Source organism: Sphingobacterium sp. DR205, assembly GCF_011064245.1.
GTDB lineage: Bacteria > Bacteroidota > Bacteroidia > Sphingobacteriales > Sphingobacteriaceae > Sphingobacterium > Sphingobacterium athyrii.
In genome coordinates this window covers 2,076,172-2,191,514 of record NZ_CP049333.1, presented here as the reverse complement: position 1 = coordinate 2,191,514, position 115,343 = coordinate 2,076,172, and the positions used below count along the sequence as shown (strand labels likewise).

The 115,343-nt window shown below is 40.9% G+C and carries 80 protein-coding genes and 2 pseudogenes (2 of these 82 only partly in view); 19 read left to right on the top strand and 63 right to left on the bottom strand.

Annotated features, from left to right (window positions below):
* Window positions 1–375: the 3' portion of a DUF4126 domain-containing protein gene (locus G6053_RS09065; protein WP_108632395.1), read on the top strand. It extends 207 nt beyond the left edge of the window; the window shows 375 of its 582 coding nt (coding positions 208–582); its start codon lies beyond the left edge, outside the window; its stop codon occupies window positions 373–375.
* 65 nt (window positions 376–440) lie between these two features.
* Here G6053_RS09065 and G6053_RS09060 read toward each other — a convergent pair whose 3' ends face one another.
* From G6053_RS09060 to G6053_RS09025, 8 genes are all read right to left on the bottom strand, one after another.
* Window positions 441–893 (bottom strand): Hsp20/alpha crystallin family protein, encoded by a 453-nt coding sequence (locus G6053_RS09060; protein WP_165306241.1) that lies wholly within the window; start codon window positions 891–893, stop codon window positions 441–443.
* Window positions 894–998: 105 nt separating this feature from the next.
* Window positions 999–1,292, bottom strand: coding sequence for a hypothetical protein (locus G6053_RS09055; RefSeq protein ID WP_165306240.1), 294 nt, complete (start codon window positions 1,290–1,292; stop codon window positions 999–1,001).
* Between the two features lie 254 nt (window positions 1,293–1,546).
* Window positions 1,547–1,885, bottom strand: coding sequence for a hypothetical protein (locus G6053_RS09050; RefSeq protein ID WP_165306239.1), 339 nt, complete (start codon window positions 1,883–1,885; stop codon window positions 1,547–1,549).
* Window positions 1,886–1,895: 10 nt separating this feature from the next.
* Window positions 1,896–2,453 (bottom strand): RNA polymerase sigma factor, encoded by a 558-nt coding sequence (locus tag G6053_RS09045; protein ID WP_206531909.1) that lies wholly within the window; start codon window positions 2,451–2,453, stop codon window positions 1,896–1,898.
* Window positions 2,454–2,675: 222 nt separating this feature from the next.
* A complete protein-coding gene (locus tag G6053_RS09040) occupies window positions 2,676–3,662 on the bottom strand; it encodes an FAD:protein FMN transferase (protein WP_206531908.1) in 987 nt (328 codons plus the stop codon).
* A gap of 177 nt (window positions 3,663–3,839) precedes the next feature.
* On the bottom strand, window positions 3,840–6,038 hold the full coding sequence (locus tag G6053_RS09035; protein WP_165306237.1) for a PepSY domain-containing protein: 2,199 nt from the start codon (window positions 6,036–6,038) through the stop codon (window positions 3,840–3,842).
* A 6-nt stretch (window positions 6,039–6,044) separates the two neighbouring features.
* Window positions 6,045–6,530 (bottom strand): DUF2271 domain-containing protein, encoded by a 486-nt coding sequence (locus tag G6053_RS09030; RefSeq protein ID WP_165306236.1) that lies wholly within the window; start codon window positions 6,528–6,530, stop codon window positions 6,045–6,047.
* 4 nt (window positions 6,531–6,534) lie between these two features.
* Complete coding sequence (locus tag G6053_RS09025; RefSeq protein WP_165306235.1) at window positions 6,535–8,046, bottom strand: ankyrin repeat domain-containing protein; 1,512 nt, start codon at window positions 8,044–8,046, stop codon at window positions 6,535–6,537.
* A gap of 301 nt (window positions 8,047–8,347) precedes the next feature.
* Between G6053_RS09025 and G6053_RS09020 the strand changes: the two genes are divergently transcribed.
* Entirely contained in the window at window positions 8,348–9,295 is a 948-nt protein-coding gene (locus G6053_RS09020) for an alpha/beta fold hydrolase (RefSeq protein ID WP_206531907.1), read from the top strand.
* Window positions 9,296–9,411: 116 nt separating this feature from the next.
* On the opposite strand, the gene G6053_RS09015 is transcribed toward G6053_RS09020, so the two are convergent.
* The 4 genes from G6053_RS09015 to G6053_RS09000 all read right to left on the bottom strand — a co-directional run bounded on the left by G6053_RS09015 (window position 9,412) and on the right by G6053_RS09000 (window position 15,848).
* Entirely contained in the window at window positions 9,412–10,506 is a 1,095-nt protein-coding gene (locus G6053_RS09015; RefSeq protein WP_108632404.1) for a family 43 glycosylhydrolase, read from the bottom strand.
* Window positions 10,507–10,604: 98 nt separating this feature from the next.
* A complete protein-coding gene (locus G6053_RS09010) occupies window positions 10,605–12,449 on the bottom strand; it encodes a sugar-binding domain-containing protein (protein WP_241254962.1) in 1,845 nt (614 codons plus the stop codon).
* 31 nt (window positions 12,450–12,480) lie between these two features.
* A complete protein-coding gene (locus G6053_RS09005; protein WP_165306234.1) occupies window positions 12,481–14,526 on the bottom strand; it encodes a beta-L-arabinofuranosidase domain-containing protein in 2,046 nt (681 codons plus the stop codon).
* A gap of 158 nt (window positions 14,527–14,684) precedes the next feature.
* Window positions 14,685–15,848, bottom strand: coding sequence for an aldose epimerase family protein (locus tag G6053_RS09000; protein WP_241254961.1), 1,164 nt, complete (start codon window positions 15,846–15,848; stop codon window positions 14,685–14,687).
* Window positions 15,849–16,020: 172 nt separating this feature from the next.
* On the opposite strand from G6053_RS09000, the gene G6053_RS08995 reads away from it, so the two are divergent.
* Entirely contained in the window at window positions 16,021–19,170 is a 3,150-nt protein-coding gene (locus G6053_RS08995; protein ID WP_165306233.1) for a sensor histidine kinase, read from the top strand.
* A 2-nt stretch (window positions 19,171–19,172) separates the two neighbouring features.
* A complete protein-coding gene (locus G6053_RS08990) occupies window positions 19,173–19,940 on the top strand; it encodes a response regulator (RefSeq protein WP_241254960.1) in 768 nt (255 codons plus the stop codon).
* 262 nt (window positions 19,941–20,202) lie between these two features.
* Here the strand turns inward: G6053_RS08990 and G6053_RS08985 are convergent, their stop codons facing one another.
* The 5 genes from G6053_RS08985 to G6053_RS08965 form a co-directional block, all read right to left on the bottom strand.
* Window positions 20,203–22,380, bottom strand: coding sequence for a hypothetical protein (locus tag G6053_RS08985; RefSeq protein ID WP_206531906.1), 2,178 nt, complete (start codon window positions 22,378–22,380; stop codon window positions 20,203–20,205).
* Window positions 22,381–22,550: 170 nt separating this feature from the next.
* Entirely contained in the window at window positions 22,551–23,363 is an 813-nt protein-coding gene (locus tag G6053_RS08980; RefSeq protein ID WP_165306231.1) for a DUF3823 domain-containing protein, read from the bottom strand.
* Between the two features lie 91 nt (window positions 23,364–23,454).
* Window positions 23,455–25,515, bottom strand: coding sequence for a RagB/SusD family nutrient uptake outer membrane protein (locus G6053_RS08975; protein WP_108632410.1), 2,061 nt, complete (start codon window positions 25,513–25,515; stop codon window positions 23,455–23,457).
* A gap of 19 nt (window positions 25,516–25,534) precedes the next feature.
* Entirely contained in the window at window positions 25,535–28,714 is a 3,180-nt protein-coding gene (locus G6053_RS08970; RefSeq protein WP_165306230.1) for a TonB-dependent receptor, read from the bottom strand.
* Window positions 28,715–28,841: 127 nt separating this feature from the next.
* Window positions 28,842–30,299, bottom strand: coding sequence for a glycoside hydrolase family 76 protein (locus G6053_RS08965; RefSeq protein WP_206531905.1), 1,458 nt, complete (start codon window positions 30,297–30,299; stop codon window positions 28,842–28,844).
* Between the two features lie 393 nt (window positions 30,300–30,692).
* On the opposite strand from G6053_RS08965, the gene G6053_RS08960 reads away from it, so the two are divergent.
* Window positions 30,693–33,167 (top strand): DNA-binding transcriptional activator, encoded by a 2,475-nt coding sequence (locus tag G6053_RS08960; protein WP_165306229.1) that lies wholly within the window; start codon window positions 30,693–30,695, stop codon window positions 33,165–33,167.
* Window positions 33,168–33,225: 58 nt separating this feature from the next.
* Here the strand turns inward: G6053_RS08960 and G6053_RS08955 are convergent, their stop codons facing one another.
* The 7 genes and pseudogenes from G6053_RS08955 to G6053_RS08925 form a co-directional block, all read right to left on the bottom strand.
* Window positions 33,226–33,975, bottom strand: coding sequence for a YoaK family protein (locus G6053_RS08955; protein WP_108632413.1), 750 nt, complete (start codon window positions 33,973–33,975; stop codon window positions 33,226–33,228).
* Entirely contained in the window at window positions 33,959–34,459 is a 501-nt protein-coding gene (locus tag G6053_RS08950) for a hypothetical protein (protein ID WP_165306228.1), read from the bottom strand. The genes G6053_RS08955 and G6053_RS08950 overlap by 17 nt, the downstream gene beginning before the upstream one ends.
* Complete coding sequence (locus G6053_RS08945) at window positions 34,446–34,964, bottom strand: hypothetical protein (RefSeq protein WP_108632415.1); 519 nt, start codon at window positions 34,962–34,964, stop codon at window positions 34,446–34,448. Before G6053_RS08945 ends, G6053_RS08950 begins: the two co-directional genes overlap by 14 nt.
* 130 nt (window positions 34,965–35,094) lie before the next feature.
* The gene (locus G6053_RS08940; RefSeq protein ID WP_108632416.1) at window positions 35,095–36,453 is read right to left on the bottom strand and encodes a HAMP domain-containing sensor histidine kinase; all 1,359 of its coding nucleotides are present in this window, start codon (window positions 36,451–36,453) and stop codon (window positions 35,095–35,097) included.
* Window positions 36,454–36,481: 28 nt separating this feature from the next.
* A complete protein-coding gene (locus tag G6053_RS08935; protein WP_108632933.1) occupies window positions 36,482–37,198 on the bottom strand; it encodes a response regulator transcription factor in 717 nt (238 codons plus the stop codon).
* Between the two features lie 272 nt (window positions 37,199–37,470).
* A pseudogene (locus tag G6053_RS08930) lies at window positions 37,471–37,692 on the bottom strand (hypothetical protein); the annotation flags it as partial.
* 61 nt (window positions 37,693–37,753) lie between these two features.
* Window positions 37,754–38,734 carry an AraC family transcriptional regulator gene (locus tag G6053_RS08925; protein ID WP_165306227.1) on the bottom strand — a complete coding sequence of 327 codons (981 nt, stop codon included), beginning with the start codon at window positions 38,732–38,734 and terminating at the stop codon, window positions 37,754–37,756.
* A gap of 146 nt (window positions 38,735–38,880) precedes the next feature.
* On the opposite strand from G6053_RS08925, the gene G6053_RS08920 reads away from it, so the two are divergent.
* Window positions 38,881–39,198, top strand: a complete 318-nt coding sequence (locus G6053_RS08920) for an ABC transporter ATP-binding protein/permease (protein WP_108632419.1) — start codon at window positions 38,881–38,883, stop codon at window positions 39,196–39,198.
* 95 nt (window positions 39,199–39,293) lie between these two features.
* On the opposite strand, the gene G6053_RS08915 is transcribed toward G6053_RS08920, so the two are convergent.
* From G6053_RS08915 to G6053_RS08895, 5 genes are all read right to left on the bottom strand, one after another.
* The gene (locus G6053_RS08915; protein WP_165306226.1) at window positions 39,294–40,130 is read right to left on the bottom strand and encodes a glycine betaine ABC transporter substrate-binding protein; all 837 of its coding nucleotides are present in this window, start codon (window positions 40,128–40,130) and stop codon (window positions 39,294–39,296) included.
* A 3-nt stretch (window positions 40,131–40,133) separates the two neighbouring features.
* Window positions 40,134–40,958: a proline/glycine betaine ABC transporter permease gene (locus G6053_RS08910; RefSeq protein WP_108632421.1), complete on the bottom strand. Its 825-nt coding sequence runs from the start codon at window positions 40,956–40,958 to the stop codon at window positions 40,134–40,136.
* 2 nt (window positions 40,959–40,960) lie between these two features.
* Window positions 40,961–42,202 (bottom strand): glycine betaine/L-proline ABC transporter ATP-binding protein, encoded by a 1,242-nt coding sequence (locus G6053_RS08905; RefSeq protein ID WP_165306225.1) that lies wholly within the window; start codon window positions 42,200–42,202, stop codon window positions 40,961–40,963.
* Between the two features lie 441 nt (window positions 42,203–42,643).
* Window positions 42,644–43,528 carry a radical SAM protein gene (locus tag G6053_RS08900; protein ID WP_165306224.1) on the bottom strand — a complete coding sequence of 295 codons (885 nt, stop codon included), beginning with the start codon at window positions 43,526–43,528 and terminating at the stop codon, window positions 42,644–42,646.
* Window positions 43,529–43,543: 15 nt separating this feature from the next.
* Window positions 43,544–43,957, bottom strand: coding sequence for a GNAT family N-acetyltransferase (locus tag G6053_RS08895; protein WP_108632430.1), 414 nt, complete (start codon window positions 43,955–43,957; stop codon window positions 43,544–43,546).
* A gap of 302 nt (window positions 43,958–44,259) precedes the next feature.
* On the opposite strand from G6053_RS08895, the gene G6053_RS08890 reads away from it, so the two are divergent.
* The 3 genes from G6053_RS08890 (at window position 44,260) to G6053_RS08880 (ending at window position 45,891) form a co-directional block, all read left to right on the top strand.
* Window positions 44,260–45,096 (top strand): cold shock domain-containing protein, encoded by an 837-nt coding sequence (locus G6053_RS08890; RefSeq protein ID WP_146190972.1) that lies wholly within the window; start codon window positions 44,260–44,262, stop codon window positions 45,094–45,096.
* Window positions 45,097–45,108: 12 nt separating this feature from the next.
* Complete coding sequence (locus G6053_RS08885) at window positions 45,109–45,321, top strand: hypothetical protein (protein ID WP_108632432.1); 213 nt, start codon at window positions 45,109–45,111, stop codon at window positions 45,319–45,321.
* Window positions 45,322–45,420: 99 nt separating this feature from the next.
* Window positions 45,421–45,891: a hypothetical protein gene (locus G6053_RS08880; protein ID WP_165306223.1), complete on the top strand. Its 471-nt coding sequence runs from the start codon at window positions 45,421–45,423 to the stop codon at window positions 45,889–45,891.
* 27 nt (window positions 45,892–45,918) lie between these two features.
* Here the strand turns inward: G6053_RS08880 and G6053_RS08875 are convergent, their stop codons facing one another.
* The 6 genes and pseudogenes from G6053_RS08875 to G6053_RS08850 form a co-directional block, all read right to left on the bottom strand.
* Window positions 45,919–47,685 (bottom strand): alpha-L-fucosidase, encoded by a 1,767-nt coding sequence (locus G6053_RS08875; protein ID WP_206531904.1) that lies wholly within the window; start codon window positions 47,683–47,685, stop codon window positions 45,919–45,921.
* Window positions 47,686–47,717: 32 nt separating this feature from the next.
* Window positions 47,718–49,001 (bottom strand): Gfo/Idh/MocA family oxidoreductase, encoded by a 1,284-nt coding sequence (locus tag G6053_RS08870; protein WP_108632434.1) that lies wholly within the window; start codon window positions 48,999–49,001, stop codon window positions 47,718–47,720.
* A 164-nt stretch (window positions 49,002–49,165) separates the two neighbouring features.
* Entirely contained in the window at window positions 49,166–50,899 is a 1,734-nt protein-coding gene (locus G6053_RS08865; protein WP_206531903.1) for an FAD-binding dehydrogenase, read from the bottom strand.
* A gap of 225 nt (window positions 50,900–51,124) precedes the next feature.
* Window positions 51,125–52,108 (bottom strand): Gfo/Idh/MocA family oxidoreductase, encoded by a 984-nt coding sequence (locus G6053_RS08860; RefSeq protein WP_165306222.1) that lies wholly within the window; start codon window positions 52,106–52,108, stop codon window positions 51,125–51,127.
* A gap of 39 nt (window positions 52,109–52,147) precedes the next feature.
* A complete protein-coding gene (locus tag G6053_RS08855) occupies window positions 52,148–52,645 on the bottom strand; it encodes a YdeI/OmpD-associated family protein (protein ID WP_241254958.1) in 498 nt (165 codons plus the stop codon).
* 18 nt (window positions 52,646–52,663) lie between these two features.
* A pseudogene (locus tag G6053_RS08850) lies at window positions 52,664–53,622 on the bottom strand (aldo/keto reductase).
* Window positions 53,623–53,855: 233 nt separating this feature from the next.
* On the opposite strand from G6053_RS08850, the gene G6053_RS08845 reads away from it, so the two are divergent.
* From G6053_RS08845 to G6053_RS08835, 3 genes are all read left to right on the top strand, one after another.
* Window positions 53,856–54,896, top strand: coding sequence for a histidine kinase (locus G6053_RS08845; protein ID WP_108632438.1), 1,041 nt, complete (start codon window positions 53,856–53,858; stop codon window positions 54,894–54,896).
* On the top strand, window positions 54,886–55,611 hold the full coding sequence (locus G6053_RS08840; RefSeq protein ID WP_165306221.1) for a LytTR family DNA-binding domain-containing protein: 726 nt from the start codon (window positions 54,886–54,888) through the stop codon (window positions 55,609–55,611). Before G6053_RS08845 ends, G6053_RS08840 begins: the two co-directional genes overlap by 11 nt.
* Before the next feature lie 125 nt (window positions 55,612–55,736).
* Window positions 55,737–58,265, top strand: coding sequence for an outer membrane beta-barrel family protein (locus tag G6053_RS08835; RefSeq protein WP_165306220.1), 2,529 nt, complete (start codon window positions 55,737–55,739; stop codon window positions 58,263–58,265).
* Between the two features lie 110 nt (window positions 58,266–58,375).
* Here G6053_RS08835 and G6053_RS08830 read toward each other — a convergent pair whose 3' ends face one another.
* The 3 genes from G6053_RS08830 to G6053_RS08820 form a co-directional block, all read right to left on the bottom strand.
* Window positions 58,376–59,086, bottom strand: a complete 711-nt coding sequence (locus G6053_RS08830) for an HAD-IA family hydrolase (RefSeq protein WP_165306219.1) — start codon at window positions 59,084–59,086, stop codon at window positions 58,376–58,378.
* A gap of 100 nt (window positions 59,087–59,186) precedes the next feature.
* Window positions 59,187–59,636: a hypothetical protein gene (locus G6053_RS08825; RefSeq protein ID WP_165306218.1), complete on the bottom strand. Its 450-nt coding sequence runs from the start codon at window positions 59,634–59,636 to the stop codon at window positions 59,187–59,189.
* A gap of 55 nt (window positions 59,637–59,691) precedes the next feature.
* The gene (locus G6053_RS08820; RefSeq protein ID WP_165306217.1) at window positions 59,692–60,258 is read right to left on the bottom strand and encodes a cyclic nucleotide-binding domain-containing protein; all 567 of its coding nucleotides are present in this window, start codon (window positions 60,256–60,258) and stop codon (window positions 59,692–59,694) included.
* A 283-nt stretch (window positions 60,259–60,541) separates the two neighbouring features.
* Between G6053_RS08820 and G6053_RS08815 the strand changes: the two genes are divergently transcribed.
* Both G6053_RS08815 and G6053_RS30895 read left to right on the top strand, forming a co-directional pair.
* Window positions 60,542–60,949, top strand: coding sequence for a hypothetical protein (locus tag G6053_RS08815; RefSeq protein WP_165306216.1), 408 nt, complete (start codon window positions 60,542–60,544; stop codon window positions 60,947–60,949).
* A gap of 219 nt (window positions 60,950–61,168) precedes the next feature.
* Window positions 61,169–61,291, top strand: a complete 123-nt coding sequence (locus G6053_RS30895) for a hypothetical protein (protein WP_277603203.1) — start codon at window positions 61,169–61,171, stop codon at window positions 61,289–61,291.
* Between the two features lie 53 nt (window positions 61,292–61,344).
* Here G6053_RS30895 and G6053_RS08810 read toward each other — a convergent pair whose 3' ends face one another.
* Window positions 61,345–62,343: a hypothetical protein gene (locus tag G6053_RS08810; protein ID WP_165306215.1), complete on the bottom strand. Its 999-nt coding sequence runs from the start codon at window positions 62,341–62,343 to the stop codon at window positions 61,345–61,347.
* A gap of 593 nt (window positions 62,344–62,936) precedes the next feature.
* Here G6053_RS08810 and G6053_RS08805 point away from each other — a divergent pair.
* Window positions 62,937–65,366 (top strand): TonB-dependent receptor, encoded by a 2,430-nt coding sequence (locus G6053_RS08805; RefSeq protein ID WP_241254957.1) that lies wholly within the window; start codon window positions 62,937–62,939, stop codon window positions 65,364–65,366.
* A gap of 90 nt (window positions 65,367–65,456) precedes the next feature.
* Here the strand turns inward: G6053_RS08805 and G6053_RS08800 are convergent, their stop codons facing one another.
* The 4 genes from G6053_RS08800 to G6053_RS08785 form a co-directional block, all read right to left on the bottom strand.
* The gene (locus G6053_RS08800; protein ID WP_108632445.1) at window positions 65,457–65,645 is read right to left on the bottom strand and encodes a hypothetical protein; all 189 of its coding nucleotides are present in this window, start codon (window positions 65,643–65,645) and stop codon (window positions 65,457–65,459) included.
* A gap of 219 nt (window positions 65,646–65,864) precedes the next feature.
* The gene (locus G6053_RS08795) at window positions 65,865–67,811 is read right to left on the bottom strand and encodes a right-handed parallel beta-helix repeat-containing protein (protein ID WP_165306214.1); all 1,947 of its coding nucleotides are present in this window, start codon (window positions 67,809–67,811) and stop codon (window positions 65,865–65,867) included.
* A gap of 57 nt (window positions 67,812–67,868) precedes the next feature.
* The gene (locus tag G6053_RS08790; RefSeq protein WP_206531902.1) at window positions 67,869–70,160 is read right to left on the bottom strand and encodes a hypothetical protein; all 2,292 of its coding nucleotides are present in this window, start codon (window positions 70,158–70,160) and stop codon (window positions 67,869–67,871) included.
* A 39-nt stretch (window positions 70,161–70,199) separates the two neighbouring features.
* Window positions 70,200–72,449 (bottom strand): hypothetical protein, encoded by a 2,250-nt coding sequence (locus tag G6053_RS08785; protein ID WP_206531901.1) that lies wholly within the window; start codon window positions 72,447–72,449, stop codon window positions 70,200–70,202.
* 457 nt (window positions 72,450–72,906) lie between these two features.
* On the opposite strand from G6053_RS08785, the gene G6053_RS08780 reads away from it, so the two are divergent.
* Window positions 72,907–73,788, top strand: coding sequence for an AraC family transcriptional regulator (locus G6053_RS08780; protein WP_108632447.1), 882 nt, complete (start codon window positions 72,907–72,909; stop codon window positions 73,786–73,788).
* Here G6053_RS08780 and G6053_RS08775 read toward each other — a convergent pair.
* The 18 genes from G6053_RS08775 to G6053_RS08690 all read right to left on the bottom strand — a co-directional run bounded on the left by G6053_RS08775 (window position 73,775) and on the right by G6053_RS08690 (window position 107,003).
* On the bottom strand, window positions 73,775–74,206 hold the full coding sequence (locus tag G6053_RS08775) for an L-rhamnose mutarotase (protein WP_108632448.1): 432 nt from the start codon (window positions 74,204–74,206) through the stop codon (window positions 73,775–73,777). The two genes, G6053_RS08780 and G6053_RS08775, sit on opposite strands and share 14 nt — an antisense overlap.
* A 75-nt stretch (window positions 74,207–74,281) precedes the next feature.
* On the bottom strand, window positions 74,282–75,841 hold the full coding sequence (locus tag G6053_RS08770) for a sodium/solute symporter (RefSeq protein ID WP_108632449.1): 1,560 nt from the start codon (window positions 75,839–75,841) through the stop codon (window positions 74,282–74,284).
* A gap of 20 nt (window positions 75,842–75,861) precedes the next feature.
* Window positions 75,862–77,034 carry an enolase C-terminal domain-like protein gene (locus G6053_RS08765; RefSeq protein ID WP_165306213.1) on the bottom strand — a complete coding sequence of 391 codons (1,173 nt, stop codon included), beginning with the start codon at window positions 77,032–77,034 and terminating at the stop codon, window positions 75,862–75,864.
* Complete coding sequence (locus G6053_RS08760; RefSeq protein WP_165306212.1) at window positions 77,031–77,927, bottom strand: aldo/keto reductase; 897 nt, start codon at window positions 77,925–77,927, stop codon at window positions 77,031–77,033. The genes G6053_RS08765 and G6053_RS08760 overlap by 4 nt, the downstream gene beginning before the upstream one ends.
* A gap of 32 nt (window positions 77,928–77,959) precedes the next feature.
* Window positions 77,960–78,496, bottom strand: a complete 537-nt coding sequence (locus G6053_RS08755; RefSeq protein ID WP_108632452.1) for an RNA polymerase sigma-70 factor — start codon at window positions 78,494–78,496, stop codon at window positions 77,960–77,962.
* Between the two features lie 347 nt (window positions 78,497–78,843).
* A complete protein-coding gene (locus G6053_RS08750) occupies window positions 78,844–80,187 on the bottom strand; it encodes a DNA mismatch repair protein MutS (protein WP_165306211.1) in 1,344 nt (447 codons plus the stop codon).
* A gap of 182 nt (window positions 80,188–80,369) precedes the next feature.
* Complete coding sequence (locus tag G6053_RS08745) at window positions 80,370–81,983, bottom strand: glycoside hydrolase 43 family protein (protein WP_206531900.1); 1,614 nt, start codon at window positions 81,981–81,983, stop codon at window positions 80,370–80,372.
* 25 nt (window positions 81,984–82,008) lie between these two features.
* Window positions 82,009–84,933: a glycoside hydrolase family 2 TIM barrel-domain containing protein gene (locus tag G6053_RS08740; protein ID WP_165306210.1), complete on the bottom strand. Its 2,925-nt coding sequence runs from the start codon at window positions 84,931–84,933 to the stop codon at window positions 82,009–82,011.
* Between the two features lie 16 nt (window positions 84,934–84,949).
* Entirely contained in the window at window positions 84,950–87,475 is a 2,526-nt protein-coding gene (locus tag G6053_RS08735; RefSeq protein WP_165306209.1) for a beta-galactosidase, read from the bottom strand.
* Window positions 87,476–87,610: 135 nt separating this feature from the next.
* The gene (locus G6053_RS08730; protein WP_165306208.1) at window positions 87,611–89,968 is read right to left on the bottom strand and encodes a glycoside hydrolase family 95 protein; all 2,358 of its coding nucleotides are present in this window, start codon (window positions 89,966–89,968) and stop codon (window positions 87,611–87,613) included.
* Between the two features lie 172 nt (window positions 89,969–90,140).
* Window positions 90,141–91,760 carry a RagB/SusD family nutrient uptake outer membrane protein gene (locus tag G6053_RS08725; RefSeq protein WP_165306207.1) on the bottom strand — a complete coding sequence of 540 codons (1,620 nt, stop codon included), beginning with the start codon at window positions 91,758–91,760 and terminating at the stop codon, window positions 90,141–90,143.
* Between the two features lie 18 nt (window positions 91,761–91,778).
* Window positions 91,779–95,120 carry a TonB-dependent receptor gene (locus G6053_RS08720; RefSeq protein WP_165306206.1) on the bottom strand — a complete coding sequence of 1,114 codons (3,342 nt, stop codon included), beginning with the start codon at window positions 95,118–95,120 and terminating at the stop codon, window positions 91,779–91,781.
* A 128-nt stretch (window positions 95,121–95,248) separates the two neighbouring features.
* The gene (locus tag G6053_RS08715; protein ID WP_165306205.1) at window positions 95,249–96,346 is read right to left on the bottom strand and encodes a FecR domain-containing protein; all 1,098 of its coding nucleotides are present in this window, start codon (window positions 96,344–96,346) and stop codon (window positions 95,249–95,251) included.
* 73 nt (window positions 96,347–96,419) lie between these two features.
* Entirely contained in the window at window positions 96,420–96,998 is a 579-nt protein-coding gene (locus G6053_RS08710; protein ID WP_165306204.1) for an RNA polymerase sigma-70 factor, read from the bottom strand.
* Window positions 96,999–97,122: 124 nt separating this feature from the next.
* On the bottom strand, window positions 97,123–99,534 hold the full coding sequence (locus G6053_RS08705) for a hypothetical protein (protein WP_165306203.1): 2,412 nt from the start codon (window positions 99,532–99,534) through the stop codon (window positions 97,123–97,125).
* A gap of 159 nt (window positions 99,535–99,693) precedes the next feature.
* Window positions 99,694–101,697, bottom strand: a complete 2,004-nt coding sequence (locus tag G6053_RS08700; protein ID WP_165306202.1) for a DUF5054 domain-containing protein — start codon at window positions 101,695–101,697, stop codon at window positions 99,694–99,696.
* A 241-nt stretch (window positions 101,698–101,938) separates the two neighbouring features.
* Window positions 101,939–103,804 carry a RagB/SusD family nutrient uptake outer membrane protein gene (locus tag G6053_RS08695; RefSeq protein ID WP_165306201.1) on the bottom strand — a complete coding sequence of 622 codons (1,866 nt, stop codon included), beginning with the start codon at window positions 103,802–103,804 and terminating at the stop codon, window positions 101,939–101,941.
* Window positions 103,805–103,829: 25 nt separating this feature from the next.
* Entirely contained in the window at window positions 103,830–107,003 is a 3,174-nt protein-coding gene (locus G6053_RS08690) for a SusC/RagA family TonB-linked outer membrane protein (protein WP_165306200.1), read from the bottom strand.
* An 883-nt stretch (window positions 107,004–107,886) separates the two neighbouring features.
* Here G6053_RS08690 and G6053_RS08685 point away from each other — a divergent pair.
* Together G6053_RS08685 and G6053_RS08680 are read left to right on the top strand one after the other, a co-directional pair.
* Window positions 107,887–108,462: a Crp/Fnr family transcriptional regulator gene (locus G6053_RS08685; RefSeq protein ID WP_165306199.1), complete on the top strand. Its 576-nt coding sequence runs from the start codon at window positions 107,887–107,889 to the stop codon at window positions 108,460–108,462.
* Between the two features lie 115 nt (window positions 108,463–108,577).
* Window positions 108,578–109,273, top strand: coding sequence for a type 1 glutamine amidotransferase domain-containing protein (locus tag G6053_RS08680; protein WP_108632460.1), 696 nt, complete (start codon window positions 108,578–108,580; stop codon window positions 109,271–109,273).
* Between the two features lie 281 nt (window positions 109,274–109,554).
* On the opposite strand, the gene ligD is transcribed toward G6053_RS08680, so the two are convergent.
* Window positions 109,555–112,257: a DNA ligase D gene (gene ligD, locus G6053_RS08675; RefSeq protein WP_165306198.1), complete on the bottom strand. Its 2,703-nt coding sequence runs from the start codon at window positions 112,255–112,257 to the stop codon at window positions 109,555–109,557.
* 183 nt (window positions 112,258–112,440) lie between these two features.
* Between ligD and G6053_RS08670 the strand changes: the two genes are divergently transcribed.
* Entirely contained in the window at window positions 112,441–113,208 is a 768-nt protein-coding gene (locus G6053_RS08670) for a DUF4382 domain-containing protein (protein WP_108632462.1), read from the top strand.
* A 117-nt stretch (window positions 113,209–113,325) separates the two neighbouring features.
* Here the strand turns inward: G6053_RS08670 and G6053_RS08665 are convergent, their stop codons facing one another.
* Window positions 113,326–115,343, bottom strand: the 3' portion of a protein-coding gene (locus G6053_RS08665; protein WP_165306197.1) for a PIG-L family deacetylase. Its footprint extends 430 nt past the window's final position; 2,018 of the gene's 2,448 nt are visible here — the last part of the coding sequence; its start codon lies beyond the right edge, outside the window — the gene reads right to left on this strand; the stop codon is at window positions 113,326–113,328.

Below are 115,343 nucleotides of genomic sequence, written 5' to 3'. Positions count from 1 at the left end.
TACTACATCCCAGGTGTGGACAATATCCTGGACACAATTTCTATTCCCTTGGCAACGATTGCGGGAACATTACTATTTGCGGTCCAGTTTACCGATATTTCTCCGTTTTTCCGCTGGTCAACGGCCATTATTGCTGGCGGGGGAACTGCTGCAACAATTAGTACAGTACTGGCTGGTACTAGAGCCGCATCTTCCATCGGTACCGCGGGTCTTGGCAATTTTATTATTTCGACCATGGAGACCATTGGCTCCTCCGTCTTGACCATTCTGGCCATATTCGTTCCTTTTATGGCTATTTTGGTCGTTCTAGCACTATTTTATTTCTTCGGAAAATTTGGAAAAAAACAGCTACAAAAAAAACTCAAAAAAACATAAAAGAGGTCAATGCGCCCGCATCGACCTCTTTTGGAGTTGCTGTTTAGCTACTTATTGCCGATTATTTAGTCAATAATGACTTCTTGTGGTCTTTTCACCTTGTCAAGATCCTTAGGGAGAATGACTGTTAGTACACCATCTTCAAAACTGGCATGTACATTATCTGTAAGCACCTGTTCATTTAATTGAAATTCACGTTCAAACGCAGTGCCCAAATGCTCTTTATAGATATAAGCTGCCGCATCGTTGGCATTTTCTGTACAAGAAATCGTTAAGATTCCCTCATTTATACTGACCTGAAATTGCTCTTTCTTTCGGCCGGCGGCAAACACCTGCACTTCGTAGAACTCGGAATTTTCGGAAATATTCACAGGAACAAATTGCTGTCCTTCTCCGCGCTGCCCTGCTTCGCCTTCAAAAAAATGCTGTTGAAATTTTTCAAAACGGTCTTTGAAATGCTGACCGCAAAATCTATTTTGATTTGAATATCCGCTGGAATAATGATCTCTTTTAAACATGTCTTTATTTTTTTAGTAATGAATATTGTGTATTGAGTAATGAGCAGCCCAAAGGACTTCACTACTGTCTCTATTTATGTTATTTGGTTTTCTACCAGGTCCTGATTAGTACACCGGGACGATTGTCGCATTCTTATTCCGTTGTTGTTTGTATAAAGGAACGATTGCACTATTCGTCCTCGACGCACTGTACATTCCGGGGTGGATCGGAGCCTTGTCCATTTTAAATGAACGCATTTCTCTCCTACGCATTTTGGCCATTGCAAAGCTTCCTATTCCGAATAAAATCGTTGCAACCAACAACAGCTTAAAGATCGCTCCCATAATCAAGCTGGCTAAACCCACTATTAGCGTCAATGCAATCAAGCGGGGTAATATAAATCGAATTTTATTTTTCATTTTTTTTTAATTTAATTGTTCTTTAAACCCAAAATCTGTCAATCCACTTCTTGGTAATTCTATTCGTCATCCTTTATACTTCTCCTGTCGTCAATTTTTCAACCCAGTATAATTGTCTTATATCCCTAGTAACAGATCATCGCGTTCTGCCATTACCTTTAAAGTGCTTCTTCAGCTTTTGGCATAAAAAAAGGCGCCTTTATAGAAGAAGACGCCTGTACCAGGTTTTTACTTTAAAAAATTCTATTTTTTTTTCAGAATCCACATCGTCCATTGAAACGACGTTTCCATTCCTCCCGCAAGCGCTCCCTTTCCTCTTCTGAAAGATCTCCATGGCGGCCCATATCAGGGGGGAAATTTTTACGGAACCCGCCCCTTCCCGGCTTACCAAATCCACGTCCAAATAGAATACGTGATAGCACAAACAGACCAAATGCCTGCCAATAACTAATAGCTTTCAAATTGAAAATATCACACATCAATGTATTCCACAAATATTGTAATAAGGCTACCAGCAAGAAAACTCCAATGATAATGGCAACAAATACAAAAGCAAATTTGCCTTTTCCCTGTCTTCTCATTCTTCTATTCATAGCTATATTGTTAAAATTTTAATTCCTCGTATAAGTTCCGCAAACGTAAACGCAGATGTTTTACAGCATAACCCTTTCTGCTTATTATCGTTTTTAGATTTTCATTCTCCATATCGGCAATCTCCTGCAATGTTTTATCTTCAATTTCATTGAGCATAAAAACCCGACGTTGCTTTTCTGGCAATTCTTCCAGCGCTTTCATCAATTCATCCCAGAAAATATCTTTGAATAATTTGAGCTCCGGGTTGTTCGAATCATCAGCCAACAAAAACTGGCGTATCGGAAAAGCAGTGTCTACTTCCTCTCCATCCCCCACTAAATCATCAAGTGACTCATCTTTCTTCTTTCGATAACTATCTGTAATCTTGTTTCGCGTTACAGCGTACAACCATGCCCCAGCATTTTCCAGTTCGTCCATATTGGTCAAACGACTGAATTGATACCAGACCTCCTGCAAGATATCCTCGGCATCTTCCGTTTTTTTGACCTTTCCTTTTACAAAACGCAGCAATTGACTCCCATAAGTCTTGACGATGTCTGTAAATGATCTGGAGTTTTTTTCTGCCATATGATTTTGGTATGCAATGTCCATAGCCACATAGACGAACCAACAACGCTTTTACTCTAAATTATTTGCATCTGTATATTTTTTTTTCTGTGATGCAGCTATCAGATTTATTAATCGAGTGGATGTTTTAAGCGGCATTCATAAACTAGCTTCGCTCGGTTATTCACTCTCTCTGTGATTATTCATTCACAATTTGTTTTTTAGCGGTGTTCATGAACTCATTTACTCATGCTTCCGCTTATCCCGGACAACCTTTCCTTTGTCTGTAATAAAGATAAAACGATAATTTGGAAAATTTTGGATTAATTTTTTTCCTTCTTTTTCACCAAGTACCATAATGGAAGTGCTCAGCGCATTGGCTATTTCTGCCGACGGGCCATAGATTGTCACCGAAGTCAGTCCCGTAGCTGGGTATCCGCTGATGGGATTAATAATATGGGAATAACGTTTTCCATTGATTTCGGCATATTTTTCATAGCTGCCTGAGGTAGCGACTGCCATTTCATTTAGACGAAGAACCTGGACCATCTGATGCGATTTGAAGGGGTTGTTCACCCCAATCTTCCAGGGCTCACCATTTGGTTGGCTACCCCAGGTAGATAGATCCCCGGAAGCATTGACGATTCCGGCAGTGATTCCACGGGCTTTCATGATCTCCCGTCCCCGATCGGCGGCATAGCCCTTCCCGATCGAGCCAAAGCCAATCTTCATGCCCGGAAGTGCCAAGAAAATAGTCGAAGCAGCACTATCCAAAACAATATGTTTATAGCCAACTTTGGCAACCGAATTTCTGATCGCATCCTCAGAAGGCATTGTATCCATGCTGCCATCAAACTTCCATATTTTATCTAAAGCGACAATGCTAATATCAAAGGCTCCTTGTGAATTCCAGCTGTATTGAATTGCCCTTTTAGTCAGGTCAAATACTTCCCGATCAACTTTAACAGGTTTAATCCCGGCATTGCGGTTGACCTCCGAAATCTGCGTATATGGACGCCACTCCGAAATCAGGTTTTCGATACGTTCAATCTCTGCGATGACTTCGACAATATGCTGGTTGGCCTTTACGCTATCCTGATCAACTAGGGTGATCTCAAAAACAGAGCCCATAAGGGTCACCTGTTTTTTGAGCAATACCTGTGAAAAACCGTTAACGGCGGCTATCAACCAAAATACTGAAATCAGTAGATACTGCTTATAATAATCCATTACAAATTGTTATAACAAATAAAAATATAAGATTGTGAACCTTTTCAGGCAAAGTTCAAAATCAAAACCAAATAACGACTATGCTCTTCCAAGTGTCCAACAACACAACTGTTACAGGCGATTCTGCAGCATATCCTCATGCGATTACACACCATATAATTTGTTTCATACCCGAATCTAGTAGCAATCTGTCAGGATCTGACCATTTTCTTTGTAGATGCTGATCGATTTGCCTGTACTTACCAGCAGTATCTCGTTTAAAGTTGCTTCGACATCCTGTTGCATACGAAGTGAACCGCACAATAGGATACAGCCCTGCTGTTCGAGCAATTCGATAAAGTACGTACCGTCCTGACGGATCAGATCCATCACATACTGCCCCTGCTGTTCCCGTGAAAAGGCCAGCTGTACATCGTTCAGCTGTCCCAGTTTTTTTTGTACGTCGGTAAATTCCAGATATTGTGCTGTGATCTCATTGTTCTTGCGGAAGCCTGCATAGAGTTTGACGGGTATTTTATGCTGATTTTCCGCAATCATACCCAAAAACGGTGCAATACCGGTTCCATTTGCAATCAACGCCACAGCAGGTGCTGTCTTGGGAAAATGAAAACTTGGATTGGCCATGACACGCGCTTCCAGAACCTGATCAGCTTTTAGTTGATATAGAAATCCCGAGCCAAAACCATCAGGAAATAGCTTGACGACCAATTGAACCATTCCACCCTTGCATCCAATGGAATAAAAACGTTCCCGTTGATCCTGTGCCGGATAGATGGCCAACAAATCTCCGGACTGCACTTTCATTTTTCCAAGTGGCTTTAATAAAAGTGTAAAGGTACTGTTGCTCTCCGAAACTGTTGATCGGGCAATCACTTTAAATTTCTTCAATCCAACCACTTTGGAGCTGTATATCGCTGGAGCAGAAGCTAAGGCAATATTGGTATATTCACTCCAATGATGTACCCATGCAATCAGTTCATCAACACTTTTGTCATTGACCGTATGTGGGTCTATCAGTCGGGAGGCCCATGCTTGCTGACTGAGCAACTTGTCTATCGCATACGCATAGGCACAAAAATCAGGGTACGCTTTCGATCCAAAACCGAGAACAGAGAAATTAATCGACTGCTGCTGTGGATAGGCCAATAGCTTTTTCTCAAACTGAGTCGCATTGGAAGGCGCTGTTCCTAGACCATAGGTGGACGTAAACAGCAAAAGATGTTTTGCTTTTGGAAAATACTGATAGTGGTTCATCCCGAGCAAAAGTGATTTTTTACCATCAGCCAACAGCTGTTTGTGAATCTGATTGGCAAAAAACAAAGTACTCCCATTTTCAGTACCTACCAGAATAACAATTTCGGCGTCAGCTGCCTTATACTTATTCTTAATCTTTGTTCGTGTACGTTTGAAGGTAATGACAAAACCTGTATAAATAAAAAACACAATATTCAGTGATGCAAGCCCCAAAATGATGGCCCATATCATATTGGTTTTACCGGTGTGAAGATCGAGCGAAAATTGTTCTGCAAGTGCAGTAAAGGGATACTTGACTTCTTTATGTACGGCACCATTCAATTGATTTACTGTCAACTCCCGGTCTTTCAGTTTGAGGACATAATATTCGTCAGGATCTCCTTCCATAAAAGGGAACTCCACCTTCACGACATCGTTAAGTTTCGTTTTTTTAAAGATCGAAAAATCTGCTATCGCCAGCTCCTCGGTCTCATTTTCCTTCACCGGATATTCAACCGTTTGATTTGTCTTCTTTAACAGTTCGATTCGGACCATAAATAAATAGGTCCCTGTCAAAGCCAAAATTAAAATGGGTATCAGAAACAACCGCCCTGAAACAACATGAAAATACTGTGCGAAGAAATCCCGATTGATCTTAGCAAAGAAATGTCGAACGCCCTGTTGACGTTTGATAATCAACACCAAACCTGAGATAGTAATCAAAAATAGTAGAAAAGAAGCGATGCCGATAATAATTCGGCCTGTTACCTTTAAGAATAAGGAACGATGCAGTGCTGTAGTCCATTGAACAAACTGTGTTTTGTTCTTTTGTGCACCCAGATATTTGCCGGTTTGCGGGTCAATATACCCTTTTACAGTATTTCCCTCAGCATCTATGGCGTCAATGCTCACAAATTGATTGTGGTCGACCGAAATTTCAATAATTTCAGGATAAACCTTTCGCAGACCGGTAATGGTCTGCGAAAGATCCAAAGAACCTATATTCTCTATTCGATAGGGTGGCATTTTTTCATTGACGGCGTCAATGGCCAAAATTACTCCCGTGACCGATAATAATAGTAAAAAAACAGAAGAAACAAGAGCTAAGGCTAAATGTGCATACCTCCAGACAGATACCAACATTTTTTCTTATTGTACTTTATTTAATTTGACAAGCTTAATGTATCCCTTACCATTTGCTTTTTCAGTAATAGCCTCTTTTGTTAATGGGATTTCTACATCTGCAGTATGATATTTCTGTTCTTCTACAGCGGATTCAAAGCGAAGTTTATACCCTTTGTTGAATTTAGACTCATCAATTTCCAATGTACGCATCGCACGGTCACCTCCACCAACAGAAGCACCGGTCACTGCGCTCAGTTTTTCTTTGGTTTTAGCCTGAAATTTATACCACTCTTTCAATGTATTATACCATTGTTTATCTGGCCCCAATACAGCAAGTGTTTTTTCGTATGCTCCCTTCGGGTTTATGAGTGAAATAACGACATAAGCTCCTTCTCCTTGATAGGCGTTCATTTGGATCATACATTTATACTTACCCGTTTGGGCAAATGTGCTGACAGAAACTGCAGAAAACAAAAGTGTGATTAGCGCGATTTTAATTATAGTATTCATCTTATTATTTTAAAAAGTCCAACTGTACATTTCCTTTTGACAAAAAGTCATTTTCTTTAGCCAAATCGTATGCGGTTTCATCAAATTCGGTTTTCAGTTCTTTATTTGCTCCTAAAGCGACCAATCTCTTCAATAATGAATCGTCTTTCGCAATCAAAGCAGCTTTATGTAGTGCGGTGGTTCCGTCTTTATCCTGTGCATTGATATCTACCCCCAATTCGCTTGCTTTCTGAATGAGGTTTGTGCTTTCCTTAGCGACAGCAAGATGATAAAGTGTACTACCATTTTTCTGGGGTGCGACAACATCCAATCCACCAGCTTTAAGCACAGCTAATTTTTCTTTAAAATCATCTATGTACGAGCTATTGGATTGCGCTCCTTGTTGCGGACGTCCACCTTGTGGGGCTTCCTTAAAAGAATTAAACCAGTAAACGGCTAAGTTATTACCGTCTTTATCCAACAATTTGGTATCAGCACCGTTTTTAATTAAGAGTGCTGCGACCTCAGCTGTACCATTCCCCACTGCTTTGGTCAATGCGGATTCACCTTTCTCATTCACCGCATTCACATTTTTCGCTTTGGAGAGTAGCAGTTCCACTAATTTTGCGTCCTTGCCATTTGCCGCAACCATAAGGGCTGTATTGCCCTCGTTATCTGCTTTTGCAACATCAACCCCTTTTTCTAAAAAGTAATTGATCACCGCCATATCTGGGCGACGCACCAAGGCATGCAATAAAGTCGCACCGTCTTTATTAATGGCTTTAGGATCCAATTTTAGTTTCTCTACCAAATAGGTATACGTGTCCAAGCCATTTGAAACCTGTCTTGATCCTTGAGTAGCAAAAAATAATGCATTGTTTGTCGGTTTTACACCACGGGCAATAAACTTTTCGACCAAGGCCATGTTACCCAATTTTGCCGCATAATCTGTTACGGTACGCCCATACTCATCTTTATCTTGTATAGAAAGCCCCTTCTTGATAAAGTAATCTGTCAATGCAAGATCTTTATCAGCAGAAGCCGCCAACATCATTAACGTAGCTCCACCTTCATATTTTTGTTTAGGATCTACTCCAGCTTTAAATAAAGCCTCATAAACAGCGGTATTGGTATTTCCTGTCGACGCAGCATAGGCTACGATCGGGTAGCCATGACTATCCTGGTAGTTCACATCGGAACCTTTTGCAATGAGATAATCTACCAATTCAGCATTACCACTTGAAGTCGCCCAATGCAGATAACTCCGGCTATGGTGGGTTTTCTTAGTGACACTATTTCCTTCTTGTTCGATCATGAATTTGACAACATCAGTCGGGGCTCCATTTAGGATTGCCATCGTTACAGGATCAAAAGATGCCGCATTTGGTTGTGAAGGACTATTTCCTTTTGTAATCTCTTCCTTAACGGTAGCCAAAGTAGGTTTACCTTTCCAAAACTCACCATTCATCAATGAATTTGTCTGTGCCTGGGCATAAGATGCCGCTAAAAGTAAAGCTGCTAAAAGTGTCTTTTTCATTAGAACGTATTTTTATTAATAATGAAGTCATCATGAACAATCGCTATCCCCTACCTTTTTGTGAATATCGTATGGCTCTTGCTAACCTCAGCTGGATTTAAATATTAAACCGAAGAACTAATATCTTATTTAAATTAATTCTAAATTACTGCAAATCTAAAAAATATTCTGATACTAAAAAATTAATACGGGCGAAATTTGCTTGGTATGCGTCACTTTGCTTTTTTATCCAAACGATAAACTCCACTTGCAAATCCAACAAAATTGTCTTAGTTTACGCTAACACTAAGGAAGCAACATCATGAATATGGTATCGTCCAATCTTTTTTCAATACGTTCTTTTGAAGGTAAACCAGCCCATAAACTCTTCTATACTATATTTAAACCTGAGAACCAAAAGGTACTAGGAACAATATTGATTGTTCATGGCATGCAGGAACATAGTGGGCGCTATCAAATGCTTACCGATCATCTGGCTAACCGTGGTTTTGCTGTACTCCTTTATGATCAGTTGGGGCATGGGAAAACGGCCGTGAATGCGGAAGGGTTGGGGTATTTTCAACAATCTGATCCAGCGGAACAACTTGTGCAGGACGCGTTAACAATGAGTACTGTATTACAACAAAGCTACCCCGATCAACCGCATTTTATCTTGGGCCATTCCATGGGATCTTTTGTGACCCGATGTGCCTTACAACTGGCGGGAGATCGTTTTAAAGGGGCCATAATCGTGGGGACGGGCGGAAGACAAAAGGGATCCACAGCTTTTCGTACGCTATTGGCTGTACTGAATTCCCTTGCCCCCAAAAAACGCAGTAAATTAATCAACGGTATATTTGACAGGCGTAATAATGCCGGATTTAAGAATGAACCCAACCAAAACAATAGCAATTGGCTAAGTGTCGACAAAGCGAATCGCATGGCTTTTATTGAAGATCCCCTATGCGGTGGTTTGTTTACCAACAATGGTTTTTATACGGTATTGAGTCTATCGCTACGCGCGACAGACAAAGAGCTGACAAAACGCATCCCAAAGGGTTTACCCCTATTGTTTATTAGCGGACAAGATGACCCTATTGGTGACTTCGGGAAGGGAGTAGAAGATACTGTCGCCCAATTGAATACGCAGGGTCAGTCCGATATTACTTTAAAACTATATAAAGGCATGCGTCACGAAATACTCAACGAAGACTGCAGGGAAGATGTCTTTCAATTCATTGATCAATGGCTAGAGCAGCATCTAAGCTAATTGTAGCCAAGTATTTGGGCTAAACAATTGCTGTAACTCTAGCATCTCATCTAGTAGAGATAAAATAGCCCTTAGCAGTAGTAGTAATCCAATTTCCGTCAAGATGTTAATCAAAACTATTTAAAGACAGGTGCGACCTTTTCCACAACGCTACTTGTCTCCCACTCAATCGTAGGCCAATCTTCTTTCCAGATTACCCTATCCAGCAATAGCATGCGGCGATTTCCCCCGGTAGAAACACGTGGCCTTTTGGGGTCTATGGCATGATAAAGCAACCAATCGTTGCCTTGATCATCGGTTATAATCCGGGAAGTATGCCCTGTGCCCACAAATTTATCATTTCCTTTCAGTAATAATGTTCCGCTTCCTCTTTGTGTCAAATCACGGCCTTCCTGATCCAGATAAGGGCCCTGCAATTTTTTTGATCGGCCAACGAGGACATGATAAGTACTTTTTTCGCCTTCGCAACACGATCCTTTTGAACCGATAAAGTAATAATAGCCTTTTCTCTTATGGATGACCACAGCTTCAAAATCACCAGCTGCAACCTTAAATTTCTTTTTAAGATCGGGGATTTGCGTTCCATCATTATTTAAAGGAATACCAAAAGTCCCCTGCGTAGTGGCATCGCTAAAACTTCCCCAGAAGAGGTAGTTCCGGTTATTTTCCCTGAAAAAATAGGGGTCTATCGAATTGGGTACATCGATCGATTTACTATCGAACAGTTTGCCCTGATCCACGAATGGCCCCTCAGGTTTGTCCGCTAGGGCCACCCCAATACCGGGATTAGGATCGCCCCAAGTGGAGTAAGCATAGTACATTATATATTTCCCATTCAATAACACCACATCTGGCGCCCAGATCCCACCTTCCGGCTTCCAGTTGGGCTTGGCTGAAAATGCCGTTCCGATCCAGGTCCAATGTACTAGATCTTTTGACTGCAAAATAGAAACTAAACGCTGTCCCTTGCCATCGCCCCAATTATCAGCTGTTCCATAAGCATAAAATAATTTATTCTTTGGATTACGTACCACTGTAGGGTCTGCGAGTATCGGTTCAAAGACAGGATTTATATACGTTGTGTTTTTTACGGAAGACCGCGTGGTCTGAACAGGTTGTGTAACTGAACCTGAAGAACTTCTACAGGAGTTCAACAGGCTCAGGATTACCACTACGCCACTCCAATATTTTAACGAGTTCGACTGCAACATTTTATCAATTTTATGTTATCCAGATGCTTTCCTATCCTTGTATCCGAAAAAATTATATGAAAGCCGTCACAATTTCCATTCATGATGTTCCTTTAAGACTATTTCGTTGGCGCATGATAGAGGGCCTGGTGGGCAGCGTTTAATTCTGTTTCAGGCATTTTAATGACTTTACGATCATACGTCATCAAACCATTGGTTTCCACCTCCACGTCTGTCGTCTGTGTATAAACGCCTGCCGACAGCCCCATAGGAATCAGTCTTGTCAAATCACGGATCAATTGTTTATACCGTTCGAGCAGTTCGGTTTTATTTTTGAAACTCTGGTAGCCCCAGTTGTCTTTTTGTTGCCAGGAATGACCATCTACGGGAAGTCCCAGACCTCCAAATTCACCTAATGCCAATACCTGATTTGCGCCAAACAATTTTGGATCCGGCATTGCCGCATCTGGGTAGTTGTGTATATCCAGTATATGGCCGGTTTCCATAAAATTACCGCCGCTGGCACTGTTTACCAAACGGGATGGATCATTGGCCATCGTCCATTCGGTGATTTCTTTTGTCTTAAATTGTCCCCAGGCTTCATTAAAAGGCACCCAAATCACAATGCTCGGGTAATTATGCAAAACCTCCATGATGGTTTTCCATTCCTTTCTATAATATCCTTCAGACTCTGCTGAACGCACCTTATCCCGATTTCCGCCAGATATTTTCCCAGGTTGCATGTCCCAATGATTTCCCCCGAGATCGCCGCTTGGCATATCTTGCCAGACAAGCATACCAATGCTATCACAGTAGCGATACCACCGTGCGGGTTCAACTTTAATGTGCTTACGGATCATATTGAAACCCATTTCCTTTGTCTTGATTACATCAAACTTTAGGGCTTCATCCGTAGGTGCTGTATGCAAGCCATCGGGCCACCAGCCTTGATCAAGTGGTCCATACTGAAATGTAAACTTATTGTTCAATAGGAGTCTTTGTATCCCGTTTTCATCTTTTCCCATTGAAATTTTACGCATCGCGAAATAGCTTTTTGCTTGGTCAATGACCTTCCCTTTGCGGACTAACTGAATTTCCAAATCGTAAAGCTTCGGATTATTGGGCGACCAGGCTTCCAAATTCGGAACGGAAAGCTCGAAAGCTGCATTTGGTTGTCCCACCTGTTCTTTAATGACTTGAGTTCCATTTAGTGCCCGCACTTTAATTTCATCACCGGCCTGACTACCTGCCACTGTCGCCTGGAAGGCAAGTATCCCTTCATCCAAACGCGGTGTCTGTTTTGTTGTCACGATATAAGATGATGGCACACTTTCCAGCCACACCGTTTGCCATATGCCGGTAACCGGCGTATACCAAATGCCATTCGGACGATTGACCTGCTTACCTCTTGGTTGTGGCCCCTCATCTGTCGGATCCCATACACGTATCGCGATTTCCTGTTTAGTTCCTTTTCTGAGAAAACGGGTCACGTCCATCGAAAAAGGGTCAAAACCGCCTTCATGTCTACCGACCAATTGATTATTTACATATACATCGCATTGCCAGTCCACAGCGCCAAAATGGAGCAAAACATTATTTTTGTTGACCGACTTATCCAAGGTAATCGTGTTGGTATACCATAATGCTTTATCTTTACCAACTTCCTTACCAACCCCTGAAAGTGCAGATTCTACCGCAAAAGGCACTAGGATATTTCCGTCCCACTGTTGGGGAATTTCTTTTGCATTTACTGGAGTAATGGCATATTTCCATAAGCCGTTTAAATTTTGCCAGTTATTTGTCCGCACCAGTTGTGGTCTCGGATATTCTGGATGTGGTTTCTGTGCAGTCACTTTTTCACCCCAGGAGGTCAATATGTGATCGCCTACCGGCTTCCATTCCTGCGCAAGATTCAATTGTGCAGCCATCATCAGACTGGCAAAAAATAAGGTTTTCTTCATCATAAAAAAATCGTTATATCATTTATATCTTTAATTACTTTACTGTCGGAAATGCTGCTATACGCAAACGGGCAGCCCCCATTGGAATCAATTCGACTTGTTGAACTGCTGCCTGACTTTCCACTGGGCTCAATGGCAATACACCGGTCAATCCATTTTCATCTATTTTCCAGCCATCAATTCGTTTCGCTTTTACCAAAATGGAAATAGGTACCGCATCCGCTTCAAATGGAAAGGCATCTTTTGGCCACGCCCGTTTGACAACTTTCAATTGATCTGGAGCAAGCAATTCATTTTGGACAAGGCCATAATTCCAATCACTTGCCGGAAGGATCTCGTACGAAGGCCATTTGGTTGGGTCAGCGGTTTCCTGCCATTTTGAATCACCAATAGCCGAAGCTTTACTATCCTTTTGTATATAATTCTCCTTAATCTTCAAGGCATAGGTCAATGGTCCCCGTTGGATACTCACGGCATTTTTATTCGCCGTCCAGGTATTCAACTCAATGGACATCGGCAACAATAGTTCTACCTGATCTCCATCTTTCCATTTTCGGTCAATCCGGATGTACTTTGCACCTGGCTCAACGGTCTGTGCCTTTCCATTAATTTTGACCTGTGCCTGTTTTGCCCAGGCAGGAATCCGCAAGTAGAACGGAAAATCAGCTGCCTTTCCATTCGTTCCTATTGTAAAGCGAATCGATTCTTCGAATGGATAATTGGAGGCTTGTTTAATCTGAATCTTTTGATTGTCCCCGACCTTGATATCTGCATGGGATGCAGCATAAAGTACTGCAGCAACGCCATTATCGTTTGTTGCCATATACAGATGCTCTGCATAATATGGCCATCCTTGACTATGATTATGTTGGCAACAGCGTGAACTAAAAGGGTTCATCATCAAAAATGGACCGTTGTTATCAATTCCCGGAGCATGATTATGACTATCGCTAATGCTCATATTTGGGCTAGTGATATAACGTAGCGCTTTGAAATCAGCTGTTACCGCTGCCGGATACGTATTGAAGGCCACCTCTTCCGCGTGATCTGCCCAAAATGGATCTCCGGTTATTCCAAGGAGAATTTCATTTGAGGCCATCTGTTCGACCATGCCACAAGTTTCGACTCCTTGCCGCGGGTCGGTATACCCCGGACGGGCATTTTCATCGGCGCCGAACATTCCGCCCGGCACTTGACCAAATACTTGTCTGACAAAATGAAAATTATTGTAAGTCGCCTTCAGATCTTCAGCAGACTGACTTTTGAGATAATAAGTCGCCGGCTCCCTGAAACATTGTGCAACATTGACATTGTGCCAGTTGGGCAAGTCATCTTTTTGCCGCCAGTTGGCTGTGTTACGATGGATTTTATCTGCAAGGCCCATCAACCATTCGTTCCCTTGGGTCCGATTATAAAGCCAATAGACTGATAATAAATTATCCCCACCACGACTATTCTCCCAATAGTCTTTTAGAAAAAAGCTATCCGGTAAATTTGACTGCCATTTAAAGTAGTTGGTCATTAGGGTTAGCACACGTTGATCAGAGCTATATTCATAATAGGATTGTAAGCACCATAACATAATCATATTACCCCATAGGTCAGGTTTATTGTTGCGCAAGATCAGGGGACCAAAGTAGCCATCAGGCCGTTGGCTCTTGATTGCTGCTTCCAACCATATTTTTGATTCGGCTATTATTTTAGGGTCTTTCAGAATATACCCCAGATTTGCATAACCTTTCAGCCAATAGGGGACTTCCTCCCAACCGTAATCACCTTTCCCATTGGAGCTCAACCATGCATTATTTTTCTTTGATAACCAGGCACTAATTTCACCAAGATGCCCCGTAAGACCATCTTTCTGCAGCTCCAGGTATTTGCCTAACCAGCCTTCCGGAACAATACTTCCTACAGGTAGCTTCAGCAGGGCGTTCTGTTTTAACGGCAGGCGGTTGTTAATATAGTTTAGATTTTTACCCTCAACCGGTAGTTGATCAACGGCGACTACTGCATTGCTCTGCGCAGAACTTAAAAAACAAATTCCAATGAAATAAGATAATAGACCTATTTTTTTTGTCATTATTGGCTTGATTAGTTTTATAACTGATTATCCAAAAATAAGATTTAATCAATGAGTTGGACGATTGATTTTTCTCAAAAGACTGCCTATTTGTATCAAAAGAAGAAAGCACATCCCCATAGGGATGTACTTCCAAAACCAATCATTATTAATCTATACTATTTTATTGAAAAACGATACAGGGATTTCGTTTGATAGACCTGCCCAGGACTTACAATTGTTGTTGGAAAGTTGGGTTGATTTGGCGCATCCGGAAAATGCTGTGGTTCTAAACAGAACGCTGTCCGAAAAGAATCTTTTTTTCCATTTTTTAACTGCACTTGCTCATTCATAAAGTTGCCGCTGTAGAATTGAATCCCCGGTTCGGTGGTCAAAATATCCATGATAATACCAGACTTATCTCCCATGACGTGTGCGGCTTTATACCACTCGCCTTCTTTCTCCTTGCTCAACACAAAATTATGGTCATATCCTTTTCCATAGGTAAGCTGCCTATCTGTGGCATTGATATCTTTTCCAATAGTCTTGGGAGAGGTAAAGTCAAACGCTGTTCCTTTTACTTCGGCCAATTGTCCTGTAGGTATCAAGGTACTGTCGACGGGGGTATATTGATTGGCAAACAATTGAAGCTGGTGGTCCAGAATCGTTCCGCTGCCCTCGCCATTCAAGTTAAAATAAGCATGATTTGTTAAATTAATCACTGTCTTTTTATCAGTTTCAGCTCGGTAAGCGATCATCAATTCATTCTTGTCATTGAGCGTATAAGTAACTTCCATCTGAATGTTGCCCGGAAATCCTTCCTGTCCATCCGGCAAGGTATACGCAAAAGTAAGGGACGACCGATCAGCTTTCTTTAAGGTCCAATGCGCAAAATGTACGCCTTTGAAACCACCGTGTAATGTATTCGGTCCATTATTGACAGCCAGCGTATAGTTCTTGTCATCCAGCTTAAATTGCCCTTTTGCAATACGATTGCCGAAAGGTCCCACGATTGTTCCAAAAAATGGTTCTTTGGGATTATTATAATCACTGGCCTTAGAAAATCCCAAGACAACATCACACAATTTACCTTCCTTATCCGGTACCCATAAACCAACAACGCGGGCTCCAAAATTAGTAAAATAGGCCTGTACACCGTTTTTGTTAGTCAATTCATATAGATGGACTTTTTTTGTATCGATTGTCGCGCTGAATGATGAAGTGTCCATTAAGGCTGCTACCGTGTCTTTTGAAGCCGTTTTTGAACTATTCATTTGTTGACAGGACAGACAACAATAGGTAAGTAAACCGGAAATACCCAGCACCATCAATTTTCCTTTCATTTCTTATGATTTAAACAGTTTATAATCTTTGTTGAATAACAAATGCGTTGTTATCCATATTTTTTATAATTTTATTGGTTGCAATACAGATACTAAAATCTTATTTTTTTTTATTCTTTTGGGATTAAATTGTTTCAATTTTAAGCTATTTTGTATCAATAACCAAATGATCATGATCAACCTTAAGCCGCTACATTTTTTATTTTTCTTGCTGCTGTCTCCTTTGCTTATCCACGCACAACCCTATTATTTTAACCATTATCAAATAAATGAGGGGCTTTCAAACAATGCGGTGATCTGCAGCATGCAAGATAGCTACGGATTTCTCTGGTTCGGCACTAAAGATGGTCTCAACCGATTCGACGGAAATAGCTTCAAACATTTTGATGCTTCCGACAAAAACAGCTTAGGGGGCAATAATATTATCTCCCTGAAAGAAGATTTCAAGAGAAGGATATGGATTGGTACGGATCAGGGAATCTACTGTTACAATCCCATCGATGAACAGTTTAGATTATTAAGTAAACAGTTTGAAAATTCGGATGTCCCAGTTATCATTACAGATCAAAAAAAAAGGATCTGGTTTATATCGAATGGTATGCTCTATTACCATCATTTGATCAACAACGAAATTAAGCAAATCACCAAATCGGATCTTTATATTACGGCAGTCGGTTGCACGAAAAATGGAACTATTTTCTTTGGCACTCCGGAAGGAAAAATTTTCCAGATCAATAATGTCGACAAAGCCGTTCTCTTGCTGGACTTTCAACTAAAATATGGTACAAAAGACTGGTTCAGTATCGAAAAAATAACGGAGAACCGCAAGGGGGAATTATTGATCGGCACCTCCAAATCTGGCGTCTATGTTTACAATTTACAAGCCAAGACTCTGAAATCCATCTTAGGGCCAGATCGCCTAAAGCAATTTCTCTATGTTCGAGACATCTTACAGCCCAATGATACCGAATATTGGTTTGCGACCGAGTCAGGGCTCTTTATTTATCAAATTGCAGATCAAAGCTTTATCAATATTCAAAAAGAACAGGAAAATCCATGGGGCATTTCTGATAATGCCGTTTATAATATCTTACAGGATAAGGATCAAGGAATTTGGATAGGTACCTATTTTGGTGGCATCAATTATTATCATAAAAACAACAGCATTATCGAAAAATTTTTACCAAAAGATAAACCTGGTAGCCTAAAAGGTTCTGTTGTACGGATCATTACCAAAGATCCAACAGGCAATGTATGGATCGGCACTGAAAATGGCGGTCTATCCAAACTAGATCCTATATCAGGCAAAATCAAAAATTTCTCTGAAAAACAAGGAAATCTGGCGAACAATAATATTCATGGAATTCTTCCATTTGACAATAAAATATTGGTCGGTACTTTTGTCAACGGGCTGGATATTTTTGATCCCAAACAAGAAAAGGTTGTTTACCATATTGATAGAAATAGTTATTCCAACCCAGATCTACAGAGTAATTTCCTGTTTTATCTCTATAAAACAAAGAAAGGAAACATCTTAGCAGCTTCCACCCGCGGTTTGTATCGTTTTGATTTCGCCAATAAATCTTTTCATATACTGCGAAACGTTCCCGAGTATATGTTTTATACGACTGTGCTTGAAGATAAACAGGGAAATATCTGGCTGGGCACCTGGAGGGATGGCTTATTCTGCTATACGCCTGCTACCGGAGCACTCAAACATTATACTCACCAAAAGGACGACCCAACATCGCTACCAAACAACCGTATCAATAGCCTATTTGAAGACTCAAAAAAACAGATTTGGGTGGCCACGGAAGGTGGTATGGCAAAGAAACTGCCTACTGGAAATGGTTTTGACAAAATTGGCATCAAAGAAGGTATGCCCAGCAATGTGATCCTGGCCATTCTTGAAGACGCGCAAAATAATCTTTGGGTGAGCACCTCCAAAGGACTGGTTCGTTACCATCTATCGAACGGGAAAAAACGCGTTTTTAACCTGGAATCAGGCTTGCCATCCATTCAGTTCAATTACAATTCCTCATTTAATGACGGTCAGGGAAATTTTTATTTTGGCACGATCAACGGCTTAATCCGTTTTGATCCAAAAAAACTCAATCAGATCAATTACAATACCCGAATTCCGATCTATATCACCAATCTCTATATCAATAACAAAGCGATCAACCAGTATACAGATGGCAATATACTTTCCAAATCCATCCTATTTACGGATAAGATTCAATTGAAACACGATGAATCATCCTTTAGTCTTGATTTTGCTGCACTTCATTACCAAGCCCCCCACTCCATCCATTACAGTTACAAGATGGAGGGCCTAGATAATAACTGGGTAGATATCACCAGCAATCAACGGGTTTATTTCACTAAGCTTGCACCGGGAAACTATATTTTTACAGTCAAAGCGGAAGATCCCAACGGAAATGTCATTCCTACTGCTGCAAGTCTTAGAATTGTCATCCTTCCCCCCATCTGGGCAAGTACGCCAGCATATATCTGTTACGCCCTTATCCTTATTGCGCTAATTATATTTATTATTTATCATTTTAATGAAAAGGCAAAACAACGAAACCGCCAACATTTACTGACTGTTCAAAATCTTCGCGAACAAGAGCTCTATCGCTCAAAAATCAATTTTTATACAGATGTGGTCCATGAAATACGTACGCCTTTAACATTGATTAAGGCACCATTGGAAAAACTCATGGACAAAGTCGAACACAATCCAGTAACGAATAAGCTATTGACGACCATGCAGAACAATACCGAAAAATTGATTGCGCTCAGTAATCAGTTGCTGGATTTTCGGCAAGTCGAAACAGAAGGGTTTAAATTACACTTTGAGCTGGAAAACATTAGTCAGGCAGCACAAAAAATCAGCAATGATTTCAGTGTCACTGTTCAGGCCATGGGCAGGAACATGACAGTGACCATAGCTCCCGATATCATGGGGTACATTGACATAGATGCTTTTGATAAAATCTGTTATAACTTATTCAATAATGCCTTAAAATACTCATCGCAGGATATTGAAGTGAATTTAGCGGCGGATAAACAGAAAAATATTGCTATATTGACCGTGAAAAACGACGGTGCTTTAATTCCTTCGGAAGAAAGGGAACGAATTTTTGAACCATTCAATCGCTTAAAACAAAATAAGAACATTCCTGGAAGTGGTCTAGGCTTAGCATTGACAAGATCCTTGGCATTAAAACATCAGGGCAGTTTAGTATATGAAGTCGAAAATTCACGCTGGAATGTATTCCGTTTGACGTTACCGCTAAACCACAGTTCAAACCAATGATTATGAATGCAAAAGCCAATTTATTAATAGTAGATGATCATGCTGAATTACTTGAATTTATTGCAGACGACCTCAATGAAGATTACCATATCACCACCAGCACCAATGGAAATGAGGCCTTAAATTTACTCGCGTCCGAATATTTCGACTTAATCATCAGTGACGTGATGATGCCCGAAATGGATGGCTACGAGCTTTGCCAAAAAATTAAGGAAGATATCGCTTATGCACATATTCCCGTCATCTTATTGACTGCAAAAAATAGCATAGAGTCGAAGATCCAAGGTTTGGAATATGGTGCCGATGCGTATATTGAAAAACCTTTTTCGCCCGCATTTTTAAAAGCTCAAATTGCTAGCTTATTAAAAAACAGGATTAAAGTCAAGGAATTTTTCATCAAAAACCCGATGTCCCAGATTCAACAAATCGGTCAGAATCAAAGTGATCAGGATTTCTTGCTCAAGATCGACGAAATCATAATGGAACATTTGGATGACCCTCAATTTAATGTGGACCGAATGGCAGACATACTCTGCATGAGTAGACCCACATTGTATCGAAAAATAAATCTGGTATCGAGTCTGTCACCAAATGAACTGATTAACCTGACCAGGCTTCGAAAAGCAGCTGAATTGCTTAGTTTAAGACAATACAAAGTATATGAAATTTCAAATTTATTAGGTTATAGTTCGGCCACACATTTCTCCCGAAATTTCCAAAAACAGTTTGGACTCAGTCCGACGGAATTCCAGGATGCCCAATCTAAATAATTGAACAGCGACTTTTCATTAGAGACAGATCAAATTTGTGCTCGGAAATTTAAATCAAATCATTGGCCGAATAATAACTACGGTCACAAACTTAGCCCGGATTCAATTGAGATTGCTATTAATGCAGCTATAAAAAAGAACCATATTTCATGGAAAATATGGTTCTTTTTTGGGATATGGCAACTAACGTATAATTAGTCTCAAGTTCACAAAATCAGAATTGCTATATCTCCTTTATCTGAAAATCGAGAGGTCTCACCTATTACCATTTGATAGCTACATGTACACCGTCGGGACTATTTTCAAATCCTAACAGATACGTTTTTGTTTTTGTATCCCAATTTTCCTCCGAAAAGACTTCTTTTTTATCCACCAGCACGCTCTTTGGTTTATTAGGTAATAATATCCGCGAAATATTTGTGGTGTTAATCGGGCTTTTTGCCGTAAATGAATAGTGATGATTAGCCGATGTTTCGTTGTAGATACGGCTTGCTGAAGCTAACACTTGCGGTTGTTGTTTGTTTTTTATATGATCTAAATTCACAAACAAACATTGCTCATTCGGTTGGATATTTTTGGAAGTAACAATGGGCAAAGCCGGATCATAAAGATCAATTAGATTTCCTTTAACATGATATGGCTGATTACTCACACTCTCATCCAATACGGCGATCAGATCGTAATTACCGCGCGTCAACGTGAAATAGTTTTTAAATTGTAGCTTTTCAGATTTGCCGTTGTTTTCATAAAGATTTTTCGTCACGTCCAGCAGTTTCTGACTGTTATCCGGTTTGACCACAAATTCTTTGGGATCCGATCTTAACACATAAAAAGTACCTTTCCCATACGTATATTTCCCCTCCTTTGTCATACCGTCCTTCAGCCCCATTTTCTCAAATAGATGATCCGATGGCCGTTGGTAATTTTTACCATTCGTGTTCCACCATTCCTGTACCGATTGAAAGGGATCGAGATCTGTACCACAATAAATTAGGATGCCGCCATTCTTTACCCAATCTGCAAGGTACTGATGCGCCTCAGCTGACAGGGGCTTCATATTGGAATAGGACATGAGGAGTACCTTCGTCTCCGCCAGGGCGTCCTTAACCGCCAAATTCTCCAGGTGAACTGTTTTTATGGGCACCCCACGTTTTAGGAAAGGAAGAGCGAGACCATAAAAGTTCGCCAGTTGTGGATCGTCATATCCGGCATGCGTCGGAAAACGTTGAAACATCAACGAATTTGCCAACAGGACACTGATCCCTGTCGATCCAGAAACTTTACTGGCCGTTTTTGGCATACTATTCAGGCTATTGATCATCACCTGCATCTGAGTCGAATAATGCCGTGGTATTTTTTCCTTTTGGTCACTATTGGGGCTTGTCTTATACAGTCCCTCATAGATCCGTTCGGGCCAGGGCATCACTTCATAGTCAGCGATATTCGGATAGAGTAGCTGTGCTGTGAACGTAGCTTGATAATTCTTTTTGTAATCTGCCCAATCCCGGGGCCAATCTTCGATCGGATCCGTCAGAAAAAACATCTTTCGTCCAGTGGGAGCTGTCATAGATTCCATTGCCCCATACTCCAAAAATGCGGTTTCGAAAACACGTTCTTTCGCTACACCATTAAAATAATTAGGTTCACGCGAAGTCCCCGTCCATACCTGCGCGATGTAACCATCCACACATGGAAGCGAAGCTAAACTCGCTTCAGGACTCACGATCATCCACTGCGAATAGTTGATCAAGGAATGCGTGGGCACATAACATTTCACATCCATCCCTTTGGTTTTTCCATAAGATTTCGCGTACGTAAAGACCTCATTCAGTGCATTGAGGTATAAAGCGTACTTTAATTTATTGGATAAGTATGTGTTCTCAGGCGATTCATGCTGTGGTCGCCAATCAAAACCATAGTATTTTTTCCATTCTTTCTTAAATGATTCACTGTAACCTGCACGTGCCCAGAATTCGGGTTCCTCCATAAATATGGCGTCAATCCCGGCATCAATAACCCGCTTGACATGCATCTCTTTGATGTATTTTAAATAATTTTCAGTAGGAACAATATAGGGAACCATATGACCATGCCAGATGGTATCCCCTTTTACGTCAACCTGTCCCTCATCCAAATGCATCTTTCCATCCCATTTTCCTGTAAAATAATCCTGGTACTCGCCCCAGGCAATCCCGGTCATAAAATGGGTAATATATCCTTTATCACGCCAGGATTTCACGCGCTCTTCAAATGGAATCTTTCGAGACTTGTCGGATGGATTCCCTCCTGTTCCATAGATCATTACCGCATCCGCCCGATTGTCTATTGTCGGGCGCCATTCTCTGGAACTCTGAAATGTCGTCTTTACAGGATCTTTTTTTTGAGCGATCGCGGTAAGCGTCGTCAGCATCAATAAAGCGAGTATGTTCGTTTTTATCATAATCTGTTTTCTATTTCCATTGCTATTACTTATGGTTTACTTCTGCATTTTTCATACTATGAAATATGATTAGCTTGTTTATTGGTCAACAAGCTGAACCAGTCTTATTCAAAATCCAACTGCAACATTGATATTTTAAACTGACCGGTTCAACATGATAGCGGACTCCCTTATGGAATATCTACTCTTTTGGCTTCATTGTAATTCCACCGCAGAATTCCTGTACCGCGGGGGGTATCATAGTTAATTCTGGACGCCGCCCGAACAAAAACCGTACGACCAGCCGGAATTTCATTTGCGGACTCGATCTCAATAACCTGTCCCAACTTTGTATCAAAACTATTTCCACTATAGTCTATTTTGGTTGACCATCGCTCATCCCGTGCCCTATAACCTACCGTGGAGGAATAGCTAACAAATAACTGAATATCCTTAACATTTAGAAAATCTGGACTAAAATTTCCCATCGGTTCTATTTTTTCGCGAAAAAACTGTTCACTTACCGCACGGGTGACCTTTACCTTAGCTTTTATCTTGCCGTTTTCGACAGTGGGGTCGCCAACCCATTCCACTTTAAGAAAAGGGTGCACCTCCATTTTTATTTCATGCGAACCATTCAGCTCCATCGTTTTACTATCGTCTGACAATACTTTACCATCAACATCTGTACGCACCAATGGGATAAAAGGCCCGTCTACCGTGATATGATAATTACCTTTAAATAATTTGGTATTCTGAAAAGTTCCATCTGGCATGCAATAAAAGTCAGGGTTGTGCTCCACATTATCTCCCCAACTAAGCTCTGTCAATCGGACACGGATACCTTCACTCCCCTGATCGGTCAATACCGGTTCACCCGTCTGTGCATCAACGACAACTCCTTTTAATGCCACAGAAGGGGCTTCATAATTATCTGCCTCAAAGAGGCTACACGAACTCAGCATACATAATATGCCAATCGCGCCAAAAATGCTATTTTTCATCTCTTGTAATTCATTATACGTTAATAGTAGAAATTCACTCCTCCAATTAAAACTGCCCTGTTCAATTACGTTCGCAGCACAGCATACTTATCTATCGGTTGGGTTGCTGGTCGATCACCGGACTTTTCGCCACCTCTCCACCGGGAATTTCAAAATAATAGTCTACAGGTGTGTACCGGAATGTTTTGGTACTTACCCATTGGAATCGTGCATCAAAGAAGTATTTACCTGTTGCGGTGGAAAAAAACGGATACAATCCTCTGAACCTGAAGTTCTCGTTATTGCTGTATAAATTTTTATCCTTTTGTGTCCCCCAGAAACCATCCCGACCTTCAAAATGCAATACCCGCCAGCGACGTAAGTCCCATTTTGCCTTATGTTCAAATGCTAGTTCTTTACGACGCTCTCTTCGAACTATGTCTCTTCCGGTATTATCACCGGTTATTGTACCTGTAAGTAGATCTGCTCCTGCCCGCGAGCGAATCTCATTGACGGCGGTAGTTGCTGTCTGTAGCAGGTCGCTTCCATCGGTCGGGTTCGCTCCCAGCATTTTCAGCTCAACAGCTGCTTCGGCAGCATTCAACAAGACTTCCGCATAGCGCATCAAAATAAAGGGCTGATCGGATTTCCCTTCGCCAACTTCTTTTGCTGGATTTGTATTGAGCCATTTACGTACATAAAACCCTGTTAGTGTCGCTTCACCATTATCAAAGAATGGTCCTTCGTTTCCAGCGGCATTCATTTTTTGCCCATTGTAATCCACCGTTTGCTGTCCATTCCCATCTCTTGGACTCAGATATAAAGTCTTTGGTGAGCCCGAATAAGCACCCAGCTGTTGATAACGCGTATCTGCTGTAGCATAAGAATAATCTGAGAACAACGGTTTTATAGGGGTCTGACCGGTATAAACGCCTGCCCGTATATCCATTTTTCTTTCCTTGAAGATATCGTCAGGAAAAATAACATAAGCACGCAAGCGGGGTTCCGCGTTTTTAAAGAAGTCCATTGGTTTGTCGTACAGTTTATACTCCCCCTCCTTGTTGCTTTGTCCGGTAGTCACTTTGACAGTTCCGTCAGGGTACTTGTCAAATCCATCAAACAACTCCATAAAATCCACCGTAGGACAGGTGCCGGCAGAAAGTGGTGACCGAAAGGTGAAAGGCGAGCTAAACGCATCAAAACTATGTGTCAACGTCGGATAAACATATTCTTTGACGTAGATATTTTCCGGGCTACTGAGGTCACTAAACATATCCACCATATTTTGATATTGCGCATCTTTATCGTTCGCTGCCCATTTCTTTTTATACAGAGAATAGCCTCCAGCCGTTATCACTTGTCGGGCAGCAGCATAGGCTTCTGCAAAGTACTTTTGTGAAGCGGTTTTTGCTGTAGTGGGGTCAAAACCGATAACCCGTACACCAGTTTTCCTTCCGAGTCCTGTCAAGCGACCGGAAACAGTTTCATTGTATTTGGCCACACTTCCCGCATAGAGCATGGCTTCGGATTTAAAAGAAAGGGCGACAAATTTATTAGAATAACCAGTTTTAGGACCTTTTGGAAGCATTAATTTGATTGCTTCATCATAATCCTTCAGGATCTGGTTCCAGGTATCTTCTTCCGATGCACGGGGGACTTCTAAGTTTTCCGAAGTGTTTGGATACTGCAAAACCTTCGTCACTAATGGAATCCCTCCAAACCGTCGGGCCATCGCGTAAAATACCGTTGCCCGAACATAATATCCTTCACCTAAATAATGGTTGTAAAGATCTTCAGAAAACTTGTCCTTGTAATTGGGTAAATTCTCGATCAAATGGTTTGCATCCCGAAGTAATTCGAATGCTCTCTCCCAATAGGCTGTCCTTTCACCGGTAAAGGAAGTACTAATGCCATCCCTGGTCACAGCTTCCCCAGTTCCTTCAATGCCGATGGCAGCCAACCAGCCATTGAATTCTATTCCCCATTGTGCCATATATTTGAAATCTTCAAAAGGCATTAGGCTATACATCCTGGCCATGTAAATATCCATGCCAGCGGGACTGTTCAACAGATCTTGATCTGTAACCACATTTTTGGGCGTAATATCGAGATCGGCGCAACCGGTAAATCCGATTGAGCCAGCTAATGATAATATAATGAGTAGTTTTTTCATTGGAATATTTTTTTGCGTGCTAAAAAGTAAGCGATAAGCCTAATGAGTAGGTCTTATTCAATGGATACATCCGACCTAAGTCATCATCCGGATGTTCTGGATCCACAAATCGTACGCCTGTTATTGTAAATAAATTATAGGCATTCGCGTACACGCGTAAACGCATCGTCGACGAAGGCTTTAGATTTGAGAAAGTATATCCTAGTTCCAAACTCTTCAATCTCAAGTAAGCTGTACTGACGCGATTGAATTCAGAGTTTTCCTTTGGATATCTTCCCGTAAAGGCATAATATCCTTTCACCCATGCTGTTGCCGGATCGTAGGGATCAGCGGAAGGATCCACGGGATGCCAGCGATCAAGATATTGTTCCAGCGTTCCGCCGCCATTTGATCCCCAGATTGCATAGAGAGGTTCTTTATACTGCATGGAACCGAGAGCAGACCCTTGCAATAATAAGTTCATATCAAAATTTTTGTAGGAAGTCTCAAGGTTCATACTATAGTTAACCCAAGGTGTCTGATTAAAAGCAAAAGGATGCTCATCTTGACCATTGATTTCACCGTCGCCATTCCAATCCAGGTATTTATAATCTCCGGGCAATACATCACGTTCCTTATAAATCGGGTAACTCCAGATATCTGCCCAATTTTGGTATCTACCGGCAGACTCGTAACCAAACTCTATCCCTTGATATCTATTGTTCAGGTTATCATTACGCCAGCGAGCATAGGAATTGCTATAAGGTCCATTTTCAACGGAAACCAAATATTTATTCCTTGTCACCGTGGCGATCGCACGAATATTATAGGAGAAATCATTGATTCTATTGCGATGTTTCAATTCCAGTTCTAGCCCCATATGACGATCACTATCCGCATTTTGCAATGGCGGAACAGCCCCGATTACTGTAGGGAATTCGCTTTCAGGACGCTTAAATATCCCTGTCCGTGTCCGTTCGAAATAATCTAAAGTAAAACCAAATAAACCATTCCAACCTTCAAAGTCTATACCGGCATTGAATGTTTTTGCAGTAAACCATGTAATTAACTCGTTTGCAATAGGTTTACGCGTAACTCCAGTGACGTATTTACCACCAAAAATATAACCCGGAGCATACTGATTGTTATAGCCGTTTTCGGCATTTCCGCTAGTTGCTGGATAAATATAGCCCGGTAACCAGCCAAAATCCCAGTCTTTGAACTGATCATCACCCAATGCGCCATAACTTGCTCTCAATTTTAACTGATTGACAAAAGAAAGTGCATCATTAGACTTGAAAAACGGTTCTTCAGAGACACGCCAGCCTACTGAAGCTGATGGAAAAAATCCCCATTGATGCCCTTTTGCGAAACGCGACGATCCATCATACCGAAACTGGAATTCAGCGATGTATCGGCCTGCAAAATCGTAGTTCACCCGCCCAAATAAAGCCGATTTCGCTTCGTTGTAGTAATCACTGATCGCGCCATACATTGAAGTCATCTGACCGTCTTCTACGCCAGCGAGCAATTGATCAGAACCAAAAGCAAGATTTTTCAGTCCATAAAAGTTATCGCCGTCACTTTTTTGTGATTCCCATCCCACAAGTCCGGATAGCTTATGTTGCTCCCCAAACGTTCGATCATAATTCAAGATAAATTGCCCCAATACCTGTTGTTTATCGAAAAACTCCCGTTTCATTTGATTCGGGCTGCTCAGATTATAGAGTTTCTGATCATATTTACCCGTTGTTTTATTCAACGCATATTGATAATATTCCTTTCTGAATAGGGAATTGTTATCCGTACGGTAATCATAACTAATCAATGCTTTTGCGGAAAACCCTTGCAGAAGAGGTGATAAATTACTCAGATCGTAGTTCAGCGCAGCGGAGGATTGAAAGGTCTTCTTTTTGAATTTGCGGTATCCGGAAATATCTGCATCCATCATCGCGACAGTATTTTGTTCTAAATCCAGTCCCTCATAATTTAACAAGGTATTTTCGGGATCAGCATACGCGGCGAATAACATCCCCTGTTTCCAATAGTTTCGAATAATATCAACAGAGCTGTTATAGGGATTATTTTGCTGATCGACCATACCACTAATATTCAGATCCAATTTCAATCCCTTGGCCAATTCTGCCGAAATATTGGAACGTAGGTTGTATTTATTATAATTGAGATCACCTGATTTAAAGAATCCTTGTTGATAAGAATAGCCCCCGCCAATATAATACTGAACTTTATTACTACCGCTAGAAAAGCTAATATCGTGCTGAGTCTGCGGTGCATATTTGGAGAAGATTAACGAGGTCCAATCTGATGAACGTCGTGTCCCATTTCTAAAATCTTCGAAATCTTTTTCCGTATAAATAGGACTACCACCATTGATGTTGTTCATGGACTTCTCATTGTAGATCGTCATTGCGCTGATCGCATCGGCCAATACAGGCAGACCCGAAGGCCTTTGGAAGGTATAAGATCCATTATAATTCACTGTGGTCTTCCCTTCCTTCCCTTTTTTGGTTGTAACCAAAACAACACCATTAGCCGAACGCACCCCATAAATTGCTGCCGATGCATCCTTTAATACCGAAACATCTTCAATATCACTTGGATTCAGGCGTTGAAAGTCTTCGCTCGTACGAGGAACCCCGTCGATCACAACCAGTGGAGCACCAAGTCCACGAATGTCGAAATTAGCACTGTAGGCACCCGGCTCTGCACTTCTCTGCCACACGCGTACGCCGGCCACACGACCCGTCAGCATATTCTGCGGATTTTCATTTTTCGTCTGCCTCATTTCCGTCCCCTTTACGGAGGAAATAGCTCCTGTAAGAGACTGCTTTTTCTGCGTTCCATAACCGACCACAACAACCGTTTCCAACTGTGTATCATCGCTTTGCAACACAACATTAATTATGGATTTTCCCTCAGTAAGCTCTTCCTTAGCGTTGAAACCAAGTGATTTAAATAAAAGCTTTTTCCCTTCCGGAACACTAATAGTATAACTACCATCCGCATCAGTCGTTGTTTCAATGCGAGTACCGGCATTCTGAACCGATATTGTCACTCCGGCAATAGGCTTATTGTTACTATCGAGCACTTTTCCACTGACATTCTTCTGTTGTGCCCATCCGATGGACGGAATGCCCAGCGCCATCAGCACGAGCAGCGTGCTGAGTCGCCGCCTTGATTTCCCTATATCCTTTTTCATCTTAATAAATTGGTTTTTAAATAGTTATTATACTACCTGATGTATTTCATGAGCTCGAAAGCCCGATTTTTATTGGTATTCGTTTTTCTTATTCACAATTGTTTATGCCGATCTTTTGTTCATCGCACTATCTGCCGGCCTCATATTGCGATAGCATCGCATACTGTGCCGCATAAGCGAACATGAACATCCCTTCCAGGTTATTTTTGTCTTTGTCCGCATGCCATCCTCCAAGAAGGTCCTGTGGTAATAAACCGGAGCGCAAAAAATGGCTATACCCGTAGTCCAAATTCTGCTGAAAGGTGTCCATATAACTTCCCGCTTTTTCAAAGACTGGAGAAATCTGAAGAAACCCCCGAAGTAATACACCATTAAACCAGTTGTTAAACCCGTCCGAAGCATAGGTATAATGCTCCGAAACCTGTGAATCAGGCCTGGCAAAGTACCGGAAACTGGCATTCGCGAGTTCCTTTCCTTCTTCCAAATAGACCTTAGATCGGGTCGCGCGGTACAGATCAGCAGCTCCAGAAATCATTGTTCCGCTGTTGTAGGAAAAAGAGGTTCCGACGGCTTTCCTTAATTGGGTATTTTTGCGGTATTTTACGCCATCAACAATTTCGTAGGCAATGCTACAATCTGGATAACAGTCGCCCATCATATCGTCATAGACACCTTTATTATTCAATAAATTATCTTTTTGCCAAGCATAAATCCTTTTAGCAAAATCCAAATAAAAATCACTTTTTCGGATCATTTTAGAACGGCGGGATTGTTTATCCTTGGCATCAATATAATTGTATGTTATCTGGTCCTTCTTTTTCTTATAGATTTCATGCAGCCAGACCAAAGGGCTAACCATTGGGGCATTGCTACAGGCATGTTTGGTCACATATCCGGGGCCCCACGGGATTCCACCGTTCTCATTCCCTTGATCATTGCGGGTACAGTCCCATCCATCCAGGACGTAAGCTGTTAGATATTCTGCTTCTTTCAAATAGGTATCTTTACCGGTCAGGTGATAGGCTTCTATCAACTCGCGTATCATCCACATTTGATCGTCATAAACATTCAGGATACCTGTTGCGTTAGCTCCGCCTTTTTCGCGCGCACGGTCCACCGCATATACTGTCCAGTCCTTAGTTTGTGTAAAAGAAATCAGGTTGAATTTCCCCAAATAATAAGCAGCATTTTCATGGAGCTGGGCCAACAGGTCAACATAGCGCTTATAATGTTTATCAAATAGGCCATGATTCCCCTTTTCTTTTTGCAGTCTGAGACCACTCAATATCGCATTGACAGCTTCTATTGAAGCGGAATACATCCATACGCTTGCCTTTTCTTCGGGACGCACCTTTGTATCCGGGTTATAAAAACGATACATGGCTTGCCTGTCGGCTGAGAAATAAACTTCCATGGACCGATCAACGAGTTCCATCGCACGGACCAAGTTTTGCTCTTGAACAGACTGAAAGTTATTGATATTGATAACAGAAAAGGAGGTTCGTGTTTCACCGTGCGCGTGCCGAACAATCATCATTGATACGGAAGCAACAACAATTAATTGCAGCTTTTTAAAGACTTTCATAAGTAAGATTTCGATTTATAATTAGTTCGAGTTCCCACTGGAAATACCTGCAGGAATTCTAACGCAAGGTAATGTCGAATGATTAATTTTTGGGTTAAAATCGGGTTAAAACGCAAAAATAAAACAATAACCCAGCGACTATTTTTTTATAGCTTAATAGGAGACACAAATGCCTGTCGTGATTGTAACGTAGCTTTTATTTTATTGCGCGCATTTTTTTGCATACTTTTAATCCTGTAAGATATTGATAAGGGATATCCTAACCGTTACGATTTCATAAAAAGCCGACAAGGAACAATCTTTATATTGAACAGCTCATTGTCGACAACTATTGGTTTAAGTTTTTTTGATTGCGCTATGCGACGCTGTATATTATATATTGTTTTTTTACTTTTGATTCCGATACTTTCCCGATCTCAGGGGCTCAAGTTTAGAGCCGGACATGAACCTATAGATAAGCGAACCTCCTATGAATTATTCGACAAAAAGGATATTTCTTTTGAAAAGCAGTTTACCCTAACATTCCAACTATCCATTTATTCATCAAACTCATTAGGCAATATCTTCCGTGTCAAGAATAAAAACAATAACACGGTTTACAATCTATTTTATGATGAGGAGGCCGGAAATTGTATCTTCCGTCTGAATGAAGAAGGCAAAAGTAGCCTGATCATTGCAAAAATAAGCCAACAGCGACTATTTAGAGAAGAGTGGATTGATATCCAATTGACTTTCAACCTTCAAGATCAACTATTTGAACTCAAAATACAAGATCAGACTTTTCAGTCTCCAAAGGTGAAACTACCGCAGCAATATAGCCCTCAGGTTATTTTTGGAAAAAGTGATTACCTGATCGATGTACCAATGATGTCCATCAAAAATGTACGTATTGGAAATAAAAAAAATAATTATTCCTTCCCGCTAAAGGAAAATTCGGGGCATATTGTCCACGATGAAAACGGTACGGCTTATGGGCGTGTCTCCAATCCAACCTGGCTGATTGTAGATTCTTACAAATGGAAAAATATTTTTACTGGCAATTCCCCATCACAGGCCGGTTCTAGTTACAACGAGCGCACAAAAGAGATTTATTATTTTAATCAGGATTCCATTACCATATTCAATGTAAAGAACAATCAGACAAGGAAACTCGCTTTTCCTAACCCCTGCCCTGTCAAACTGGTTTTAGGAAACAATTTTATAGACTCGACGACAAATAAACTATATGTCTATGAGCTTTTTTATACGCAACCTTACTTAGGTCCCACTGTCGCCAGTCTCGATCTTGAAAATTTCGAATGGAAAGTTGAGAGCGACGACCTGATGAAAAAAGAGCTAAACCATCATGGTTCTTTTTATGATGAAAGACATCGGCAGTTCTATATTTTTGGTGGTTACGGAAATATGGCTTATAGTGGCGAATTTAGACGTTATTCCCTAGACTCCAGTAAATGGCAAACCGTAGATGGATGGTCAGGCGATAAAATTTTCCCACGCTATTTTCTGACGGCTGGACAAGGACCTAAGGATCGGACAGCTTATATATTCGGTGGTATGGGAAATGAATCCGGTGAACACATTGTCGGACGAAAATATCTTTATGATTTCTATCAGATTAATCTGGACAGCAAAAAAATCACAAAAAAATGGGATATCGTTTGGAAAGACAAACATATTGTACCTGCCCGTGGTCTGGTCTTCCCTGATAGTGCTCACTTTTATGCCTTATGCTATCCGGAGTATCTGACTAAATCCAATATCCAACTTTACCGCTTTGCTGTTCAAGATGGAAGTTTTGACATATTAGGAGACTCTGTCCCGATCTATTCAGATAAAATAAGTACGCATGCCCAACTTTATTTTGATAAGCAATTGGGACGGCTTTTGATATTGGTTCAAGAATCAAAAGATGACATACAATCTACGCTAAAGGTTTATTCGTTAAATATGACGCCAATAACCCTCGCTGAATTAAATAGCTTCCCCACATACCTTTCAAACCACAAGGTACTCTTATTGTTGATCTTGTTTGGCACATGTGGGCTTGGCGCTTACTTTATCTGGCGACGAAACCGAAGGAAAAGAAGCATGATCCATAGAACTGAGGAACCAACACTTAGGACGGTTCCAATAACAGTAACAAATCAATTACGACAAAATGATGAATATATTCGCGCTAATTCAATTTTTCTATTTGGCGAGTTTCGTGCTTTTGATCGCAATAAACGCGATATCTCCTATTTATTTAGTACAAAGCTAAAGCAGGCATTTTGCCTCATCTTGTCCCATAGGTCCGGAATCAGCTCGCAATATTTCAGTCAGCTGATGTGGCCTGACAAATCAGAAGATAAGGTAAAAAACTCGCGCGGAGTTACGATCAACCATTTAAGAAAAGTGCTGAGCGAGTTTACAGGAATAGAACTTGTACATAAGCAGGGCCGATTCATTCTTGAAGAAACAGATGAATTCTATTGTGATTATGTCGATTGTATCCAATTGATGGCAAACCCTTCCAATATCAATGAAAGTAGATTAATTCAGATCATTCAAAGAGGTAAGTTTTTACAGGGATTGGATCAACCTATATTTGATGCCCTAAAAACTGAAGTTGAACAAAATTTACTTCCCATTTTACTGGCAGAACTTCAGCAGGCGGATCTCGGACACCAATATAAAAAAAGTATTGAGCTGGCACATACGATTTTCTTATTGGATCCCTTAAATGAACAGGCTTTATTTTCTGAAATAAGAGCGATGTTTGCTTTAAATCAACAGCATGATGCCCGTATTAAATTTCAGCAATTCTGCCTCAATTATAGACAGCTAATGAATGAGGACTTTCCACACCACTTGGATAAGATTATATAAATAAGGCCAATCATACGGCGAGGTATGATTGGCCTTATTTATATCACCACCGAAAAATTTAGGAGACCAATACCTCGCGATGACGTTTTACGAATTGCTTTTTGAGCAGATATAGTTTATAATGATCATACAAACCTATAATCAGCAACACGAAACAAACGACATAAAATGTTTTATTGGACAGGTAATTAAAGGAAATTCCGCTGAGTAGTCCTCCTATTACATAACTTGTGACAATGGTCAGCAACAAATGAAACTTATCCACCAAATCTTTATTGCTTCTATTGGCTTCTTTGGTGAACATGGATATCAATATCGCCAAATCGGTCGTCAATCCCGTCAAATGGGTTGTTTTCACAACGGAATTGGATATACTCGCCGTCAGTCCATTTTGCAGGCCCATTGCAAACAATAAGGCTCCGACCAATATTTCGGTTTCCTTTAGCGAATCTTCATAAAAAAGATCGAGGTATATCCCGACAAATAATATACTTAATATCTCCAGCACCAATGGTATCGAATGCGTCAGGTATGCGCTGAACTTTCCCTTTCCATGGATGATAATCAAATTGGAAAACATGCTTCCAATTAAAAACAACAAGATCCAAAACAAAACAACAGCGCCCTGATACCAGTTTCCTTTCGCTATCTCCTGTGCAAAAACGGCATAATATCCTGTTACATTAGATGTAAAGGAAAAAAATACAATAACAGAAGCAACATTGACCATGCCGGCTGAAAATGCCGTTAGTCCACCCAGCTTAATATTGTCTTGAATCGTCCGATGGTTGCTATATTTCCTTAGCATATTTTTCCTTTCCTCCTTTTTTCAGCACGATACGTGCTATTCCTTTAGTTTGCATATCCAGGTTGAGATGTAAGACGAGCTGGTTTTTATTCAGTTTCTGAATAATAAAGCTTTCTACAAGCTCATTATTTTTACGCAGCTCAAGGATATGTCCCCTTCCTTTTAGAAACCAGTTATATTGTTTATCCTTATGGTGGGCAACAAAATTCTTCTCACCCATTCTTTCAAAGTGCCAAAGGCCATCCTGTAGTGGCGGCAGATGTGCAATCGCAGCATCCTTAATTTCTTCGTGGATAATCGCCTGTTTTTTGAAAGTTGGTGATTTTTCTACCTTTTCAAAGTACCACCCCTGTTCTTCCCACTCTCCTTCCAAAAGCCTCTCGGGGTTTTCATAAAGCATAACCATTGACGACGCCCCGAAAAGCAACAGTGCCAAAAAAACAAAGTTGAATCTCGCCAGTATTTTTCTTTTAGTAATTAACATCCCATTTTTTATTAAAAAATAAATCCGCCAAGACACTCCTTCCCGTTTTGTTCGTTGCCGGCTTTTCGACAATATTCACATGCTTACGCTTAGTCTTGTTCAAATGCAGCAATGCCTGTCCAACATCAAAGAAATGTCTCGTTCTTTTTTCAAATTGATAATCCGTAGGAATCTTGACCTCGTCAATTCGCGCTCCAGTCAGATAATGATGTAAATAATTGGGATTGTCTGTACCGATAATATCTGCGTAAATATTCAGTTTGCGGTTTTCATATCGATGGCAAATCATCTGACAAGCCTTTAAAAAGTCTTCAGATTGAAGATCATTGAGCCGGTCCTCCAGTGTGATTCCTAATAACTCACTGATTGAAGTGCTGCTCTTATTTCCGTAAACCAAAATAATATCCAGCTGTTCGGCCTGAGACTGCTCGATGCTATGGATTACAAAAAAAAGAGAATCAATTGTAAAATCACTTGGAATCAATACACGCGTTGTTTTTGCCATACCCAATTATTTTTTTAACAAAGTTAATTGGCGCGCATGGCAATGGCATGAAGCTAGAATTAGCTTTCCATTAGAATTTTAACAGACTTATTAAAATGAGATTAAAAATACAGCACGAATTAAAATGAGATTAAAACCGAATGTATGTTGGCAGTTCAATCTCTACGGTTGTACCCTCACCAACCACAGAATTAACCTTCAATGTTCCACCGTGTAGTTTGATTATATTTCTCGCCAATGGAAGGCCGATACCGTATCCATCGATTCCACTCGTATTGGAAGCCCTAAAATAGGGATCATAAATATATTCTAATTCTTTTGAAGGAATCCCGATTCCCTTATCTTTTATCAGAATAAACACTTTATTATCCAACGCCCCCAGAGCGATATAAGCTGTCCTATTAGAGGAATATTTACAGGCATTGCTAATGATATTGGATAATGCCAGTTGGAGTAAAATTGCATTTCCATTGACTTTAAGCCGCATACTATCATCAGGTAACAGACTAAAATCAGTCGTAATTTTAAATTTATCGTTGATGGCTTTAACCGTCAACTCGGCATCCATAACAATCTGGTCTATACGAACAGGATTGAACGTTGTTGAATTGCTTACAAAACCTGTGCGGGCTAACAACAAAAGTGCTTTGGTCTTTTTTTCTAAATGTTCAGCTGATTCAATAATTTTACCCAATGTACGTTGATATTCATCAACTGTTCTTTCTTTCGAGAGCGCCAGATCAGCTTGTCCGATTATTGAGGTCAGCGGCGTATTCAACTCATGTGAAGCATTACTGATAAAGTTTTTCTGGGTTTCAAATGAAGTTTCCAAACGCGTCAACATGTTGTTGAATGTAAATGCCAGATCATGAAGCTCACCCTTATATTTCTCTTCGTCAAGCCGTTTATCGAGATTCTCAGAACCAATCTGCTGGACTTCTTTCATCATTGTGAGGATAGGCTTCAAAAATGAACGTTTCATGAATACTGAAACCAACGAGATAAAGAGGATACCCAAAATCAAACTAATAATGAGCAAATTACGCAGGTAAGCCAAGTGATGTGTATAAAAGTAATTTTCAGCCGATGCACCGATAATATAATTTTTATTGTTTTTTGAGAAGTACTTTGTCGAATAGAATTGATGTCCAGCTTTGAAATTTGATGTTCCGGTCTTATTAATTTTATCCCATAACGCTGAATGAAAGCCCTGACTTCTTAAAATCTCCCCGTTCTTATCAAATTCAACAAAAAATTCATGTTGATTATTTAGATTTTCTATAAAATCCAAACTCCACTGATCCGTTTGAGATGCAGATTTACCATTGAGGAATTTTTCCGCCGCAATATTTCTCCGCAGATCCAGGCGTTTATAGAAATCCGTAAAAGCAAAGTTTGTAATCGAATAAAAGATAAAGCCAACGAAACAGCTGACATATATAACTAATATTGCTATTAGATAGATGAGTTTCCTATTGTAATTATTCATTTTAACCTATTCTGCATTCTTAACCAATTTAGTCTTCGATTTTTAACACATAGCCCATTCCGATAACCGTATGGATCGCTTTTTTGTTGGTTACCTTCTCGATTTTCTTTCGTAGGTAATTAACATATACATCAACGACATTTGATCCGATATCAAAATTAATTCCCCATATTTTATCCAGCAACTCACTACGCTCAAATACTTTCTTAGGGCTTTGAATGAATAGTAGAAGTAACCGATATTCGGTACTTGTCAAGTTAAGCTCCTGACCTTCGCAATAGGCAACTTTTTTGTAATCATCAATCGTTAGAAACCCATAATTAAATGTATCTTTCGAAGGTTGTGCTTCGCGTTGTGTTGCCTGAACTATGGATTGCTGTCTACGGATCAACGAACGTATTCTGGCCTTGAGTTCGATTAGTTTAAATGGCTTGGAAAGATAGTCATCGGCGCCATTATCAAGTCCGAGAACCACATTTTCGGGTGTCCCAAGTGCTGTTAACATCATGACTGGCAAATCGGTATACCCCCATTGCCGAATCTGTTTGCAGATATCAAGTCCATTCGTACCCGGCAAAAGAATATCCAACAGAACAAGAGCAACATCTTGTTTGGCCAATAATTGTTCGAGTCCTTCTGAGCGTCCAAGATGAATCACCCTATAACCTTCTTCCCCTAAACCCTGAACGATTAAATCTGCAACGTCCTGCTCGTCTTCAACCAAAATAATTTTTTGTTCCTCCATATTCGTCATAATCTATTTTTCCTGTTATCGCTCCGCATCCAAACCATAAAAATACTGTTTTGATACTATAGACACAAATCCCTTAGCCGTGATAAAGGGCAGCAGGGCTAGATATATCAAAAGAAGTGATTGTTTCCGCAAACAGCGCATCATATACAGGAATAAAAATTGAAAAACTATATTTGTATAACAAGTAATACGGCAGTTTACTTTACGGAATTATCTGTTATAGTTCATTTTTTAACCTTAATCAGTGCATGGTTTATTGGTTTTTAGACGTAGCCCCCATTCCTATTTATATGACGGTTAGCGCTATGCTCTGCTAAGCTCACTTGTGAATTGACTTCTTCGCTCTTCTTACGACGTTTGTTAGCGGATTTATCCTCTGCGACACCAATTTTCCAAAAGGAATAAACGTAAAGTTCTTCCCTTTTCCAACCAAGATCCTTACGCAAATAGTTTCGTATTCCTCGAACGGTTGAAAATTCGGCAGCAACATAAGCTAACCGATCCGTCTATCCTGTATCCCATCAGAGATCGATTAAAATATCCGCATTAATTTTTCAATTTGCTTGGTGGAAATCCAAATTTTCGTCTAAAAGCGTCTGAAAAATGACGCTGATTTTTATACCCAACGGCATCAGAGACTTCACCAATGGTCATATTTTTGTCTAGGATGAGTTTTTTGGCATGTTCCATTTTTGCGTCATTCCAAAAACCGAAAACTGTTGTACCAAAAAGCTCCTTAAAGCCCTTCTTTAATGTAAACTCATTTGTCCCAACCAGATGAGCCAGATTGACAAGTGTGTTATTTGAATCCATATTATTCAATAGAAATTCACGGACCGCATAGATTTTATCGACATCAGACTTTTTAAGCGTCGTGTTCGAAAGGCTATTGTCGGCTAACTGCTCCAACTGAAGCAGCAATAATTCCATGATCTTCGCTTCGAGAAATATTTTTTTAAAAATACCCTTACGTTCACAATTTATGATACGATCAATAATAGCATGCATGTCATGGGTAATTCTTCTATTAATATCTGTCAATAAGCCAGATTTTCCCTTTTCAATACTATTTCTAAAGTCATTAAATAAGATGGAATTATCGGGTAAAAATTTCTTAAAAAAATCCGGAGCTAAATTTATCTCACATATCTGGAATTCCTCACACTCCCATTGCATCTGACCACAGAGCGAATTGCCGTAAAGAATATTGTGTTGGTAAGTTCCAAAATCTATGGCTGCAGTTAACATCTCCCCTGCAGCCCGGCTTCTCCCCTTCAATGCAAAATGCATCTCAACCGTCTCAAAGTCACTTTCAAAACGAAACAGTATCCGTTCATACAGATTTGCATGACCAAAGCCAATATGGACTCCATCAAAAAAGATTTCTTTGTAATAGCCTTCACCAAATGGAGCTTCCAGTTGTGTGACGCATTCCTGAATACCGGCATCGCTTGAAAAGAACCTCTGCGGATAGTTTCTTTCCAACAATAAACTAGCCGAATCAATATCATAAAGTCTTAATCCCATTCCATATTTCTTTAAGTTTCAACTATTCCTTTTCACGGACTTTTTACTCCTCATTGCATACCCGACGATAGTACTTTTCCTATTATCTTTGACTAAATTACAAATTTATTTAGAATGATTCTTAATTATTTAATACCATTTGGCGTATGCAAAAGAAAAATATCAATCTTGAGCTGTCGTTAACAGATGACATCGACATGCACTTAATCCCGGATAGCATCTATAATAATATCAAAGTCGGTAATCCTCTGGCGAGTAAGCTTGATGTTATTTATGCGGCAGAGAAAGCGATGGTACTGGACTTTGCCTGGGAATTTCCTAAAGGCCTGGACACTTTTGTCCATGATGAACGCTACCCACTTTCTGTTGAACAAAAGCAACAAATTAATTTAGCACGGATATATTTAAAAAACACGCAAAATACGACATCTGGCATCGATATTTCGAGTTCTGACGTATTTTAGTGAGCTATCTACCGGGAAGTAAAGAAGGGGGAAGCAAAATTTAACCCCATTTGAAAAAATCGAATGGGGTTAGAAAAAGCAGTTAAACTTAGGAACTATTCAGGGATTTTTAGCAAAGAACGGTGCTCCGCCAGCCAATTTCTTGCCGCATCAGCTTTATCTCTTTTTCCTTCCATTTGTACCAAGAGATCCGCCATCGTCCCCTCATCAAAGTGGATGTGTGAAAAGAGATTTGCCAATTCCGGTTGATCTTCGCCAAAGTCTTTGCGTGCAAAGATTTTAATCTTTTCTGTACTTCCCAATGTCTTTTTAGGATCGTTTAAAAATTTCAATTTCATCTTACCAAACATCCAATGGGGCTGCCAACCCGCCACGACAATCCACCTATGATCCTTAATAGCATTTTGCAGCTCAGTAATCATCGCCACTGTGGATGAATTTATGTGTCTGTAATTCAATTCATAATCTTTAACAACCTGATCTACAGCCGCTGTAATCCCTGCGCCTTTTTCGATCCCAATAATGCTATTATTGAATGCTGCTTCATGCTCTTTCAATTGACCGATATCATCAATGGAAACATAATCGGGCACTACAAGACCATTGCGTGCGGAAGCATAACTGGTACCTATTTCCTTTAGATTTGGGAATTTCGCTACCTTAGCGCCATGTGTCAAAGGTAGCCAGACATCCATATAAAGATCTGTATCGCCATTATTCATCGAAGCCAAGATCATATCTGGGGTAGCACGCTGTATAACCACATGATACCCTTTCTCCTCCATGATCGCTTTGGCAATATAGGTCATCGCAACCCCCTCTGCCCAACCGTCAACCATCCCGATATGGATGATATTATTCTTCTTGCCACTATGACAAGCCGAAAACAAAAGCACGATTACACAGCATACTAGTATCCTAATTTTCATCATTATTTATTTTTTATTTACAAAACCTTGTGTTATCCGGTCTAAAATAATTGCTAGAATCACCACGGATAGTCCACTTTCAAACCCAAGGCCTATGTCAAGATTATTGATTCCCTCAAGAACTCTTTCGCCCAAACCGCCAGCAGCAATCATCCCAGCGATAACAACCATTGACAACGATAACAATATTGTCTGATTGATCCCGGCAAGAATGGTTTTAGTTGCCAAAGGCAATTCGACCTTAAATAAAATCTGCCGATTGGTTGCTCCAAATGAACGGGCAGCCTCAACAATATCCTTCGGTACCCCATCAATACCCAGCGTGGTCAAGCGAACCGCTGGGGGCATGGCAAAAATGATCGTAGCAAAGGCACCGGGTACTTTTCCGATACTAAAAAACAGTACTGCTGGTATCAGATAGACAAAAGCAGGCATCGTCTGCATTAAATCCAATAAAGGCCGGATGATCTTTGCTGCAAATTTATTTTTGGCCGCCCATATCCCCAGCGGTACAGAAATAAGTAATGCTGTCACGGTCGCGACCAGCACCAAAGCCAATGTCTCCATTGTTTCCGTCCAAAATCCCATCAGATAGATCAATGTCAATCCCAGGAATGTGGTCAGCGCAACGCCTTTACCGGATTTCCACCAGGCCAATGCGGTAAAAAGTGCGATCATCACGAAAAACGGGGTCGCGATCAATAACCATTCAAGACCAAGAATAGACGTATTTCCAGTGTTTTTGATCAGGTCAAAAAATGGTTTTAGATTGTCTGTCAACCAATTGACAGCGATGGCTATATATTGTCCTATGTCGATTACTTTATTCATATCTATTGATTATTTGCTTGCTCTTTTAATTCTATGATTTCCTCTTCGTTGTATTTGGTCGCCTCAATAATTAATGAAGTCTGGGTTACGATTCCCAGTAAACGGTTGTGTTCATTGACCACAGCAATGGGCGATCGCACTTCTGATATCAGAGGTAACATTTCCTCCACAGTCACTTCTTTTGATACAGTAGGAACATTTGCGTGAATGATGGCCTCAACGGTCGGTTCTTTGCGCTTGGCCGACTGGATCACTTCGTTGATATGCACAAATCCGAAAAAATGATCATGCACGTCCACGACAGGTAATATATCTATACCTGAAGCACGCATTTTGCGCAGAGCACCTTCGGGACCATCTTTTTTGAACCGCACAACAGTCGGTTTCTCAAACATCAATGAGCCTGCAGTAATAATTGCTTTCCGATCCACTTTTTCGACAAAAGCTTTCACATAATCACTTGCTGGGTTCGTCAGGATATCCTCAGCAGTACCAATCTGCTCAATTACTCCGTCCTTCATAATGACGATACGATCGCCTAATTTGATGGCTTCGTCGAGATCATGGGTAATAAAGACAATTGTTTTTTGTAGCGTATCCTGTAGTTCAAGCAGCTGATCCTGCATTTCGGCTTTGATCAGAGGATCCAGTGCCGAAAATGCTTCATCCATCAGTAAAACCTCAGGATCATTGGCCAAGGCTCGGGCCAATCCCACGCGTTGCTGCATCCCGCCGGAAAGTTGAGCTGGCAATTGCTGTTCGAAGCCGTTCAATCCAACGATATCAAGAGCCTTTTGCGCTTTTGCTTCACGTGATTCTTTGTCCTCCCCTCTTATTTCCAGTCCAAATGCAGCATTACTCAGCACCGTATGATGCGGCAGCAAGCCGAATTTTTGAAAGACCATACTCATTTCTGTCCTGCGCACTTCCAAAAGCTCTTTATTATTTTTCCCGGTAATATCTTCGTCATTGACAAATACCTTTCCAGAGGTAGGCTCATTCAATCGGTTTAAACAACGAAGTAAGGTCGATTTGCCGCTTCCCGAAAGCCCCATGATCACAAAAAACTCACCTTCATGGATCTCGAAATTCGCTTTGTTGATCCCTATGGTACATGCCGTTTTTTCTAATATTTCTTTCTTCGAAAATCCTTCGTCCAATAATTTCAAAGCCTGTTTCTTTTGTTTACCAAAAACAATGGTTAAATCTTCAACTTTTACCTTTACCTTCCTAGTTTTATCCATTTTTTATTTTTTTTAAACATAAATAAAACAAAAGAGCATGAGTAAACCACTAAGGCTGCATACCTACGTAGTTTTCATTCACATAAAATATCCCTACAGTTGAATTCGTTTGATCGAAATTTTAAACTTCAGTTCAATCTACTTATTAACTAAGACGCTTTACTCTCGGTTCGATAAGAGCAACGATGAAAAAGAAACTAATCTTTTAAAGATGAGCTATGCTAAACATAGCTCCAAAATATACTTCAACAAGTACAACGAACAACTTCGACTGTGCCTCAAAAAGGCTCCAGTCCTAGCGGAATAAACTCACGCCATTCTGTCTTTTGACAGCACAAAGGTACGAAAAATAAATTAAACACCTTTTTAACCACATAGACAACTCACTGTAAGTATGTTATAAAAAACACCAAACAAAGTAAAAATAGGTGCTAGTGACTGCTAAAACAGACTATCCCGCAATCCATATTGTGAACACAACGAACTAGCCTTATTTGCAAAAGCATGGCGGTAGTAATCCGGCAATTTTCCATCTGCACCAAATAGTCGCTGATACTTTTGTAATAGCTGAGGATAATGTTTTCCGATAGCGCGCATGACCAATGCGCTATTGTCCGCAGGATCATTTCCGTATAGGGCGAGCGTAGCAGGAAAAACATAACTTGCACCAATAGTCTGAAAAGTCTGAAATAGCAATTCCAGACTCGCCCCAGTATCCGATATATAGGGCAACAGTGGCATCAGACTGACTCCACTATGGAGTCCGTGTTCACGCGCTTGCCTTAATGCTTCCAATCGTAGTGAAGGCTTGGGAGCCCCCGGTTCGAAAATACCGGCAACGCGATCATCTATAGTAGAAAATGAAAAGGTAACAAACGCCTTATGTGTTAATTTTGACTGAAGATCTTCAGGAAGTATTGCCGCTGCATCAATCTCTCTTAACAAATCAAAATCCCGGGTAACTAAGTTCGACTTCGTAATAATATGTATCGGAAAACGATAGTGCAGGATGACTTCCAGCAACTGTCGGGTAAGCAATTCGGACTGTTCCAGCTGCAGATACGGATCTGTAGCAGAAGAAAGAACGATAATTCCATACTGTTTTTTTCGCGCACGCAGAGACAACTGTTTTTCCAAGAGTTCGACAGCATTGCTTTTCATACTCAATTTTTCAGCCATGTTTATCCCGTACTTACTTCCCCTGATATAGCAATACAAACAATTGAAAGAGCAACCACTATAGGGATTCAGCGTATAATCGTCAAGAAACCAAGGGTCTCTTCGTTTGGTCTTATTGAGAATGGATTTCGCAATTAAACGGCGCATAATATCCCATTCACTCTAAAACGTTCTACCCATACCTCTTGATGCAGGCCACACCTCCTTAAAACCATATTGCGCATAGAGCTGGAAAGCAACACCATCTGCGATCAAACTGACATAACAGCTGTCAGGGAGGTTTGAATTCATATATTCATCAAGTTTCTGCATAATCAGTTTTCCAAGCCCTTTTTTCTGATGTTCAGGGAGCACACAGATGTCAACGACCTGGCAATGGCAAGCACCATCGCCAACAATCCTACCCATACCTACTATTTCATTATCATTGTCCTCATCTAAAATAGCCACGCAGCATAGGGAATTTTCCATTCCTAGACGTGCAGCTTCCTCCGTTTTTGGAGATAACCCTGAGTGTTCCCTTAAAAATTGATAGCGCTTATAATCTATCTTCTGATATACGGCTTGATAATGCATAGTAAAATGATCAGTTTATTCGCTATGAAATTATTCATAATAATACATTTTTCAAAACCGCATTGATTATACAATACTAAAAAACACATAAATAGTTATTCTAAAATACGAATTCCAGTTGGGGATCAGCACGCTATTTTTCCTTAAATTAGCTCAATTATCTGGTTTTCGCTGTATTTTCACGGCCGGAAAATCACTTCGGAGGGGCTAATACCCCTAAAAAATCTCTATATTCAGTGGATAATCGCAAATATTTAATTTTCAATGCATAATAAATATTTTAATTCATTACCTTTATAGCATTGAAACAAAACTCAACACCAGCCATGTTTATCGGCGCTGTCAAATGGTTCGACAATAACAAAGGATTTGGTACCCTTGCGTTACCTTCCGGAGAAGAACTCTTTGTGCATATACGCAGGTTTAAAATTCCTCCGGAGCATATTATTCAGCCTGCTGAGGTAATAGTCGGAGACAAGAAGTCTGACCCCAAGCGGAGCGGTTACTTAGCCCACAACTGTAAAATCCTCAAGAGACCTGAAGATTGGAAATTTGTCATCTCTCTCTTTGAAAAGGATCATACTGTACTCATCCCCGATAACCACGGCCACGAGCAAAAGCACAACCTCACCTCATTAGCAGCAAGACAATTATTACGAACCCAAGGCAAAGACAACGTAGTTTCCATGTTGACCTCTCATTTTGATGTCCGTTTCAACAGCTCCATTTTCTTAGCTTATGCTGAATTGCTTGACAAAAGTATCTCAGGTATTTTTGAAAAAGAAATAGCATCTGAACTTCTCGCTCAGATTTTCTCATACTTTGGAAACCATGTTTCACATCAGATTTTATTCAGGGTTTGGAAAGAAAGGATGTTCAGGTATATTGGCTATCCAGCCGATGGCGACTATGAGATTCCAGAAGAAGTGCTTAATCTGAACGCAACTGAGATAAATTACGACGATTTAACACGAATCAGGGCTTATAGTTTTGGTAAATCTTTCTGTAACGATTTTGTAGAAGCATTATTTGACGATTTGGAAACAATGGACAAGCAAGATGTCGAGCCCTTGATTCCCTATATTGATTTCCTTGAAAACGAAGATTCTATTGAGAAAATTAATCTAATCATGCAGTAAGGTGAATTGAGAATGGGAATAACAATCGTATTTATTGCTATACTCGTTCTTATACTCATGTTAATTATTCGTTCCAAACTGCCCATAACTCAAAAAATAGCAGTATCAATCGGCACCATTTTACTGCTCTTCTTCCTACTTGCTTATCTATTTATCAGCGGATTCGACAGTGGGAGAACACCGAAAAAAACAGCAGAAGAATTAAATCAAGAAGAAAAAAAATAAAACAACAGTCTTTCAAATATTAAGATAAACGAGTAATTTAGTTAGCGCAAAGCGACCATTAAAACAAGATAAAGCTGTAAGATTAATTAAATTAAAATAATGCCAGAATTATTATTCACATTACTAATCAGACTCTTACCGAGTCATTATCATATAATTGACTCTTTCCGTAACGACGATGACTTTTTAGCGGTACTGCTTCTGATGGGTTCATTCGTGTTTCTGGCACTCACGGTCATAAGCATCCTTCTTGGTTTACTCTTTGTAGCAACAATCATCCTGCTTATTAGCGCTGGCATTATCTCAACATCGGTTATCGTCGGATTACAACAGCGGTCCGTAACCAAAGGATTCAAAACCCTATTCCTTTCTTCAGCCATTGTGGGCAGCACTATAGTTTCCGTTATATTTTGCATTTTCCTCAATGCAGTTTATGATTGGCACAGCAATAACATGGCTATTCTAATTGGCATCGGCCTGGGCATTGTTTTGGGTATAGGATTAGGTTTACTCGCCTTCAAAGCCATGACTGGACTTGTCAGGTTTTTGACGAATAAATACCGGAAATAACACCCATCTTCGCAAATTATCTCCTTCCTATTCCACATATTTAAACCGAAGAGCCGTTAGACTCGCCTTATCACCATTACCTTCGATCAACGAAACACTAATTTTATACCGCCCTGTCTTGCTGAATTTCATCCAGCCCCAAGGATACCAATTATATACATGCGCCGATTCCTGTTGGTTCTGTACAAGTTCTCCTGCCGAATTTTCAATACGCCACACCATCCGTCCTTGGCCCGCATAATTCATGTCTATCTGATAGTAGCCAGGCTTTTCAATAACTATTTCATAGGATAACCGGCTTTTTTCTGTCCATTTACTGGCCTGAACGACATGTTTCCATTCACCAAATTTCTCCATCCAGGATTTCCCTTCTTTCGTACAGTTCACCACCTCTCCAAAATTAACAGGAATAACGGTTTCGAGCGCAGGATCAACACCCAGCATTTTTTCGACCTGCGGCGTACCGTCTACCTTAATCTCAATAACGGACACCATCTTATCAGGTGCGATTCTTGGAATGTTAATTTTAAGCCAGTCCTTTTCAAGCGTATAATTTAATTTTTCCTGATTGTCCGTTCCCATGAGTCTGATGGACTGTACCCCTTTGCTCAATCCCGGAACGTATAAGGCTCCATCGGTAGGCCAATGATAGACCAGTAAGGAAATTCGATCCCCCTGTACGGTGGCGTCGCCCCAGGGTAGCGCATGTTTCCAGGGCGATGCTTGCGCACCGTATACGGTTTCTGGATAACGTTTGATCCAAGCACCCGCATTGCGCAGGGCTAAACCCGCCTGATCCGGAATAGAACCATCCGGTTTCGGACCTACGTTCAACATATAGGTACCTCCGCGTGCAACAGTTGATAGCGTTCGTTGCAATAGCTCCTGACTACTCTTCCAGTTGTTATCATACCAAGCGTAACCCCAGGAATCATTGGTCACATCAACAGTTTCCCAGATACCATCCACATTCTCCCTGGGCACTTCCATATCTCCTAGCGTGGAGTAATCGCCCAGCCCATGCCCTACCCTTCCGGAGACATAAGCGCCAGGTTGATTTTTATGCACGAGTTCTACGAGTTTCTGTGCATATTTTTTGTCCATTCCACCCGGTGTATCAAACCAGACCAGTTCTATAGGGCCATAGCCTGTTGTAATTTGCTGTACCTCAGGGTAACATTTCTCCCAAAAATAATCGTCAAAAGATTTCGCTTTCCCCTGCGCATCCAGCTTGGGTCCTCCGTTTCCACCGGGATAAGTCCAGTCCTGATTTTGAGAATAATAAAATCCAAAACCAATGCCACCTTCCTTACAGGCTTTAGCCAATTCAGTCATCGGATCGCGTTTAAAATCCGTCGCATCAACAATATTGAATGGGTTCACTTTCGAATGAAACATCGAAAATCCATCATGGTGTTTACTGGTAATAACGATATAACGCATTCCAGCATCTTTCGCCAGCTGCACAATAGCCTTGGCATCAAACTGATCCGGATGAAAAGAAGACGCTGCCAACTTATATTCCGTAGGGGGAATATTCGCCATGCTCTTGTTCATAAGCCATTCTCCGATTCCATAATAGGTTTTTCCCTGCCATTTATTTGCTAATTGGGAATAAATACCCCAATGAATAAATAGGGCATATTTGCCTTCTCGAAACAGCTTTCCCCTATTTTGTGAAACAGCACTTTTCCCGCCGGCACCATCCCACATCTCTTCCATTCGTTGTGCAAGGGCATGATGTGTACATAATATACTGACTGCTACCCCGAATACGATCGTTTTAAAACTCATCGCTAAAAACTTTGATACATCCGGATACAACATTATACCTTAGGCATACTATACCCATTTTGATAACTTTTAGCCAGATAGCGATCTGCATCCTTATCATTGAAAGTGCGCTTATTTTTATCCCAGTACAGCTTCTTTTTGCTTCGATAAGCAATATTCCCCATCTGGGAGAAAATGGCAATATGAGCACCCGCCTCAATCGGCGCATGCAGTCCTTCACTGGATTTATTGCGAACAGCTTCTATAAAATTGACCATATGCTTATCCAGTCCATTATCTTTTGAAGGTTGAAAAGCAACAGCCTCCATACGACCTTTTTCGGGGATAACCTCCCAGCCTTCACGATTGACCACCAATGTGCCATTATTACCGATAAAAGCGACCCCATGTGTTTTTTGATAAGGCCCTAGATCTATTCCTGTTGCCTGTTCCCACTGGACATTGAATCCGTCAAACTCATACACGGTGGTTAAACTATCCGGAGTTTCAGCCGCATCATCAGGATAAGCAAATTTTCCTCCGGCAGCCATAACGGATACCGGATCGGAAACTTTCATTCCGATCAGGGCATAGTCCAGCATATGGACGCCCCAATCCGTCATCAGCCCCCCCGCATAATCCCAGTACCACCTAAAATTAAAATGAAAACGATTGGGATTGAAAGCCCGTTTTGGAGCTGGCCCAAGCCACTTGTCATAATGAACACCGGCAGGAACCGAAGCATCAGGCAGCACCGGAATGCTTTTCATCCAACCTTGATACGCCCAAGCTTTAACCAAACGGATTTTACCCAGTTTTCCACTATGGACAAAAGCCATGGCATCCCTAAAATGCTGCTGGCTCCGTTGCCATTGTCCAACCTGCACCACACGTTTATATTTTTTTGCTGCAGCGACCATGAGCTCGCATTCCCGAATGGAATTCCCAATAGGTTTTTCAACATACACATCTTTTCCCGCTGCAACCGCATCTACCATCTGTAGGCAATGCCAATGATCTGGCGTAGCCACGATCACGACATCCACATCGTTTGCTTTGAGCAGATCTTTATATTCTATATAAGTTTTGACCGTAATATCTCGTTTTTTTAACTCTTCGGCCCTATTCCGAAGTATATTTTCATCTATGTCACAAAGCGCAGTACACTGGACGCCGGGCACCTTCAATATCGCATTTAGATTAGACCAGCCCATTCCATTTACGCCGACCAGCCCGACACGCACAGTTCCAGATTGCCTACCGAAAACAGGTGTATTGGCAAATAGCACTGAGGCTGTCAGGATTCCGGTATTACGGAGAAAATCTTTTCTTTTCATTGTTTAATTTGGTTTAGTTTTGTATTATTTTGATTAGATCTACCATCTTTTTGGTAAAGACGATTCATGCAGCACTTTCCCTAGAGATAACTAATATAACATTTAATCATGAGGATCAGGAAAAATAAGGAAATTCTCTTTCCATTGAAATGAGTTTTACATTTTCAGAAAGTGGTCATCGGTCTTCCGGCGATGTGCCTTCCTGCCTTCATGCCCGAAAAAATGCAACCACCCAAAAATGTCCCTTCCAATGCCCTATAACCGTGCATACCTCCGCCTCCAAAACCAGCTACCTCACCGGCGGCATACAGTCCTTCGATGATATGGTCGTCTACTGTCAGAACCTGTGCGTCTAGGTTTGTCTTAATCCCGCCCAACGTCTTACGTGTAAGCACATGTAAACGTACAGCAATCAATGGTCCATTCTTCGGATCCAATATCTTGTGTAGAGACGAGACCCTTCCAAGCCGATCACCGAGATATTTTCGCGTACTACGGATATAATTGACCTGCGTGTCTTTAGAGAATTTGTTATCCAACTCGCGGTCTCTTGCCATGATCTGTGATTCAATAGATTCGTAATTTAACAGATCATCTCCGGACAGGAGGTTCATTCTTCGGACCAATTCCGATAAAGTGTCCGCAACGATAAAATCCCCCCCATTCTCCTTAAACGCTTCAACTGGTGCGGGGGCCTTTTTACCGAAAATCCGTTTAAGGAAGAGTTTATAATCCCTATTGGTAATATCTGGATTTTGTTCGGAGCCGGAAAGTGCAAATTCCTTTTTGATGACTTTTTGCGTCAAAATAAACCAGGAATACGAATAGCCACTATCTTGTATATGCTTTAGTGTACCCAACGTATCAAACCCCGGAAAAAAAGGCGCCGGAAGTCTATTTCCTTTCGCATCGAACCACAGTGAAGAAGGACCGGGTAAAATACGTATACCATGATTGGGCCAAATCGGATTCCAGTTCCGTATGCCTTCGGTATAATGCCACATACGATCTTTATTGATCGTATGGGCGCCGATTTCTTCGGCGACCGCAATCATCTTTCCATCTACATATGCCGGAACTCCAGAGATCATCGCGGATGGAGCTGTACCCAGCCGTTCAGGCCAGTTCTTTCGTACCAGTTCGTGATTGGCGCCAAGCCCGCCCGAGGCAACGACAACTTGCGGAGCATGATATTCGAAGGTGTCAATTACATTTCTATTGGTCGCAGCCCCCCTTTCTTTATCATCATCTTCTAAAATATCACCAAATACTCCTTTTATAGCACCATTTTCTGTAATCAACCTCGTAACACGATGTCTAAATTTAAATTGCAAGAGTCCATTTTTTTCTGCGGTATAGGCCTTTTCTATAAAAGGTTTAACGACTCCCGTTCCAGTTCCCCAACTTACGTGAAATCTGGGAACCGAGTTTCCGTGACCAGAAGCACGGCCATCTCCACGCTCAGCCCAGCCTACCATAAACATGAATTTAACACCTAGCTTCGTTACATATGCATATTTTTCACCGGCGGCGAATTTCAAGTAGGCATCGGCCCATTGACGGGGCCAGTAATCCGCTGCCCTATCAAAACCTGCGGTACCGAACCAGTCTTGCTGTGCCAACTCCAAAGAATCTTTGATCCCCATACGACGCTGTTGTGGTGAATTGATAAAAAATAGACCGCCAAAAGACCAGAATGCCTGTCCCCCGATATTTCTTTCGGTCTCTTGATCCAATAGAAGTACCTTCTTTCCTGCGTTGGTAATTTCCATTGCCGCAGTTAATCCTGCCAGACCAGTCCCGATAATGATGGCATCAGGTTTAAATTGTTCTTCTATCCGCATACTATAAATATCAATGGGTTCTATATTCTTTACGGTTCTTGTGCGTAAGTTCACTTTTGGTTCCCTTAAATTTACTTGTTTCTCTTCTGAAGTACAAAGAGAAATAAAATTCAATCTGTAAACAAGGAGTGCAAACTATCATTAAAATTATACACAAAAGCAATTTAAGCGGCCTGCTTTAAAGACACACCACCCTTAGGTTTAATTTTTGAACTGGCATAGCATGAGAATCGACACCTAAAAGCATTGAAATCTATCGTTGGCCTACTTTATGGTCACTTATTTTATTTTAGCAAAACAATCAATAATTTCCATTAACGTCAAAGCCTCCTCCATAGGTGCAGGATTTGGACCATTCCCCTCAAAGAAAGCCACTGTACTAGCGATCATGGGATATTGTATATGCTCAGGATGCTCAAATACAAATTCATTCTCTTCATCATCAGATTGAACCGTTACCAAATTGCCAAATATGGAGAAGCTAATCTTCCCGCGGCTACCTATGATCTCACAGCGATCTACATGATCTTCTTGCCTGACATTGAAACACCAGCTTCCATTAAAAACAACCTGATGCTCAAATAATATAGTTCCAGTTGTGTGATCAGCGACAGCAGAGGCTGCATCCTGGATCTGGCTAAATCCTTCAAAAGAAATCGGCAAGCCAAAAAAATACAACATCAGATCCAATTGATGTGGTGCAAGATCAAAAAAATATCCACCTCCGGATATTGCTGGGTCTGTGCGCCAGTCTGCCGCCCCCTTGGTCACTAATTCCGGCAACCGACTTTGCCATAACCGGAGCTGAACAGTCCGAATTATTCCTATCTGTCCAGCATCTAACAACTCTTTTACTTTGAGAAATAGAGGTAACTGTCTTCGATAATGCGCAACCACCAACTTGCCATTAGTCTTTCTGACAACATCCAAAAGCAGCCTTGCTTCATGTGCATTTAAGGTAACCGGTTTCTCAACATAGACATCTTTTCTGGCTTCTAAGGCCTTCAATGCATAGTCAAAATGTGAAGAGGGCGGAGTAGCAATGTAGATGGCATTCAATGCCGGATTGCCCAACATGTCCTCGACCGTCGAATACCAATGCGGGACTTGATGTCTATGGGCATAATCGGCAGCTTTAGCGGCATCTCTCCGCATTACAGCCAATAATCTACTATCTTTAACTTTATTAAACGCGGGACCGCTTTTTTTTTCTGTAACATCGCCGCACCCTATGATTCCCCACCTTACCTTTGCATCTTCCATTTTTATTTATTTTTTGAACTAATCCTCGAACAAACTTTTTTATTCCGGTTTCAGGCGCCCGATAAACGCGTTTTTACCAAGCAAAAATCCGATTGCCTTTTCAATATTTTTACGTCGGCTTTCATCTGTCTTCAAGAAAGAAATGTAACGGATAATCTCTTTTCTTTTGGATGGTGCCAAACGGTCAAAGACTGCTTTTGCCACTTCATTTTCATTCAATGCCCGCTCAAGTTCGGGATGTGGCGCTAAACCTCGTTCAGTGGGATCAAAAACAACAGACACCTCCAATAGTTCACCGATCCGCTTAGGGGAGTTTGCCAACATCTGGGTATTGATATACAATCGCCACTCGCCCTTATACCGTAATAAGGTCTGTTTATAAGCTTTACCATTTACCTTCCCGCAAATAGGGATATATCCCTTATCCACTCCAGCTTCGACAAAGAGAATACGTAAAATTTCATCGGGCACAAAAACAAAAGGGTTGATTCCTATTATCTCCAATTTGGCTTTAAAGGCAAACATATATATCGACATGTATGGTTTATCCAAAAATTAAGTTGTAGATAGAATCGCTTCTATCAGTTTAAGCTCTTCCTGACTAAAACTTAAATTTTCGAGCGACTTTAACGAATCCGTCAATTGCGCACTATTTCTCGCTCCGACCAAAACCGATGTCAGGCGTTGATCCTTCAATAACCAGGCAATTGCCATCTGTGCCAATGATTGTCCACGTTGCGCAGCAAGCCCATTCAAAGCAGACAGTTTTGTAACAAGCTCGGATGTAATGGCGGTACTCTTTAAAAAATGCTCTTTTGAGGCCCGAGAATCTGTTGGAATATTACCCTGTAGGTATTTATTGGTCAGTAGGCCTTGGGCCAAAGGGGAGAAAGCGATAATCCCTATCCCCTCTTCATCCAGCACGTTCAACAGTCCTTCTTCCGGGGTACGCACCAACATGGAATACTTTGGTTGGTGGATCAAACAAGGACAATTCAGATCACGTAATATAGCTGCCGCTTCCGTTACCAAATCCGCGGGATAGTTCGATAAGCCTACATAAAGTGCTTTTCCCTGTCGTACAACATCACTTAACGCGCACATGGTTTCTTCCAACGGTGTATTGGGATCGGGCCTATGATGATAAAAAATATCAATATAGTCTAACTTTAAACGTTTTAAGCTCTGATGTAGACTCGCCATCACATATTTACGGCTCCCCCAATCGCCATAGGTCCTTCCCACATCGTATACCCCGCTTTGGTCGATACCAAGAGTTCATCCCGGTATCCGGTAAAATCCGTGGTCAATATCGCACCAAAATTTTGCTCCGCACTGCCGGGAGGCGGTCCATAATTATTCGCAAGATCAAAATGTGTGATACCGTTGTCAAAAGCCGTACGTAGGGTCTGCCTAAACACTTCTTTCTGATCAATATCACCAAAATTCTGCCATAGTCCAAGGGAAATAGCCGGAAGTTGAATACCACTCTTCCCACATCGCCTGTAGGGCATTATATTATATCGGTTTGGATTGAATGTCACGTTGTCAAGTTTATATATGCAAAATACAAAACTATTTTGAAGAGTCTGAGCAATAACTGTCAATGCGCTAGAAATATTTCGACATGCAACAATTGAATTAAAATTTATACCATTCCACACAACAGATCTATGCTGGTATCACAAATATTTTTATATTTTTGATTATCGTCCATTAATAGCACAGCGTTAAGTAACAATGTCCCATGATCAGTAGATTCTTTAGAAAATTCTATTTACATATTGTGATATGGGTTATTCTGCTCTTACTGCCTTTTATTACCTATCTCTATCAGCCTGACAAAATCGCTGATTTTAAAATCTATTCGGCACTATCCCATCTTGCCAATATCATCTTTCTGGCGAGCAATTTTTATCTACATTGTTACCTTGTCGCGCCGAGGTATTTCTTTGGTCGTAGAAAGATTTTTGCCCTATTTATCGCACTGGGCTTTGTAGCCTACGTCATGCTCAATTATGCAATCGTCTATTTCAACCCCAATGGAGAATTAGCTCATTTTAAAAAGGAGAATATACTTTTTGTTCGTCTTGTTGTCGGTCCGGGAATTATCTATTCGCTTTGCATGATCACCTCGTCCATGATCTTTCTTTATAATGAACAGGCAAGACAAAAAGAACTTAATAAACAAATCGCATTAGAAAAGACTACCGCAGAACTGACTATTTTAAAACTACAGATCAGTCCACATTTTTTATTTAACACCCTCAACAATATTCGTTGGCTGATCCGCAAACAATCCCCCGATTCCGAGGGTACAATAGTCAAACTGTCCGAAATGCTGCGTTATATACTCTATGAAGTCGATGGACCAAAGGTCGAACTTTTCAAAGAAATTGACCATATGCGCAATTTCATTGCTTTACAGACATTAAGGCTTCCCATTCCGGGGGAAGTTGACCTGAAAATAGAAAGTACCCTCAAGAACAGAATGATCCCTCCTTTATTGTTTATTCATTTTGTAGAAAATGCATTCAAATATGGCGTGGATAGTAAAAATATCCCCAACATACAATTTCAATTCATAGACATTCCGGGAGGACTCGTATTTAAATCTACGAACAAAATATTGCAATATACCGAGCATCGGTCAAATGAAGGCATCGGGTTAACAAATGTGAAACGAAGACTACAATTGCTTTATCCCAATCGCCACGATCTATCCATCAAAAGAACAGCGGATGGATACTTTGAAGTTGCACTCAGACTAATGACAGATGAAGATTAAATGTATACTAATTGATGACGAACCATTCGCGCTTAATTTGCTGGAGGATGACCTATTGAGTTTTGACCAAATTGAAATTCTACAGAAATTCCATGCCCCTGTCGATGTTGCTGAATACCTAAAAAATCAGGCCGTGGATCTCATTTTTCTGGACATCCAGATGCCCGAACAATTAGGAACAGAGTTTGTCCGTAACCTTGAAGATCCACCCCTAATTATATTTACAACAGCTTATCATCAATATGCTGTTGAGGGATTTGAATTAAATGCAGTAGACTACCTTTTGAAGCCTATTTCGAAAGAACGACTTATGACGGCTATCCGCAAAGTCGAGGATATCATGACACTACGCAACAAACAGGTTGTCAAAAAAGACCATATTATCGTTCATGTGGAATATAAAAAAACAAAGATTTATCTCAACGAAATCAGCTACATCGAAGGTTTAAAAGATTACGTAAAAATCTATTTGGTTGACCGGCAGACCCCGCTGCTAACCCGAAGTAATTTACGTGGTATGGAGAAGCTATTACCAGCAAGCGATTTCCTACGCATACACAATTCTTTTATTGTTAACAAAGCTAGAATCGAACATTGCACACCAGCAAAACTTACATTACCTGAAATCGCTTTACCTATTGGCAAAAAATATGTCAAAAATATGGCGCAGTTCCATATGAAAGCTGCATCGAATCAAGATAACATCATCCGATAACGGCCATTCGTCTACACATTTGGTTCGTCGGTCTACAGATGATTGCATAGTATAAAAATCATTTTCAAATTTGCTTGGGGTCAATTTGTCCAACACCGGCTATTGATCCGTATAGCAAAGAAAAAATGAAAAAAATTATAGCAGCACTCCTATTGGCAACCGCTGTTGCCCCATTACATGCCCAAACGGCTCCAAGTGGCCGTCCAAGTAGTTTCTCCGTCGCTGAAGGCAAACTCTCCGGTCAACTGACCGACCTTCAGGGCAAGCCAATCGCACAGGCTTCCGTCAATCTGCTGCGGGTGATCCATGATCAGTCCACGGGCAAAGAGCGGGAGATCTTGTTCAAAAGCACGAGCTCACTCGACAATGGGAAATTTAATTTTACCGCGCTCTCCACTAAAGATAAATGGAAATTAAAAATAAGCTCAGTAGGTTATACCGCTAAAGACATTACTGTCGAATATGGATCCGATGGCAAAGTATTGGATAAAGACCTCGGTACGATCACTTTGGAGAATGATAATCGAAAGCTGGAAGAGGTAACCGTTACCGGCCGTAAAGCTTTATTGGAAATGGATATCGACAAAAAAGTATACAATGTAGAAAAGAATATTGTAGCAGCGGGCGGTACCGCTATTGATGTCATGCGCAATATGCCTTCTGTACAAGTCGATATTGACGGGAATGTCAAACTCCGGAATGCAGCGCCGACTATTTTTGTAGATGGCAAACCGACAACACTAACGCCAGACCAAATACCTGCTGATGTAATCGAAAAGATCGAAATCATCACCAATCCTTCTGCCAAATACGATGCTTCGGGAAGTATGGCCGGAATTTTAAATATTATCCTGAAAAAGAATAAAAAAACGGGTTATAACGGTATGCTTACTCTTGGGGCAGATCGTTTCGGCGGAACCAATTTTATGGGAAGTCTCAATTTGCGTCAGAACAAATTCAACATATCCCTCACAGGAATGAATATGCGTATGCGGACAAATACCAAAGGCGATAGTTATCGGGAAAGCACAATTGATGACGTTAATTCTACCGTTAAACAAGATATCGAGGGTAAAACAAAGGGAATGATCACCTTTGGGAGGCTCGGAGTAGATTATGACCTTAGTCCCCGCACGACGGTATCTGTTGCCGGAATCTTTGTCGAAGGTAAATTTCGCCCCAATGAAAATACAATGATAACAACGGAATCGCAAGGCAATAGCAATAGAATTTCCGAATCTGAACGTAGTTTCAAACCAAGGGGTTTACAGGCAGGCCTAGTTCAGAAATTCAAAACTGAGGGTGAGGAATTGACTGCGGACTTCAATTATTTCGGTGGAACAAACAAATCTAATGGCACTTACACCACCAATTATTTAGCTGATAACGGGGGAATCATTGGTTCACAGATCCAAAAAAACGATGGCTCTGGAGACAACAAATTCATGACCGTACAGGCAGATTATGTCAAACCATTCAAAAATGGGATGAAACTTGAGACGGGGGTTCGCGCGCAGATCAACAAGCTCAAAAACCTGAATAACAACAGTCTCAAAGCCCGCGGTGAAGATGAGTATAAAGACATCAGCGCTGCGTCAGCCAATTACGACAACAAGAATACAGTCTATGCAGCTTATGCTTCACTTGGTGGCAACCTCAAAGATTGGGTATCTTATAAAGTCGGTATGCGTGTAGAAAATTCCACCTATGACGGTGAATTAATCAACACAAACCAAAAATTCCACAACAGTTATCCGGTCAGTCTCTTTCCTTCACTATTCCTGAGCAAGAAACTGACAGAGAAAGATCAGCTACAGATGAGTGTCACCCGCCGTGTCAATCGTCCTAACTTTTTTCAGTTAATTCCATTTGTTGATTATACAGACAGCTTAAATATCACGCGCGGTAATCCGGACCTCGTTCCGGAGTTTACTACTTCTGGTGAATTGTCTTATAGCCGGACACACGGTAAAGGCACCTTCCTGGCTTCGGTTTACTACAAAAAAACCACGAACCTGATCACCCGTTTCCTGACTCAGGAACTCAATCCCATTACCGATAAAATGGATTTCATCAATACCTATATTAATGCAAATTCCAGCAAAAACTATGGGGCGGAGTTTACCTACACCAATAATTTAAAAAAATGGTGGGACCTTACAGCTGACCTCAATTTCTACAATTCAAAAATTGAAATAGATGACAACACACCATCGGAAGGTATGTGGACCGTATTTGGAAAATTAAATAATACATTCAACCTGAAAAAGAATTGGAACCTTCAGCTCGCCTTTGAATATCAAGGGAAAACAAATATGCCGGTCACACAAAATCAAACCTTTGGTCCGCCAATGAATCAGGCTCAAAGTTCCTCTCAGGGATACATAAAGCCTTTTTATGGAATTGATTTTGCCATCAAGAAGAGTTTCTTGAAAAACCAGGCTGCTTCCGTGACATTGGCTGTAAACGATATTTTTAGGACCCGCGGCAATACCATAGTCTCGTCAGGTGATGGTTTCTACCAAAACTATTATCGACTCTCCAATCCGCAGCTTGTCAAATTGAACCTTTCCTATCGTTTTGGCAAAATGGACATGAATATGTTCAAGAAAAATAAAAACCAAAATTCGATGGAAGGGATACAGATGCAATAGATACGCACATTTAGATGGATCTATTACAGCAGAAAGAGACCAAGTGGATGGTCTCTTTCTGCTGTAATTCTTTTTATATTATCTTTATTTATTAAACCAACTGACATTTATTAAACCACCTGACTCGGGATATTGTATTTCTTTATAATCGGTACAATTTCCAATAAATCATCTATGATATAATCCGGATTGGCTGACTTTAGCTGATCAGCGTGGTGAGCTCCTGTCGTAATACCAATACTTAAAGCACAACCAGCATTCTGCCCTTCCTGAATATCAATAATTGAATCCCCTATTTTCACAACAGTTGTGGGATCTGAAATTGAAAAATTGGCTCTTGCAAGATCAATCATATCTGGGTAAGGTCTATTTTTAGGTACATCGGATGCCGTAATCAATGCATCAATATCCCGTCCGACAACCCAGTTAAGCTTTTTCAGAAGAGATTCTGCTGTTTTTCGGTCATACCCTGTATTCAACACGCAAAGTATATTCATGTCCTTCAAAACCGCAAAAAGTTCATTGGCGTTTGAATTCGGATAAATATCTTCCACCTCATAAGCTTTCTCAAGTGCTTGTAAAAATGATTGGAATATCTTCTCGGCCAGTTGCTCGTCTTCCACGTTCACACATTTTTTTAAGACGGTCTTAATGGCCTGTAATTTTTCTTTCCCCGCTCCATGCTCCAAGACTTCCGTCAGTGGAAGTTCATAACCACCGATTTCATTAATCGCATGGCGAAGTGTCTTATAAACTATATTATTCTCATTTACGGTAGTACCTGCCATGTCAAATACCACCATCTTGATCGCTTCTCTCATCTATTTACTATTAAATGTTTAGCAAACATAAAAAATTGTTAAATAAAACTAAACTTTTAAATGTTAACTTATTGCTATATTTAAGTTAAGAAGACACAAGTTAACACAGTACAAAATAATAAGTCCAGCAAATCAAAAATACCTGAAATGGGATCCGAAACCATAGATATCCGGTACCTTTCCCATCATACGTTGCTGTTTCATAATTTAAGTGCCTTATACTGGCGAGTATATTTGTCGGTAGTATAAGGATAAAAAAGACAATCAACAGTATACCTGTGAGACGGCTTAGGGAGGGTACAAATAAACCGAAAGCGGCCATGACTTCCAATAATCCGGTCAAATAGATCATTTCTTTTTTCAATGGAATAAAATCAGGAAGCATCAGCATCATACCTTTTGTGTAGATTAGGTGTCCCAGTGAGGTGAACAATAAGGTTGCAGCTAAAGCGATCATCCCTGCCAGATGGTAATCCATATAGCCTCTGTATTGTCGTATAACCAAGTTGCCAATGATAAAAACAATAAGTAAAACAAAAAGTGGTTTCATAATCTTTTTTTATTCAAAGCTATAGGCCTTCCTGTTCCCTATCAATGAACAATTGTTAAGAAATTTCCTTCCGGATCCTACTCAGTGACTGAGGTCTGATTCCGATATATGATGCAAGATATTTTAAAGGAATATTTTTAATCAGCTCAGGCTGTTCTCGCATCAGATTGAGATACCTTGTCTTGGCTGAATCTTCAAGAAGGGTGAATTCGCGTTTCATTTTCTTCAAAAATATATCTTCGATTGCCTTACGACCGATAAAATTTCCCACCTGTGTCGTTTTATACACGGTATTCAAATCAGCATAAGATATCCGCCACAAGACACAATCTGTAATCGCTTCAAGATTATAGGACGATGGTGTCTGGGTAAGAAATGAATCATAGGCGCTCACAAAAGAGTTTTCAAATGCAAAACCAAATGTAAAATCATAATCTAATTTTGGAATATTGAACCGAATAATACCTCTTTCAATAAAAGACAGGTATCGCTCTGTTTTACCTATTTCCAGAATCAGTGATCTTTTCGGAAAAACTGCTTTGGTAAGCATCGACGAAAAAATATCCCAGTCCTCCGTCTCCATCGTAATGAGCGAATCGAAATACGCTTTGATTTTATCCATGCTATCCATACTTCAAAACAAGATAAGAACTTCTGGTCAAACATAAAAAACGTAAACTTATTAATTATTTAAGCACTTAATTTCATGGATAAATATTAAATTAATCACTATAAACTTTCATAATGACTTCTATGCCAGACAGCAGTATCAAAATATGGTCCCCATCAAAAAAATTCATCTTCCGATTTTCATTTATTTTCATTTTTTCATTCCTATTTGTATTCAATAATGGCGCCTTTCCGATTTTCGGATACATCAGCAAACCGCTAACCGACCTTATGCATTGGCTTACTCCCTGGTTTGCGAAAACCATTTTACGGTATCATTACGATTATACGATTTTTATCAATTCTACGGAATCTACCATTTTGAAAAAAATGATGAGAATATCAAAACCATCCCAAAAGAATGGCGACAGATTATTTTTCAGCATGACAACGATCATGCTTTTGTCCGTGATATAGACTACAATCCACAGACCTTACCGATCTCAATTGATTCCCAAAAACATAAACTCACATTGAACAGTTATCAATACGATTATGCAATCGATCAAAATGGAAATATCTTATTAACGAAAACTGTTGAAAACAGTATGGAAAAAATTAAGCTTATCAAACAGGATCCCAAACAATTGGAATTAAAAAAACATTCTTTTCATTGGATACAGGAATATCCAAACAGCCGATAGACAGCTCTTCAATCGGAAGGCTTTTGTACGAGAATTATCAATATTGTCAACTTTGATCAAAACGCAAACGTTTGTTCAAATTGGCAGTCCGGGCAATAGGGAGGCTCAACGCGAATGCCCCATCCGCCCCGGTAATAAAAACAGTTAAATTATGTATATTGCTTTAACAACTTAATAAACTAGTCAAATACAATTGGTATACATTTTTTTTAATACAGCATGGATACAGCAAGTGATTTTTATCAGCCAATAGCTCTTGCCCAAGATTGGGTCGACGCCTGGAACCAACACCTTTATCTGACCAGAAGAGCTGGTTATGTCACAATTCGTAAGGCAATTTAAACAAATTCAGTTTAAGATTGCAAGAAAAAAGCGACAAACCATCCCTAGTGCATTCAATTACTCTTTTCCTCGCGAACAAGAAAATCATAGGAATACCAAAACTTCAAAAGTGAAAAATCGTCAAGACTCCGAAGTGAATAGCTTATGGGAAAATCAAATGAATTACTTTGCTTTTCAAACTCTTTATTAAATTCCTTTACCAATTTTACTATTCCTTCTAGACCGTTTGCACGTTTGATAAAGCTTTCTTTTTTGCCCCCGCGTAAATAAATCAACAGATCCGAAGCGTTTAGGATCGTTTCCTCCTTTTCAGTCAATGGTTGACCGCTCAGCAATTTATCGAGTGCGTTTTTAAAATCAATTCGCGGAAAATCACTCTCCCCCATCATAATCACATGAGTACCGTAATTCACAACATTCATATAATAGGGATTAAACCCATCCTGCATTAGCTGAACGACATCCTTACTTCGAAAGGCAGACGAAAATTCATTGAGTTGCGCCATTAATGAAAACGAGATATTTTCACTACGCATCAAACAGCTATATGCTCTTTTAATTGTGGTTGAATCATGGTGTTCCACAAGCTTTAGGACACTGTCTACGTCAGGACTATTATTGAGATGATAGCGAATCGACTCATAATCAAAGAAATCTGTCACAGAAAACCCCGACATAGCGGGTTCTGAACTTTTATTTTTTCGGGCATAAGAACGAATACTTTCGAACGTAGGTGCGATCTTCACACTTGGAATAACGGGAGTCGTGGGCACTAATGTGATTTTAAACGGCTTATAATGACTGCGCAAGGGAGTTAATCCAACGGTAGGCATGGTATCTTTCAGTCCCCACACCGTTCCCAAATAAAAATTTTTGTCTACGGTCTGATCCACATAGAGCTGGTTTACCGAAAAACCAACAGAACGACTAATAAATTGATTTTTTTTTGCAAATGTACTTCCATCGATCTCCATGGAATCATGATCAACTTCCTCCTTGTCACAACTGGACAATAAAAACAAACCGAGCAATAGTACAAAAAAATATTTCATGATTCAAAAATTACCCGTTCTCCAAAAGTCAAAATATTTCCGTACTAACAGCGGCAAGGCTAAAGGCTTTTGGTTCTCTATCAAAGATATAGAAAAATACTGTTCTAACCTATATAAAAATCAGAATAACAAATGAATAAAAAAAACATCTTCACAAGCACGGGGACAGCATCTTGTGCCACCATCAGAAGATAGAAGTAATCATCAAAGTCGAAAATTCTTAAAAAGCGAAAGCCGCTGAAACGGGGAATTCCGAACGGCTTTCTTCTAACCTAATGAAAAACAGCTATACCGTTGCCAGTAACGTGTTGATCTCCTATTTCAAATATATAAAGTCTATTTCGCCTGTATACCATCTATTTACAATCCGTCTTTGTGATTTACGATTCGTAAATACCCTATGTCTGCAGATGATCGCTGATCTATGACAACCATTAAGGGGGAGTTGACCAACAACAGGCTTATCAGCCATTTGCATCGCTCCGGCAGCAAGCCAGATAAAAATGATTTTTTTTATTTTAAATCAGTCTAAATAACTGGAAATAATTGTATGTTTGCGCCGACAAATAATTTAGACTAATTCAATATTAACAATGAAAGGATCTTTTCTGGGGCTTATCTTAAGTTTAGGATTGGTGGGGGCCATGCATCTGGATGTTTCGGCTCAAAGTAAAGGGCTACATGGACGTGTAAAAACGAAAAACGGCGTACCAATTGAGTCAGCAACAGTAACCATTATGGGACTAGGTAAATCAACTTCGACTTCTTCTGATGGCAGTTTTCAATTTTCCAATCTTCCGGATGGAACATATACCCTTCGGATCAAAAGTATAGGAAATGCGATTACAGAACAGAAAGTGACGGTTAAAGACGGTAAGGCTTCAACAGTTAATATCGCGATGAATATTTCTGAGTCCCAGTTGGAGCAGGTTGAGGTACTTGGATACAACTCCCATAACAACCAAACAGTCCATGTTGGAAAAGCTGGCATTATTGATAAAGACTTACCACAAAGTGTACAGATCATCAATGAACAGGTTATTGCCGACCAACAGGTGAATCGGTTAAGTGATGCACTCAAAAATGCAAATGGTGTTGCCTTAGGTGCCAACCGAGGTGGCGTCAATGAAAATTTCTACGCTAGGGGTTATAGTTTAGGCGCGAACAATATTTTTAAGAATGGAATCAGAACAAATAATAGTGCATCTATAGAAGCCTCAACCTTGGAATCCATAGAAATCTTAAAAGGTAGTGCAGCGCTATTATATGGCGGTGTAAGCGGCGGAGCAGTTATCAATATGGTCACTAAAAAACCTAAATTCAACTATGGCGGAGAGGTTAGTTTCCGAACTGGGAGCTATGATTTCTACAAGCCGACTGTTGATGTCTATGGACCATTATCCAATACTGTAGCATTTCGACTGATAGGAACTTATGAAAACGCAAAAAGTTTTCGTGATGTCGTCGAAAATAAACGGACCTACGTAAACCCTTCATTACTCATAAAAGCTTCGGAAAAGACCGAGATTGAAATAAACGGAGATTACATGAAGGCGAACAATACGCCTGATTTTGGTATCGGCACCATTGATGGTAAAATCGATCAATCTATTGGAAGAAAGAGATTTCTTAATACAGTTTGGGCTTTTAATAATACCGAGCAGGCTAATTTCCAAACCGCGTTAAATCACAAATTTAATGACAATTGGAAGCTAAATATCGCATTGGGTGCCCAATCCTACAATAGAGATTACTTCGGTGCAGAACGAGTGCAGATTCAAGCAAACGGCGACTTAAACATTGCTTTGAATAAAACGAGATCTAAAGAAATCACCATGAATCAGCAGGTAAATTTGACCGGTAAATTTTATACTGCAGGAATTAAACATACCATATTGGTCGGTGCTGATGCTGATCAATCCGATGTTAAGAACTTTGCTTTTACAATTTCCGATAAAGGAAATGTAATCGGTGTAGATGGAAAGACAAAAGTCTATGACCTCATAAACATCTATCAACCGGGAGGAGAACGTACGGATATCCCAGATGCATTCTTCAAGAATTCCACGAGAACAGATATTTACCGTTCAGGTGTATTTGTGCAAGATTTAATTGAACTATCGGAAAAATTCAAGGTTTTAGCAGGAGTAAGATACACCTATCAAAAAACTCCGGAGTCCAGGATCATAGATAACCAGGGAAACCATACGTTGACTGAAAATAAACCTGCAGGTCCAAAAATTGATAAAGCATGGTCTCCTAAATTTGGTCTTATTTACCAACCGATTTCTAGTTCAAGCATATTTGTGACTTATGCAAGCAACTTCGAGGCTAACTCTGGATACGATCGTGAATATCGTTCATTAGGACCTTCCATCATCGATCAATATGAATTCGGTGTAAAAAATGAGTTTATGAATGGCCGTTTGACAGCGAATGCTTCCGTATATCGAATTAAAAATAATAGATTCGCCCAAGCGATTATTTCAGAAGATGGCACGATCAAGGATGCGCTGATGAAAGAATTCACCGGAGAAACAGCATCGGACGGTGTTGAGCTGGATTTACGTGGACAGCTTACAGAAGGGTTAAATATTATTGCCGGTTATAGTTATAATTTTAGAAGATATACAAAGACTAGTGAGATGGGGAACGCCGAGGAAGAAAGACAGGTCGGGTCTACACCTCACACCGCAAATGGAACCATATTTTATACCTTGCAAAATGGCAGCTTGAAGGGACTCAAACTAGGATTCTCTTCGTTCTATACCGGAAGACGCAATGCCGGATGGAACAATACGAAAGCAAATATCCGGGATGGTGTAAATCGTCTGATTTCTGTCAGTCCATTTACAACTATTGACTTTTCTGCTGGATACGGCTATAAAAACTGGAGTATTCTTGGAAAACTGTCTAATATTACCAATGCATTTAATTATTACATCCACGAAAATTATAGTGTGAATCCAATTCCACCGCGCGGTTTTATGGCAACGTTGTCGTATAAATTTGAAAAAAGATAGATGAGACTATTTTTTTAGATCTAGAAGAGGACGCTTTTGCACAAAAAAGCGTCCTTTTTTTCTATTTTCCGGATTCCAAACAATAGAACTTTATGCTTCATTTTTATTTCTTTTTAAAAGATTGGTTGACAATAAAGCAGTAATGGATGTCGCAGTCAACGCAGAAATTCCAATATTTAGCGTACTGACCAAAAAGTGATCGGAAAGTAAATACATAATACCATAATAAGTAATGGCGTAAGTAACCAAATAAGTGATAAATGCTTTAATAATTTCCATAATATTGACACATGGGATACAGCTACAACAATTTTTGATGCAAATATAAAGAGTTTCTTTCCCCCATTTCCGCCCGCTTACGATTCGTCTTAGATGATTTATGATTCGTCATTTTTAACGATAATAACGGCATAAAAATTCTAACCTCTTGCGTAAATATGATGTACTCCTTCTCTTCCCCAACGTTGTGCGAAAATACCAAGACTGGAAAATTACTGGCTAGCGTGTTAGCTTTTTTGATTCAGACCATATCAATTGTGTTCCACCCTCTTCTTTAATATTTTCAAACGGTCCCGGTAACGGATTGGATTGTTTTCTTGGCTCTCCTAAATAATCACGATCAATCCGAAGTGCTGATCCAGTATGATTTTCAAATGGTAATCGGGAAATTATTGTTGGCAACAATGATGTAGAGGTTACCAAGTTTCTCTTTTGTTTCAACCATTTTTTTGAAAACGGAAATTCCAGATAAACTTCTCCATTTATTTCCATTATCTTAACGTCAGCTACTCCACTGGTGTCAATAAATAAATTCTTTTCCACTGCGCCGTGCAGTACATAGGATTTCATTTGCTGCTCGGCATTGGCATGAATTTCGCCCATCCGTTGATTGATCTTATTGGTCGAAACCCCGATACTGCCCTTTAAATAAATATTTCCATCTAAAAATACGGGAAGGTAAGCCTTGTTATAATCGCTGATATCTGCCCCTTTCGCAAAAATATTATTGATGAACTGTACGTCGCCACCGGGGTTGTCTTTTAACGCAACAAGCTCTGTTGAGTGCGGTTTAAGATAGGGGGTCAATCGGCTATCGTAGGCAACCACTTCGATTTTTCCAGCAAAAAGATTATGCACAAATGCGGCTCCCTGCGCATTCATTAACAGATTTTTTGTAGAAAGCATGATGTTATTGGCCAATATCGCAGGTCCGTGCGTCACCTCCAAAAATACATCAAGATCATTGTGATCAAAGAGGTTGTTCGTGATCTGTGCTCCTTGAGCCATCCAATCCAACCAAAGTCCCATATTTGTCCGGAAAATGCGATTATTTCTGATGCTCACATCTACGGCTCCGTGAAATTTTATCCCAGCCATTTCCGCCCCTGTAAACAGCCGTTCAATATGAATATCATGGATCGTGTTATGTTCAACTGTACTAAATGAACAGCCCATGCTCCCGACAATACCAGCCTGCTCACAATAGGCAATCTTATTGTTACCAACATAGTGACTACCGATACTATCCTTGTTCCATCCAAAAGCGAGCGCTCTTTTGATTGTGCCGACATAGCCTTCGGCAGACTCTGTATCTTTATTATCGTGGTTATCGCCATATTTGCCCAATGCAATTCCCACACATTTCGAATACTGTATGGTATTATTTACAATACGCCAACCCTTGCTCCAGTGTGTCCCTAAAAGCCCCTCTTGCTCCGCTGTTGGCGGAGCCCAGTTGGTGGCTGCCTGCTCCAGTACAAATCCATCCACAGTAATGAAATTAACAAATGGTTGATCCGGATAAAATACCCGGGGTCGCACATTGATTTCTGTCTGATTTTGATTGGGGTCAGTATGTGGAAACCGAGCCCATATAGAGGTTTTTTCTTGGTCTACCGAGGCCCACCAGCCCCCTTTCGATGAGTGATCGTCCATGAGCTTTTGCTTGGATTCAGCTTCCATTAACCAATGCCCGTTGAGATAGACTGCACCACGATGGTACTTCCGTTCTTTTGGCGTAGGCCAAAACCAGTCCCCACGGATCTCTTCTTGATAAGGATTGAATGCCGCAAAGAAAGAATTCGGCAATTCTACCTGCCAGACGTCGTTTTCCAATAACTTCCAGCCTTTTATTTCTTCCGATCCCCTGATGACCACTTTTTCGCCCTTTGCCGCGCGATAAGTAATTCGTTTTGCCTCTGACAGCCCTCCACGCGGCGGAACAATAATTTCACGATATACCCCCGCATGTACGGTGATGGTGTCGCCCGGCATAGCCAGCTTAGCTGCCGCCATTATCGTTCGGAGAGGGTTTTCTTTCGTACCAACCGCCCCATCTTTACCTACAAGGGCAACATGGTATTCATTAAATTTGGATTTTTTTTGCGCATGCAAAGAACCAAAACCTAATAAGAAGCTACATACAATCAACAATTTTACACTCATAAGCATCTAATTATTTCATTACCTTATGTTTAGAAAAAACCGAGTATAGGCTTTCTCTTAATATCCTTTTGCCCGTGTCAGCTTTGAAAAGAGCTTTTTACCTGATCCATCTTTATTCAAACGATAGAGATTCCAATGATCCCTATCCAATTCCTCCAGTCTAAAACTTTGGCTCGGATCCACCAAATTCTTTTTCACCCAACTCGGAAAGGCATTTGCTGCGCGTGCATTCTCCCAGGTACGTAAGGCATTAAAAATTGCATCCTTCTGTGGACAACTTTCCACTTGCTGTTGATTCAACTTCAAGCTATACGTTGATCCCGTACCCACAGACATCGCCTGAATATGTTCGTATTCTTCAACAGTCGATTTTTCAGTAATTGGGAAGTTTCCACCCATTCCCACAGGAAAAAAATTAGCATAACAAACATCGCGCAAATCCTTTCCCTGGCTTGTCGCACTTCCCCATTCCCGTGTCTGGGCATCATACAAATTCTTCCCTCCGCCTACATTCCATATGCTTTGGTAGTGCCATGATCCTTCCGACAAAGTCGCCCCGGTAAAACGGATATCCGCTAAGCCCCGCTGTTTTGCCCGCTCGAACATCTTACGGAAAAAACGTTTCGCTGAATAATAGCCATGACCGTTGTTAAATAAAAATTCCTGACCGTCAAAATCGTAATACCTCAGGCCATTGATCGCACAGACATCCGCATAGTATTCAGCTATTTTATCCTGCAACTGTATATTTGGAATTAACCCGTCATAACCATAGTCAATTGTTACCTGCAACTTATACAGGGTATCAAGTTGCTGATGGAACGTCGCTTTGGAACCCCAATAACCACGTGTCACATTCAATAATCTATATGGTTTGCTCTCACTCACCCCCAAATAATGAATAAGTTCCTTCCCAATTTTAATAATGTTTAAGCTTTTAACATGTCCTTCCCAGCTACCGATTTCTTCCAGATGAGTTGGGTCATCCACATAGATCAGGGTATCCGTCGCATTAATTGCTTTGGCCAGCAGACGCTTTTGCTGGTACCAAATACTGTCACTCGGAACGGGACTTGCATCTTTTGTTCCGGGAGCCAAGGCGTTTGTGATCGGTGTACGACCGATCACAATATTGTGTTTGGCTGCCAGTTGTGCAAATTCTTTATGCGATAGTGCGCTCCCGTCTGAAAATTTCAACGGTTTATGCTCAAAATTTTTACCATCAATATATCCATCATTCCCACGGTCCGGACGTAGAAATCCTTGATCGTATAAGCTGATTGCTTTAAATCCCAAACGGTCCGCATAACTGATCATATTATCGTAACGACCACCTTCGGTCAGTACATCCGGTACATAGGCGGCAGGATCTTTCACCCACTTGCCATTTACCATAGGATAGGGCAACCCCTCTTTGCGTACAATATCCTGCACAACATCCATTAGGGCCGTACTGTCGGGACTGCCCCAAAAAGCAATCGAAGATCCAATAAAATCTACGCCGGGAATAGGCTGTACCTGCAAGTGATTTGGTCTGTTGGATGGCATATTCGGAATCAACGAATAATAAACTTCACGTGGACTCCTGCGATCCCTGGACTGGTAGGAGATTGAAATCCGTCCATTTTTGTCCACTTCGGCCGCATTTCCATACATAATCCGATAATAAGGTTCTTTATGAGCATAAAAAGCCACATCACTGATACCGTTGCCCCCAAGGGTAAACACCTGTCCTTCATGCAAATCATTTGGCAAAGGAAACCGTGAAGGATCCGGTGAATGGATAATATATTGGAATGGTGCTGCATCCCCCTGAATATCCGCTGTTCCGCCCAAAGTATTATCATTTAACGCCAGCATCCCGATTGCATAATTAACGGATTCACTGGTATCCCTACTCACACCGATAATCTCGCCCAATAAATTAGTGATATTTGTATGGTAGGAACCCCACTGAATCGCCTCAATTTCTTGTGAATTGGTCAATGAAAGCAATTTCATTTTGAAATACTTCGCTTGTGGCAATATGCTGACCCGGGCTGTAGAACCATTTGAATAACGTAGAGTCATGATCTTATCATTCGCAGAATAACTGGCCTGCTCCGGATAATTGTATAACCGTTTTTTTGCGTTATAAAGTACCATTAAGGGTGAAGGTTTGTCCACCGGACTAAACTCTCGACTCGGTTTCTTTGTAATATTCTGCATGCTGGTGATATAACCTTTTTGGTCAATCACAATTTTAAAATAATTGGTCTTTAATGTTGTTTGGCTATAGCCCATAGTTGACAAAATTGTCAATCCCACCGTTAGCCCAACGCATCGTAAGCTAGTTTTTAAAAAATTCATTTGCTTTATTTTTAACATCTTATCTCCTCATGGCTTTATTTATAGCACGACCGATACGGTGGTTCCTGCCTTGATTTTAATCTTTTTATTCCAGTCCAAAAATGCATTTTCGCCCAAAGGTTTAGCAGCTTGCGCTGCATCCTCTATTAGCAGCGAGACATTCGCGTCATAGGTTGTTGGGTTGTACAATGACAAAGACAAGCCTTGATTTGTTCTCTTTATCTCTTTCACAATGATGTGATCAAAGACATAAGCCGTTCCTTTGTCCTTACGGACATAAAGCCCCGGAATTTCCAGTGCCATCAGTGCACCATTGGTTTCATTCCAACCTGTTTTGCCGCCATCCCCACGTGATCCGCGGCTATCGGCATCACAATAGGTCAAACGTTCGGTAATCTTTCCATTTGGTTGTATACCTTCCGCATGCGCGTGGATAACATCACGGATCAGGTCGGCATACAGCTTTACACCTGTCTCCCGAAAAAGTTTAAATAAGACATCCCCCGACTGTGTACAGAAGCCCGGAGCACCATGCTTATTCTGCGTACTGGCCCATACGGCGCCTGTAAGATTAGCTCCCAGTTTTGCCAAAGCTGTATTTTCTGGTAGCTGATACGGAAAAGAGACCGTCCACGAAGCCGTATAATTTGCTAGATTTTTTGTCTGTTCCAAATATATATGATCTCCCGTCTGTTCAAAAAGTGTCATCAAGGAAGTTGTCAACGCAATAGCCGTTTCCGAATCCGCATTTTGAAGAATATCGCCACAGGCGCCCGAAGTAAAGCCGACCAACGCAAATTCGCCATAATATTTTTTTGCCGCTTCCTTTGCCACAGCCATGTAATGGTCATTTTGGAAATAGGATGCGGCTAATGCCAGTCCACCGACTGCCATGGCACCGCCAGTGGTGTTATATGCCGCAATCTTACCCGATTCAATGGCCAGATAATTACCCCAAGTTCCCTCCTCCTGCCAAGTTTTCACAAAGGCATCGGCTAATTGTCGGATTGAATTTTCCCATTTTTCAGCAATCAAAGAAGACTTCCCCTGCTTTTTCAATAACATAAATTGCTTCACCATCCAGAATAATACATCAGCATTTTTACGCGTCAGCCCAATGCCGGGATTTAATTTTGCGCCATCCCGATAAATCACTTCCCCATCGGCACCAAGCACATCATAATAATAACCACTAGCTCCACGACCTTGTGATAGCGCAAAATTGAATGTATTGCTCACCCGGCTAAAATGCATCATATCCCCCAATGCAAGCATGGGATAGGTATTGATCAATCCGCCAACCCAACCATAGGACATCCAATCCGCATTCTCAGGACAATAAAACCCCACTCCGTCCTTTGCATAATAACGTTCATCAATATTTTCTGCCATCCGGGATAACACCTCGCTCATAGGCATTAAATTGCGAGGAGCAGCTTCGCGAAAATGCAATTTTCGCTCTTGCATAAAACGTCCATATAGATTAGTGACATTTTCTGCCTGAAATTCCATCCTTGTGACCCGAATTTCCAACTCGTCTCCCTCAGCAACAGCTATTCCACGATCCGGACTATCACTGAAGCCAATAAATTCAGGTTTACGTGATCGTACTCCCGGGGCACTTACCACAAAAGTAGCGATGCTACGATTCGGACTTTCTTCAATAATTAATGCATGGTCTTTCAACTCATTCTTCCAGGTTATCCCCTGATCAGTAAAAAGGAAAACTCCCTTTTTTTTCTTTCTATCGAGATATGCCATTAACGGTGTACTTGTATTGCTAATATTGACTTCCAATTGGGATTTAGCACCAAATTCGGGGGAAAGCTGGGGAATTGGATTTGATGTCAATGCCAGATCTTTTCTAAAATAATCTGTTTTATCAAGACCAGTCGCATATTCGCGATTAACAATTCGCTGTCTATTGCCATTATAGACGACAGCAGGTATCATAACAAAATTGTCACTCGACCAATCATACACATCGAAAGCCACTGCTACGCCCGCATCTTTCATCGCTTTTTTTGCCTTAAAAGTAAAGCGATAGGTCACAGCATTGCTTCCTTTCTTTCTTAAAACCTCCTGTTTCACCTTCCATTTGTCTGACCCTGCACCAATAACAGAGCTTTGTTCCAACTTTGCACCGTTGTAACCACAGTCCAACAAGCGGAAAGTCACCTTATTGTTCTGGTGCTTAGGTAACCAGTCTTGAGAAAAACTGTTGAAAGTGTTTACGCAAAGCAAAAGGCTCCCAATTATCTTTAATATTATATCGCGTTTATTCTTCATTTATAGATTCGCTTATTATGCTGAGGCATACTTTTCAAATTGCAATTTCTCTTATCTATTTTCCAACCTTACATATTATTTATCAGGGACAATAGGTTTATATTAATCATTTCCGAGAATTTTAAAAAAGCGCTAATTCCCATAGAGAGCATTGTTGTATGCTAGTTTAATTTCCTCGTATTTTTGATCTCCACTTCCTTATTCACGGAATGAATGCGCCGTCTTGAACTTGGTTATTTATATTATATACGCTGTTATCGCTAGGTGTAAATTTCGTAATAATGCAAAAGCTGAACCACCAATAAATTGCTCTTTTATTATGTTATTTTGCACATTAAATTTGAAATATACGCTTTATAAATGCTATAAATTAACAAAAATTTTCTCTACCTTTAATGAGACGATGCAACCGGTTGCTATAATACAATGATTTTTAAACCAATTTAAGGCCTTTATTATGATGCAGCATATTTATGAAAATTTCACCTTTCCGCCGGATCAATCCTTTACTGTCCGCAGTGAAGAACTGGAGATCAAAAAATACACTTCGTTAAAGTCGCACGTAAATTTTGAGATTACACTCTTGGAAAATTGTATGGGAAAGCGATTTATTGGTGATCATATCGAAGACTTCGAAGGGGATGAACTGTTGCTATTGGGTAGTTATTTGCCACATTGTTGGCAATACTACAATACGATTGATGCAAACAAACCTGCTAGCGCCACAATTATCCATTTCTACCCTGATTTTCTAGGAAAGGACTTCCTCACTAAGCCGGAGACTATTCTCCTCAACCAATTGTTTATCAATGCTGCTAAAGGGGTATTATTTTCTGGTCCTATTGTCAGACAATCCAAAGAAATTCTCCAAGATATGTTGAACGCGACGGGCTTGTCGCGCGCTGTATTAATGTTACAGCTTTTGGACAAATTAGCCTTATCGCGATCTTATAAAACTTTGTCTTCACCGTCTTTCAACATTATTGAAAATTCAAGTGATGCCAACCGGATTAACAAAGTCTTTGACTACATATTCAAGCATTTTAGGGAAGACATCACTTTAAATGATGTGGCATCCATACTCCCCATGTCCGCATCCGCGTTTTGTCGCTTCTTTAAGATGCAAACCAATCGGACTTTAGTGGATTTTATTAAAGAAATACGCATCGGTCATGCCGCCAAATTATTGATGGAAGGCAAGTATAATATTACTGAGACCTGCTACAAAAGCGGGTACAACAATATTTCAAATTTCAATAAGCATTTTAAAGATGTCAAGGGCAGTTCGCCACGTGAATTTTTAAAGCAATATCGAACATCGGAAGCTATTTACTTTTAAATTCATAAAAAAGCGTTGTTTCCGCCCATTTCTGTCCTTTGGCTGTCCCATGAACGCCTTGCTGGTATGTATTCATCAGTGCATTCCACTCAGCACATTTTGGGCTGTAGGATTCGGCGATTTCCCCCATCTTTCCCAAATCTGAGCCCGCAGGTACCCTCACTGTCATTACAATTAACTTATCGAAACGATAAAGGGCGATTCGTTGATAACCTGCTTTTCTAAATCCAGCTTCAACTTCGGGCCACACCCGCTCATGATAGGACAAGTATTCCTTTAATTCCGCTGCATTGTCAACAATACTTACAACGAACACATGTTCTTCATCGTTTGGCTGTTGGGAACCGGCATTTCCCCCTTTACAATTGATAAATAGCGCTGAACTAAACAGCAGCAATAGATAAATAAGAATTCTCATTTCAAATGTGTTTATTCCATCAGCAAAATTGGAAGATATAATTAAATTGTATGAGCGACCAATCCACTGCTAGTATCAATTAAAATAAATATAAATCATGATCATCACGATCGCCAGCCCCAGCCAAGTCAACCAGACAGCTCTAGGCTGCTGTTTCATCTCACCTTCTTTTCGGTCAAACAAAGTCGGTACTTCCGAATTTCCCGTCGATCTAGTCAAAAGGGAGACAGTGACGATGACTACGCTCAAAACCACAAAAATATAAAAAGAAAGCATTAAAAAATGTGGCCAATAGCCCTGATAGGGATAATTTAACACATGGCAGATACCCAAAAGCAGGCAAGCCAAACCGCCTCCATAAAGTACAACTTCGGCAGCAATACCATTGATACCTCGCCAGATAACTCCCCAGAGAAAGACGACCGCCAGGGGTGGAGCCAGAATAGACACCAAACCTTGAGTCAGATCAAAAAAGCTTTTTCCAGAATAAGAAAATAACATCGCGATTCCTATACCGGCTAATCCAACCAGCACTGTTACCCACCTGCCCATACGTCTTTGCTGGCCAGTGTTCAACATTTTAAACTGTTGAACCACATCCAGCGTAAATACCGTACAGAATGAATTTAAGCTTGAAGATACCGTATCCACCAACGAAGCGATCAATGCTGCAATACTCAACCCCAATAGACCATGTGGCATTAATTGTTTAATCATTGTAATATATGCGTTATCAGCCGCGGTGTCTCTAAACAATACAAAGCACATGATCCCCGGTAAAATAAATATGATCGGCATAATAATCTTAAGTGCTCCGATAAACAATGCTCCGTATTGCCCTTCTTTTAAATCTTTAGCAGCTAGCACCTTTTGCACAATAGTCTGATCAGCACACCAATAATAGATCGCCACGACGGGATACCCCAGCACAATGCCTATCCAAGAATATTCAGGGTTAGTTGCAGGTAAAAACAATTTCCAATACGATTCCGGCGTCTGACTCATCAATGTATCCATAGAACCTATCTTTTGAAAGCCGAGGAAGGTCAAGATAATAGAAGAGACGATAATGATGACGGACTGAAAAATGCCTGTGCGAACAACCGCCTTCAACCCACCAATCGCCGTAAAACTAGTTGCCACAACAGCAATGACGACTATTGCCGGAAACAACCGACAGCCAAAAACCCCCGAAATAAGCAAGCCGCCAGCGTACAAAGCACTACCTAGCCATACCACCAATATGGAAATCAAGCTATATACGATCAAAAAATTATAGGATCTTTTGCCAAAACGGAGCAGGAGAAACTGCGGGATTGTGCTTATTTTGGTCTTTAAATAATAGGGTAAGAAAACCATGGCCAGCAACATCAGGAAAATCCAGGCCAACAATTCGAAATTACTGCCTACAATACCATGGGAAAATCCGATACTCGCAAATCCGATCAACATCGTGGGGCCAGCATTCGCTCCAAAAATAGAGAAACCTATCTGCCACCACTTCAGCGATCGGCCGCCTAAAAATATATCCTGCTGGTTTTTTTCTTTTTTGCTGAAACGAAAACCGATATAAAACAGAGCTACCGCATATAATACTAAAACTAAATAATCAATACTATTAAATGTTAAGCTCATTATATTCTACTTTTATCGTACTACATGCTAACAAGTGGATTGTATCCCGGTACATCCTGTTTTAACCAAACCTGTTCTCTTACAATTTTATTTTCCTTGAAACAATAGTCCCAATTGATTCTCACAGGCAATCCTTCCGATTCTGGTAAATGAAAATATCCATTTTCCAATATTGGGCGAATTAAAAAATATTTTTCCAAGCCATACATCAGGGAATACAAGTACTCGATCGTACTAGTTTCACTTGCTGTAGTCATTAAAAAGCTCGAATATAAGGAATACCCACCGGAAGAAAGCTGCAAATTACGGTCAGCACATAAATCCCTAACCTCCATCCACTCTTTTATTCCACCAAACTGGGTCGGTACGGGCTGTAAATGTTTGACCCCACAATTGGCCAGCATCGGGAAGATCTTGGATGTTCGCTCTGATTCACCATACGCCACCATAACGACAGTACGTTTACAGAGTTCCTCAATCTGATCGTATGCAGCGGAATGTACGGGTTCTTCGAGCCAACATAGTTCTTCTTCGCCGATGGCATCGATAAATCTAAATACGTCTGCTGAAGACCAGATCTGATTGGCATCCACAGCGACTTGCATCCGGTCGCCAGCCAATTTTCGCACATGTTTTACCCGCTCGATATCGGCAGTCATATTTGTTCCAAAATCCTTCCCGATTTTCATCTTATAACAATCTACTCCAGCGTCCAAAAATAGGGCGACCTCATTTTCCAGCTCTTGTAGCGTGTAATTGGTTCCGCCACCACTGCCATAGATCTTTACGCGGTTGCGTTCTCCGCCGATATAACGATACAGTGGTATACCACGACGTCTGGCTGCCAGATCATGTAAGGCCATATCAACCTGCCCTAATAAAGCCGAGGCAGCACCTTTAAATCCTTCATTTCGAATAGACCAATATAGCTTTGGAAAAAAATCCAGATAAGACATTCCCTCACAATGAAATAATATCGGAAACAGGCAGGTTTCTAAAATATTTGTATAACTGTTATAAACAGGCGCTTCACCAACGTTGCCCTCTATATCTTCAATACGAATGATTGAAAGCCCAAAGCTTGGAAAAGGACCCATTGTTGCATCCTGAAAAGGAGTTATTGTTGCTACAGGTTCTAAAACTCGAATACTAATTTTTTGGATATTAAAAGTCTCCTGATCTATTCTGTTCATCTATTCTCATTAAACGTTTGAAGTACTTCGTTATAAATAGCGGCAGGCAGCCTGCCTCGGTTAATTGCATTTAGGGAATTATTCAGCTGATGTTGATTTGCTGCTCCTATCACTATTTTAAAGGATGCCGGTATGGAGTTTAGGAATCGCAAGGCCAATATATCCAACTCTATACCTCGCCGTTCGGCGATTGAATTTATCCGACTGGCCTGTTTCACCGTTCCGGGATCCAGCCAATCTGGAACCGACTGGGAAAATTGCTGAAAATTGCACCCCAATAAGCCCATATTTAACGGACTTGCAGCATAATACTCTTTTTTGTACTGTTCGCATATCGGAATTGTGCTGTCAAGTGCTTCCAGGTTACAAGCATTCAATCGGTTAAATTCCATGAGCACATCAAATTGCCCGTCTTCTAAAAAAGGGGTAAACCATCTTGGTAAGTTACCACCCAGTCCTATGCGCTTTGCTAAGCCTTGCTCTTTAAAGTGTAACAATTGCCTTACCACTCCCGCAGCCATTTCTTCCGGGACGACGGCAGGTTCATGTAAAAAAAGAACATCGACCTGAGGGATACCAAGGCACTTTAAACTGTTTTCCAAACTTCTTTCCATCCCTGCTGCCGAATAATCATATTCTGCCTCTATAGCACTATGACCTTTTAACCGCCCCACTTTTGTACTAATTTCAGGCTTCACACCCTTCCATTGTTTCAGTACTCGACCAACAAGGTTTTCTGCATCCCCATAAGCAGGAGCAGTATCCAATGCAGTAATACCAAGTGACAAAGCGTTAAGTATTACTTTTATAGACTCTTCTATATTCACAATTCCCCAAGCACCGCCCAATGCAGCTGTCCCTAATACGATCTTATCTATTCCGCGGTCATACATGCTATTCAATCAAAATTTCAGCATCTAAAGTACTAAGAAGCCACCATATATTCTTTTAAACTAACAGTCAATACTTTAAGCGCTTTGGTTATATGGTACTCCACCCCTTTTAGTGAAATCCCCAATTGTTGAGCGATTTCTTTACCACTAGCACAACTTAAACGGCTCAATTCAAAAATCTCTCTCGTCTTCATAGGCATCGTATCCAGGGTTTTCTGTGTTATTTCCTTAATTTCTTTCAGGAAAATTTGTCCCTCATTTACCTCGTTTAAGTTGTCAATCCACAGTTGCTGTTCCCGCTCGTCCCAGTTATCCATAGGTTCTATCAATTGCCTATGAATTCGCTGATGCTTCAAATAATCCAGCGCTTTATTTTTGATCACTTTTAACAAAAAACTTTTTGGAGAAAGTAAATTTTCCTCTTGCATTCGTATCCATGTTATCATAAGTGCATCAGCAGTGATATCTTCGGCAACTGCATCGATATGAACAAAAGATTTTGCAAATAAAAACGACCGGTAGTGATACGCTTTAAATAATTGATCAAAATTGTCTGCTATCTGTTTCATTACAAAGTTTAGAAATGTCGAAAACTTTTGCTTTCATTGCAATGGAGCTTTATTTCTCCCTGCTCAACAAATTGTTCCATTCATATCTGTAAAGTTTCAAATATGTCCACACTTCAACCACGTCAAATTTGACTATTATCGGTGTTTTCTTTGCAGCATCTTACTTTCATGATCATTTATCTTTTTCGCATGTAAATAGAAATCAGCGGAACCAAAAGAGTAAATAAAATAACCTTAATTATTATAAGTTTGATTTTTTTCTAAAGAATAACTCTTTGTATAAAACGTACAGAATCAGCGCAGCCCTGGTATGCTTCTTGAGAAAAATGAAACCTAAACTATTGCGATCACTGGCGTGATTTGGCTTTCCATAAAATTTCAAATACACATTCTCTCTGCAAAAGCCACATGCCCAGCTTATCTTCAGCCACACCGTCTGAAAGTTCATAGGTAAAGATAAGCCCTTTATGTTTGTCCAGTTTCACTCCCAAATGTTTCATTACTGCGCCTTTTCCCTTCAGAGAAGAAGAAATTTCGGTGATATGAGACGACAGCAAGAATATACTATTGTCAAATCCGCGGAGGCAGCTGATGAGTTCTAACGTCGCCTCACTGGCATCATTATGATTTGTCCCCTTAAATAGCTCATCCATCAGCACAAACATTTTTTTGCCCTCTGCCAGTAATTCAGCTAAGTGTTTTACTCGAAGTACCTCATTAAAAAAATGGCTGGCACCGGCACTGATATCATCCCCTAAATTTATTGTCGCCGATATGCCATCAAAGAGCACAGTTTCCATCGCGTCTGCGGGAACCGGAAACCCTAGATGTGCCAGATACACGCAGGTACCTATTGTTTTTAATAATGTCGATTTGCCCGTCATATTCGCGCCAGTAAGGTACCATAAGTTACCACTGCTTTTTATTTCAATATCATTCTTGACCGGATTTTCCAAAAAGAGATTATATCCACCCCTGATCCGAATCATATCCGAACCTGGGTCATGATCCTCTATTCCGGGAAATACAAGATGCTTTCCTTTGGTACATTGTGCCACACCATACAAAGCGTCCAGCTGATACAAAACAGTAAAGACTTCACGTATCGCATTCCGTTTGATATTCCTAAAAAGATAATCGTATTTAATCATCAGTTCCAGTGAAAGTTTATTTTCAAGCAATTTTTCAAACTCTCCCAGATCAATATCTTCCAATACGCGATCAATTTTATTACAATAATCGACAATAACACTTCTGGTAGGATATTGGGAGTTAACAGCGCCAAGAAATACGTTGAGATAGTCTATTATTTTAGCTATTTCATGAATAGAGCGTCTAATTAATAAATCACGTTTCTTAAAATCCGCCGAAAGAAAATTTGCGGTGACAAGCTCTAAATAATAGGAGGTTTTGGTTGGCGAATACGGTTCCAGTGGTAAAGATAAATATTGTTCCAGGTCCTGCATCATATACTTGTCCAAAATATCCGTGATATCTACATCTTGCATAAAACGGATAATCCATTGCCTATCCAATATTTCAAATTTAGCTGAAAGAGGCTCGAGAAAATAGGAATACAGCATATCGCGTCCGCCCAATGTAATCGTACAATCGAACAGATCAAACAAATCTCTACATTGACTGTTCGTAACATTTAAGTCTGCCAGGGTTTGCTTGTCAATAATAAACATATTTCTTAAGGAAGTGCTCTACAGTAGCTTTTTTTACCATATTCCTAAACTTACCTAAAATCACGGTCATTGGCAATACTGTATCAGAATAGTTATACTAAACATCCTCGGGTAAATAAAAAAAGCTCAGCACCCTTACTGGATACTAAGCTTTTTGAATCGGTCACATGTATAATCTTCTTTTACTTATTAGTGAATCTAAACCAGTTAAAGTCAGCATAGCCGTCCACTCCGGCAGCAGTTTTGCTGTAATTGAACAATGCAAAACGGTTTGCTGTCCAAGGCAGGCCCAGCTGCATATTTAGATCGTTGCCAATAACATAAAAGTTTTCTCCATCTGTACTGTAATAAAACCTCGCAATGAACCCCCGATCGGTCACACGCGCCCTCACCCAAAGTTTGTCCCCTCGAAAATCTTCTTTGCTCTCAATAATCTTATCGTCATTGCTCATGATGATTCTACGTTTGCCATCGGTCTGTTCTACCGCAACGAAAGCATAAGGAAATTCAAAAATCCCAAAACCAGCAATATTTCCATTTTTCAGTCCTTTCAGATCAATTTCAACGGTACCCTCCGAACTCGGTCCCTGCACACGTTGAGTCAAAGTATTGCGGGCCGTTTTTAAAGAATCTGCGCGTGAAGCATGTAAACGCATATAGCCTTTGCGTTCTCGAAGTGACCATTTACTATTGTCAGGGTTATGGTTCCATTGCCATTGTAAGCCCAGTTTACTTCCATTGAATTCATCCGTCGTCGCTGGAGTTTTTATCGGATAGGACTTTCCAACGTTCGGTTTCTTGTAAGTAATTACGTCTTTGTTTCCTGTTCCGAGCATCGGCCATCCATCTTCCCATTTGACAGGCAATAGATGAGGAACCCGACCTATGGCACCGCGATCTTGCATGATAATAAACCACCAGTCCCCATTTTTCAATTGCACCATTCCCCCTTGGTGCAGACCGTTATCAGGATAGGAACTATTATCATTGAGAATCAATTTATGCTCATAAGGGCCATAAATATTATCAGAGCGCAAACAGATCTGCCAGCCCTGTGTTCCTCCCGCTGGACAAGTTATATAATACTTGCCGTTGATTTTGTACATGTGAGCACCCTCCATTCCAAAATGTCCCCCAAGTTCATTGGCATTCTTGAAACTCCCCTGCCAGATCTTAACTTTATCGCTCTTCACAGATTTAACATCTGCATTTAATTCTGTTAGATATAATGTACCCTGGCCATGCACGACATAAACCTTACCATTATCGTCGAAGAACAGTCCCGGATCATAGAGATATTCGGGAAAGATTGTCCGCTTCCAGGGACCTTCAGGTTTATCTGCTTCACAGATTGAAAAATTTCCTTTTTCCCGTCCCCAACCATATGGTGTACAGAATCCAGCGTAGAATTTTCCATTGTGGTGCTTCAAGGTTGCTGCCCATGAACCATTCAAGTACAACGTGCCCCCTTCCATATTATAACGGGGATCTTCTTCATAGCGATCCAAGGCATAGCCCACCATTTCCCAATTGACCAAGTCTTTCGACTTCACAATCGGCGCCCCGGGTACATAGTGCATGCTCGTCGAGATCATATAAAAGTCATCACCAACACGGATAACATCGGGATCAGGCCAATCGCCCCAAAGCAAGGGATTCGTAAAGGTTCCATTGCCATTGTCTGGGCTCCAAACCTGTTGTCCTGATACATGACCAAAAAGTGATAGCGTCAATACCAAAACAAGTCCCAATTTCGTGGCTGACTTACGGTAGTATTTCATTATAATCGTATTCATCTTCATTTTAATTCCTTATTATTTATTATTGAAATAGAGTTATTTCCGCCAAACCTGCTCTTCCCTCAGAAACTTCCAAGATACTGACCCGTATAAATTGAATCATCTTATCCAGTTTTACCGGTTTGAAATCCCAACCCGTACATTCTTTTTCATAAAGCTCCTCCCAGGTCTTTCCATCGAGTGATCCTTCTACTTTATAGCGGTATTTCGAGCTATCTTTCTGCAAACGTATGCGACTACCAATTACCTTTGTCGGCTGATTGAGTTCCAAGGTAACAACTTGAGGAAATTTATCTTGATCCGCAATCCACCAAGAATAGTCATCGCCGTCGGTGATATGGGCAATTGGAAAATCCGGATGCGACGACGTTGCCATCACCTTTTTGAATTTCACCTTTGGCCTAGCCAATAGCTTTTTATCCCATTTCGTGGGCTTAATAACCGCTTGATCTTCCTCATTTCCGCAAAAAACAGGATGGTCACCATCGGGGAATTCTCTGGATACAGATGAGGTCGAGCGGACCACTTTGCTTCCGCTTTCCAAGCCTGCTGCTGATGCGCTGATATGAATTGTCCCGCTTTTTTTGCTGGTACGCACAAAAGCAAATCCAATACCGCCTTCAACGACCTGTGGATTCACTGCAATACGCGCCGAACCATCCCCAATTAAGTGTCCTTCACCTGCAACCTGAATACGGATCTCTGTCTGTGCATCATGCAGCAGATTGCCCTGTTTATCACAGATTTTAAAATACACCGGAATCATATCTGACCCATCCGCAACTGGCCGAATGCCATATTCCGGTATCAGGACTTCAATATGATGAGCTGCGCCAGCCGTATGGACAGCATGTTGTGCAACCACTTTCCCCTTTACATAGGCGAGCGCCTTCAGTTCACCGGCTTTATATCCGCCCGCATCAAAAACAAAGCTCGGACTTCCGCCCTTTTCCACAATATACGGGTAGACCTTGGCCCGTTCACTACGGGTTTGCAGCGCAATAAATTTTCCATTTCTATAGAGTTCGACAGCTTCACAATTTGAATAAACTGTGATTTCTGTGCTTGACGTCTTCAGTTTTTCCTGCGAATTATAGGACGCAATAAATACCATGGGGCCTTTAAAAATCCCCTTTTGATCCAGCTGATAAGGACGCATACTTTGCATCATGTAATAAGCAAACTTAGGGTATCGGTTTACATCGACCACACCGGAATACATAGTCTCTTCCTCGGCTCCACGGGTATAATCATTATAACTCCACATAAAGTGTCCCCCCATACGTGGGTTTGCATCCAACATACACCAATCGAAATAGCCATTTCCATTCAGTTGATGCAAGCGACTACGTCCCTGCCTCATTTGCTCATATTCATTTTCGGTCATGCTCACCCTTGGCTTTTCCCCCACACCATCGCCCCATTCCCGGGTTAATAAAGGTTTAATCGCTATTTGGTCCTCCAAATAATTACCCATCACATTTCCATCCTTGGGGTATTTGGAGACCTGCTTGTAAAAGACATCATAATAGGGCTCTGTATCCTCATGACTAAAATAATCACCAGCAGTATAAAACTGATCTCCAGGGTATTCTGCATGCGCCGCTTCGGCAATACGCTTGACTACTGACAAGGGATAGCTGGTTTCATTTAATGCTGTTTCCCAAAGGACGACAGAAGGTCGGTTTCGGTCGCGACGAATCATACTCCGCGTTATGGATTCCAAACGGTCCGTAAATTCGGGAGTCTTATTAAAATATTGCCATCCCGGTACACACGCCACAACCAAGAGACCGTGGCGGTCACAAGCTTCCAAAAAAGCAGGGTCATGTGGATAATGAGCCGCTCGAACAGCATTGTATCCGCCACGTTTCATATCGATGACTTCCCGTTCCTGTACAGAATTAGATGCTGCATCACCCACATAGGGATAGGCTTGATGCCGATTGGCTCCAACCATATAAAGATGCTCGCCATTAATAAAGAACCCGCCATCTTTGGTATACCGAATCCGGCGGATACCAATTTGCTCGGTACGGCGATCCACTTCGACCCCATCGGCTAGGTACACCTGATTTTCCAAGTTATAGCAGATAGGACGATAGGGATGCCACAATTGCGGATTTTTGACTTCCAGCTGTTGGTATATCCGTCGACGTTCTTGCGGTTTCAGCTCAAATGATACGCGCTGCTGACCCACAACTTTACCTTTAACATCTTTCAGTAGTGTTAAGAGATAACCCTTCTTAGCCACTTTATCATCATTTTTCAATTCAGTATTTACAGCGACCGTGGCGTTGCTTTTATCCACCTTTGGATAATGTACAAATACACCCGAATTTTGGGTCGCATCCGGTTCTAGTTCATCGGTAATACGCAAAGGATCGGAAACAATCAATTTAGCATCTCGATAGATGCCGCTATAATAATAGAAGTCAAGTCTATCCTGCGGTTTACCTGGAGGCGTCAGGGGATCGTACTCAGCCGACACTCGAACAGCAATCACGTTATTTGTCTGATCAAAATGGAGCTGATCCGTAATATCCAACGTAAAACCAACATATCCACCACGGTGCTTACCAACGCTTTTACCATTGACAAACACCTCACAGCTGTTCATTACACCCTCAAATTTTATAAAGACCTTCTTACCTAGAAATTTGTCCGTCAGTTTAAAATAACGACGATACCAGCCTATCCCATCATAGATAGCATCGCCACCATTATGTTTCTTTTCGAGCTGCATCACGTGTGGCAATACAGCTGGAATCCATTTGGAGTCATCTAGGCCTTTAGCTTCTCCGCCTTTAAAATCACCACGATAAAAAGCCCAATTTGTATTCAGTTGATATTCAATGCGGCTTGTAGGCTTTTTTCCGAAACTCTTGAAAAAGAGTCCCAACAATAGAAAAAGCGCGACAGCTAATTTTCTTAAAAGCTTATTCATTCCTCACAAGTATTGATTATTTATTTTTTCTTACTTCAGCAGTATTAGGGTAAGGCAATATCTCCAACGCATGCAAAAGTGCCCCGTTTTCTGTTTGTCTCAGCGCAAAAGTTAGCACATTCTTCTTCGAACCAAAATTCAGCCAACATTCCGGAAGAAAAAATTCGCGCTGAGGTCCTGCCTCCCAATGGCGTCCGATGTTGTGTCCATTGAGCCACATATAGCCATTGCCCGAAGCATTAACCTTAGCCATCCAGGGCAACCATAGGTTCTTGGGGAGTTTGTCCAAATTAAATTCAACACGGTACCAGGTAACAAGGCCGTCCTGTTTACCTTTGGGCTGCACCTGATTTCCTTTGCGTGGAATCTCATTCTTTGTATCCAAAGAAACTGTCCGCCAGCTTGTATCATTAAAATCGGGTAAGTTCCATCCTTGCTGTACACCGGCAAGATCTGTCGAAAACTCCCATTCCAAAGGATGTGTAAGTGCTGTCTCGCTTAACGAAAGTCCTGCCTTACGGATCCCGGCCAATTCCTCCATTGGCATATAACCGTGTGCATGACCGAGGTTTTCATAGGCCACAACAATTTCATTTTCTCCAGCTTTCAATAAGCCGGCAACATCAAAGCGGTTGTCGTATTCGTCTGCGCGAATTCGTTCAAAAGCATTTCGCGTGGTCCAGCTTTGCGCATCGGCACGATCCGGAAAAAGCCGCTTGGCGGGCTTTCCATTAACAAGCACCGATACAATATCCCGTGTATACATATTGAACAATAAGTAATGCTCGCGTTCCGCTTGCTTTGCTGTCAAGACCACATGACTACAGTAAAGACTGTATCTAAAATCATTGATATCCATATCCGGAAGACTGATCAATTGTGGAATCCTGTTCCAATCAGCCTGTCCAGTAGGATCATCAGCCTTACGAGCAGTACGGATACGAATTCCTGTAGGTGCTTTTGCTGGCCGTTGGATTGCTTCAGCTTTCTTGGGCCACCAATCCCCCTTAGCCGTCGACTGTCCTGCTGAGACCACCAAAATCTTTGATTCCAAACCTTCCAGATCATACTCCACCTCGATCTTATCCATTTTCAAAACTTGATTAGCCAGTTGATCATCTGTTTTAATCAGTACTTTCTCACCATGTTGGTTCACATTATAGATAGGTTCTTTGACCAGATTGGTGCTATTGGGTAATAAGGTAACTCTTCCTTTAATAGCTTGCTTGGGGTCTGTGTTATGCAAAAAGATAAATTTAGTACCATCACTAGCCACTCTCACTCCTCCAAATAATGATTTTGGTGCGCCTTCCAATTCACAAGGCCCCCCTTCCGTGCGGACTAGTTTGGATTCAAATTTTTGGATGAATGCACCGATTTCTTTAGCAGCAAGGTATTTAGGACCAATTGCGCCGTTCTCACGAATCGCTGCATTATAATCATAACTTGTGGTCATGCCACGTGCTCCCCAGCCATCTAAATGCGTCCCTCCAAAAAACATGTAGTAATTGATTCCGGTTCCACCCCCCAACATTGTCATTAAACCAATTGCTTTAAAATGTCTGTCATCGGAATAATGTTCTTCGCTCAACCTTCCCGTGACCAGCGAAAACCATCCGCCTTGTAGTTCAGTCACAAATCCCGGAGCATCAGGTTGCTTTTTGCGCAGATCCATCATGCGATACGCACAGCTCGGTGCGTCCGATGGCCCATTCACATAGTAATTATCGCAATCGAAGACCTGCGATAATTCAGGATCTTTGCTCCCCCTTGTTTCATTTGTCAGACAAGTAAAAACTGGAATATCCATTCCACTTTTCTTGACCGATTCATTCAGGACCTTCAACACTTTATCTTTTCCGGCTGTCCAGTGTGCATCATATTCATTTTCGATCTGGATCATGATAATCCCTTTTTTCCCCTTCTCTTTATGTGTAATCTGCTCATCTTTCAATTCCTTGCAGACAGCATCAAACCAATGCTTGGACCAGGCAATATGCTGCTCATCATTTCCACGCAACCAAAATCCCTCTAAATTCTCGGGACGATATTTGGCCAACCATCTCGGATATCCGCCGCCAGAAAATTCGGCACAAATAAAAGGGCCTGGACGAACAATTGTATAGAAACCAAACTCTTCCTGCGCCATACGAAGCCATCTTCTGAGATCGGAAAAATCAAATTTGGATTGATCTTGCATATCCCTTGGAATATGACGTTCATGCCAATTCCATGGCACATAGGTTTCTACTGTATTGAATCCAGCCTCTTTAATTTTTTTAAATCGATCACGCCACAAATCTTCTGGGCAACGGAAGTAATGGAAGGCAGCACTATAAATATAGACATCCTTCCCTTCGATGGTCATACAGGATCCATCATAACGGACCCGCTCCGGATAGGCAAATTTCTTGATCGGTCGTGCGTTATCACCATCTTGTGCAAGTACGATCGAAGTACAAAAAATAATGCAGCAGGAGAGTATATGACCTATAAATAAAGCGCCATACTTCCTCCTAAAAAATAACTTGAATATATTCATCTGTAATATAATACGTCTCTTTCAACGCTCATATGGAATAGCCATATGAGTTTATTCTTAATTCCATTGGCATTGGATGGTTTTAACAGCGCTATTTTCTTTTTTAAAGCACGTCATTACCAAGTATCCAATGGCTTATAAACGATTTAGAATTAATGGCTTCTTACGACCTAGTTTTACTTTTTTAATATGATCCTTGTACCGCAATTTGACTGTTGTATCCTCTTCTGCAGTTAAGGTCGCTGAAATCAAATTGCCCTGACTCCACTTCAGATCAACCGTCAAACCTTGGCGCGCCCGCAAGCCACGGATTTCTCCATCCGGCCAAAACGAAGGCAGTGCAGGAAGCAAATGAACTTCTTGATTATGACTTTGGATCAATATCTCAGCAATTCCCGCAGTACCGCCAAAATTTCCGTCAATCTGAAAAGGAGGATGTGTATTGAATAAATTATTCAATGTTGTTTTGGCGAGCAATGCCTGCACATTTTTACCAGCTTCTTCACCATCAAGAAGTCGCGCATAAAAATTAATCATCCATGCTCTACTCCATCCTGTGTAAGAACCGTTCCGGTTACTTTCATTTTCATTGTAAAACCGACGACGGGCAATCGTTTTCCGAGCAGCGTCAAACAACTCTTTTTTATCTAGAGTAATTGACTTACCCGGATAAAGTCCAAAAAGATGGGACATATGACGATGGCCTGGCTCCACCTCTTCATAATCTTCTATCCATTCTTGAATCGTCTGATGCCTCGGACTGATGCGCACAGGCGGTAATTTTCCTAATACACGTTTCAGATTTTTTGCAAAATCAGGCTCCTCGCCGACCACAGTACCTGCGGCTAAGCAGGCCTCAAACAATTCTCGGATGATCTGTATATCCATGGTCGCACCATAAGTTAGCTGAAATTCTTTTCCGTCAGCCATTCGATACCTATTCTCCGGGGAATTTGAAGGTGCAGTGACCAGATACCCCTTATGATCTTCGACAAGATAGCCCAAAATAAATTCAGCGGCTTCTTTCATTGAAGGATAAGCTTCTTTTTTTAGGTAAGCCTTATCGTTGGTAAATAAATAATGGTCCCATTGATGAAGTACCAGCCATGCAGCAGCGATAGGGAATGTACCCCAGCCCACACCATCGGCAATTGCTGTACGTCCAAATGGATCTGTCAGGTGGTTCATCGTCCAGCCCGAGGAGTTATAAGTCTTCCGTGCAGTTATTCGCCCCGGTTCGCGCAAGGCGCTTATCAAATTTGAGAAAGGAACTACTGTCTCCGAGAGGTTGCAGACTTCTGCAGGCCAGTAGTTCATCTGGATATTGATATTCGTATGAAAATCCGAACTCCAAGCGGCATTCATATCCTTGTTCCAAATCCCCTGTAAATTGGCCGGAAGCACACCTGGACTACGTGAAGAACCCATCAACAGATAGCGTCCATACTGAAAATAAAGACTGATCAAAGAAAGATCCCGCCCCCCTTCTTTTACTTTTTTCAGCCGTTGGTCTGTTGGTAAATCCGAGGGTTGTCCTATATTGAAGACCACACGGTCAAAAAATTGACGATGATCGGCAATATGTCTGGAAAGAATCTGTTCATAGTTCTTTTTTTGAGCCTGATCCAATAGTGCACGACAGCGTACAAAAGGATCAATACGATGATCAAAGTTCAATTTTGACACATCATAATCGGTTGCTGCCGTAAAGTAAAAAACGACTTCATCCGCATCCTTAACAAAAAATGAATTTGCATTAGTTATCATACTTCCACCTTTGTGGCTTCCGCGGACTACGCCGGCAAATTTCATATGTGCTCCCACTTCACCACCATCTTCCATGGGCAGATCCACCACCTGTCCCTGAATCTTCAGTTCATGGTCAGACAAAGGCGTAGCAACAGCATCCTGCTCCCGCGAATAGGAAAACCGGAAGGTCAGCTTACCAGGCCTGTCTGCGGATAAACGAATCACAATCATGTTATCGGGTGCTGATGCAAATACTTCCCGGGTATACTTTACACCGTCAATAGCATAGCTCACAGTAGCCAAACCTGTCTGTAGATCAAGCTCGCGACGATAGTTGGTAACACCTTCCCGCCAAAACCCTTCGGTTCCAAAATCAATTCGGAAATTTCCGAATGATTGATAAGACCGTATGCGCAGGGGATTGCTTTTAAGCTCTTTTTCAGACAAAGCAGCAGCCTCTTCTATCTTTCCGGCAACAAGGAGGCGTTGAATTTCAGGTATCTTACTTGCTGCATCCGCATTGGCATCCACTTTGGTTCCAGCCCATAGGCTCTCTTCATTGACCTGAATATTCTCCTTATTCCAGTCGCCATATACCATGGCTCCTAAACGTCCATTTCCAACGGGAAGAGCTTCTTCCCAAATTTTCGCAGGTTCACGGTACCATAGCACATGATCTTGATGCTGTGCCTTCAATTGCATCCCAGAGACCAACATTAGACAGCCCCATAAATATACTTTCATTTACAAATTATTATCAGTGTTTATGCTCGGCTACACAAATGTGCCTCCACCGTTTGGTTATTTGAATTATCATCATTCAGATTCTTTAAGTCTAAGTCCGGCTTAAAATTGATAGTAAGCAATTTAACAAAGTTTTACATCTTTTTACCGATGTAAAACTTTGTTTTTAAACTTAGTTGTACCCAGGAGTTTGTGTCAGGTTTTTATTGAGATCGATCTGTTGCTGACTGATCGGCAAGTATTTATTGAACGGTTGAAATTGTCGAGTCTCCACTGAAATTGGTTCCCCAATTTGTGTCAATCGTTTATCCTCATTAGGTTCGTTTGCGTTAACAACGCCCATCCAACTGCCCTCGGCCTTTCCATTCAATACATTTTTAGCGATATCCCAACGGATGATGTCCGGTCTTCTCAAACCTTCAAAAGCTAATTCTACGCGACGTTCACGACGTACCAATTCTCTTAATTTTTCTTTTGAAGCATATTTAATACGGTTCACTTTAGGCATACCAGCACGCTCCCGAACCATATCTAAACTTTGGTACATTTCCTCATCTAGCCTACCCAATTCGATCTTAGCTTCCGCAATGGTCAATAAAACCTCCGCATATCTGCTCACAATTAAATTCATACTTGTATTCCAAGGATCATCATATTGTGAAATCGGTGCCGTATACTTTTTGAAAGAAAACCCTGTTTTTGATGCATTATTAGCACCATTAAAATAATCGGGATTACTTACTTCTTTTCCGTCCTCATTGATATTTTTCGCCAACGGGTCAAAGACACGTCCATTCCAATCCTGTCCTGGATAAAGAACAGACATCTTCAAACGCGGATCTCTATTGAGAAACGGATATCTGCTATCGTATCCACCGGTTAATTTTGCTTCTTCGACCGTGCTACCATCTTTCATCTCATAGGCGTCGACCAAAGCCTTGATAGGTACAATCGACGACCAGCCTCCGTCGCCATTAGGGAACAAAGCTGCGATAAGCCAGTTCTCTAGATCATTTGCTTTATACTGTACATCGAGGATAACTTCTTTGTTGTTCACATTTGCCAATTGAAAGGTTCCATCGTATGTTGGAAACAATTGGTATACATTCGATGCTTTGATCGCCGTAGCATCAGTCAAAGCAGCCTCATAGTTACCCAAATAAAGATTAAAGCGCATACGAATGGCCAAAGCGGCTCCTTTCGTAATATGTCCAACTTCGGCAGAACTATATTTTTCGGGAAGGACCGCAGCAACGGCTTTCAATTCCTCTAGAATAAATTTTTCTACTTCCGCCTTTGGCGTACGTGTCAATCTTGCTTCTTCGATAGTCGCAAATGTTTTTGTTGTAAGTGGTACATCACCATAATTGTTTGTCAACAAGAAATAGCGATAAGCCCGGAGGAAACGGACTTCAGCCTTGTAACGCTCCTTCAAGTTTGTATCCTTAAAATTGATCGCATCAATATGTTCCAAAAAATCATTGCAACGATTAATCGTTGTGTAATCATACAATTCCGAACCAGGATCGGCAGAACTCATGCCGCCATTTCCGATCACTTGCCATCCCTCGTGCTTGTGGAAACTATAAGCGTTGTCGGATGCACAATCGCGATACAAAATTTCTTCCGATTCCCAGCCCCGATAACAGCCTACTAAAGCAAGTTTGGCATCCGCTTCTGTTTTCCAAAATGTCTCGGGTGTCAATGCATCGCCAGGAAACTTGTCCAAGAAATCCGAGCATGACTGTAAACTAGCTGTTGCCAGCATAATTAATAAATATATCTTTTTCATTTGTATAAACCCTCTCAACTAAAATGTAATATTCATTCCGACAGTATTTACCTTTACCTGAGGATAATACGAACCAGATCCAGCAGGCATTTCAGGATCATAACCCTTCAAGAATTTGGTTACTGTCAATAAATTCTGTCCACTATAAAATAACTTGACCTTTGATGCTCCTATTCGGTTTGCCCAGGCATCAGGGAAAGTATAGCCAAGTTGCAGATTTTTCAATCGTACATACTTTGCATTTTGGACCCAGTAATCTGAAACAATTCGATTGGGGCTACTTATTCCATTATTATTCTGAATACGCGGGATTGTACTTGTTGGATTGTCAGGGGTCCAACGGTCAAGCCAAAAACGTAAGGGGCTTCCTGTATCGCCACTGAACTCACCTATCCCTGATGATTCAACATAACCGTACACGCCCGATGCGCCTTGGAAAAATGCCTGAATATCAAAACCATGGTATGCTGCACTGAGGTTTAATCCAAAAGTATATTTCGGGTCAGTGGAACCTAATATTGTACGGTCATCAGCAGTTACATTCTTATCTCCATTGCGATCAACGTAGCGCAGGTCACCGGGTAGCACTTTGTTGTTTGCCATTTTATATTGTGCCCAGTTTTGAATATCTTCTGTACTCTGGAATAGTCCCGCTGTGTGGTATCCATAAAAAGAATTGATGGGTGCTCCGACTTGCTTGATTTTCCAACTTCCGTCCAAAAGGTAAGAATCTCCACCAAGGTCAAGAATACGGTTTTTGTTATAAGAGAAATTCGCTGTTGCACTAAAATCAACTGCTCCCAAGCGTTTACGGTAGGTCGCAATAGCCTCAAAACCTTTATTTTGCATACGGCCAACATTATCGACATATCCCTTTAGCCCATAGGTCGCAGGGGCCAAAACCTCCATGAGGATATCCGTTGTTAAACGGTCGTAATAATCTAATGTAAGGGTCAAATTGGTTCCGATACCAAGATCCAATCCTAGATCCCAAGTACGCGTCTTTTCCCAAGTGATGCTGCGTTTATTAGCCTTTTTTAGTGTTGCTCCGGGATAAATCACGTTATTAAACGGATAGGAATAATCCCTGCCCAAACCGATTACAGGAATTGAAGGATAATATTCTAAAGCGCTCTGATTCCCCAAACGACCCCAAGATCCCCTGATTTTGATATTGCTAAAGGTCGATTTTGCAAATTCCATAAACGATTCCTCAGAAAGTCGCCAACCTGCTGAGAAGGATGGAAATGTACCCCAACGATAACCTTCGGAGAAACGACTCGACGCATCTCTGCGAACATTCGCTTCGAAAAGATAAATGCCTTTATAATCGTAATTAATACGACCAAAATAGGAGAGCATATTCAGATGTTTCGTATCACCTTTATTGGTTTGTCCATTAGTATCGCCGGCATCAATATCGGTTAAGTCATTATTTGGAAAATTCTGGCGATATAGCTCTCCATATTTGTAATCATATTGCTCGGCATGATAACCAGCCAATGCACCGATGTGATGGTTTGAAAATGTACGGTCAAAATTTAAGGTAATATCACCGGTATACATGGTCGATATCGTTGTTTTCTCGAATAACTTATTTGGCCCTTGATATTTCGAGGAATTATACCAAATGTCTTTTCTAAATTCATGAGAATCATCTGTTGACGGTCTATAAGATCCCAGTGCTTTCAAAGACAGGCCATCCATAAATTTATATTGTACACTACCAATCGCATTAAAGCGGCGTTGCACCTCATCAGTGGTTGCGCCTTGCTCCATCCACGCAATTGGATTTCCGTCACTGATTGTGCCATAATCGCCATTTGCATCTTTGTAAGGAATCCATGGCGCCATCTGATTGGCTAGGCGAAAGTATTGGCCCATACCACCAACATAGGGATTGGTAGGCTCTTGAAGTTTGCGATTAGATAGGTACATTGACAAAGCGATATCCAGATTTTTCACTGGCGTCATATCTAAATTTGTACGGGCATTAAATTGCTTTTTTGAAGTCAACTTAATAATGCCATCTTGGCCCTGGTAGCCTACACTTCCCATATAGCGCACTTTCTCTGCACCACCAGAAATATTGAGATTATGCTGGTGCTGAAAACCCGATCCCTTCAAAAGTAAATCGTGCCAATTTGTATTCGGATATTTATACGGGTCGCTTCCATCTTTAAAAGCCTTGATATCTTCTGCTGTAAAACGCTCCTTCTTTCCATCTAGTCGCAGTCCTTCATTGTACAATTCGGCATATTCCCATGAGTTCAGGCGTTCCGCCATATTTGTCGCATTTTGTTTTCCGAAGAAATTGCTATAGTTTATCGTTGTTTTTCCTTCTTTCCCTCTTTTTGTCGTGACAAGGATTACGCCATTCGCTGCCTTTGAACCATAGATGGATGCCGAAGCAGCATCCTTTAATACAGATATCGATTCAACATCATTGGGATCGACATTTTCCATTGATGATTCAATTCCATCGACTAATACCATCGGATTGGAATTATTCAATGTCCCGACCCCACGAACGCGAATTGTACCATTGTCTTTTCCCGGTTGACCACTTCCCTGCGTAATTGTCATTCCGGGAACCAAACCTTGAAGTCCCGCAGACAGGGAACTAATAGGTCTATTTTCCAATTGTTTTGGAGAAATTGTCGCTACAGCACCAGTTAAGTTCACTTTCCGCTGTGTTCCATAACCAACAACAACAACCTCTTGTAGATCCCCTATTTTCTCCGATAAGGTTACATGATATACATTACGATTGTCTATGGTCGTTACGTATTGGCCATAACCGATCAAATCAAACTGAATTTTATCCCCCTCTTTGGCTTGAATTTCAAATTCCCCTTTTTCATTTGTGGCTGTTGCCGTACCATGAAGGACCTTTACAGTGACACCAGACAGTTTATTTCCCTTATCATCAGAAACCGTCCCCTTGACTATCCGTTTCTGAATTTTGACAGTTTCATTGTCAGACTTTACTACAGAACGATTTAGCCTTTCAACAATAATTCTATTATCGCGAATCATATAAGTCAATCCGTTCTCCACCAACACTTTGTCAAGTGCTTGTTTTAAAGAAACGTTCTCCAACTTTAATGAGATCTTATTTCCACTTACCCTCAGGTCTTCTTCTAAATACAAAAAGTGATAACCTGATTGTCTGCTAATTTTAGCAAAGACTTCCTTCAATGAGGCCGTTTTTGTCGTAAGGCTAACCCGTTGTCCAAAAACATTAGCATTTACCTGGCTGCTCATTAACAGCATGGTAAGTACGGTGACCTTGGTTTTATTGAGATACTTTAAAGCACAGTCATACCGATTGAAATATGTCCTATATTTTTTATTCATTTGATTTAGTTATTAATAATAATTAATTGGTTTTTAAAACTTTAAAATCGTCACAATCCGTATAATAAAGGGAATATTCACGCATGAATTCTACATCATCTGATCGATTTACGAAATAGGGAATTGTATTAGTTTATAATCTGCACCTCCTTTCCATTTATTTTAAACTCAACCCCACTGAGGAGCGTCAAATCTTTCAAAAAATCTACCAATGGGACATTTTTAGGAAATGTTCCGCCTATTTTTTTATTCTTGATCGGTGCCTTTGCAACCACAGATATATTATACCAACGAGATACAGCCTTCATAATATCCACAAGTTCCATGCTATCAAATACGAAATACCCTTCTTTCCATGACAGTAGCTTATCGGGATCAAATGATTGAGGGGTTAATTTTTTGCTTTTGGTATCGGCGAGGACCTCAACACCAGGAGCCAGTTTGTACTCCTTATGATCCATACAGAAAGTTACGATCCCTTCAATCAGCGAGGTCTTGACGACCTGATCTCCATCGAAAGCATGTACATTGAATTTTGTTCCCGTGACTTTGACCTCCGTTCCTCCGACAAGTACAAGAAATGGATGTTTCTTGTCTGAAGCCACTTCGAAGTAACCTTCGCCATCGAGTACCACTTTTCTTGTTGCCTGTTTATCAAGTGTCATGGGAAATTCTAAGGTAGATCCCGCATTCAGCCATACGTTCGTTCCATCCTCTAGGGTTAACTTAAACTGTTTTTGAGCTGGAACTTTCAAGGTTATATTATTTTCTAAAGCAAGAGAATTTATGCCTTCCAATCCCAAATTATTCTTCAAATGCACAAAAGAGGCCGTATCCTGTAACTGTATTTGTTTTCCATTCGGTAAAATCATTAAGACTTTATCGCTCGTATAGGTTCTTGCTTGGGCAACGGGATAAAACGTACCACCTGCGTTCGGAGTTAAATAAAGATAAAAGAAGATAAAGAAACAAACCAACGCCGCCGCTATCGTTACTGCAACACGGATATTAATCCACCTTACTCTTGCTTTTGTCTTCTCTTGCGCTTCAATCCCCGCTTTGATCCGCTCCTTCATGGAATCCCTGTGGGCGCCATCTTTCCAACCCCAAGGTTCGCCCGGAGGATGTTTTAGAATTAAGTGCTCTAGTTTTTTTGTTTCTCTTACAGACAGACGTCCAGCCGCATAGTCCGATAGAACTTTTTTAATTTGTTCATCTTTATTCATAATCTTTCCTGTCAGATTTTTTAGGTCTATATAGAAAAGAGCCTTGAACTTGCTTTAGGTAGTAGGAAAAAAATTAAAAAAGTAGATCTGTCAATAAAACAGCCAAAAGAAGAGGCTGGTATTCTTTGTCCACCTTGAGACGAATAATCTTCAATGCATTACTAATCTGCTTTTTAACCGTTTTGTCAGATATATTTAATTTTTTTGCGATCTCCAGATGAGACATTTCGAAATGACGGCTGAGAATAAAGATTTCTTTCATTTTATTGGGTAGCTTCTCGATTTCTTTCTCGATCAGATCATCCAATTCTTTAAATACAATCCATTCTTCAATCAAGGAAGACGCTTCTTTATATTGACTGGCATAAAACTCACGATAAGTATCGCTTACAAGTTTTCTTCTCAGCTTTTTAAAAGCTAAGTTCCTTCCCATGATAAAAAGAAAAGATTTGACCGATTTGATTTCGGGAATCTTTTCTTTCATTTCAAGAAGATCCAAAAAAGTTTGTTGCACTACGTCAGCAGCTTCATCCTCATCGAGAAGAATGCGCATGATTTGTTTGAATAGGCTTTCCCAGTAATCGTGATAGAGTGCTGAGAAGTCCAGTTGAACAGTTTCTTTAGCATTATCGGGAATGGTAGATCTACGCATGCTGCGAATGAAATTTGTCGGTTATCTCACAATCTTAGCAAACTAAACGATCATTTCAAAATCAATTTTCATATTGGCCATTTAAAATCCTTCCCTCACCTATACCTTATTTGCATTCAAGCCCCTACTTTTTAACTAAATTCAATGATTCACCTTTCATACGTGTATTGTATCTAATGATAACCTCTGGTTTTTCATCTCCTGTGTTGTCACAAGAAAATGCTACTGCGGAACCACCTTTCGGCAAGGAGGCTGTTCCCTCTACAGATAAAGCAGCTATTAAACGATAATTCTTATCCGTCAAAGTTGCTTTTCCCTTGTGATCTAATAAGATGTATTGATCCTTTTCTAGTTTACCCAGGATTTTGACAATCCCTTTCTCAGTTTTAATAGAAGGGTTTTCGATCACACCATCGCCCTCCACTTTAATTCGCAAAGCGAATGTGCTTTCCTCTGGCGACTCCCATGACCAATCTGCTCCACCCGGTTGTCCAGGTTGCATCGAAGAGAGGTCACAATGAAATCTTTTGGACACAAATAATGGATACAGCATAAATTGGGTATCATTGATCTTTTCCAAATGCCATTCGGTATTTGGATCCTTCAATCGCAATTTTTGTTCAGCTGTAAAAACATCGGCAAGTCGCAGTTGATCCCAATTCTTCATGCTTTCCAATAGCTGATCGATCTGTCCATGCTGCTGTAGAGTCTTCATATCGATACTCATTGCATAGCCTGCATCAAACCCTGCAGATTCAGACAGTGCCCATTCCAGATCTTCCAAAGAGGTGGCTTCAAACTTTCTATCCGCTAGCCGCACCAAAAACCAACCCAACATTCGTGGGAACAAGTTCCGATAAAAATAAGCTTGGTTCTTGATCCGGTTTTCGACCTGACCCATACGCATTTCTTCTCCCCAGGGCTCACCCCAATTCATCCGGGTATGGACATGCCATAAATAATGGTCGAGGCGACTGGCGTCATTGATGATATCCATTTTATTGTCCAGTCCCCGATAGAAATCCGACACAAATTTGCCCGATGCATAATAATCCTGTCCGGTATACATGCAGCCCTCCAGACCATCAAATGAAATCTGTTTCACACCGGTTTTATTGAAAATTGCGGTCAGTCTTTTGGCATATTCGTCCTGAAGCGTTAAATCCGGAAATAAAGTCTTATAGGGATAATCCCATAATTTATAGACACTTTTCTCTATCCCATGGCTTGCTTTTTGGGTACCAAAAGCTCCCCGCACACAATTGGTCAATACCCATTGTTCGCCTTTCTGCTCAACCTTACCATAGGTAATCAATTCGTCCCCAATCTGTATCGTATTAAGTGAAAGTGGTAGAGAAAAAAGCTGACTATTCTGAACAATAATCTGTTGCTGATTATCGTCCAATGCCGCAATGAGTTTCAATTCGCCCTGTTTGAGTAGATGCTTGCTGGGGACTGGTGTAACATAAGGATCATTCGTTGTCGTAAAGTTAGACAACGTATGAATTCCAATATCGATTCCCCGCTGTGCAGCCCTATCGACCAATTTTTTCATGCCAACATCAGCTTCTGTACTCAATTCTTTGCGCCACTCGAAATGTCCCCAATTAAGAAAGGGATCAGGATGGTATATATTTTTAAATCCCGCGAGTTTCGTTTTTTCCAGCGCAAAGTCCAGGTTCGCCGCCGAAAAATTTGTAATCAAATAAGATCGCATTGCCTCCCGTGACACCTTGCCCCATTCCCCTGCGATCATCGGATGGGGTAAGCCCTGCTCTACCTCCACTCTTCCGATCCGCGTTAATATCTGGTTGCGTTTATCACCAAAGAGTGCCACTTTAGCCCCAATGATTAATCCATCCGAACCTTCAACAGGCAAGGTCATCATATTGTTCAACCCTTTCACCTGTTGAAATTCCCTCCCACTCCGATTTTTGGAAGACAACTGAAATATAGTTCCATTTCCAGCATCGACAGCAGCAAAATGTCCATAAGAAATACTAGCAACAGATAGATCACTATTTGCTCCCTTGTAACCAAAAGTTGTACTATAATTCCCAATATAATCTTCGGGAATGCCAGCAACGGTTTTAACATGTAAAGATTGCATACCAAAAGCCAGGTCTTCACCTTGAGCGACGCCCACTACTTCGCCTACAACCTCGTGAAGTTTAATTTTTAAAGGGCCAAACACCAGCAACTTATAATCTGGTGATAATTTTAAGACCTCATAGGTGATTGCTTCCTTATGCTGACCAACTTTCAGTTCGACGGCCTGACCGTCTTCCATCATCAAAGAAAAACGATCCCCGTTAACCTTAAGCCCCTTTGGTTGTATGATTTTTTGATCTTTATACACCGACACGATCGGATATTTACCGGCCTCAAGAAGTTCCTTACCATCTATTTTGATCGACTTATAGTAACCTTGTTGGTCAAAGCGTATTTGTGTTAAATTCGTTTTTATCTCCTGTGCCAATACAGGAAATCCCACACCAGAGATCAATAGGACAACCAGAAACGTAATATTTTTCATATAATCTATTATTTGTATGTAAACAACTATTTATTCGTGTTTATTTAACTGAGGTTATGAGCTCGCTCCTTCGCTTTTTCTAGCCCCCGATTGTCTATCGCAATATGCTATTTGTTTACAATCGCTCGCTTGTTATTTTGCAGTCAACTTCTAGGTTTTTTATTTTGCTTTCCGCGGTATCAATTCAAGATCAAATCGGTAAGTTACCGTTCCACCAAACCACATCCTAAAATTTGTTCCCCAAACATTATTAAATAGGCAAAAATGTAAGCCGCCATTAATATCTGGTTGGCGCGTTGAATAATTGAGCAGATCACGATCACCAATAGCAACCAACAGTGCATCTTCGCTTCGAATACGTATTTTCCCCGCTGTAGTAACAATTTCGACATAACGATCCAATCCATGCATCTGCCGATTACCACCTTCCACAACATCCAGTATACGAACCTGTTGGCCTAATTTTTCAACGAGTACATCTAAGACGTCATCTGGATAGAAGCTCAACCAATATGCTTCTGGCAGCCGATTGGCGGGTTTATCCACCAAGGTATAGCTCAACTGAATATGATTTGTTTTTTCATCGACCAGATAAGTACTATAAATTTGTGAAGGAAGAACTTGCTGTTCGATTCCACCTACAGAACTTAAGATCAATCGATTATTTATTTTATTTTTTACTTTATCATAGACAGATTTTTGGAGCGATGCCACCAAAGTACGACTTTCGGACATATCGGGAGTCAGCCCCGGTTTTCCAAAGTCCCGAATAGCCCAGTCCACTTTTTGAGTAACATAGGAATCCATAAAACGTTCAAATTCCTTAGTCGAAAAACTCTGGTAGCTCAGCTCCCCCATTTTCATACGAAAACCTTTTTGATCCAGTAGGAAGGAGCCGTCCTTGGTAAATTTTTGAGATGCATCCACTCCCTTTGATGCTGGCTTAGAAACCACGGCCAGTTGCTGTAAAACAGCTTCAGCTTCTATCCGCAAATCTTTGGGAAGATAAGACAGCGACCGCTCAATATGGGCTTCCTTTTCGGCCCAAGATGCTTCTATCTTTTTGAACTCCGGTAAAGCTAAAGCTGGTGTAAAGTCTGAAAATCGATACTTATCCCAGTGCTGCAAATGAGTTTTCACATCCAACCCCCAAGTATGTTCAGCCACAAGTCCCAGATTAATAGCAAAGTGAATAGCAGTTTCACTGGCCGGATTTATACGGCCATCTATAACCCATTTTTCATAACATCTGGATAATGCCCGAAAACGGTTCATCATCAAAGGCGAGCTTCCGAAGCCATGTATCCAGGTGTCACCTATTTCTTGCGCCATCTCAGGGAGCTTATTTTTCATGGGCCTTAATGCTTCAGCCACATCACTTAGGGTAGAAGCTTGTAGCTGGGCATTCGGATAACGTTTCCCTATGGATGCATAAATTTCCTTTACTTGCTGTACCGTATGTGGGCCATGATTATCCCCAGTAAAAGCGATGACTATAGCGGTCTTTCCATCAGGTAGTATCATATCACTACCATAGTCCTTTTGGTACATCAACATCACCTCACTGCCGTCGGGACTTTTCCAGCGACATAAGGCCGGAACATTGGGAACCTTGCTCGCCGGATTCACCCCAACCTGCAAGAAATCGATTCCATTTTCTTGCAGCAAAGGAACAATACCTCTGGTGTGACCTGGAACGTCAGTCATCTTTGCTGCTTTGGTCTGCTTACCAAATTGACGATCCAGCTTTTTTGATAACTGCAGCATTGTTCCAAACAGGGCTTTATTCAGTGATTCAGATTCCACAGTGTAAGGAATGGCATTCCATACAATATCACCACGACGGATAGCTGCTTCCAATTTCGCTTTATTTTCCGGACTCGCCTGTGCCAGATAAGTAGCAATCAACCAGGAACCTGTTGTCCAGATATAACGTTCTTTGGCTCCTGAACGTCTTAATTCCTCAGAAACCGCAATGGCTTTCGGAATAAATTCATCGATATAACGTTGCTCGACGACCGAACTGAGTTCAGTAAATCCAATATCAAGATGAGTTTTGAAGATCAAGTGCACTTTCTCTACATCATCCTGTTTTGTCTGTGCATATCCAGCAAATGACATAAATACAAAAAGGAAACAGGGATATAGACTTCTGCGTTTCATGGATAATATGAGGTTTATCTTTATCAAGTATCGTTATTTTCTGTTAAGACGATTGAAAAGGATATATCCCTAAATAGAAAAGTAAGATTGAATGAAAAATCGGAAATAACATCACCAACGGCTCATAAAAAAGGCCTGTACATGATCGTTTGTACAAGCCTTTTTTGTTGACAAGATTACTTTATTATATTAAAGTCCAGCCAAGCAGATAATTAAAAAGAATGCTTTTACGCTCAATTCATTACTGCAAGGGGTCAAAGGTTCCGCCCCACTCTTTGTTCTGAGGTAGCTGATCTGGTTCGATAGAAATCTGTGCCGGGTTCAACGAGTTAAACCAATGTTTAAGGCTAAGTTTATAAAATTGATTCGCAGAAGCAGTTTTATCCAAGTTTTCTATGACAACAGCAGAAAACTTGGTTCTTACCGCAGCATTCATAATATTATCGGTATTACCCGGCAGTGCCTGGCCTTTATTCAGTATCAATAATAAACCTTTTCTGGTACCTTGCGTATTTAAGATATCATAACGTTTCCATCTTCTCAAATCATTATATCTAAATCCCTCAAAAGCAAGTTCCACCTGACGCTCATTCATAATTGCCTGGCGAATATCTACCTGCCCAGTTGCTGTAACACCATAATTTGTCGCTGTTCCCGGAGCAATCCCTGCGCGTTTACGAATGGCATATAAAGCATTTAATGCTTCTCCGCTTCGTCCCGTCTCATTTGCAGATTCAGCCAGATTTAGCAACAGTTCGGCATAACGCATTGGTGAAAACCAGCTTTTCGCATTGGCCGCAACGCCTACTAGCGCATTTCTATCCAAGAGTGTATCCAAACCTTTACGTTGAAAAAATCCAGTTACACCATTTTCATCGCCATTTTGAATCAGTGGAGAAATCCCTGAAAACAAACTATTATCCCTAGCAGGAAGTACTGTACTCGGGGTTGCCGTGTCCTTCCAGGTCCAGGCTTGCCAATAAGTGCGTGATCGGGGTGCTGTCATGCCAATTACATTCACATCGGGTGTTGGGTATACCGTACCACCACACCAAATTGTTGCATAGAACCGGTCATCACGATTCGTATAGAAATCCGTCAAAAACTGTTTGTTATATGCTGGATTAGACAATTGATCCTGGTCAAACTGTATCGGGCTACCATCACGTTTGGGATAGGCGATCAATAAAGGCAATATCGGCTGATCATTGTTTGTACTGCCGTTGGTAAATGCAATAGGCCTAATCGGTGCAAAATTCATGTAGCTATCGGGATAATAATATTGTCGTGTCATAATCTGTTCTTTATTGCGCGAATACCAGATCAACCGATAGTTCTCAAAGAGCCCAAATCCTCCAGCATCCGCAGCCTGCACAGCGGCTTTGGCTGCGTTATATGCATTTGTCCAGCGTGCCTGGTCATTTGTTGCATTAAATAATGGGCTGGCGTACCATAACAAGACCCGTGCTTTAAGTCCCAATGCCGCGGCACGGTTTATCCTGCCATAATCCACCCCGCTGTAATTGGGCGGTAAAACTGAAGCGGATTCATCCAGATCTTTTATGATCTGTGCGATACACTCTGAAGTTTTACTCCGGGGCACCTTCAATGAATTAATGTCACTCCCATTTTGTGTATGCAAGATTAAAGGGACGCCGCCTATGGAACGGACCATATCCCAGTATTTCCATGCGCGCCAAAATTTTGCTTCACCGACCAATCTATTTTTTGTCGTTGTACTGATTACCGACTCCGGTACGTCTACCAGTTGGTCCATAAAATAATTGGCCTTATCGATATAGGTATAGTCTAAATTGGTAAAATTGGTTGCCACGTCAACAATACCCTGCTGAAAACTGCCCAAATTCCCCCCCGAGCCATTAATACCTTCATCCGCATTTACTCCACTTCCAAGCTGCCATCCGGGCATAAGGCCACCATAAACATCATTTAAATATGCTTTAATCAGAACAGAATCTGTCCAGACATTTTTTGGATTTATTGCTCCGGTATTTTCATAATCCAATCCTTTTGTACACGATGAACCGCCCACAGCAACAATTAGGACAAGATAAAGAACCGTTTTAAATTGATTTAGATATTTCATTTTGATTTCCTTTTAAGGTTAAAATTTAGAACGTTAAGCTGACACCAGCATTAAATGATTTAACGATAGGGAAAGATGTACCAGCATCCATCTCTGGATCATAGAATTTTTTATTGAATTTGCTGATCACAAAAAGGTTGGATCCCGATACATAGAAGCGAATGTTGTTCGCATATTTTTTATACCACCTTTGAGGAAGATTATAAGCAATGTTCAAAAACTTCAAGCGTACAAAACTTGCATCTGCCAGCCAGAAATTACTGCCACTCGTGTTCACCTGAGCGACCTCATCGTTTGCGCTGTAACGGTAAGGTAACCATGCATCGGTATTCTCCGGACTCCAGGATTCATTTGCCCAAGGGCGCCACATCCGATTCCACTCTACACCACCACTTAAATTATTGAAAGACTTTTTATAACCGAGCGAACCATTGAAATTAGCAGTGATACTTAGACCTTTCCAATCCGCACTAATGTTTAACCCCAGCACTTTAGGATTGTTGCTCTTATTCAATACTGTGATATCATTCTCATTAATGGTATTGTCGCCGTTAAAATCTTTGTACGCAAATTGTCCGGGTTTAGGTGCGTTACCTTTAAAATTATAGCCCGGATGAGCCGCCAACAATGCATCTACATCAGCTTGATTTCTGAGCATACGGTCAACCTCATATCCAGTGATCATATTGGCAGAACGGCCATTCCCGATTAAATTCTGATAATCATAGGTGATATTTAAATCTCGTATCGTATACCAAGAATTACCATATGTAAAATTAAGGCCAATATTATAGTTTAAATCACCGGTTCTATTCATATAGTTTACACTAAGATCAATACCATTCGCTTTCATTTCTCCATAATTGACTGAAGGTAAAGGACGACTGAACGTCGGTGGTGTCGATTGGATCCGTGTGCTTAAAATATCATAGGTACGTGTTTCCCAATATTCTGCTGTCGCATTAAAATGTTTCAGGAAACTGATATCAACACCAAAATTTTTATTCAGATATTTCTCCCAGGTAATATTTGCATTTGGAAGAACATCATATTGTATACCCGGATTGAGTGTGGGCGTTTCACCGAAAATCACATTGTTACCAGTCACATACTTGTCTTCATATTGCCAGCGTTTGGCATTTGCATCATCTTTTGCCCCGTTTGGATTTATCGCAACGAAGTCATTTCCGGTCAATCCGACTGAAGCTCTGACCTTTAGCGACTCTATTCCATTGACATTTTTAAAAAAGTTTTCCTTAGAGATGACCCAAGCCGCGGAAACCGAAGGGAAAAAGCCCCATCGTTTATCTTTGGGAAAATTGGCAGAGCCATCATAACGATAAGTAAAGGTGGCAACATATTTGTCTGCATAGTCATAAGCAAATTGTCCGATATAGGATTTACGTCCCACTGTTGGCAGAAAACCATAGCTATTATTAATACTTTTTGTGGCGGTACCACCTACGACCCCCGAACCTCCAGTGGATGCCCACCATTGGTCAGTCATATAGATCGGAAAACCATTTATCTTCGCATCAATACCATCATAACTTCTTTCCTGACGTTCGTACACCAATGCCGCATTGACATGATGTTGACCAAAATCCCTTTCAAAGTTTAGCTGTAAGTTTATTTGATCCTCCTGATTCCAGGCAGCTAATTTTTGAATACCGGGGGTATGATAAGTGAGACGTTCTCCCACAATATTATTTAAATCCCAAACTACGGGTTCTATCTGGGCTAGCTGATAATACGTAAACGGGTGGGAATATATTTTCTGATTGCTATTGTTAAAGGTTTTGATGTAACCAACCTTCGCACTTAAACCTTCTAAAAATGGCATTTTGTAGGTTAAGCTTAAGTTTACAACAGACTTAAGTCCCTCCGACTTATTATATCCCGATAGCCCCTGAGCCTCACCGGATTTATTGGATATCCAAAAATAATCTACAGGTAAGCCTGTCGCGGTAAAAGAAGGCATGTAAGGTTGCCATAGAAGAAGTTTGGGAAACATGTCACCCGTCCAATCCCCTTCGGGTGAATTAAATTTATTATTGTTTAAGCTCAGCCCTGCAAAAACCGAAACGTTTTTTGTTAGATTAGCCGTTATATTGGTTCGAACATTATATTTTTTTTCATTGGTGTTTTTAATAAAAGTCTCCTGATTAACATAAGAAGCCCCAATAAAATATTGAAGTTTATCGGTTCCTCCCGATGCACTTAAGTTATGCGTGGTGATGGAAGGATTTACATATACAGCTTTTAAGTGATCAAAGCCGTAGCCCTTTCCTCCTCCAAAATCCCGGTCTTTAAAATACGCTTTTGCGGTTTCTGTCCAAGGTGTATTGGCCGGGCCACCGGCTTCGCCCCAGATTCTGTTTTGAATCTGCCCCCATTCCATGATACTCGTTAACTCCATGTTTTTCCCGCGGACATCCCGCCCTGTATTCACAGAATAGTTTATGGCAACTTTTCCCGCCTTACCACGTTTGGTCGTAACCAGGACAACACCTGCCCCGGCTCTAGCTCCATAAGCAGCGGTAGTGGCCGCATCTTTTAAGATAGACACTTCTTCGATTTCATTGGGACTTAAATTATTAAATTCCGCAGCATCAATAGTCACCTTTCCATCAATAACGTACAGCGTGGGAGATGCATTCCATGAACTAGCAGTTCGTATGCGGATATTGGGCTGAGCTCCGGGCACACCGCTGGGCGTGGAGACATACAACCCCGGCATTCTACCTGCCAATAGATTTCCGACAGAAGTCGTGGGGATCTCAATATCCGCTTCCTTAAATTTAACGGATGCAACGGACCCAGCCAGAAGGCCTTTCTTTTGTGTGGTGTAACCGACCACCACAGTTTCATCCAATGCGACAGTGGAGGAAACCATCGCTATAAGTACACCTCGTTTTGCAACAACGGTTATGGGGTTATAACCGATCATAGTTGCTTTTAGGTTTACTCCTTCATTCGCTGTAATTGTAAATTTACCCACAGCATCGGTCTGTACGGAAGTGAGCGCGGAATTTCCCTGTGCCCCTACAACAACAACTGTAACTCCTGCCAACGGAACTTTTTTCTCCGAGTCCATGACCGTACCCGATATCTTAATCTGTGAAAAAACATGATGGGACAGCAATAACATGAAGACAATTCCGAGCACCCTAAGGTGCATTTTTAAAATTTCTTTCATAATTTCTAGTTTTTTGGTTTTTCAGAGGTATATTTTATTAATACATCCGTTAACAACAAATAAAAGCCGAATATTTCAGCCAAACCACGCTAATCTTAGCAAACATCTATGTTTTTTTACTTCGCTATTTCACTTTCAGATAGACTTATGAAAAAAATTAACGCCCTTCACAGTATCCTGTAAAGGGCGTTAAAATTAGAAATGTAAATGAGCTGTTAGTCAAACTTATCAGCGTCATATGTAGTATGCGCCTCGGAAAAATCGTCCATGAATTACAGCTCAATGACGAAAGTCATCTTTTAAAATTATTTAAAAAACAAAAAGGACTTACACGGAATGGATACAGAAAATAAAAATCTTAACAAAAAAAAACACCCGATAGCATGGGGTACTCCGGGTGTTTTAGCCATATTATTAACCTATTTTATGAAAAGTGCCCGTGATGGGCAACACTAAAGTAGAAAAAAACTTTGTATAAACAAAATAAAAAGTAAAAAAAATAGATTTTCAACTTCAGCTAAACCGGTTAAACATTGATTTAGACAAACAACATAATCTTCTTTATCCAGTACACAAGCTCGAGCCTAATTAATCCCAAATCCGATAGTAACATCGTAATTACGGGGATATAACAGGGGGTTAACAGGGGTTTAGCAGGGGTAATTCCCTGTTAACTCCCTATTAGTACAGTATAAAAGTAGCGTTATTTCATTTTTAATTTCGAAAATGGTATTAACTTGGTAATAAGACGTATACTACGACGCTATTCCATCCTTCCTATCCAGTGAATAATCAAAAATATATAGGCGCTCCCAAAAGAAGATACACGGCTCTGAGATTAGGAGATTTTGCTTAATTTTAGTCCATTAAATAACTGTAAGCTATGACCGGTCGCGAAATTCTCAGGCAACATATCAATAAAACCGTCCATTTAGATGATGAACAATTTGATTATTTCTTTTCTTTTTTCAAACCGGTATCCTTTAAAAAGAAACAATCGATTATCAATATTGGCGATACGGTGGAATGCGAATATTTTGTCCTCAATGGCTGCCTAAAAACTTTTGTTGTCAATGCTGAACAAAAAATGCATATTCTACAGTTTGCCACACAAACTTGGTGGGCATCCGATTATAATGCCTTACACAACTATATGAAAGCAACTGTCAACCTAGATTGTGTGAGCGATGCAGATACGCTTTGTCTACTTGCTGAGGACCGTGAACGTGTATGCAAGGAAATCCATGAAGTGGAGACATTTTTACGATGGCGTTCGAATAAGGGGTATATCGGTTTACAAAAGCGAATTCTATCCCTACTCAACAATGATGCCCGTAGCCGTTATGAGGAATTGATGCTGCAATATCCGGAATTATACAATCTTGTTCCAAAACATTTGATTGCAGCCTATCTTGGGGTTTCCCGTGAGACGCTCAGCCGGCTCTATCACAGTAAATAATGTGATCTATATCACCAAAACAAACCATTCTTTAAAATGTGATGTACATCACATAGGGGTCTAATGAATTATGCCCTATTTTGTGTTATCATTTAAACAATTAAATTTTTTAAAGATGAAAAAAGAGAACTTAAAGGTATTGGTCGTTTTGACTTCACATGACCAACTGGGAGATACAGGAGCTAAAACAGGTTTTTGGGTGGAAGAGTTTGCAGCTCCCTACTATGTTATGGCCGACGCAGGAGTTACTATCACAATTGCTTCACCCAAGGGTGGACAGCCACCTATTGATCCCAAAAGCGCGATGCCTGATTTTCAGACAGCAGCAACAAAACGTTTTGATGCAGATATGGAACTTCAGAACAAACTGGCAAACAGCATTGTCCTAACAGCGGTGGATGAGCAAGATTACGACGCAATTTTCTATCCAGGGGGCCATGGCCCGCTCTGGGACCTTGCAAATGACAAGACTTCTATTGCATTGATTGAATCATTCTGGAAACACAATAAACCTGTAGCCGCTGTATGCCACGCGCCAGGTGTTTTTCGATTTGTTAAGAATACCGATGGTAGTCCACTGGTACAGGGTAAGAGGGTGACAGGCTTTTCCAATTCCGAAGAAGAAGCTGTACAATTGACAAACGTCGTCCCTTTCCTGGTTGAGGATGAACTGGTCAAGCTTGGCGGAAAATACAGTAAAGGTGCAGATTGGAGCAGTCATGTGATCAAAGACGGTAAGCTGATCACCGGTCAAAATCCCGGCTCGTCGGAAGAGACTGCAAGGGAACTATTGGCTCTGCTGGAACAATAAGGCGCTATCAATTAAAATAGTGCTTTCCGTTCTGAAATAGACAACGATACGCTAGGTAATAAACGATGCCAATAACACCAGAATAAAATCCCATTTTTATATATTGAGAACGATAAAAATGGGATTTTTGTTAACTTTCTCCGAATGACTTATATCATTATTTAATTAGTTTGGTTTCCAGTTCCTGAAAGTTATTTGCGCTTGTATTATTCCCGAGGTCGGCGGCCTGTTTCCAATACACCTTTGCTTTTTCGATCTGATATACTTTAATGAAAATATGGTTATTTCGCAGAATAGGCACCGATGATCTTCTTGAGATCGATTCCCTTGCCTAATACGGGTTTAAAAATATCACCCATACTAGTTATCCGTTCCATTGCATTAAAAATAGTAAAATCGGTCATTTTTAAGCCCTTCTTCACCTCATCCCAGTGAAGCGGCATGGATATGGTAGCGCCGGGTTTGGGTCTGACCGAATAGACAGACGCAATGGTCGCATGAGGTCTATTTTGAAGAAAATCCAGGTACATTTTCCCTTTTCGGTCACGTACCGTGCGTTCGAGACTAGTATAGGCTGGAATTTCAGCATGTACCAACGTAACGATGATGCGGGCAAATTCTTTAGCCTGATCATATGTGTATTTGTTTCCCAAAGGGATATAAATGTGGAGCCCCGTCGAGCCACTAGTCTTGCAATAACTGGGAACGCCCATACTGTCCAGGATCTGCTTGGTCACCTGAGCTGCTTCGATCACCTGATCGAAAGAGTTTTTATCTGGATCAAGATCAATGATACAGTAGGTTGGATGATCCGGTTTTTTTATCGTGCTATTCCATGGATTCATTTCGATACAACCTAAATTGGCCATATACAATAACGTTGCCTCATCCTTTCCGACTAAATAATGTCGATCTCGATTATCCGCCTCACTTTGATATAAATAAAGTTCGGCCCAATCCGGTGCGGTATCGGTAACATCTTTGAAATAGAACCCCTCTCCATTGATACCATTTGGGAATCGGTTCATGCTTTGCGGCCTACCTTTTAGGTATGGTAAGATAAAGGGGGCAACCTGGTAATAATAATTGATAAGGTCGCCTTTGGTGATCTTTTCCTTTGGCCAAAAAATCTTGTCAAGATTGGTAAACTTGAGCTCCTGCTTATTGATTTTTTTTACTTGGGTTTTCTCTGTTGGATTTAACAAAGTCTTGCGTCCTCCAGCCATACGCGATTTAACCATATGATTCGTTTTATCTTCAACAATCTGTTGTACTGGCTCTTCCTTTTCGAGCATTATTTTCTTTGGATTTTTATCTTCCCGCATACCAACAAACGAAGGATGTCGCATAACGCCATCATTCGTTATTTCCGTAAAACTAACCTCACATACGAGTTCAGGTCGCAACCAAGTCACCGATGCGTGTGGTGGATTGGGACGGAAGCGCGAAGGTTTATTGACATTAGGCTCTTCTGTAAAAGGTGTCTCTTCTATAATCAATGGCTTAAATAATGTCATCATTTCTTTTTGCATCTTAGCATTGAAACCGGTACCAACCTTTCCGGTATAAATGAGTTTTTTCTCTTCGTATATGCCTACAAGCAGGCTACTAAATAACTTACTTGAATCATCGTTTAGGGTATAACCACCAATAACAACTTCCTGACGCTTATTGGCTTTAATTTTTAACCAGTCATGTGAGCGATTATTCACGTGATAGCTACTATATTTTCGCTTAGCCATGATCCCTTCCAAGCCTAGCTTTTTCGCCTCCTTAAGAAAGTCGGCTCCGGAAGTATCAAAATGCTCACTGAAAAGAATTTGTTCGCTTTGCGGAAGTACTGTTTTTAAAATGGCTTTTCTTTCGAGAAGAGATAGGTTCTTTAAATCTTTACCCTCATACCACAAGATATCAAATACATAATAGACAAGATCACCATCGGCTTCACTGCGCCAATTCTGCAGACCTCCGAAATTTGCAACACCATTTTTATCCAATACAACCACTTCCCCATCCATAATCGCATTGAGTTTTATTTCCTTGAGCTGATCGTAAATAGGGTAAAACTTTTCATTGAAACTCTTGTCATTTCTAGACTTCAATTCCACGTCCCCTTTATGCATAAAAGCAACTGCCCGATAACCGTCCCATTTAACTTCATAAACCCAGTCACCATTGTCAAAAGGTTTATCAACCAAGGTTGCAAGCATAGGTTCAATATGACTATAAAAGGCTTGCTTGGGAGATTTTTTCAACAGTTTATCTGGCACCGCCTGAGTTTCTAATTGTTCTCCAGGCTTTGCTTCAAGCTGTTCGCTAATCATTTCAGCAGCTTTTTTTGTTGTACTGTGTTTATCTTTTAGTGTGCTATCTTTTTTAACAATGCTTTTCCCATATACCTTATCTGGTGATTTTTCCATCTGTGCGATGGTCTTACCGGAGATAACGGATTTATCTTTTTTTGTGATATCCTGATCGCTGGCATATTTATCCTCAAGTTTCATCAGCAACCAGCCATTATCCCCCCGTCCATGAGCCTTGACCAGCGCAAACTCTCCTTTCAGCTTTTTTCCATGAAGCCTGAATTTTAGTTTTCCGGAATAGAGCTGGTGTCTGAGACTTTTGTCCATAGTGGCGATATCATCCTTTGCACCTTCTACGGACTCATATGTTCCTTGATCCCAAACGATCACAGTTCCGCCACCGTATTGACCTTTAGGTATAATTCCCTCGAAATTTCGGTAATCATAGGGATGATCTTCGACCATCATAGCAAGTCGCTTGATCGTTGGATCCAGCGAAGGCCCTTTTGGCACTGCCCAGCTTTTCAGTACTCCATCCATCTCCAAGCGGAAATCATAATGCAAATGAGAGGCATCATGTTTCTGTACGACAAACCTCAGTTCCTTGCCGTTCGGCTTTCCGCCAAAGGGTTCCGGTGTTTTTTCGGCAGTGCGTTTGTTTCTATATTTCGTTAATCCCATAGCACTATTCGTTAATGATAAATAATGTTAATCATAACACAATGCTGCAACTAAAAAGGTTTAAATAAACAAAATATATTTCTCCTGAATGCTGTTATAATTTTCATTACACACCCCATATCAATGTAATATTTTAAATACATTGGCATAGCATTTGTATCGGGTGTTATAAAAATACTAACTATGAAAATAAATTTAATTTTCACTGCATTAGCAGCCGCAGTGCTGTTAGGCAGTTGTAGTGAGGATGATAACCAAGCTACACAAACAACTCCCGTTACCATTAAAATCACGGACGCTCCTGGTTATTATGATGCCATTCATCTAAACATTGATGAAATTGAAATACGTACAAGTTCAGGCAGTGAAAGTTTAGATGTTGACGGAAACCCATTTAACATTCTCAATTATACAATGGGTAAAGATACCGTAATTGCTGGTGATGATGTTCCTTCAGGTATGATTCAGGAAATCAGACTAAAACTTGAAGATGAAGGGAATGAAATTTGGGTTGATGGAACCCGTCATCCGCTCACAACTCCCAGCGGTCAGTCTTCGGGTGTTAAGATAAAAGTGCAAGACGAACTGATTCCCAATGTCGCCTATACACTTTTACTTGATTTTGATGCATCGAAGTCAATCGTACAAACTGGCAATGGTAAATACCTGCTTAAACCGGTCATCCGCGCAATTCCAGTAGCGACTTCAGGTGCAATTACCGGCACTGTTAATCCTGCAGCTTCGTTGGCACATGTGTTCGCCATCAATGGAGTCGATACCGTTGGAACTTTAGCTAATTCCGTCGGGAAATTCTATTTTCCGGGGATGTCAGAAGGCACATACAAAATCGTTATTCAACCTACAGTAACAGGTTACATGGACAAAACTATTGAAGACGTTCAAGTTGTGAAGGGAAGCGTTAAAGATATAGGTACTATTTCAGTCCAATAACAAGCGTTAGCTAACAAGAAGCCTATTACGATTATTTTCAAAAGCACGTAGCTTTCTCGAACATAATCGTAATGGGCTTCTTCGCATTCCATATCGTTCGCTCCCTTTTGAACTCCCTCAACTACCAATGGATAACATATTGGCAAATAGGCGATAGGCTCCGACCACACCAGCGGGAAGTTGCCTAAATAAAGAAAGACTGCTATTGATATAGTAACCTTTGCCTTTTTTACTTACAAGCAACAAGCCGTCTTCGTTTCCCTTATCCGAATTTTGAGTACGCACAATCGGTTCAAACTCTTTACCCCAATCTTTTGGAAAAAACAGCCCCCGATCCTGTATCCAGTTGTCAAAATCTTGCTGACCTATTTTATTCGGATAATTCAGAATCCGATGAGTGGGATTCAAAAAGTGAATAGCCGATTTAGCATCGCTAATCCGTTCGCCTGAAACAGACAAAGGATACGGACCGACCTCCGCGACAGAAAGGTCATAGGGGGTATTGTATTGATTGATTAAAACCCCTCCTGCCTGGATATATTCCTGCAACTGTCCATGAAAATCCACCAGGTACGGATCCGTATTATAAATTCGGAAACCCAAAATTACTGCATCAAAAGCCGATAGATCTGTATCTTTCAATGCTGTAGGAGGTATCAATTCTAAATGATTCACCAGCTGTTTTAAGCTTGCTATAAGTTCGTCATTTTTGCCCGATATGTAAGCAATTCGACTAGCCAGACTTGCAACCGAACTATTTAAAACCCGTAACTCTGCTTTAGGATAATACACCACCTCTTCAATATGGGGATAACTGACCGATTTTATATTATTTTGATGGACACCATAGACAGTTTCGATTTCGAAACCAAGCTTTTGTATTCTTTCAGTATGTCCCAATGACGTTAACTGAAAATTGACTTTTTCAGAAGCATTACCGCAAATGACCACAGTCTGTTCTTTGGGAAAAAGTTCCAGTCCTTCCGCTCCGGTTAACCTAACGTTGACAGTCTCCACCGTGGCTACATTGGATTGTATCTCAAGTGAAATAGAACGACTTGTAAAATCTGCCAAAACAACTATCTCTGTTTCAAAAGCTCCGGTAAATGCAGGGGAAATAGTGACGGGTTTATTGTTGGTCAACACAGGTACAGTAACTGCGATGGATAAAGCTGCAAACTGTAACTGCAATTTCACTACGGTCGGATTGTCCTGTTGGGGCAGTACAATATCGCCGGAAGACTGGGGAGAATAACTGCCCCTATCTCCCTCCTCCTTTAACCAAATCGGGAATGAGGGGTTGATCGTATGACTGAGACGTCCAGTAATTTCAATCCGTTCAGTCTGTGATAATTGATAGGATTCATGATACACTGTTTCAAAAAAGGGAACTGTCACACTGTTCAAGATCAAATCAGACTCCTTTGGTATGTTGACTTGCAAAGATAAGTTAACGTTTGCCCCTGGTACCCACCTGTCATCTGTCGAATTTACTTCGAAAGATGCGCCCAGTGAGCGAAGCAAAAGCAACTCCAAATCACCGCGCTTTTCTTGGATGGCACTATTTGCGGGCACCGTATTCATCCAGAGCAAAATTGTCGCTATGGTCAATGAGAATTCACGATTGTTTTCATAAACATGCTTCATCAGCAAACCATCAACAAGTTTCTTAAAAACAGGAATATACTGGTCCGAAGTTTCTGGTGAGGCAAAAAGAGAATCAAGCGCTATTGTATCCACAGGCTCACCCTTCAATAGTTTAAAATATTCAACGGAGGGAGTATGCTGTGTTAAACTAGCCATTGCTTGGGAGCGATGTTTATTGCGGCTTTCGGCAGCTATCTCACCATAATGCACCCCAGAATACCGATTACACACAGGCATGTAAAGCGCAAGATACTCAGGTAAAGGCGTTACATTACCGCCAATATCTTTGACACCACTTTCCCGATAGACGTTCCAAAGAAGATGTTGTGCTTTCCAGACAGACAGCTCCTCTAATTGTTCAGGAAATGCCTCCGGATCTGCAGCAAGGTCATAAGCCCGCTCAGTCAAAATTGCCGAACTCTGATGATGGCCATGCAGATCCGGAATATTCGGTGAAAATCGGGTAATAATGACCTGCGGGCGAAAAT

What these genes read in the sequence shown, in the direction of transcription:
- G6053_RS09060 (WP_165306241.1), bottom strand. Translation starts at nt 893, where the DNA reads ATGTTTAAAAGAGATCATTATTCCAGCGGATATTCAAATCAAAATAGA.
- G6053_RS09055 (WP_165306240.1), bottom strand. Translation starts at nt 1,292, where the DNA reads ATGAAAAATAAAATTCGATTTATATTACCCCGCTTGATTGCATTGACG.
- G6053_RS09050 (WP_165306239.1), bottom strand. Translation starts at nt 1,885, where the DNA reads ATGAATAGAAGAATGAGAAGACAGGGAAAAGGCAAATTTGCTTTTGTA.
- G6053_RS09045 (WP_206531909.1), bottom strand. Translation starts at nt 2,453, where the DNA reads ATGGCAGAAAAAAACTCCAGATCATTTACAGACATCGTCAAGACTTAT.
- G6053_RS09040 (WP_206531908.1), bottom strand. Translation starts at nt 3,662, where the DNA reads ATGGATTATTATAAGCAGTATCTACTGATTTCAGTATTTTGGTTGATA.
- G6053_RS09035 (WP_165306237.1), bottom strand. Translation starts at nt 6,038, where the DNA reads ATGTTGGTATCTGTCTGGAGGTATGCACATTTAGCCTTAGCTCTTGTT.
- G6053_RS09030 (WP_165306236.1), bottom strand. Translation starts at nt 6,530, where the DNA reads ATGAATACTATAATTAAAATCGCGCTAATCACACTTTTGTTTTCTGCA.
- G6053_RS09025 (WP_165306235.1), bottom strand. Translation starts at nt 8,046, where the DNA reads ATGAAAAAGACACTTTTAGCAGCTTTACTTTTAGCGGCATCTTATGCC.
- G6053_RS09020 (WP_206531907.1), top strand. Translation starts at nt 8,348, where the DNA reads ATGAATATGGTATCGTCCAATCTTTTTTCAATACGTTCTTTTGAAGGT.
- G6053_RS09015 (WP_108632404.1), bottom strand. Translation starts at nt 10,506, where the DNA reads ATGTTGCAGTCGAACTCGTTAAAATATTGGAGTGGCGTAGTGGTAATC.
- G6053_RS09010 (WP_241254962.1), bottom strand. Translation starts at nt 12,449, where the DNA reads ATGATGAAGAAAACCTTATTTTTTGCCAGTCTGATGATGGCTGCACAA.
- G6053_RS09005 (WP_165306234.1), bottom strand. Translation starts at nt 14,526, where the DNA reads ATGACAAAAAAAATAGGTCTATTATCTTATTTCATTGGAATTTGTTTT.
- G6053_RS09000 (WP_241254961.1), bottom strand. Translation starts at nt 15,848, where the DNA reads ATGAAAGGAAAATTGATGGTGCTGGGTATTTCCGGTTTACTTACCTAT.
- G6053_RS08995 (WP_165306233.1), top strand. Translation starts at nt 16,021, where the DNA reads ATGATCAACCTTAAGCCGCTACATTTTTTATTTTTCTTGCTGCTGTCT.
- G6053_RS08990 (WP_241254960.1), top strand. Translation starts at nt 19,173, where the DNA reads ATGAATGCAAAAGCCAATTTATTAATAGTAGATGATCATGCTGAATTA.
- G6053_RS08985 (WP_206531906.1), bottom strand. Translation starts at nt 22,380, where the DNA reads ATGATAAAAACGAACATACTCGCTTTATTGATGCTGACGACGCTTACC.
- G6053_RS08980 (WP_165306231.1), bottom strand. Translation starts at nt 23,363, where the DNA reads ATGAAAAATAGCATTTTTGGCGCGATTGGCATATTATGTATGCTGAGT.
- G6053_RS08975 (WP_108632410.1), bottom strand. Translation starts at nt 25,515, where the DNA reads ATGAAAAAACTACTCATTATATTATCATTAGCTGGCTCAATCGGATTT.
- G6053_RS08970 (WP_165306230.1), bottom strand. Translation starts at nt 28,714, where the DNA reads ATGAAAAAGGATATAGGGAAATCAAGGCGGCGACTCAGCACGCTGCTC.
- G6053_RS08965 (WP_206531905.1), bottom strand. Translation starts at nt 30,299, where the DNA reads ATGAAAGTCTTTAAAAAGCTGCAATTAATTGTTGTTGCTTCCGTATCA.
- G6053_RS08955 (WP_108632413.1), bottom strand. Translation starts at nt 33,975, where the DNA reads ATGCTAAGGAAATATAGCAACCATCGGACGATTCAAGACAATATTAAG.
- G6053_RS08950 (WP_165306228.1), bottom strand. Translation starts at nt 34,459, where the DNA reads ATGTTAATTACTAAAAGAAAAATACTGGCGAGATTCAACTTTGTTTTT.
- G6053_RS08945 (WP_108632415.1), bottom strand. Translation starts at nt 34,964, where the DNA reads ATGGCAAAAACAACGCGTGTATTGATTCCAAGTGATTTTACAATTGAT.
- G6053_RS08940 (WP_108632416.1), bottom strand. Translation starts at nt 36,453, where the DNA reads ATGAATAATTACAATAGGAAACTCATCTATCTAATAGCAATATTAGTT.
- G6053_RS08935 (WP_108632933.1), bottom strand. Translation starts at nt 37,198, where the DNA reads ATGGAGGAACAAAAAATTATTTTGGTTGAAGACGAGCAGGACGTTGCA.
- G6053_RS08925 (WP_165306227.1), bottom strand. Translation starts at nt 38,734, where the DNA reads ATGGGATTAAGACTTTATGATATTGATTCGGCTAGTTTATTGTTGGAA.
- G6053_RS08920 (WP_108632419.1), top strand. Translation starts at nt 38,881, where the DNA reads ATGCAAAAGAAAAATATCAATCTTGAGCTGTCGTTAACAGATGACATC.
- G6053_RS08915 (WP_165306226.1), bottom strand. Translation starts at nt 40,130, where the DNA reads ATGATGAAAATTAGGATACTAGTATGCTGTGTAATCGTGCTTTTGTTT.
- G6053_RS08910 (WP_108632421.1), bottom strand. Translation starts at nt 40,958, where the DNA reads ATGAATAAAGTAATCGACATAGGACAATATATAGCCATCGCTGTCAAT.
- G6053_RS08905 (WP_165306225.1), bottom strand. Translation starts at nt 42,202, where the DNA reads ATGGATAAAACTAGGAAGGTAAAGGTAAAAGTTGAAGATTTAACCATT.
- G6053_RS08900 (WP_165306224.1), bottom strand. Translation starts at nt 43,528, where the DNA reads ATGCGCCGTTTAATTGCGAAATCCATTCTCAATAAGACCAAACGAAGA.
- G6053_RS08895 (WP_108632430.1), bottom strand. Translation starts at nt 43,957, where the DNA reads ATGCATTATCAAGCCGTATATCAGAAGATAGATTATAAGCGCTATCAA.
- G6053_RS08885 (WP_108632432.1), top strand. Translation starts at nt 45,109, where the DNA reads ATGGGAATAACAATCGTATTTATTGCTATACTCGTTCTTATACTCATG.
- G6053_RS08880 (WP_165306223.1), top strand. Translation starts at nt 45,421, where the DNA reads ATGCCAGAATTATTATTCACATTACTAATCAGACTCTTACCGAGTCAT.
- G6053_RS08875 (WP_206531904.1), bottom strand. Translation starts at nt 47,685, where the DNA reads ATGAGTTTTAAAACGATCGTATTCGGGGTAGCAGTCAGTATATTATGT.
- G6053_RS08870 (WP_108632434.1), bottom strand. Translation starts at nt 49,001, where the DNA reads ATGAAAAGAAAAGATTTTCTCCGTAATACCGGAATCCTGACAGCCTCA.
- G6053_RS08860 (WP_165306222.1), bottom strand. Translation starts at nt 52,108, where the DNA reads ATGGAAGATGCAAAGGTAAGGTGGGGAATCATAGGGTGCGGCGATGTT.
- G6053_RS08855 (WP_241254958.1), bottom strand. Translation starts at nt 52,645, where the DNA reads ATGTCGATATATATGTTTGCCTTTAAAGCCAAATTGGAGATAATAGGA.
- G6053_RS08845 (WP_108632438.1), top strand. Translation starts at nt 53,856, where the DNA reads ATGATCAGTAGATTCTTTAGAAAATTCTATTTACATATTGTGATATGG.
- G6053_RS08840 (WP_165306221.1), top strand. Translation starts at nt 54,886, where the DNA reads ATGAAGATTAAATGTATACTAATTGATGACGAACCATTCGCGCTTAAT.
- G6053_RS08835 (WP_165306220.1), top strand. Translation starts at nt 55,737, where the DNA reads ATGAAAAAAATTATAGCAGCACTCCTATTGGCAACCGCTGTTGCCCCA.
- G6053_RS08830 (WP_165306219.1), bottom strand. Translation starts at nt 59,086, where the DNA reads ATGAGAGAAGCGATCAAGATGGTGGTATTTGACATGGCAGGTACTACC.
- G6053_RS08825 (WP_165306218.1), bottom strand. Translation starts at nt 59,636, where the DNA reads ATGAAACCACTTTTTGTTTTACTTATTGTTTTTATCATTGGCAACTTG.
- G6053_RS08820 (WP_165306217.1), bottom strand. Translation starts at nt 60,258, where the DNA reads ATGGATAAAATCAAAGCGTATTTCGATTCGCTCATTACGATGGAGACG.
- G6053_RS30895 (WP_277603203.1), top strand. Translation starts at nt 61,169, where the DNA reads ATGGATACAGCAAGTGATTTTTATCAGCCAATAGCTCTTGCCCAAGAT.
- G6053_RS08810 (WP_165306215.1), bottom strand. Translation starts at nt 62,343, where the DNA reads ATGAAATATTTTTTTGTACTATTGCTCGGTTTGTTTTTATTGTCCAGT.
- G6053_RS08805 (WP_241254957.1), top strand. Translation starts at nt 62,937, where the DNA reads ATGAAAGGATCTTTTCTGGGGCTTATCTTAAGTTTAGGATTGGTGGGG.
- G6053_RS08800 (WP_108632445.1), bottom strand. Translation starts at nt 65,645, where the DNA reads ATGGAAATTATTAAAGCATTTATCACTTATTTGGTTACTTACGCCATT.
- G6053_RS08795 (WP_165306214.1), bottom strand. Translation starts at nt 67,811, where the DNA reads ATGAGTGTAAAATTGTTGATTGTATGTAGCTTCTTATTAGGTTTTGGT.
- G6053_RS08790 (WP_206531902.1), bottom strand. Translation starts at nt 70,160, where the DNA reads ATGAATTTTTTAAAAACTAGCTTACGATGCGTTGGGCTAACGGTGGGA.
- G6053_RS08785 (WP_206531901.1), bottom strand. Translation starts at nt 72,449, where the DNA reads ATGAAGAATAAACGCGATATAATATTAAAGATAATTGGGAGCCTTTTG.
- G6053_RS08780 (WP_108632447.1), top strand. Translation starts at nt 72,907, where the DNA reads ATGATGCAGCATATTTATGAAAATTTCACCTTTCCGCCGGATCAATCC.
- G6053_RS08775 (WP_108632448.1), bottom strand. Translation starts at nt 74,206, where the DNA reads ATGAGAATTCTTATTTATCTATTGCTGCTGTTTAGTTCAGCGCTATTT.
- G6053_RS08770 (WP_108632449.1), bottom strand. Translation starts at nt 75,841, where the DNA reads ATGAGCTTAACATTTAATAGTATTGATTATTTAGTTTTAGTATTATAT.
- G6053_RS08765 (WP_165306213.1), bottom strand. Translation starts at nt 77,034, where the DNA reads ATGAACAGAATAGATCAGGAGACTTTTAATATCCAAAAAATTAGTATT.
- G6053_RS08760 (WP_165306212.1), bottom strand. Translation starts at nt 77,927, where the DNA reads ATGTATGACCGCGGAATAGATAAGATCGTATTAGGGACAGCTGCATTG.
- G6053_RS08755 (WP_108632452.1), bottom strand. Translation starts at nt 78,496, where the DNA reads ATGAAACAGATAGCAGACAATTTTGATCAATTATTTAAAGCGTATCAC.
- G6053_RS08750 (WP_165306211.1), bottom strand. Translation starts at nt 80,187, where the DNA reads ATGTTTATTATTGACAAGCAAACCCTGGCAGACTTAAATGTTACGAAC.
- G6053_RS08745 (WP_206531900.1), bottom strand. Translation starts at nt 81,983, where the DNA reads ATGAATACGATTATAATGAAATACTACCGTAAGTCAGCCACGAAATTG.
- G6053_RS08740 (WP_165306210.1), bottom strand. Translation starts at nt 84,933, where the DNA reads ATGAATAAGCTTTTAAGAAAATTAGCTGTCGCGCTTTTTCTATTGTTG.
- G6053_RS08735 (WP_165306209.1), bottom strand. Translation starts at nt 87,475, where the DNA reads ATGAATATATTCAAGTTATTTTTTAGGAGGAAGTATGGCGCTTTATTT.
- G6053_RS08730 (WP_165306208.1), bottom strand. Translation starts at nt 89,968, where the DNA reads ATGAAAGTATATTTATGGGGCTGTCTAATGTTGGTCTCTGGGATGCAA.
- G6053_RS08725 (WP_165306207.1), bottom strand. Translation starts at nt 91,760, where the DNA reads ATGAAAAAGATATATTTATTAATTATGCTGGCAACAGCTAGTTTACAG.
- G6053_RS08720 (WP_165306206.1), bottom strand. Translation starts at nt 95,120, where the DNA reads ATGAATAAAAAATATAGGACATATTTCAATCGGTATGACTGTGCTTTA.
- G6053_RS08715 (WP_165306205.1), bottom strand. Translation starts at nt 96,346, where the DNA reads ATGAATAAAGATGAACAAATTAAAAAAGTTCTATCGGACTATGCGGCT.
- G6053_RS08710 (WP_165306204.1), bottom strand. Translation starts at nt 96,998, where the DNA reads ATGCGTAGATCTACCATTCCCGATAATGCTAAAGAAACTGTTCAACTG.
- G6053_RS08705 (WP_165306203.1), bottom strand. Translation starts at nt 99,534, where the DNA reads ATGAAAAATATTACGTTTCTGGTTGTCCTATTGATCTCTGGTGTGGGA.
- G6053_RS08700 (WP_165306202.1), bottom strand. Translation starts at nt 101,697, where the DNA reads ATGAAACGCAGAAGTCTATATCCCTGTTTCCTTTTTGTATTTATGTCA.
- G6053_RS08695 (WP_165306201.1), bottom strand. Translation starts at nt 103,804, where the DNA reads ATGAAATATCTAAATCAATTTAAAACGGTTCTTTATCTTGTCCTAATT.
- G6053_RS08690 (WP_165306200.1), bottom strand. Translation starts at nt 107,003, where the DNA reads ATGAAAGAAATTTTAAAAATGCACCTTAGGGTGCTCGGAATTGTCTTC.
- G6053_RS08685 (WP_165306199.1), top strand. Translation starts at nt 107,887, where the DNA reads ATGACCGGTCGCGAAATTCTCAGGCAACATATCAATAAAACCGTCCAT.
- G6053_RS08680 (WP_108632460.1), top strand. Translation starts at nt 108,578, where the DNA reads ATGAAAAAAGAGAACTTAAAGGTATTGGTCGTTTTGACTTCACATGAC.
- ligD (WP_165306198.1), bottom strand. Translation starts at nt 112,257, where the DNA reads ATGGGATTAACGAAATATAGAAACAAACGCACTGCCGAAAAAACACCG.
- G6053_RS08670 (WP_108632462.1), top strand. Translation starts at nt 112,441, where the DNA reads ATGAAAATAAATTTAATTTTCACTGCATTAGCAGCCGCAGTGCTGTTA.